Source organism: Pseudomonas tremae (assembly GCF_023278125.1).
Classification (GTDB): domain Bacteria; phylum Pseudomonadota; class Gammaproteobacteria; order Pseudomonadales; family Pseudomonadaceae; genus Aquipseudomonas; species Aquipseudomonas tremae.
In genome coordinates, this window is record NZ_CP066270.1 from 1232242 (window position 1) to 1347584 (window position 115343).

101 protein-coding genes, 1 tRNA gene and 3 pseudogenes are annotated in these 115343 nt (G+C 56.2%); 68 read left to right on the forward strand and 37 right to left on the reverse strand.

Features of this window, described 5'->3' with window-relative positions:
- Positions 1 to 117: 117 nt before the first annotated feature.
- Positions 118 to 1280 (forward strand): IS3 family transposase gene (locus I9H09_RS05690; protein WP_122346372.1). Its coding sequence is split into 2 segments (ribosomal slippage): positions 118 to 373 and positions 373 to 1280, totalling 1164 coding nucleotides; the frame shifts between segments, so codons are not numbered across the junction.
- A gap of 36 nt (positions 1281 to 1316) precedes the next feature.
- Positions 1317 to 2657 (forward strand): type III effector, encoded by a 1341-nt coding sequence (locus I9H09_RS05695; protein WP_122346643.1) that lies wholly within the window; start codon positions 1317 to 1319, stop codon positions 2655 to 2657.
- A 93-nt stretch (positions 2658 to 2750) separates the two neighbouring features.
- On the opposite strand, the gene I9H09_RS05700 is transcribed toward I9H09_RS05695, so the two are convergent.
- Entirely contained in the window at positions 2751 to 3614 is an 864-nt protein-coding gene (locus tag I9H09_RS05700; protein WP_053480684.1) for a hypothetical protein, read from the reverse strand.
- A 295-nt stretch (positions 3615 to 3909) separates the two neighbouring features.
- Here I9H09_RS05700 and I9H09_RS05705 point away from each other — a divergent pair, with 295 nt between their 5' ends.
- The 3 genes and pseudogenes from I9H09_RS05705 to I9H09_RS05715 all read left to right on the forward strand — a co-directional run bounded on the left by I9H09_RS05705 (position 3910) and on the right by I9H09_RS05715 (position 7113).
- The gene (locus I9H09_RS05705) at positions 3910 to 4410 is read left to right on the forward strand and encodes a CesT family type III secretion system chaperone (protein WP_005891539.1); all 501 of its coding nucleotides are present in this window, start codon (positions 3910 to 3912) and stop codon (positions 4408 to 4410) included.
- Positions 4411 to 4442: 32 nt separating this feature from the next.
- Positions 4443 to 6644: pseudogene (locus I9H09_RS05710) on the forward strand (restriction endonuclease).
- Positions 6645 to 6723: 79 nt separating this feature from the next.
- Positions 6724 to 7113, forward strand: coding sequence for a type III secretion system chaperone (locus tag I9H09_RS05715; RefSeq protein ID WP_122311936.1), 390 nt, complete (start codon positions 6724 to 6726; stop codon positions 7111 to 7113).
- 60 nt (positions 7114 to 7173) lie between these two features.
- On the opposite strand, the gene I9H09_RS05720 is transcribed toward I9H09_RS05715, so the two are convergent.
- Positions 7174 to 12306 (reverse strand): AvrE-family type 3 secretion system effector, encoded by a 5133-nt coding sequence (locus I9H09_RS05720; protein ID WP_413469777.1) that lies wholly within the window; start codon positions 12304 to 12306, stop codon positions 7174 to 7176.
- Positions 12307 to 13271: 965 nt separating this feature from the next.
- Between I9H09_RS05720 and I9H09_RS05725 the strand changes: the two are divergent.
- Positions 13272 to 13432: pseudogene (locus I9H09_RS05725) on the forward strand (CesT family type III secretion system chaperone); the annotation flags it as partial.
- 52 nt (positions 13433 to 13484) lie between these two features.
- Here I9H09_RS05725 and I9H09_RS05730 read toward each other — a convergent pair.
- Positions 13485 to 18857: an AvrE-family type 3 secretion system effector gene (locus tag I9H09_RS05730; protein ID WP_236502366.1), complete on the reverse strand. Its 5373-nt coding sequence runs from the start codon at positions 18855 to 18857 to the stop codon at positions 13485 to 13487.
- A gap of 230 nt (positions 18858 to 19087) precedes the next feature.
- On the opposite strand from I9H09_RS05730, the gene I9H09_RS05735 reads away from it, so the two are divergent.
- The 14 genes from I9H09_RS05735 (at position 19088) to I9H09_RS05800 (ending at position 30999) form a co-directional block, all read left to right on the forward strand.
- Positions 19088 to 20644 carry a lytic transglycosylase domain-containing protein gene (locus I9H09_RS05735; RefSeq protein WP_122312766.1) on the forward strand — a complete coding sequence of 519 codons (1557 nt, stop codon included), beginning with the start codon at positions 19088 to 19090 and terminating at the stop codon, positions 20642 to 20644.
- 1059 nt (positions 20645 to 21703) lie between these two features.
- The gene (locus I9H09_RS05740) at positions 21704 to 22648 is read left to right on the forward strand and encodes a sigma 54-interacting transcriptional regulator (protein ID WP_005891552.1); all 945 of its coding nucleotides are present in this window, start codon (positions 21704 to 21706) and stop codon (positions 22646 to 22648) included.
- 42 nt (positions 22649 to 22690) lie between these two features.
- Entirely contained in the window at positions 22691 to 23599 is a 909-nt protein-coding gene (locus I9H09_RS05745) for a sigma 54-interacting transcriptional regulator (RefSeq protein ID WP_005891554.1), read from the forward strand.
- Positions 23600 to 23694: 95 nt separating this feature from the next.
- Positions 23695 to 24042, forward strand: a complete 348-nt coding sequence (locus tag I9H09_RS05750; RefSeq protein ID WP_024671149.1) for a type III secretion system major pilin HrpA — start codon at positions 23695 to 23697, stop codon at positions 24040 to 24042.
- A gap of 56 nt (positions 24043 to 24098) precedes the next feature.
- Positions 24099 to 25214 (forward strand): type III secretion system effector HrpZ, encoded by a 1116-nt coding sequence (gene hrpZ / locus I9H09_RS05755; protein WP_005891558.1) that lies wholly within the window; start codon positions 24099 to 24101, stop codon positions 25212 to 25214.
- A gap of 27 nt (positions 25215 to 25241) precedes the next feature.
- Entirely contained in the window at positions 25242 to 25616 is a 375-nt protein-coding gene (sctI, locus tag I9H09_RS05760) for a type III secretion system inner rod subunit SctI (RefSeq protein ID WP_005891559.1), read from the forward strand.
- Between the two features lie 8 nt (positions 25617 to 25624).
- A complete protein-coding gene (sctJ, locus tag I9H09_RS05765) occupies positions 25625 to 26434 on the forward strand; it encodes a type III secretion system inner membrane ring lipoprotein SctJ (protein WP_005891560.1) in 810 nt (269 codons plus the stop codon).
- Positions 26434 to 26961 carry a hypothetical protein gene (locus tag I9H09_RS05770; RefSeq protein WP_005891561.1) on the forward strand — a complete coding sequence of 176 codons (528 nt, stop codon included), beginning with the start codon at positions 26434 to 26436 and terminating at the stop codon, positions 26959 to 26961. Before sctJ ends, I9H09_RS05770 begins: the two co-directional genes overlap by 1 nt.
- Positions 26962 to 26997: 36 nt before the next feature.
- Positions 26998 to 27579 carry a type III secretion system stator protein SctL gene (gene sctL, locus I9H09_RS05775; RefSeq protein ID WP_055002264.1) on the forward strand — a complete coding sequence of 194 codons (582 nt, stop codon included), beginning with the start codon at positions 26998 to 27000 and terminating at the stop codon, positions 27577 to 27579.
- Positions 27580 to 27690: 111 nt separating this feature from the next.
- Entirely contained in the window at positions 27691 to 27915 is a 225-nt protein-coding gene (locus I9H09_RS05780) for a type III secretion protein (protein WP_005891564.1), read from the forward strand.
- Complete coding sequence (locus I9H09_RS05785) at positions 27902 to 28333, forward strand: hypothetical protein (RefSeq protein ID WP_005891565.1); 432 nt, start codon at positions 27902 to 27904, stop codon at positions 28331 to 28333. Before I9H09_RS05780 ends, I9H09_RS05785 begins: the two co-directional genes overlap by 14 nt.
- Before the next feature lies 1 nt (position 28334).
- Positions 28335 to 30437, forward strand: a complete 2103-nt coding sequence (sctC, locus tag I9H09_RS05790; protein WP_005891566.1) for a type III secretion system outer membrane ring subunit SctC — start codon at positions 28335 to 28337, stop codon at positions 30435 to 30437.
- Positions 30434 to 30637, forward strand: coding sequence for an HrpT family type III secretion system protein (gene hrpT, locus I9H09_RS05795; protein ID WP_005891568.1), 204 nt, complete (start codon positions 30434 to 30436; stop codon positions 30635 to 30637). Before sctC ends, hrpT begins: the two co-directional genes overlap by 4 nt.
- Positions 30638 to 30639: 2 nt before the next feature.
- Positions 30640 to 30999 (forward strand): hypothetical protein, encoded by a 360-nt coding sequence (locus tag I9H09_RS05800; RefSeq protein ID WP_005891570.1) that lies wholly within the window; start codon positions 30640 to 30642, stop codon positions 30997 to 30999.
- A gap of 359 nt (positions 31000 to 31358) precedes the next feature.
- On the opposite strand, the gene sctU is transcribed toward I9H09_RS05800, so the two are convergent.
- Genes sctU through sctW form a run of 12 tightly spaced genes read right to left on the reverse strand, consistent with a single transcriptional unit; the run spans position 31359 to position 41849 of the window.
- Positions 31359 to 32438: a type III secretion system export apparatus subunit SctU gene (gene sctU / locus I9H09_RS05805; RefSeq protein ID WP_005891572.1), complete on the reverse strand. Its 1080-nt coding sequence runs from the start codon at positions 32436 to 32438 to the stop codon at positions 31359 to 31361.
- Positions 32435 to 33229, reverse strand: a complete 795-nt coding sequence (sctT, locus tag I9H09_RS05810) for a type III secretion system export apparatus subunit SctT (RefSeq protein ID WP_005891574.1) — start codon at positions 33227 to 33229, stop codon at positions 32435 to 32437. Before sctT ends, sctU begins: the two co-directional genes overlap by 4 nt.
- Positions 33230 to 33496 carry a type III secretion system export apparatus subunit SctS gene (gene sctS, locus I9H09_RS05815; protein WP_024671153.1) on the reverse strand — a complete coding sequence of 89 codons (267 nt, stop codon included), beginning with the start codon at positions 33494 to 33496 and terminating at the stop codon, positions 33230 to 33232.
- A gap of 7 nt (positions 33497 to 33503) precedes the next feature.
- Positions 33504 to 34157, reverse strand: coding sequence for a type III secretion system export apparatus subunit SctR (gene sctR / locus I9H09_RS05820; RefSeq protein ID WP_005891576.1), 654 nt, complete (start codon positions 34155 to 34157; stop codon positions 33504 to 33506).
- Complete coding sequence (locus I9H09_RS05825) at positions 34154 to 34558, reverse strand: FliM/FliN family flagellar motor switch protein (protein WP_054990341.1); 405 nt, start codon at positions 34556 to 34558, stop codon at positions 34154 to 34156. Before I9H09_RS05825 ends, sctR begins: the two co-directional genes overlap by 4 nt.
- Positions 34548 to 35264 carry a type III secretion system protein gene (locus I9H09_RS05830; protein ID WP_122324909.1) on the reverse strand — a complete coding sequence of 239 codons (717 nt, stop codon included), beginning with the start codon at positions 35262 to 35264 and terminating at the stop codon, positions 34548 to 34550. The genes I9H09_RS05825 and I9H09_RS05830 overlap by 11 nt, the downstream gene beginning before the upstream one ends.
- Entirely contained in the window at positions 35261 to 35827 is a 567-nt protein-coding gene (locus I9H09_RS05835) for a type III secretion system HrpP C-terminal domain-containing protein (protein WP_053480742.1), read from the reverse strand. The genes I9H09_RS05830 and I9H09_RS05835 overlap by 4 nt, the downstream gene beginning before the upstream one ends.
- Before the next feature lie 6 nt (positions 35828 to 35833).
- Positions 35834 to 36280 carry a hypothetical protein gene (locus tag I9H09_RS05840; protein WP_005891582.1) on the reverse strand — a complete coding sequence of 149 codons (447 nt, stop codon included), beginning with the start codon at positions 36278 to 36280 and terminating at the stop codon, positions 35834 to 35836.
- 3 nt (positions 36281 to 36283) lie between these two features.
- Positions 36284 to 37633, reverse strand: a complete 1350-nt coding sequence (locus I9H09_RS05845; RefSeq protein WP_024671157.1) for a FliI/YscN family ATPase — start codon at positions 37631 to 37633, stop codon at positions 36284 to 36286.
- Positions 37630 to 38622 carry a type III secretion system inner membrane ring subunit SctD gene (gene sctD / locus I9H09_RS05850; RefSeq protein ID WP_122346897.1) on the reverse strand — a complete coding sequence of 331 codons (993 nt, stop codon included), beginning with the start codon at positions 38620 to 38622 and terminating at the stop codon, positions 37630 to 37632. The genes I9H09_RS05845 and sctD overlap by 4 nt, the downstream gene beginning before the upstream one ends.
- 33 nt (positions 38623 to 38655) lie before the next feature.
- Positions 38656 to 40743, reverse strand: coding sequence for a type III secretion system export apparatus subunit SctV (gene sctV, locus I9H09_RS05855; RefSeq protein ID WP_005891588.1), 2088 nt, complete (start codon positions 40741 to 40743; stop codon positions 38656 to 38658).
- Positions 40743 to 41849: a type III secretion system gatekeeper subunit SctW gene (gene sctW, locus I9H09_RS05860; RefSeq protein WP_024671158.1), complete on the reverse strand. Its 1107-nt coding sequence runs from the start codon at positions 41847 to 41849 to the stop codon at positions 40743 to 40745. Before sctW ends, sctV begins: the two co-directional genes overlap by 1 nt.
- A 243-nt stretch (positions 41850 to 42092) precedes the next feature.
- On the opposite strand from sctW, the gene I9H09_RS05865 reads away from it, so the two are divergent.
- The 6 genes from I9H09_RS05865 to I9H09_RS05890 all read left to right on the forward strand — a co-directional run bounded on the left by I9H09_RS05865 (position 42093) and on the right by I9H09_RS05890 (position 47623).
- The gene (locus I9H09_RS05865; protein WP_005891591.1) at positions 42093 to 42656 is read left to right on the forward strand and encodes an RNA polymerase sigma factor; all 564 of its coding nucleotides are present in this window, start codon (positions 42093 to 42095) and stop codon (positions 42654 to 42656) included.
- An 86-nt stretch (positions 42657 to 42742) separates the two neighbouring features.
- A complete protein-coding gene (locus tag I9H09_RS05870) occupies positions 42743 to 45079 on the forward strand; it encodes a type III effector HrpK domain-containing protein (protein WP_122312773.1) in 2337 nt (778 codons plus the stop codon).
- Between the two features lie 285 nt (positions 45080 to 45364).
- Positions 45365 to 45619 (forward strand): PA0613 family protein, encoded by a 255-nt coding sequence (locus tag I9H09_RS05875; RefSeq protein ID WP_053480675.1) that lies wholly within the window; start codon positions 45365 to 45367, stop codon positions 45617 to 45619.
- A 157-nt stretch (positions 45620 to 45776) separates the two neighbouring features.
- Entirely contained in the window at positions 45777 to 46571 is a 795-nt protein-coding gene (locus tag I9H09_RS05880; RefSeq protein ID WP_236502365.1) for a DNA adenine methylase, read from the forward strand.
- A 90-nt stretch (positions 46572 to 46661) separates the two neighbouring features.
- Positions 46662 to 47288 (forward strand): hypothetical protein, encoded by a 627-nt coding sequence (locus I9H09_RS05885; protein ID WP_122324911.1) that lies wholly within the window; start codon positions 46662 to 46664, stop codon positions 47286 to 47288.
- 5 nt (positions 47289 to 47293) lie between these two features.
- Positions 47294 to 47623 (forward strand): hypothetical protein, encoded by a 330-nt coding sequence (locus I9H09_RS05890; protein ID WP_122347838.1) that lies wholly within the window; start codon positions 47294 to 47296, stop codon positions 47621 to 47623.
- A 72-nt stretch (positions 47624 to 47695) separates the two neighbouring features.
- Here the strand turns inward: I9H09_RS05890 and I9H09_RS05895 are convergent, their stop codons facing one another.
- On the reverse strand, positions 47696 to 48190 hold the full coding sequence (locus tag I9H09_RS05895) for an Hcp family type VI secretion system effector (protein ID WP_122347837.1): 495 nt from the start codon (positions 48188 to 48190) through the stop codon (positions 47696 to 47698).
- 292 nt (positions 48191 to 48482) lie between these two features.
- Positions 48483 to 48567: transfer RNA gene (locus I9H09_RS05900), tRNA-Leu, on the reverse strand.
- 117 nt (positions 48568 to 48684) lie between these two features.
- Here I9H09_RS05900 and queA point away from each other — a divergent pair.
- From queA to I9H09_RS05930, 6 genes are all read left to right on the forward strand, one after another.
- Positions 48685 to 49749: a tRNA preQ1(34) S-adenosylmethionine ribosyltransferase-isomerase QueA gene (gene queA, locus I9H09_RS05905; RefSeq protein ID WP_122366567.1), complete on the forward strand. Its 1065-nt coding sequence runs from the start codon at positions 48685 to 48687 to the stop codon at positions 49747 to 49749.
- A gap of 14 nt (positions 49750 to 49763) precedes the next feature.
- Positions 49764 to 50879, forward strand: a complete 1116-nt coding sequence (gene tgt / locus I9H09_RS05910; protein ID WP_086934813.1) for a tRNA guanosine(34) transglycosylase Tgt — start codon at positions 49764 to 49766, stop codon at positions 50877 to 50879.
- A 52-nt stretch (positions 50880 to 50931) separates the two neighbouring features.
- Positions 50932 to 51267, forward strand: coding sequence for a preprotein translocase subunit YajC (yajC, locus tag I9H09_RS05915; RefSeq protein WP_002552468.1), 336 nt, complete (start codon positions 50932 to 50934; stop codon positions 51265 to 51267).
- 63 nt (positions 51268 to 51330) lie between these two features.
- Positions 51331 to 53199 (forward strand): protein translocase subunit SecD, encoded by a 1869-nt coding sequence (gene secD, locus I9H09_RS05920; protein WP_122347462.1) that lies wholly within the window; start codon positions 51331 to 51333, stop codon positions 53197 to 53199.
- Positions 53200 to 53208: 9 nt separating this feature from the next.
- On the forward strand, positions 53209 to 54120 hold the full coding sequence (gene secF / locus I9H09_RS05925) for a protein translocase subunit SecF (RefSeq protein WP_005891607.1): 912 nt from the start codon (positions 53209 to 53211) through the stop codon (positions 54118 to 54120).
- Between the two features lie 108 nt (positions 54121 to 54228).
- Positions 54229 to 54768: a glycine zipper 2TM domain-containing protein gene (locus I9H09_RS05930; protein ID WP_024670468.1), complete on the forward strand. Its 540-nt coding sequence runs from the start codon at positions 54229 to 54231 to the stop codon at positions 54766 to 54768.
- Between the two features lie 66 nt (positions 54769 to 54834).
- On the opposite strand, the gene suhB is transcribed toward I9H09_RS05930, so the two are convergent.
- Positions 54835 to 55650, reverse strand: coding sequence for a type III secretion system regulator SuhB (gene suhB / locus I9H09_RS05935; protein ID WP_024670469.1), 816 nt, complete (start codon positions 55648 to 55650; stop codon positions 54835 to 54837).
- Positions 55651 to 55865: 215 nt separating this feature from the next.
- On the opposite strand from suhB, the gene trmJ reads away from it, so the two are divergent.
- Entirely contained in the window at positions 55866 to 56630 is a 765-nt protein-coding gene (gene trmJ, locus I9H09_RS05940; RefSeq protein ID WP_122347463.1) for a tRNA (cytosine(32)/uridine(32)-2'-O)-methyltransferase TrmJ, read from the forward strand.
- Positions 56630 to 57406 (forward strand): serine O-acetyltransferase, encoded by a 777-nt coding sequence (gene cysE, locus I9H09_RS05945; RefSeq protein ID WP_005891615.1) that lies wholly within the window; start codon positions 56630 to 56632, stop codon positions 57404 to 57406. Before trmJ ends, cysE begins: the two co-directional genes overlap by 1 nt.
- A gap of 92 nt (positions 57407 to 57498) precedes the next feature.
- Here cysE and I9H09_RS05950 read toward each other — a convergent pair whose 3' ends face one another.
- Positions 57499 to 58428, reverse strand: coding sequence for a YopJ family acetyltransferase (locus tag I9H09_RS05950; RefSeq protein WP_283106583.1), 930 nt, complete (start codon positions 58426 to 58428; stop codon positions 57499 to 57501).
- Between the two features lie 551 nt (positions 58429 to 58979).
- Here I9H09_RS05950 and iscR point away from each other — a divergent pair.
- The 20 genes from iscR to I9H09_RS06050 all read left to right on the forward strand — a co-directional run bounded on the left by iscR (position 58980) and on the right by I9H09_RS06050 (position 76442).
- Entirely contained in the window at positions 58980 to 59471 is a 492-nt protein-coding gene (iscR, locus tag I9H09_RS05955; RefSeq protein WP_005891617.1) for a Fe-S cluster assembly transcriptional regulator IscR, read from the forward strand.
- Between the two features lie 44 nt (positions 59472 to 59515).
- A complete protein-coding gene (locus I9H09_RS05960; RefSeq protein ID WP_122312903.1) occupies positions 59516 to 60730 on the forward strand; it encodes an IscS subfamily cysteine desulfurase in 1215 nt (404 codons plus the stop codon).
- An 82-nt stretch (positions 60731 to 60812) separates the two neighbouring features.
- Positions 60813 to 61199, forward strand: coding sequence for a Fe-S cluster assembly scaffold IscU (iscU, locus tag I9H09_RS05965; RefSeq protein WP_002552476.1), 387 nt, complete (start codon positions 60813 to 60815; stop codon positions 61197 to 61199).
- 41 nt (positions 61200 to 61240) lie between these two features.
- A complete protein-coding gene (iscA, locus tag I9H09_RS05970) occupies positions 61241 to 61564 on the forward strand; it encodes an iron-sulfur cluster assembly protein IscA (RefSeq protein ID WP_003314173.1) in 324 nt (107 codons plus the stop codon).
- A gap of 10 nt (positions 61565 to 61574) precedes the next feature.
- Positions 61575 to 62096 (forward strand): co-chaperone HscB, encoded by a 522-nt coding sequence (gene hscB / locus I9H09_RS05975; protein ID WP_122324916.1) that lies wholly within the window; start codon positions 61575 to 61577, stop codon positions 62094 to 62096.
- A 44-nt stretch (positions 62097 to 62140) separates the two neighbouring features.
- On the forward strand, positions 62141 to 64003 hold the full coding sequence (gene hscA / locus I9H09_RS05980) for a Fe-S protein assembly chaperone HscA (protein ID WP_024670473.1): 1863 nt from the start codon (positions 62141 to 62143) through the stop codon (positions 64001 to 64003).
- Positions 64004 to 64006: 3 nt separating this feature from the next.
- Complete coding sequence (gene fdx / locus I9H09_RS05985) at positions 64007 to 64348, forward strand: ISC system 2Fe-2S type ferredoxin (protein ID WP_005891625.1); 342 nt, start codon at positions 64007 to 64009, stop codon at positions 64346 to 64348.
- 14 nt (positions 64349 to 64362) lie between these two features.
- Positions 64363 to 64563 carry a Fe-S cluster assembly protein IscX gene (iscX, locus tag I9H09_RS05990; RefSeq protein ID WP_122347464.1) on the forward strand — a complete coding sequence of 67 codons (201 nt, stop codon included), beginning with the start codon at positions 64363 to 64365 and terminating at the stop codon, positions 64561 to 64563.
- Between the two features lie 96 nt (positions 64564 to 64659).
- The gene (gene ndk / locus I9H09_RS05995) at positions 64660 to 65085 is read left to right on the forward strand and encodes a nucleoside-diphosphate kinase (protein ID WP_002552482.1); all 426 of its coding nucleotides are present in this window, start codon (positions 64660 to 64662) and stop codon (positions 65083 to 65085) included.
- 32 nt (positions 65086 to 65117) lie between these two features.
- The gene (gene rlmN, locus I9H09_RS06000; protein WP_122312900.1) at positions 65118 to 66266 is read left to right on the forward strand and encodes a dual-specificity RNA methyltransferase RlmN; all 1149 of its coding nucleotides are present in this window, start codon (positions 65118 to 65120) and stop codon (positions 66264 to 66266) included.
- A gap of 26 nt (positions 66267 to 66292) precedes the next feature.
- Positions 66293 to 67051, forward strand: coding sequence for a type IV pilus biogenesis/stability protein PilW (gene pilW / locus I9H09_RS06005; protein WP_005891628.1), 759 nt, complete (start codon positions 66293 to 66295; stop codon positions 67049 to 67051).
- Complete coding sequence (locus I9H09_RS06010) at positions 67051 to 68055, forward strand: RodZ domain-containing protein (protein WP_005891629.1); 1005 nt, start codon at positions 67051 to 67053, stop codon at positions 68053 to 68055. Before pilW ends, I9H09_RS06010 begins: the two co-directional genes overlap by 1 nt.
- 3 nt (positions 68056 to 68058) lie before the next feature.
- A complete protein-coding gene (ispG, locus tag I9H09_RS06015) occupies positions 68059 to 69168 on the forward strand; it encodes a flavodoxin-dependent (E)-4-hydroxy-3-methylbut-2-enyl-diphosphate synthase (protein ID WP_005891630.1) in 1110 nt (369 codons plus the stop codon).
- Between the two features lie 22 nt (positions 69169 to 69190).
- The gene (gene hisS, locus I9H09_RS06020; protein ID WP_024670476.1) at positions 69191 to 70480 is read left to right on the forward strand and encodes a histidine--tRNA ligase; all 1290 of its coding nucleotides are present in this window, start codon (positions 69191 to 69193) and stop codon (positions 70478 to 70480) included.
- 38 nt (positions 70481 to 70518) lie between these two features.
- Positions 70519 to 71160, forward strand: coding sequence for a YfgM family protein (locus I9H09_RS06025; RefSeq protein WP_122347466.1), 642 nt, complete (start codon positions 70519 to 70521; stop codon positions 71158 to 71160).
- Positions 71153 to 72307, forward strand: coding sequence for an outer membrane protein assembly factor BamB (bamB, locus tag I9H09_RS06030; RefSeq protein WP_024670477.1), 1155 nt, complete (start codon positions 71153 to 71155; stop codon positions 72305 to 72307). Before I9H09_RS06025 ends, bamB begins: the two co-directional genes overlap by 8 nt.
- 137 nt (positions 72308 to 72444) lie before the next feature.
- Entirely contained in the window at positions 72445 to 73914 is a 1470-nt protein-coding gene (gene der / locus I9H09_RS06035; RefSeq protein WP_024670478.1) for a ribosome biogenesis GTPase Der, read from the forward strand.
- A gap of 110 nt (positions 73915 to 74024) precedes the next feature.
- Positions 74025 to 75173, forward strand: a complete 1149-nt coding sequence (locus tag I9H09_RS06040; RefSeq protein WP_122347467.1) for a pyridoxal phosphate-dependent aminotransferase — start codon at positions 74025 to 74027, stop codon at positions 75171 to 75173.
- Positions 75161 to 75952, forward strand: a complete 792-nt coding sequence (locus I9H09_RS06045) for an amidohydrolase (protein WP_024670480.1) — start codon at positions 75161 to 75163, stop codon at positions 75950 to 75952. Before I9H09_RS06040 ends, I9H09_RS06045 begins: the two co-directional genes overlap by 13 nt.
- A 58-nt stretch (positions 75953 to 76010) precedes the next feature.
- Entirely contained in the window at positions 76011 to 76442 is a 432-nt protein-coding gene (locus tag I9H09_RS06050) for a hypothetical protein (RefSeq protein WP_024670481.1), read from the forward strand.
- A gap of 134 nt (positions 76443 to 76576) precedes the next feature.
- Here I9H09_RS06050 and I9H09_RS06055 read toward each other — a convergent pair whose 3' ends face one another.
- The 4 genes from I9H09_RS06055 to xseA all read right to left on the reverse strand — a co-directional run bounded on the left by I9H09_RS06055 (position 76577) and on the right by xseA (position 82070).
- Positions 76577 to 77446, reverse strand: a complete 870-nt coding sequence (locus I9H09_RS06055; RefSeq protein ID WP_005891648.1) for an isocitrate lyase/PEP mutase family protein — start codon at positions 77444 to 77446, stop codon at positions 76577 to 76579.
- A 371-nt stretch (positions 77447 to 77817) separates the two neighbouring features.
- Positions 77818 to 79488, reverse strand: a complete 1671-nt coding sequence (gene leuA / locus I9H09_RS06060; RefSeq protein ID WP_122347468.1) for a 2-isopropylmalate synthase — start codon at positions 79486 to 79488, stop codon at positions 77818 to 77820.
- Between the two features lie 370 nt (positions 79489 to 79858).
- On the reverse strand, positions 79859 to 80683 hold the full coding sequence (locus tag I9H09_RS06065; protein WP_005891650.1) for a peptidoglycan DD-metalloendopeptidase family protein: 825 nt from the start codon (positions 80681 to 80683) through the stop codon (positions 79859 to 79861).
- A 7-nt stretch (positions 80684 to 80690) separates the two neighbouring features.
- Positions 80691 to 82070: an exodeoxyribonuclease VII large subunit gene (gene xseA, locus I9H09_RS06070; RefSeq protein ID WP_236502364.1), complete on the reverse strand. Its 1380-nt coding sequence runs from the start codon at positions 82068 to 82070 to the stop codon at positions 80691 to 80693.
- 131 nt (positions 82071 to 82201) lie between these two features.
- Here xseA and I9H09_RS06075 point away from each other — a divergent pair, with 131 nt between their 5' ends.
- The 4 genes from I9H09_RS06075 (at position 82202) to I9H09_RS06090 (ending at position 87527) form a co-directional block, all read left to right on the forward strand.
- Positions 82202 to 82750 (forward strand): hypothetical protein, encoded by a 549-nt coding sequence (locus I9H09_RS06075; protein ID WP_053481217.1) that lies wholly within the window; start codon positions 82202 to 82204, stop codon positions 82748 to 82750.
- 94 nt (positions 82751 to 82844) lie between these two features.
- A complete protein-coding gene (gene guaB / locus I9H09_RS06080; RefSeq protein ID WP_005891653.1) occupies positions 82845 to 84314 on the forward strand; it encodes an IMP dehydrogenase in 1470 nt (489 codons plus the stop codon).
- A gap of 105 nt (positions 84315 to 84419) precedes the next feature.
- Complete coding sequence (gene guaA / locus I9H09_RS06085) at positions 84420 to 85997, forward strand: glutamine-hydrolyzing GMP synthase (RefSeq protein ID WP_024670486.1); 1578 nt, start codon at positions 84420 to 84422, stop codon at positions 85995 to 85997.
- Between the two features lie 309 nt (positions 85998 to 86306).
- On the forward strand, positions 86307 to 87527 hold the full coding sequence (locus I9H09_RS06090; protein ID WP_236502368.1) for a tyrosine-type recombinase/integrase: 1221 nt from the start codon (positions 86307 to 86309) through the stop codon (positions 87525 to 87527).
- Between the two features lie 18 nt (positions 87528 to 87545).
- On the opposite strand, the gene I9H09_RS06095 is transcribed toward I9H09_RS06090, so the two are convergent.
- Entirely contained in the window at positions 87546 to 88406 is an 861-nt protein-coding gene (locus I9H09_RS06095) for a helix-turn-helix domain-containing protein (protein ID WP_236502363.1), read from the reverse strand.
- A 79-nt stretch (positions 88407 to 88485) separates the two neighbouring features.
- On the opposite strand from I9H09_RS06095, the gene I9H09_RS06100 reads away from it, so the two are divergent.
- The 3 genes from I9H09_RS06100 to I9H09_RS06110 all read left to right on the forward strand — a co-directional run bounded on the left by I9H09_RS06100 (position 88486) and on the right by I9H09_RS06110 (position 92894).
- Positions 88486 to 88710 carry a helix-turn-helix transcriptional regulator gene (locus tag I9H09_RS06100; RefSeq protein ID WP_031597374.1) on the forward strand — a complete coding sequence of 75 codons (225 nt, stop codon included), beginning with the start codon at positions 88486 to 88488 and terminating at the stop codon, positions 88708 to 88710.
- 30 nt (positions 88711 to 88740) lie between these two features.
- Positions 88741 to 90117 carry a helix-turn-helix domain-containing protein gene (locus I9H09_RS06105; RefSeq protein WP_236502362.1) on the forward strand — a complete coding sequence of 459 codons (1377 nt, stop codon included), beginning with the start codon at positions 88741 to 88743 and terminating at the stop codon, positions 90115 to 90117.
- 632 nt (positions 90118 to 90749) lie between these two features.
- Positions 90750 to 92894 (forward strand): hypothetical protein, encoded by a 2145-nt coding sequence (locus I9H09_RS06110; protein ID WP_236502361.1) that lies wholly within the window; start codon positions 90750 to 90752, stop codon positions 92892 to 92894.
- Positions 92895 to 93139: 245 nt separating this feature from the next.
- Here the strand turns inward: I9H09_RS06110 and I9H09_RS06115 are convergent, their stop codons facing one another.
- From I9H09_RS06115 to I9H09_RS06145, 7 genes are all read right to left on the reverse strand, one after another.
- A complete protein-coding gene (locus I9H09_RS06115) occupies positions 93140 to 93460 on the reverse strand; it encodes a hypothetical protein (protein WP_236502360.1) in 321 nt (106 codons plus the stop codon).
- Between the two features lie 2 nt (positions 93461 to 93462).
- Complete coding sequence (gene trbL / locus I9H09_RS06120) at positions 93463 to 95076, reverse strand: P-type conjugative transfer protein TrbL (RefSeq protein WP_248972597.1); 1614 nt, start codon at positions 95074 to 95076, stop codon at positions 93463 to 93465.
- A gap of 2 nt (positions 95077 to 95078) precedes the next feature.
- Positions 95079 to 95267 (reverse strand): hypothetical protein, encoded by a 189-nt coding sequence (locus tag I9H09_RS06125; protein ID WP_046719829.1) that lies wholly within the window; start codon positions 95265 to 95267, stop codon positions 95079 to 95081.
- Positions 95268 to 95269: 2 nt separating this feature from the next.
- Complete coding sequence (gene trbJ, locus I9H09_RS06130) at positions 95270 to 96064, reverse strand: P-type conjugative transfer protein TrbJ (protein ID WP_236502590.1); 795 nt, start codon at positions 96062 to 96064, stop codon at positions 95270 to 95272.
- 257 nt (positions 96065 to 96321) lie between these two features.
- Positions 96322 to 96546 (reverse strand): hypothetical protein, encoded by a 225-nt coding sequence (locus tag I9H09_RS06135; protein WP_046719828.1) that lies wholly within the window; start codon positions 96544 to 96546, stop codon positions 96322 to 96324.
- A gap of 2 nt (positions 96547 to 96548) precedes the next feature.
- Positions 96549 to 96758 (reverse strand): TraC family protein, encoded by a 210-nt coding sequence (locus I9H09_RS06140; protein ID WP_003380647.1) that lies wholly within the window; start codon positions 96756 to 96758, stop codon positions 96549 to 96551.
- A gap of 105 nt (positions 96759 to 96863) precedes the next feature.
- The gene (locus I9H09_RS06145; RefSeq protein ID WP_057414245.1) at positions 96864 to 97238 is read right to left on the reverse strand and encodes a TraK family protein; all 375 of its coding nucleotides are present in this window, start codon (positions 97236 to 97238) and stop codon (positions 96864 to 96866) included.
- 371 nt (positions 97239 to 97609) lie between these two features.
- Between I9H09_RS06145 and I9H09_RS27090 the strand changes: the two genes are divergently transcribed.
- The 4 genes from I9H09_RS27090 to I9H09_RS06165 all read left to right on the forward strand — a co-directional run bounded on the left by I9H09_RS27090 (position 97610) and on the right by I9H09_RS06165 (position 101038).
- On the forward strand, positions 97610 to 97816 hold the full coding sequence (locus I9H09_RS27090) for a plasmid mobilization protein (protein WP_428847129.1): 207 nt from the start codon (positions 97610 to 97612) through the stop codon (positions 97814 to 97816).
- Between the two features lie 542 nt (positions 97817 to 98358).
- The gene (locus I9H09_RS06155) at positions 98359 to 99675 is read left to right on the forward strand and encodes a DNA cytosine methyltransferase (RefSeq protein WP_236502591.1); all 1317 of its coding nucleotides are present in this window, start codon (positions 98359 to 98361) and stop codon (positions 99673 to 99675) included.
- Positions 99672 to 100802 (forward strand): ApaLI family restriction endonuclease, encoded by a 1131-nt coding sequence (locus tag I9H09_RS06160; RefSeq protein WP_236502592.1) that lies wholly within the window; start codon positions 99672 to 99674, stop codon positions 100800 to 100802. The genes I9H09_RS06155 and I9H09_RS06160 overlap by 4 nt, the downstream gene beginning before the upstream one ends.
- Before the next feature lie 44 nt (positions 100803 to 100846).
- Positions 100847 to 101038 (forward strand): hypothetical protein, encoded by a 192-nt coding sequence (locus I9H09_RS06165; RefSeq protein WP_053481733.1) that lies wholly within the window; start codon positions 100847 to 100849, stop codon positions 101036 to 101038.
- 423 nt (positions 101039 to 101461) lie between these two features.
- Here I9H09_RS06165 and I9H09_RS06170 read toward each other — a convergent pair whose 3' ends face one another.
- The 4 genes and pseudogenes from I9H09_RS06170 to I9H09_RS06185 all read right to left on the reverse strand — a co-directional run.
- Entirely contained in the window at positions 101462 to 101986 is a 525-nt protein-coding gene (locus I9H09_RS06170; protein ID WP_122346415.1) for an SMI1/KNR4 family protein, read from the reverse strand.
- Positions 101987 to 101998: 12 nt separating this feature from the next.
- Positions 101999 to 106207, reverse strand: a complete 4209-nt coding sequence (locus tag I9H09_RS06175) for an RHS repeat-associated core domain-containing protein (RefSeq protein WP_248972598.1) — start codon at positions 106205 to 106207, stop codon at positions 101999 to 102001.
- A gap of 5 nt (positions 106208 to 106212) precedes the next feature.
- Positions 106213 to 106680, reverse strand: a complete 468-nt coding sequence (locus tag I9H09_RS06180) for a DcrB-related protein (protein ID WP_236502431.1) — start codon at positions 106678 to 106680, stop codon at positions 106213 to 106215.
- Between the two features lie 503 nt (positions 106681 to 107183).
- Positions 107184 to 107639 (reverse strand): annotated as a pseudogene (locus tag I9H09_RS06185) (IS5 family transposase); the annotation flags it as partial.
- On the opposite strand from I9H09_RS06185, the gene I9H09_RS06190 reads away from it, so the two are divergent.
- Positions 107631 to 107768: a hypothetical protein gene (locus I9H09_RS06190; RefSeq protein WP_236502432.1), complete on the forward strand. Its 138-nt coding sequence runs from the start codon at positions 107631 to 107633 to the stop codon at positions 107766 to 107768. The pseudogene I9H09_RS06185 and the gene I9H09_RS06190 sit on opposite strands and share 9 nt — an antisense overlap.
- A gap of 970 nt (positions 107769 to 108738) precedes the next feature.
- On the opposite strand, the gene I9H09_RS26875 is transcribed toward I9H09_RS06190, so the two are convergent.
- The gene (locus tag I9H09_RS26875; RefSeq protein WP_183142479.1) at positions 108739 to 109089 is read right to left on the reverse strand and encodes a hypothetical protein; all 351 of its coding nucleotides are present in this window, start codon (positions 109087 to 109089) and stop codon (positions 108739 to 108741) included.
- Here I9H09_RS26875 and I9H09_RS26880 point away from each other — a divergent pair.
- Both I9H09_RS26880 and I9H09_RS06205 read left to right on the forward strand, forming a co-directional pair.
- On the forward strand, positions 109083 to 110189 hold the full coding sequence (locus tag I9H09_RS26880; protein WP_268835737.1) for an Effector protein hopAB1: 1107 nt from the start codon (positions 109083 to 109085) through the stop codon (positions 110187 to 110189). The two genes, I9H09_RS26875 and I9H09_RS26880, sit on opposite strands and share 7 nt — an antisense overlap.
- A gap of 391 nt (positions 110190 to 110580) precedes the next feature.
- Complete coding sequence (locus I9H09_RS06205) at positions 110581 to 111066, forward strand: hypothetical protein (RefSeq protein ID WP_024670489.1); 486 nt, start codon at positions 110581 to 110583, stop codon at positions 111064 to 111066.
- Positions 111067 to 111284: 218 nt separating this feature from the next.
- Here the strand turns inward: I9H09_RS06205 and I9H09_RS06210 are convergent, their stop codons facing one another.
- Entirely contained in the window at positions 111285 to 115064 is a 3780-nt protein-coding gene (locus tag I9H09_RS06210; RefSeq protein ID WP_122347475.1) for a hypothetical protein, read from the reverse strand.
- Positions 115065 to 115343 lie beyond the last annotated feature (279 nt).

Genomic DNA, 115343 nt, shown 5'->3' on the forward strand with positions numbered 1-115343 from the left:
ATAGAGAACTTTCAGAGCGCAAGAGAATCTTTCGCCTCCAGTTCGGTACGGTTGTAGTGGTCTAATGATTCCGGACACTCATTTAGGCGAGAATATCGCCAGATATAGAGGTGTCTGATGACCAAGCAACGCCGTACCTTCTCCGCTGAATTCAAACGTGAGGCCGCAGGCCTCGTGCTCGATCAAGGTTATAGCCATGTCGAAGCTTCTCGCTCGCTTGGAGTGGTCGAGTCTGCGCTGCGTCGCTGGGTTAGCCAGCTCCAGCAGGAGCGCAATGGCGTGACGCCTCAGAGCAAAGCCCTGACGCCCGAGCAGCAGAAAATTCAGGAGCTGGAAGCGCGCATCGCTCGTCTTGAGCGGGAGAAATCCATTTTAAAAAAGGCTACCGCGCTCTTGATGTCGGAAGAACACGAGCGCTTGCGCTGATCGATCAGCTAGGTGCCCATGAGCCGATCGAATTGCTGTGCGAGATGTTCGAGACACCTCGCTCGTGCTACTACGACCATTGCCAGCGGCGTCGGGCTCCAGACACCGAGCGGGTTCGTTTACTCAGTCGAGTCAATGAGCTGTTCGGGCAAAGTCGAAGCGCTGCTGGCAGCCGCAGTATCGTTTCGGTATTGCAGGAAGATGGCGAGCAAATTGGCCGGTTCAAGGTACGTGGCCTGATGCGGGAACTGGGATTAATCAGCAAGCAACCTGGCTCTCATGCTTATAAAAAAGCAACAGTGGAGAGGCCTGACATTCCGAACATTTTGAATCGGCAGTTCGATGTACCCGCGCCCAATCAGGTTTGGTGTGGCGACATCACCTACATCTGGGCGCAAGGAAAATGGCATTACCTGGCGGTGGTTATGGATCTTTATGCGCGTCGGGTGGTGGGCTGGGCGTTTTCAAACAAACCGGACACGGACTTGGTCATCAAGGCGCTGGACATGGCTTATGAGCAACGCGGCAAGCCTCAGGGCCTGCTGTTTCACTCAGATCAGGGCTCCCAATATGGGAGCCGACAGTTTCGCCAGCGGCTTTGGCGATACCGCATGCGCCAGAGCATGAGTCGCCGAGGTAATTGCTACGACAACTCGCCGATGGAGCGTGTATTCCGCAGCTTGAAAACCGAGTGGATACCCGCCGTGGGCTACATGACGGCCCAAGAGGCACAGCGGGATATCAGTCATTATCTGATGCATCGCTACAACTGGGTTCGGCCACACCAGTTCAATAATGGACTGGCACCCGCTCAGTACGAGAAAAAACTTAACGTCGTGTCCGGGATCAGTTGACCACTACAGTCGCTCAGTTCGGCCGAGCATGCCAATCTGCAGGGCATTACCGATTACCTGAAAGATCACGTGTTCGCTGCACACAAGCTGCCGTTAAACGATCCATCCGCTGATCAGGACGCCGTTCATGCTCACAACGAGCAGATCGATAACATTGTCGATTCGCGCGCCAGACGTTTGTTTGATGCGGGGGAAACCCCTGCAAGCATCGCCGAAACCTTCGCCAAGGCGGAAAAATTCGACAGGATGGCAGCCACTGCGTCGGCAGCGTTGCGGGCCGCACCCTTTGCCGCTGCGTCGGTGCTGCAATACATTCGGCCTGCGGTCAGCGAGGGCAATTGGTTGCCGGCTCCGCTCAAGCCTTTGGCACCGCTGCTTCCCGGCGCATTGTCGGGGGTCATGGATCAGGTCGGCACCACGGTCATGAACCGAGCAACCAGCGACCTGCATTACTTGAGTACATCGCCAGACAAGCTGCATGATGCAATGGCCGCGTCGGTGAAGCGCCATGCGCCCAGTGTCATGCGGCAGGCTTTGGATATGAGCTTAGGCGTTCAGACCTATACGGCCAGGAATGCTGTGCGTACCGTACTTGCTCCGGCGCTGGCATCTAACCCCGCCGTGCAGGGCGCTGTCGATATCAGTGTGTCGGCGGCAGGCGGGCTTGCTGCCAACGCAGCTTTTGGTAATCACATGGTCGGTGTGCAAGCGCGTGATCATCAGCGCGGCGGGGCATTTGTACTGGGCATCAAGGACAAGGAACCCAAGGCCGACTTGAATGAAGAAACCGACTGGCTCGATGCCTACAACGCGATCAAGTCCGCCAGCTACTCCGGCGCAGCGCTCAACGCAGGCAAGCGGGTGGCCGGTTTGCCGCTGGACGTCGCCACCGATGGCTTGAAAGCGGTGAGAAGTCTGGTATCGGCCACCAGCCTGGCGCAAAACGGTCTCGCACTGGCGGGTGGCTTTGCCGGGGTGGGCAAGTTGCAGGAAATGGCGACGAAAAATATCACTCACCCGGCTGCCAAGGCAGCAGTCAGCCAGGCAACCAACCTGGCAGGCTCTGTCGGGGTGTTTGCAGGCTGGACCACGGCAGCGGTGGTAACTGATCCCGCTGTCAAAAAAGCTGAATCGTTCATACAGGACAAGGTGAAATCCGCTGCGTCCAGTGCGACAGGCTATGTGGCTGAGCAGACAGTGCAGACAGCACAGTTGGCCAAGGCAAGCATAGACGCCGGCGGCGAGATGATTGCCGCTACGGCGACTTCCTTGCGCGACTCGTTACGTCGTCGAAACGTTCGTGAGCCTGATATCGAAGAAGGCGGTATCGCGGCAGGATCACCGAGCGCAATGCCTTTCCAGCCAGGCCGATCATAAGCATTTTGAAACATTGCAGTTAACGGAAAGGGGCGTATTCGAAAGAATACGCCCCTTTCATTTACCGGTGCTTTTACCGGAAAGGCTTCCCTGTCAGGCAGCTACCTTGGCTTTGTCAGATTCAGGCTTGGCGTCGGCTGCGGCGACGTTAGCTGTATTCTGCTTGTCGGCAGGGTCTCCCTTGGCCGCCGATTTGTCGACAGGCTCGGTCTCACCGTGCCCAGTGGCTGCGGCACCTGCACCAGCCTTGGAAGCGTCTTTTACCGAATCGACTTTGCCAGATGGATCTGTAGCGCTTGCCAATTCCGCAGCCGAGCCAGCGTGGCCTGGTTTAGCCGCTAGTTCTGTGAGCAGAGATTCAAGGGGATTGCTACCCTTGGCTGCATCGCCGGTGTTGTTCGAAGGGCCGTCAGCGCTTGCAAGGGATTGCGGAGCGCCTCCAGCGGCTGGTGCGCCGCCACCGCCCGCAGCAGCAGGTGCACCACCGCCGCTGTCGCCACCGCCTGCCGCAGCAGGTGCGCCGCCACCGCTGCCGCCGCCCGCTGCAGCAGGAGTACCGCCACCGCCGCCTGATGCTGGCGGAGTACCGAGTCCGCCATTGTTGCTGGGCGCCTGGTTGCCACCGCCACCACCATTGTTCTGCTCTTGGCCGGCGTCCTGTTTTTTATCCTTGCCCGAGAGCATATCCGACAGCGCCTGCAACAGCTCGGTAAGCAGCTTCATTATCTTCGACTGGCTGTCGCCTGCCTTGCCGCCGTCCTGCGAATTTTGAACAGAGTTGTCGGGCTGTCCGAAGTTGACGTCTTTCTGTTTGTCACTGGCAAACAGCAACGAGCTTGGGTCTACGGCTTTCTGAGTATTTTGCTCGCTAAGCGCCTTGTTTTGTGACCCCTCGCTATTCAGCGCCGAGAAGTCCAGCGTGTTTGACGCTTGCATTGAGTTGATGCCGATGGTCATGGTGCTTTACCTCTATGGGATGGACAGATGAACCGGCGTTGTAGTCCGGATTTACCGGCGTTGTTCGCCGTGCCGCTGTCAGTTCTATAGATCGACGAGGACTTCGCCTTGGTGTTGCCTGAGGTGAGTGGCAACGCGAGATGATGGGTTCCACCGGTATCGCATGACAATTTCTGCGCTGCGGCGTTTTTTGTCAGGGTGCCGAACGCAAGGAACCAAAATGCTATTGGCTTCGACACAGTGCTAACACACCCATCGAATAGGGCGTGGCTTCATTCCAACCGGAGGCCGTGAGATGACCAACAATGATCAGTACCACACGCTTATCAACGAGATCTGTGCGCTCAGCCTGATCTCTAATCCCGAGCGCTTTTACGAATCTGCCAATTTCAAAATCAGCGACGTGGATTTCACCCTTCAATATCAGGACCGCGACGAGGGGAGTGCTGTGTTGATCTACGGTGACATGGGCGGATTGCCTTCACGCAATCGTGACACCGTGCTATTGGCCTTGATGGACATCAATTTTCACATGTTCTCCGGTGCCCACAGCCCGGTATTTTCCTTTAATGCTCAGACCGGCAGGGTGTTGCTGATGGGGTCGGTAGGGATCGAGCGTGCCTCTGCCGAAGGCGTTCTGCTGCTGATGAGATCTTTTGCCGAACTGGCCAAAGAGTGGCGTGAGCATGGCTTCATGGCCCAGGGCCAGACCGACGCGGCGAGCGCACCAGCAGCGCTGCCGGTGTCTTCAGCAACAAAGCGTGAAAGTGCTTCTGCTCTCGGGAGGTTCCAATGACTATTACACGAGTTGGCTCAGGCAATATCCAGATGGTTCAGGGGAGCCCGCAACATGCCGCAAGCCCTGTTGCTGCACCTCACCCTAATGCGGTCACCCCAGGCACTAACCCGCCGCTGACTCCCCGCCAGTCAATTGCAGAAGTGGGAGAGAGCTCGGCGGCTGGCGCAGCAAGGCTCAAAGTCGATCCGGAGCACGAAAAAATATTGAAGGAATTCATGGCCGAGCCGGCGACTTCAACCGAAAGTGGCGAGCCCCTGATCAGCCCGCGTGCGGCTTTATTGATCGGCAGTGCGCTATCTCGGCCGGGATCGGAAAAGGTGCCCTTCGAAGAGATGGCTCAAAGACTGTCACCTGAGCGCTATCAACTTAAAAAGTTTCACGGCTCGGACCTGCAGCAGCTGTTAGGCAAGTTTGCCCAGCCGGGTCAGGCGCCCGACAAGGCCGAAGTCGGGCAACTGATCAAAGGCTTTGCGCAGTCAGTCGCCGATCAGTTGGAGCACTTCCAGCTCATGCATGACGCACGGGCAAATTTATCCGGGCCTGACGGTTCGCGCCTGCCTGTCAGTCTGCGCGACCAGAATGCTCTGGCTATCAGTCAGGAAGCGCTGGGTAAATACGCGGGCCGTGCCAGCAAATCCATCGAAGAGGGGCTGAGCAAAAGTATTGCGTCGATCGATAGTCACATTGAGGATCTGAACACGGCGCTGGAAAATGCTGATGACGGTGGCCGACTCACTCGTGAGAATGACAAACAGGCGCTGGTCGACGCCAAGGCTACGCTGGTCGAACTGCGCGACGGGTTCCCCAAGTCACCGGAAGGCAAGCGTCTTCAGTCTGTGGCCGCTCATGCGCAGCTGGACACTCTGGTGCAGACGCTAAATTCTGATCGCAATTCGGTGGGTGGCTGGAAGGGGGCCGGGCCGATTGTGGCTGCCGCGATCCCGCAATTCATTGCGTCAATGACCCATCTGGGTGTCGTCCGCTCGGCCATGAACGATCTAATGAAAGATGCCGTACCCGGCAAGAGCAGCGACGCCAGCATGCTGAAGGCCACAGTCGTGGGGCTGGTAGCAGGCGTTGCTCATGAAGGTGTCACCAATCTGGTAAAACCCTTGATTCAGGCCGGGTGGCAGACGTCTGGCCTCAATGAGCGCTTGAACATGGTTCCACTCAAGGGCATCGACACCAACTCGGTCATTCCGGACCCTTTTGAACTCAAGAATGACAACGGCAAGCTGGTCAAGAAAACTGCCCAGGAAATGAGCGATGACAAAACGTTGGTCGAAGACGAGCGGGCTATCCTGAATCAGAAAAAAGTTCAGGTCACGTCCACCCACCCGCTGGGTGAAATGATTCCTTACAGCTCTTTCGGTGGCGGTCAGGCTGTTCGCCAGATGCTTCACGATCTCAATCAGATCAATGGCCAGACCTTGGCTGCCAGAGGCCTCACATCCGGGATGGCAGGTGGTATTTCGGCCACTACGCAAACGATCGCACAGTTGAACTCCACCTACGTCGATCCGCAGGGACGCAAGATTCCAGTCTTCACGCCAGACAGAAAAAATGCCGACCTGGCCAAGGATCTGGCTAAAGGCCTGGACCCGCGTGATCCCGCGGTTCGCACTGCGTTTTACAGCAAGGCTCTGTCGGGCATCCAGAGCTCTGCGTTGACCAGTTCATTGCCGCCAGTGGCAACCATGCCCAAAGGCGAGCAGGGCAGGCTGAGTGCAGGAACCATTCTGCGTAACATGGCTTTGGCTGCGACTGGTTCGGTGTCCTACCTGTCTACCCTGTATGCAAACCAGTCGGTGACGGCGGAAGCCAAGGCGCTGAAGTAGGCAGGCATGGGCGGTGCAACGCCGATGCTGGCTCGTACTGAAACAGCCTTGAACAATATCCGTCACCCGGACAGGGCATCGCTGCCACATACGTTCCAGCCGAGCACGTTGAGCGGCATTCCAAGAGCCTTGGAAAACGCCTATCACATGGGCAGAGGTACGTTGCAATTGCCGACCCAGATGGCTGTGGACACGGTTCGGGTCGTCGAGGAAGGTGTACTGAACGGAGTGTCGTCAGCCCGCGCTGCGCTTACCCCGGCAAAACCCCCGTCCGCCGATGAGCCCCAAGTCGTCGCGCAGACAACGCCACCGGGCAGCCCGCAGGCACCTGACGTTTCGCTCGACGATGCGCAGTTACGCGCGATGGAAGAAGGCCTGCCCACCTCACGTTAAACCCGAAGCCGGGCACAGGCTGCAGATGCCTGCTGCCCGGCTGATTCATAGCGCTTTCTCCCCTTAAAGGACTATAACGATGAAAACCCTGCAACCCGATTTCGCCCGTTTTATCAGTGCTCTTGGTGCCCAGCTTGACGCCCCGCTTATGCTGCAGAACGGCGTGTGCGCCCTGTACGACAGCCAGGACAACGAAGCTGCGGTCATCGAGTTGCCCGAGCATAGCGAGATGGTCATTTTTCATTGCCGCGTAGGGCGCTGCCCTGAGCGCTCTGCCGATTTGCAGCGCCTGCTGAGCCTTAACTTCGATGTCGCCCGCCTGCACGGTTGCTGGTTTGCCGTCGATCAGGGTGATGTAAGGCTGTGTGCGCAGCGTGAACTGGGGTCGCTCGATGAGCCGACGTTCTGTGACGTGACGCGTGGGTTCATTTCACAGGCACGTGAGGCGCGTGCTTTTCTGCACGCTTGATATTCCTCCTGCGATCAGGAAGAGCGCCGCTATGTGCGGCGCTTTCATGTGTTTCACTTATCAGCTTTTGACTTCAAAGCCTGCTTTCTTCAGCAAACCTGTAGCCTCTTTCAGTGACTCTGATGGCCGCGACAGCTCGCCGTCAAAGGTGTAACCGATGGGGGTATCCTGATTCTGACCATAAATGAAATTGATCCGCCCCAGCGTTTTGGTCACCGCCAGCGTCGCGCCGCTGTTATAGCTGACCATGGGTGTCGGCGAGATGAAGTTCTCCACCTGCGGGGGAGAGTGAAAAATCACCACCCGTTTGATCCTCATGTTGTCGCGATTTTCCAGGAGGCTGGAGAGCTCAGTCTGTGTAAGCGTACCCTTGCGGCAGCCCTCGTCTATATCGTCGATTACAGCGTCTTTCGGCTCAAGTCGTACTCGGGCGAGGGTGCCAACGCTGCCCTCAAGCTGCTTGATAAGGTCTCTGAGAGTCGGGTCTTTTTTCATGAACTCGGCAACCCTTGTCGCGTTGCCATTAGAGCGTTCTTCTCCTACCAGAGCCTTGAGTCTGGTAACCAGGTTTTCATGACTAAGGCCGGCCAAGTTGGCCCTGCTTGTCTCGAAGCGGGCACCGTCCAGCACGCTGTGATTGTTGGCAGACGCTTCGTGTCGGGCATCCGCTCGTTTCAGGTCTCGAAGCGCTTTGTACTGTTTGTCGTTCTGCGCAAGCCTGTCGGCAAACAGTTCCTTCAACCCATCAAGGTGCGACTGGACGACCTGGTCCGGGCGCAGGCCCGTATACCGATTGCTCAGAGGGTCTTTGAGTTCTGCGAGCCTGGCTGTGGTGCTTCTATCCTTGAAGGCTTCACCCAGACTTTTCGAGATTTTGTTCACGCCTTCGGCATTCACTGGTGTTGCAACGTTAAAGCGAAACTTGACCCGTTTGACGGTCTTGTTATCAATGGTCACGCCTAACGTCCCCCCCAGGTTATTGGCAGCTGATTGGCTGGCAGGTCTAGGCCCGGCAGCGGATGTCGGGGTCGCTGTGGTATTGGTATTGGTGCCACCTAGCTGTCCACGAGCCTGGGCGCCGAACGACAGGCTATTGAAAAACCGGGGTCGATTCTTGCCGCCTTCGCGCAACTCGGTTTTGTCGTTCTTCTGAGTCAGAGAATAGTCTGTATAGCTCAACAGGTTGACCGTGACGTTCGCAGCCACGCCCATGCGTGCCACTGCAGAAAGCGGCACACTGCCGTCCTTCGACAGGCCAAAGCCGACACGCAACTCGGCATTGCTGCCTGCCGTTATGTCGAAATTGAAGCGGCGAGCGGCATAGATTTCATGGTCCTTTGCCTTGTTCAATAACTGTAAAGGATTGAGCTTACCCTCGAACAGTTCGTCGACGAATTCGTCGATTTCATCGTCCGGAATATTGAAAATCACCCCGGCTCGCTGGCTGGCCGCCGCCGTCGCCGTCAGGTCTCCTCTCAAACGAAAGTTCGGTGTCATGCTGCGTTTGTTGCCTACGTTGACTTTGAGGGCAGGACTGTCTTTTTCGAAAAAAGTAGGCCAGAAGTCTTTGCCGCCCCCCACGCCGGCACTGATATTACCGGCCGCTTCTCTCATGACGTACATCGTTACACCACCTTCACAGCGCTCGGCATTGAGTATGTAGTTGCGATTTCCAGTGGTACTTGCGCTTGGCCACGGGCCTGTTGCCTTGTCGGAGAGAATGGCGAACGGACTGGTCAGATTAAGCCCGTAACTGCGCTGCAGACCTATTTCATCATCGTCATGTTCCAGGCTTTTAAGCATGGCCTTGAAGGTGTCGGCCAGTTCGGTCTGGTCCATGCTGCCGGTCGCCGCGCGCATGTTGACGCTGACTGCGTGGTCGGGTTTCTTGAATGCATTCGAGAACGCCTTGACCGCGTCATACGCGCCTTCCAGTGCCGCGTTATCGGTAAAGCCCATGTCGGTGACCTGCTTGACCGGATTTTCTCCATAGGTGACGTTGCGTAACGTTTCCAGCTGCTTTTTCAAACCGGACATGTCGCTTTGTGGCGTCAGCAGCTCAACTTTGTCGATCAGCGTGCCAAGATCTTTCAGGGTCACAAGGTCCAGCGCCAGGCGAGCCTTGCTCAAACCGTGATCGTCATTGGCATCGCGACGCTGCCCCAGACCAATGTCGGTCTTGGTGTGAGAAAGCTTTACTCCGTTTTCCTTCAATAGCTTGAGCGTTGTGGCGGTCGGGTTCTCTGCCGAAGGGGCAATATGCGACAGTGCGTCTTCCACCTCCTGAATAAAATCATGGCCGGAACTTTTGAAGTTCAACGTTGAATTCATTTTGGTCAGCTTTTTGCCGATCTGAGTTCTTGTCGACGGCTTCGCCGTCTCACTGTGCTGGTTCAGTACGCCGTCGTTCTGTCTCAGGTTTTTAACCTTGCCGTAATCCTTGCCAATGTTTTCCAGTGCTGTTTTCGCGTGCTGTTCCAGTTCGTCGCGAAACGTCTCTAGTTCTTTTACCAGGTCAGCGCCTGCAGGGCCGAGTTCCAGTCGTGCGATACGCGCTTTCAGATCGTTACCCTGAGCAGGCGGCTCGCCCCCGGCTTCATGAACCAGTTCAAGTTGCTTGAAAAGGATCAGTTCTTTTTTGTAGACCTCCTTCAATCCCTCTCGACCATGGTAACGATGCTGGATATTGTTACCGACGTTCTTCATCCAGCGAGGCGTTTCCAGGGTGTTCTTGTAAACATTGGCGCGGATGGCCTCACCGAGAGCGGGGCGGGAGCTTTTTTCCATGCCGCCGCGGCCTAAGAAATTGGCCTCCAGTTTCGCTGTGTAACCTGTTTTTGGAATACGCCAGGTTTTGTGCTTGCGCACTATCTTGTTGTAAACGTCAGTCAGGCCGTTTTTTTCCACGGGCCGTGGTTCAAAAGCCTGCCATTTGTCACCTTTAAGCTGCATCAGGCCATGCCCATCGGTGTCTTCAATCTGGACGCTCAATCTGTTGTCGTCATTGCTGTAAAGCGCTTTGACAGGTTGCTCCCTTGGCGCGGCAACAGGCGTCCATTTAGCGTTGAGCTGTTCTCCCAGCTTGGTCCCCTGCCATGCTGCCCTCGGCATGCAATAAAGCTTTCCAGTACTGGTCAGTGCGTGAAGATTATGCTTTTCGTCCAGCGCCAGCGTTTTGATCTCACCATCAACTCCGGAAGTGTCCAGATCGATGGGCTTGTGGTCTTTGCTATGGGCGGTCAGCCTGTTCTGGTCATCAAGTGCGACAAAGCGCTTCTCGTTGACCATGGCAAAGGCGGTAACTATTCGACCTTCCACACCTTCGACTTCTTTGCCCATCTCGATCTTGGTCGAGCGTTCTACTGGGGCAAGGGCTGTATTGTTGTCAAAGGCAATATTGGGGTACTTGGCCGCCACGTTTAGTTTGAGCAACCTGCCACCCTTCAATACATAGGCATTGCTGTCGGCACCACGTTGCAATCGCTCAATGCCCTTTATGCCTGCATCCTTCCAGCACTGTGGCGTCGCATCCCAGCGCTGAATACGACCCGAACTCAGACCAACCAGCCCGCCGCGATCCAGGTTAAGGCGGTCTGCAGCGGCAGGTGCTGCCGGAACGGTCAGGCCGCTAGTGATGTCCAGCACCCGAGCATTGGTCAGGTTCCAGCCGCTTTCCAGCGTCGAGTTCTGTTCATCGAGTGCATGGGAATGCACCTCGCCTTTGCGGTTCTTGATCAATGCATGGACGCGGCCATCATCACCGCTGATGAACCCAGTGACGCTGTCATGGCCGCCCATTGGATGACCTGCCAGGTTGTAGCCGGTCTTTTCTGGCATCAGGCGCAACGTCGGTTGGTCATCTTCGAATGCACTGCGGTCGACGCTGTAAAGCTTGCCCTGAGTGTCAGCTACAAACAGTTTGTCGTTACTCAGACCGACCGCTGCTGCCCGGGCGTCGCCGCCGTCGAGCTCCAGGGTCTTGGTCTTCTTCGGCGTCATTATGCCGACCACCGGGCTCATGTCGGTCAGCAGGACAGTTTGAGCGTCCGAGCCGCTGAGCATGGCGGCGGTATTGTCAGGCGCAACCGAAAATGACTTCAGGCCCTTGACCTCTCCCATCGGTTTGAACGTACTGGAGAGGTCGACGACGACATCATCGCTTTTTGCGTAGACCGAGCCGTTCCCGCCGGTTGTAAGGTGATTGAAGGCAGCATCGTCGCTGTCCTTTGGGGCCCAGCGGGTGGTCACCGGATCAAACTGATACAGACGACCCTCGTGCACACGCAGGCGTTCTCCGTTGGTAGTCTGGTGTACGTCGGTGAGGTAGGCGATATGCGCCTTGCCAGGCAACTCCTGGCTTTTGCGTCCACCAGGGCCGTCAATGTGAATATAGCCACCCGAACGTTCCATTTTCACAGCCGGTGGTTTTTTCCCCTCTACCGAGATTGTTTTCTCACTGCTGCGAATCAACGCCAGTGAGCTGTCGTCCTGCAGCAGATGCAACAAATGCCCATTTGATTGCAACAACTGGTGCCCAGCTACACCATCCTGACTTTGCCGAGCAAGATAGGTTTGCCCCGATTTAGCAAGGAGATCCTTCAGCAACAGGTCCAGGCCTGGCGTAACGAACGTAGAGAAATCAGGCTTGCCCTTGGCATTCAGGTTGATAGTGCCTTGAGGTTTTATATCGCGCCTCAATTGCTCGTCCTTGAACTCAAAGCGACCGCCGCGGCTGCGTGCCAGATTTGGACCCTGCGCGGGCTCATCTAAATCGCCTACTTTGGTTCCAGAGCTGCTTGCCTGATTGGGGTTGGTAGCCATAAATGACTGGCGCGTGCCGTCGTGCCCTTGCAGACGGCTACCTGAAAGTCGGGATTCACGAATAGCGTTGGCTACCGCTTCTTCATCAGTCATGGGCGCTACAGATAGTTCGGCATCATGCGCGGGCTCATCTAAATCGCCGACTTTGGTTCCGGAGCTGCTTGCCTGATTGGGGTTGGTAGCCATAAATGACTGGCGCGTGCCGTCGTGCCCTTGCAGACGGCTACCTGAAAGTCGGGATTCACGAATAGCGTTGGCTACCGCTTCTTCATCAGTCATGGGCGCTACAGATAGTTCGGCCCTACGCGCGGGCTCATCTAAATCGCCGACTTTGGTTCCAGAGCTGCTTGCCTGATTGGGGTTGGTGGCCATAAATGACTGGCGCGTGCCGTCGTGCCCTTGCAGACGGCTATCTGGAAGTCGGGATTCACGAATAGCGTTGGCGACCGCTTCTTCATCAGTCATGGGCGCTACAGATAGTTCGGCCCTACGCGCGGGCTCATCTAAATCGCCTACTTTGGTTCCAGAGCTGCTTGCCTGATTGGGGTTGGTGGCCATAAATGACTGGCGCGTGCCGTCGTGCCCTTGCAGACGGCTACCTGAAAGTCGGGATTCACGAACAGCGTTGGCGACCGCTTCTTCATCAGCCGCTGACTCTGCAGATAGTTCGGCTGAAGCAGTGCGTTCCAGGCGCTCTCCCGGAATGTCGAACCTGACACGGCGGTTGTTTCGGTCGGCAGGCTCTGTCTGCTTGAGCGCTTTTTCGGCGCCAGGCCCCGTTGTCCCGGAGCTGCTCGCTTTATCTGAACTGTTGCGCAGGATTGACTTAGGTGGATTGTCAGCGCCCGTCAGGCGAGAGCCCTGAGGGGCGTTTTGGATGGCCGCGTCACTGGAAAGCGGGCGTGAGCTTGAGGTGTTTGTTGTGCTGGGCGGTCTGGCCGCTGATTGCTGCGGTGCTCTGGATTTCTGAAACACTTTGCCGACGCTTTTCAGCATTCGTTTTCCCAGACTCCCCAGCGAGTGTGATGAGCGTTGGGTGGGCTGTTCGGCGCGTTGCTGCAAGTCGGATGAGTTGCGAAGGTCTGCAGCCGCCTGTGCCTGAATAACCTTTCCGGTGTTCCGGTTGATCGTGGGTGCCTGCACTTTGAATCTCCTCGTCCTCGCTGTCGCCGAGCGATGCCTGGGTGAGTCCTTGAAATCATCCAAAGACTGCGTGGCGCACGCGCGGCTCTGGTTCCATGAAAAAGGAGTGACCGAAGTGTTTCAGATGAAGGGTTTTCGCAGCCGACATGAGCCCCAGGTCGTGGCGCAGATATCGCCGCCCAGCTCTGCAGATGCCTGCTGCCCGCCTGCACGGTTGCTGGTTCGCCGTCGATCAGGGTGACTTGCGGCTGTGTGCGCAGCGTTAACTGGGGCGCTCGATGAGTCAGCGTTCTGCGACGTGACGAGTGGGTTTATTTCACAGGCGCGCGAGGCACGTATTCTTCTAAACGTCTGAAAAAAAAGCGCCGCTTCAATGCGGCGCTTTTCGCTTTTCGCTGTTTGCGTTGTCAGCTCTTCAATTCAAACCCCGCTTTCTTCAACTGGGCCGCCGCTTCCTTGAGCGAAGCGGATGGTCGTGACAATTCCCCGTCGAAGGTATAACCAATCGGTTTATCCTGATCGGCGCCATAAATGAAGTTGATGCGTCCTAGCGTTTTAGTGATGCTTAAGCTTGCGCCACTGTTATAACCGACCAAGGGCAGAGGTGAGCTGAAGTTTTCAGCCTGAGTCACGGTATGGAATACCACCAGCCGCTTGATGCGCATCTGGTTGCGGTCTTCCAGAAGACGGGAGAGGTCGTTTTGAGTCATGGTGCCGTCATGGCTGCCTTCATCGATTTTATCGACTAGCGAGTCCTTGGGTTCCAGTCGTACGCGTGCCAACGTTCCGACGCTGTGCTCCATTTCCTTCAGCAATGCACGGAGTTTCGGATCGTGGCGCATGAGTTCGATAACCCTTGTCGCGTTACCTGGAGCACTCTCGCTGCCCAGTAAATTCATGATCCTGGTGAATATGTTCTCGCTGGTCATGCCCGATATATCGGTTCTGCTTGTTTCAAAGCGTGCGTTGTCCATTACGCTGTGCTTGTTGACGGACGCCCGATGCTCGACCGCTGCGCGTTTCAGCTGGCGGAGCGCCTTGTACTTCTTGTCATCGTCGTTCGGCGGTGGTGTATCGGCAAACAACTCTTCAAGCCCGTCGAGCCATGCCTGAATGGCCTCGTCAGGTTTCTTGCCTGTGTAGCGTGCATTCAGAGGGTCGGCCAGTTCGGCCAGTTTTGCTTTGATCGTGTTGTCCTTGAATGCACCGTCAAGGCTTTTTGACAGCTTGGTCAGACCTTCGTTGGTTATCGGCTTGGCTACGTTGTAGCGAAACTTGACCCGTTTGACAGTTTTTCTATCGGCGCTGAAATTGAATGCTGCGCCTAAATTGTTGGCGGCTGACTGGGAGGCGGCTGTCGGCCCGGGAGTGGAGGCAGGGCGACCTGTAGATTCAGTGTGGGTGGCGCCTATCTGGCCACGAATCTGTCCCCCCGCCGCCAGGCTATTGAAGAATCGAGGGCGGTTCTTGCCGCCTTCACGCAATTCAGTCTTGTCGTTCTTCTGGATCAGTGAGTAATCGTTGTAGTTCAGCGCATTAACAGTAAGGTTTGCAGCGATCCCTGCGCGTACAACTGCAGAAAACGAATCGCTGTCAGGGTCGGCTGTCGGGCTTTTATCCGGGGTCAGGTTGATACCTGCGCGCAGTTCTGCCGTTCCGGCCCCCGTGATATCAAACGTGAATCGTCGCGCCTGATAGGCCTCATGGTCTACCGCTTTTTTCATCATTTTCAGCGGGTTGTGTGTGCCCGCGAACAAGTTGTCGACAAACCAGCCGAGGTCTTCATCCGCAACATTGAAGACCACACCGGCACGCTGGCTGGCGGTGGCAGTGGCGGTCACGTCTACGCGCAGGCGAAAGTTGGGAATTAGCGAACGGTGGTTACCGACGTCGACACTGCGTGCAGGATCTTTTTCATCAAAAAAACCTGGCCAGTAATCGTGACCGGCGCCTAAACCGCCACTCATGCTCCCCGCAGCTTCGCTCATCAGGTAAAAGGTCACTCCGCCCTCGCAACGTTCGGCGTTGAGTATGTAATTACGATTAGCAGTGGCGCCTGCCATTGGCCAGGGGCCTGTGGCCTTATCGGCAAGGATCATGAATGGGGTGGTGAGGTTCAGTCCATAACTACGCTGCAGACTGATTTCGTCGTCGCCATGCTCCAGTTGCTTGAGTATGCTTTTGAAGTTTTCGCACAGCTCGGTCTGGTCCTTGCTGCCTGTGGCTGCGCGCATATTGACGCTTACGGCATGGTCCTGTTTTTTAAACGCTTTCAGGAATGTCTTGACCGAGTCATAACCGCTTTCAAGTGCACTGTTATCGGTAAAACCCATATCCGTGACCACCTTGACCGGGTTTTTCCCGTAGGTCACATCACGCAGCGTCTCCAGTTTCTTCTCCAGCACGTCGATATCGCTTTGTGGCTTCTCCACTTCGTCGAGAAGATTGCCGAGGTTCTTCAGTGTGACCAAGTCCAGCGCCAGACGCGCTTTACTCAACCCTTGATCCTCGTTGGCGTCGCGGCGCTGGCCCATGGGGATGTCGGCTTTCTGATGGCTGAGTTTCAGCCCTTGATACTTGAGTTTGCCGAGTAATTGTTTGGTGGGGTTTTCAGCGGACGGAGCGACTTGGGTCAAGGCATCTTGCAGCTCTTTGACTAAATCATGCCCAGAGCTTTTGACGTTGAGCTTTGCGCACTTAGCGGCAAGCGTCTTGCCAAACTGCATGCGTACCGCCGGCTTGGCCAACTCTCCATGCTGATTGAGAATGCCATCCCTCTGCCTGAGGTTTTTTAACTTGCCGTAGCTCTGACCGATAGACATCAGCGCGGTGTAACTGTGATTTTCCAGCTCGTCGCGCAGAGCTTCCAGTTTTTTGATCAGCGTGGCGCCTTCGGGTCCCAGTTTTTTTTCCAGCGCGGCAATGCGCGTTTTCAGATCTTTACCTGGCGCCGGTGGCATTCCCCCCGCCTCATGTATCAGTTCCAGTTGCTGGAACAGAATCGACTCGCTTTCATAAACCTCTTTCAAGCCTACGCGACCAAGGTAACGATGCTTGAGATGGTTACCGGAGTTCTTCACCCAGCGAGGCCAGGCGAGGGTGGGTTTGGCGACGTTGGCGCGCATGAATTCGCTGGAGCTGGCTTTGTGGCGTTTCTCCATGCCGCCGCGGCCCATAAAGTTGTAATCCATCCTGACGGTCATCCCGCCTTTTGGGCGCCAGGTCTTGTTTGAGCCCTTGATGCGCGAGTACCCATCGTTCAAGCCATTTTCTGCCACCGGGCGCTGCTCGAAAGGTTGCCATTCACCTGCCTTGAGCTGCATCAGGCCCTCGCCCTCGGCGTCTTCGATCTGGGCGCTGAGCACGTTGTTGTCGTTGCTGAAGAGCGCTTTGACCGGCTGCCCTCCCGGGAGGGCAACCGGCGTCCATTCGGCTCGCATCTGATACTTCAGCTTTGTCGACTGCCAGCTTTTCTTGGACAGAGAATAAAGCCCGCCGGTACTGGTGAGAGCGTACAGGTTGTGTTCTTCGTCCAGCGCCAGGCTTTTGATATCACCTTCCAGTCCGGGGGCCTCAAGCTTGACAGGTTGGTGATCCTTGCTGTGCGCAGTGAGCTTGTTCTGCTTATCAAGTACGACAAATCGCTCATTGTTGACCATCGCAAATGCCGTGATCACGCGGTCATCAAGGCCCTTGATCTCCTCGCCCATCTCGACGGTTGTCGAGCGCGCTGTCTGAGCCAGCGATAGGTTGCGGTTAAAGGCCATGTTGGGGTGGAAGGGAGCAACCTTGAGTGCATGCAGCTTGCCGCCCTTGAGTACATAGGCGTTGCTGTCGGCGCCGCGTTGCAGGCGATCGACATCTTTTATACCTGCGTCTTTCCAGCATTCAGGCGCATCATCCCAGCGCTGTATGCGTCCTTCGCTCAGGCCAACCAGGCCTGCACGATCCAGGTTGAGCCGTTCAGGGGCGGCGGGCGCCGGGGGCATGATCAGGCCGCGATTGTTGTGCCGCACCTGCACACTGGTCAGGTTCCAGCCGCTTTCCAGTGTCGAACCTTGCTCGTCGAGGGCGTGGGAGTGAACCTCGCCCTCACGGTTCTGGATCAATGCGTGAATACGACCGTCATCACCGTTGATGAATCCGGCGACGCGGTTGTTGCCGCCAATAGGCAGGCCCGCCAACTTAAAGCCAGCCTGTTCGGGCATGAGCTTCAATTGCGGATCGTCGCTTTCAAACGCACTGCGATCCGCGCTGTAAAGTCTGCCGCGGGTGTCTGCGACGAACAGCTTGTCCGCGCTCAAGCCGACTGCAGCCGCCTGCGCCTTGCCGTCATCCAGCTCAAGAACTTTGGTTCTTTTCGGCGTCAGCCCGCCAGTTATCGGGCTCATGTCAGTCAGCAGGATGGCCTGAGCTTTTGTGCCACTGAGCAAAGCAGCTCTATTGTCCGGCGCCAACGAAAATGACTGCAGGTCTTTGACTTCCACGTGTGGCATGAATGGACTCGACAGGTCGACCAGAACGTCGTCACTTTTCGCATAGACCGAGCCGTTACCGCCCATGGAAAGACTATCGAACGCGATGTCTTCCAGACCTTCCGGTTCCTTCCAGCGGGCGCTGGTCGGGTCGAATTGATACAACCGGTTTTCGTACACACGCAGGCGTTCTTGGCTGCTGGTCTGGTATACGTCGGTGAGGTAGGCCATATGCGCCTTGCCAGGCAACTCCTGGCTTTTGCGGCCACTGCTGGTTTCGATATGAATATGGCCGTCTACGCGTTCCATGCGCACGGTGGGCGGCTTTTTCCCTTCTATATTCAGTGCTTCGTTACTACTGCGAACCAAGGCCAGCGAGCTTTCGTCCTCCACCAGATGCAGTAGGTATCCGTTGGCCTCTAGCAGTTGGTGTCCATGCACGCCGGGTTTGCTTTCATGAGCCAGGTAGGTTTGTTTGGGGCCAGCGAGAATAGAGTCCAGTAACTGGGCAAGGCCAGGTGTATTGAACGTGGAAAAATCGGGCTTGCCTTTGGCATCCAGCTGGACGGTGCCTTGGGGTTGGGCGTGGCGTGTAAACTTTTCATCTTTCAGTTCGAAACGACCGCCAGCACTGCGTCCCAGGCTTGGTTTTTGCGCTGGCTCGTCTGAATCGTCGACGTTGATTCCGGAGCTGCCTGCCTCGTTCGGTTTGCTGGCCATAAATGACTGGCGCTTGCCGTCGTGCCCTTGCAGGCGGCTACCGGGAAGTCGGGATTCGCGAACAGCGTTGGCGACCACTTCTTCATCATCCGCTGGATCTGCAGATAGTCCGGCTGAAGTGTTGCGTTCCAGGCGCTCTCCCGGAATGTCGAACCTGACACGGCGGTTGTTTCGGTCGGCAGGCTCTGCCTGTTTGAGCGCTTTTTCGGCGTCATGCACTGCTGTTCCGGAGCTGCTCGCTTTATCTGAATTGTTGCGCAGGATTGACTTGGGTGGGTTGTCAGTGCCCGGTAGACGAGATGCCCGAGTGGCATTCTGTGTGACTGCGCCATTGGAAGGCGGATGTGAGCTTGAGGTGTTTGTTGTGCTGGGTGGTCTGGCCGCTGCCTGTCGCGGAGTTCTGGATTTCTGAAACACTTTGCCGACGCTTTTCAGCATTCGTTTTCCCAGACTCCCCAGCGAGTGTGATGAGCGTTGGGTGGGCTGTTCGGCGCGTTGCTGCAAGTCGGATGGGTTACGAAGGGCTGCTGCCGCCTGTGTCTGAATAACGTTTCCGGTGTTCCGGCTGATCGTGGGTGCCTGCACTGTGAATCTCCTTGTCCTTATCCTTGTCCTCTGCTTCCGCAGAGCGATGCCTTGATGAATCCTTGAAGTTCTTCAAAGGTTGCGTGGCGCACAAGCGGCTGTGGTTCCATAAAAAAGGGGTGACTGAAGTGTTTCAGCTGTAAGGGTTTTCGCAGCCGACATCTGCAGTGCAGGGAACCGGAATGGCCATCGCACCACGTAGGGTGAACATGCTCAGGACATTCCCGACAATGCCAGCCCCTATACCACCCATTTCCAGACCTCGCTTATTGGTCCGTTCGGTTCAGATCGCCATTCTTGCGCTGGGCTCTGTGTGTGTGGGCTGCCAGTCAGTCGATTATTCCCAGTCGCGCCATGATCGCTTGCCGCGCCTTGTTGCGGGGCTGGTGAATGGCGGCTCGACCAACGAGCAGGCGGACATCGGCCTGCCGAGCGTTTCCGACATGCCGGCTTATAACGGAGATGACGTCTGGCAGCGTCTCGCTGAGCGGTGCCGGCTGGTCGACGGGCAGGGCGCCAACGAGCGGATAATCCGTCAGCGTGACTGGCTGCTGAGCAACAAGGGTTTTGTGAACAGTGCCAGCGTTCGTGCCAGCCCTTATCTGCATTTCATTGTCGAGCGTCTGGACGAGCGCCAAATGCCTATGGAGCTGGCGTTACTGCCAATGATTGAAAGCTCCTACAACCCCATGGCCAACTCACCTGCCGCTGCGGCAGGTCTGTGGCAGTTCGTCCCTTCCACCGGACGCGCCTTCAACCTTCGTCAGAGCACCACGTACGATGCTCGTCGGGATGTCGTGGCTTCCAGTAAAGCGGCGATGGATTACCTGACGCGCCTGCATGGTCAATTCGGCAACGACTGGCTGTTGGCACTTGCGGCATATAACGCAGGGGAGGGCACGGTCGGGCGAGCGATTGAAGCAAACCGACGTCGTGGCCTGCCGGTTGACTACTGGCACCTGAGCTTGCCGAAAGAGACCCAGGATTACGTACCTCGTTTGTTGGCGCTGTCTATGCTGGTGCGCAACCCGGCGGCCTATGGTGTAAAGCTCAACCCGATTGCCAATGTGCCTTACTTTGACGTGGTCGAACTGAACCATGCGGTGGACCTCTCCCAGCTCGCTGCCACTACTGGCGTGGATGAGGCCCAGCTGGTACGACTCAACCCGGCGTTCCTGCGCAAAAAAACGCCGGATGGTCCAGGACGTCTGCTGATACCCAAGGTACACAAACAAGCCCTGACGGCAGGCATCCAGCAAATCACCGGCGAGACACCCGTTACGACCACGGTGCCTCCGCTTCACGAAAACAGAAAGGCTTTGCCGCTTCCGGCGATCAAGCCTGCTGAGCCGGTGCAGGTTGCAGAGCAGCTACCCGTGCAGAAACCGGTTCATCCAGTGAAGGTTGCCGAGCAGAGCCCTGGCCCTGTCGTTTCCATGCCGGTAGCCGATGAGCGCCCGCCGATCCCCAAGGTGGCCCAACCTACAAGCGTGGCAGAACAAACTCCGCCGCCTGCACCGCCTGCTCCTACGCAAGAAGCACTGCAGGCAATGCCTGCAGAGAAAACCACGCCTGCCTTGGTTGCCGAACGCTCGGAGCCAATCGTTTCGACAGCATCCCTGGCCCCGAATCAGTATGATTTTGCGATCGGTGCAGTCAAGACAACGCGCACCAGAGATGATCATTCGGCGCCGCGAAAACGAGAGGATATCGAGTACCGCAGCGGTCCCCGTGAGCTGCCCACCGGTCCACGGGTGGTGGTCTATGCCAGCGATGTACGTCAGTAAACACTAAAATTTTCTTAATTTTTTAGAAAAACCCCTGAAAACCGCCGGTTTTTGCTGTTTTTCTCATTTAATGTCTGGTTTGTTAATAGTCTTAAGAAAATCTTTAAATTCTCTTTTCACATGTTTTTTGGATCGCAAAATTCTTGGACGTCCATCTTTTGCCGTGTTCGGTCAGTAATTTTTTTGAACTTTGTAAGCATTTGTAACTGCATAGACACACCGTCTCAAAAATCACGTTGGTGATGACTGCCTATAAGCATGGCTGATAACGATGTGATGGCTTTTGCATAGCTTGCATTGCCTGATTGTCCTACATTAAACCGGTTCAGCTAAGTAGTGGCGCATTGGTTTGTTTCAGCAAAGGCGCTACGAAAGGATATATGTTCGGAATGCCGAATGAGGGTGTGGCAAATAGCTATCACCTTTTGAGGCGGAAAATCGGGGGGATTGTGGGATCGGCCAGGTTAAGGGTGAGCTGACGTTCGGAAATCCGAACCCTGCCATGCTGATACCTGATCGTCTGGTCAAACTTTTATCTCTCTTATCCCCTGTAATAACCGATGTATGATTTTATTCTTTGTCGATGGATGTCTTCTTGTCATGAGTGAGTGTTTTATAGTTCACTGGATGTTTATGCCAAAGAGCATTTCTTAAGTTGAAGCGTTTCGCGTACAGGTCAGTGTTTTTATTTCAGTCTTGTGGGTCTTCTTTTATTTTGTTATGTCGGGCTATCGCTGTGTTATGTCGAGGTGTATTAAATTCTGAGTGCGTCGGTATTGCTTCCGTATTTGTTGCAGTAAATAAAAAGAGCAAAAAACGATAATTAAATAGCAATTGTATATCGTAACTTATTGATTTTGTTGAATAAATTCTAATCTAGTTATTTTTGCTCGATCAATTTCATGCCTTTGGGGCGCCGTTAATATGACGATGATACGATGATAGTCATTCTCATTTTTGTGATATTTTTTGCACTCGTTGGGGAACTAAATCCCTATATGTGTGCCTTGTAAGACGTGGTATTAATAGTCCGCTTGCCTTCCACCATGAGAGTGACCGATGAGCACAGACATTGATAAGAACGTCCAGGAGTGTTGGGGCGTAACTGCAGTATCGGCGGGTCATCAAATTGCAATGAACAGCGCGTTCCTTGATATGGATTTGCTGCTGTGTGGCGAAACAGGCACGGGCAAGGACACGCTTGCCAACCGTATCCATGAGCTGTCCAGCAGGTCTGGACCTTTTGTCGGGATGAACTGCGCTGCGATCCCTGAGTCGCTGGCCGAGAGCCAGCTTTTCGGAGTGGTGAACGGTGCATTTACCGGCGTGTGCCGCGCTCGCGAGGGCTACATCGAAGCATCGAGTGGCGGCACGCTGTACCTGGACGAGATAGACAGCATGCCAATGAGTCTTCAGGCCAAGCTGTTGCGTGTGCTGGAAAGCCGTGGCGTCGAGCGGCTAGGCTCGACCGAGTTCATTCCTGTGGATCTGCGGGTGATAGCTTCGGCTCAGCGACCACTGGATGAACTGGTGGAACAAGGACTTTTTCGTCGCGACCTGTTTTTTCGGCTCAATGTGCTGACGCTCCATCTGCCAGCCTTGCGCAAACGTCGTGAGCAGATTTTGCCGTTGTTCGACCAGTTCACCCAGGAAATCGCTGCCGAGCTGGGGCGTCCGGCTCCAGCGCTGGATAGCGGACGTGTGCAGGTCCTGCTTAGTCATGACTGGCCAGGCAACGTGCGTGAGCTGAAATCGGCAGCCAAACGGTTTGTGTTGAATTTTCCTTTACTGGGTTGCGAGCCTGTCGAGGACCTGGCCTCGGCCACCGACCTGCGCACGCAAATGCGTGTCATCGAGAAAATGCTCATTCAGGATGCCCTGAAGCGGCATCGCCACAATGTCGATGCGGTGCTTGAAGAGCTTGAACTGCCAAGACGTACCCTTTATCACCGCATGAAGGAGCTGGGCGTTACCACGCAAATTGCCTTGGCGGCTGGAATCTGATTCGCGGCGTTCTTGCCACACTGGAGTTTTGGGGATCACGGGATGAGTCTGGACGCTACGTACGATGATGACCTGGACGAGGAGCGTGTCCCGAATCTCGGGATCGTTGCCGAAAGTATTTCGCAGTTGGGTATCGATGTGCTGTTGTCAGGCGAGACTGGCACTGGCAAGGACACCATTGCTCGGCGGATTCACACGATGTCCGGCCGTAAAGGCCGGCTGGTAGCCATGAATTGCGCGGCTATCCCGGAATCTCTGGCAGAGAGTGAGTTGTTCGGAGTGGTCAGCGGCGCTTACACCGGAGCCGACCGCTCTCGAGTCGGGTACATCGAAGCAGCGCAGGGCGGCACGCTCTATCTGGATGAGATCGACAGCATGTCGCTGAACCTGCAAGCCAAGCTGCTGAGGGTGCTTGAAACCCGAGCTCTTGAGCGCTTGGGGTCGACCTCGACGATCAAGCTCGATATCTGTGTGATTGCCTCGGCCCAATGCTCGCTGGACGACGCTGTGGAGGACGGTCGATTTCGCCGCGATCTGTATTTTCGCCTGAATGTACTGACCCTCAAGCTGCCGCCGCTGCGCTCCCAGCCTGAGCGTATTGTCCCCTCATTCAAACGTTTTGCGGCGGCCGCTGGTGCCGAGCTGAATGTCGCCGTGCCGACTGTCTGCCCGGCGCTTCAGGAACTACTGCTGAAGCACGAATGGCCCGGCAATATTCGTGAATTAAAGGCGGCAGCAAAGCGATTCGTGCTGGGCTTTCCATTGCTTGGAAGCGAGCCTCAGGGTGAAAAATACCTGGCTTGCGGACTCAAATCGCAGTTGCGGGCTATCGAGAAAGCGCTGATCCAGGAGTCGCTCAAGCGCCATCACCACTGCATCGACGCTGTCAGTCAGGAGCTCGATATGCCTCGGCGCACGCTCTACCGCCGGATAAAAGAGTTGCAGATCTGATTTTTTGTGCTGTCGCCGGAACCGATTCATGGACTGATGCCACGTAGTTGTACCAAGCAATTACGCTGGTATAGCCAAGAAAGGGGAATCAAGACATGCCATTTCTTCCAAGCATCAGTTCGAGTCTCACCCAAGCCGGCACCGGCGTCGCCAATGGCATTGGCGGTGCACTGCAGGGTGCTAACACTATCGCTTCGGCCGCTAACATGCAGGGCAACGTTCTCGCAGGCACAGGCATGGGCAACAGTCTGTCGCTGGCTGCGCAGAACAAGGCCAGCGCAGAGATGGACGCCAACGGCGCGCAATTGATCGCCATGCAAGCCGAAGAGACCAAAAAGAAGCAAACCATGGACGTTTTGAACGCCATCGAAGCTGGTAAAGAAGACTCCACCAACAAGAAAATCAGTGCCACGGCGCAAAACGCCAAAGGTATCAGTTACTAATTATTTCTGATTGCCCCCTTGACGGAGGGGGCCGCTACTTCAGGAAGGGCGTTTCTATGCAAGCTCTAAACATTTTTGCCTCGTTGCAAACCCCGGTATCGTCGTTCCCGTTGTCATCCGACAGCAATGTGAGCAACAACACCAGCACGTCGAGCAAAGAGCTCAAGGACGTTATCGATCAACTGGTTCAGGCGCTGACTAAAAATGGCAAGCTGGATGACACGTCTCCGCTTGGCAAGATGCTCGCAAAATCGATGGCTGCGGACGGTAAGTCCGGTGGCAGCATTGATGACATCACCGCAGGGCTCGATAAGCTGATCCACGAAAAGCTCGGTGACAATTTCGGCGCTTCCGCAGGCATGGCCGGTAATCGAGATGTAGGCGGTGGCGGTGGTGGTGGCTCTGATTCCGGTTTGGGCGGCGGTGTGGGTGGCGGTTCGGGTGCCGGACAGTCTGACCTGATGAACCAGGTGCTGAGCGGTCTTGGCAAAGCTGTGCTGAACGATCTGCTGAAGCCCAGCGAGGACGGCGGAACCACGTTCTCCAAAGATGACATGCCTCTGCTGGAAAAAGTCGCCCAATTCATGGACGACAATAAGTCCCAGTTCCCTACCACCGACGGCGGCACCTGGTCGGACGAACTGAAGGAAGACAATGGTCTGGATGGTCAGGAAACTGCTCAGTTCCGTTCCGCCCTCGACCTCATCGGTCAACAGCTCGGCCAGCAAGAGAGTGGTGCCAGTGGTGCGGCTGGTGGCGGTGGTCTGGGTTCTCCTGTGAGTGGGTCCGGTGATTCATCCGGTTCGTTCGGTGATCCTCTGATTGATGCCAACACCGGGCCTTCCAGCAATGGTAATGGCAACGGCAATAGCACCTTTGACCCAGGTCAATTGATCGGGCAACTGATCGACCGGGGTCTGCAGGCATCCGCTTCGGGTGGAGGTCTGGGTTCCCCTGTCGACAACTCGACACAGTCCGGCGGCAACACCAATGGCAATACGGCCAGTCAGGATTTGGGCCAGCTCTTGGGTGGACTGCTGCAGAAAGGGCTTGAAGCAACGCTTCAAGGCGCTGGCAACGCGGCTGGCAACTTGCAATCAAGTGCCGCGCAAACTGCCGCGCTGCTGCTCACTGCCCTGCTGCAGGGTACTCATAATCAATCCTTGTCCTGACTGACAGCCGCCTGACGGAGAGTCATTATGACCATTTCCCAAATCAGCAATATCAACAGCGTCTCCCCGGGGCTTGGGCAGAATGTGCATCAGGGCCTTGCCTCTGAGCCCGCTCAGGCGGATGTCGACTTATTCAATGCGGCGATGCGTCCGGATAACGGGCCTGCTACGTCGCACCTGAGCGATCGGGTGGCCAGCGTGCTGTCCGAGCGTCTGGGCGATACCGCCAAGCTTTCAAATCAGGCAATGCGTCAGATGAAGAAAGTGGCGAACTCCGAAGACGGTTCGGAAATCGTGCAATTGGGCCGCGCGCTTTCGCAGTGCTCGCTGCAAATGGCGTTGACGACCAAGGTCGTCAGCAAGAGCGCTCAGGCGCTCGACAAGTTGACCAACCTGCAGTAGAGGTTTCCGTGAAATTTTTGAGCGCAGGGCTGCTGATGCTGTGCATGCTCCTGCTCGGGGGCTGCAGTGACGAGACTGACTTGTTCACAGGCCTTTCTGAGCAGGATTCCAACGAGGTAGTAGCTCGTCTTGCTGACCAGCATATCGATGCGCGTAAACGCATGGAGAAGACCGGCGTAGTGGTGACGGTTGCCACCAGCGACATGAACCGTGCGGTGCGCGTGCTCGACGCAGCAGGCCTGCCTCGGCATTCACGGACCAGTCTGGGTGAGATATTCAAAAAGGAAGGGGTGATTTCTACCCCGCTTGAAGAGCGCGCCCGTTACATCTATGCCTTGTCGCAAGAACTCGAGGCCACACTGTCGCAGATCGATGGGGTCATCGTCGCCAGGGTGCATGTGGTATTGCCAGAGCGCGTGGCGCCGGGCGAGCCGATCCAACCGGCATCCGCTGCGGTTTTCATCAAACACTCGGCTGCGCTGGACCCTGACAGTGTGCGTGGACGTATTCAACAGATGGTCGCCAGCAGTATTCCCGGCATGTCCGCGCAATCTGCAGATTCAAAGAAGTTTTCGATTGTCTTCGTCCCGGCTGCCGAATTCCAGGAAACCACGCAATGGGTGAGTTTCGGGCCCTTCAAGCTCGATAGCGCTAACCTGCCATTCTGGAAGGTCATGCTTTGGGTGATTCCGGCCGGGATTCTGCTGTCACTGCTGATAGCCGTTCTGCTGGTGCGCAGTGACTGGCGTGCCGCGTTGTTGAAGCGCATCGGTGCAGGCGTCCGTGGCAAGCGTTCGAACCTTCCGGCGCGTGCGTGATGAATCAGGATGCCGAGCAACTGTGGGTCAACTGGTGGTGTAACCCCTGGCCTTGGGCGCACCCGGCCTGGCAGGACAGATTTGCCGAAGTGCATGGAGTGTCGATACATGATTGCGAAGCGCTGCTGACCAGCCGTCATGGTGTGTTTCTTCAGAGTATCGGCATCGTTGCAGATCAGCCGCCGCAGTTAGATGAGCCGGTATTGAGCTGGCTGGCGCTGTCACCGTCGCAACGTGAACAGGCGATAGCGCTGGCGCAATGCATCTGCTTTTCCCTGAATGAAAGTGAAGACCCTGACGGGCAATGGTGCCGAGGGTTCAGCAAGGCGTTACGGCCCGAGGTCTGGCTTGATCTGCACAACCAGGATGCACGATTGCTGCTGGGGGCCTGGCTAGGCGCTCGATACTGGTCTCGATTGCGCCTGGCGTGGCCGCCGGAAGAGGTGGCTGACACCCCGTGCAAGGCACCCTATAACAAGCTTCAAACGTTGTGGCAAGCCGTTTTGTGGCGTGTCTCGGCGGCCTGAACACCCTCCGGTTCTCTTTGTCTCAGGAATTTCCCCATGCTCGCCAAACGCAGTATTGCTCTGACGGCCGCTACGCTGCTGCCTGAACCGATCTTGCGCCGTGAACACATCGCCGACAGCCTGATGGCGCGCGATGTACTCGCCGATGCGCAGCAGCAGGCCAGCCAATTGCTGGTGCTTGAGCAGGAGAAGGCCCAGCGCCTGCAAGAACAGGCGCTTGCACAGTTCTGGCAAAGCGCCAATGACCTGCTGGCTGAGCTGAAAGCGCAACGCGAGGCCTTGCAGGAGCAAGCGCTGTGCGCTGTTGAAACGCTTTTGAACGAGTCGCTAAAGAATTTGCTGGACGACACGACGCTGGCCGAAAGGGCGCGTGCGGTGGTCAGAAACCTTGCTGCCAGTCAGCTCAATGAAGCGGTCGCAACGCTTGGTGTTCACCCCGATATGGCCGAGCCTGTCGCCGAGTGGCTGGCCGAAAGCCGGTTTGCAGAGCACTGGCAGCTCAAGCGTGACGCGACCATAGCGCTGGGCAGCTTGCGGCTGAGTGACGCGAATGGCGCTTTCGATATCGACTGGACGAACCTGCGCAACGGTTTGTTGGGCGCTGGTCCGTCAGCCTGAGCACAGGCCTCGAACGAACACACACGCGACCGGATCGCGAATCACAAAATGGAACCGTCCGGCATGTTTGTTCCACTCAAGGGTTGAACCCCTTTTATGGAGCACCAGAACATGATCAGTTTCAACAGTTTGCAACGTCATCTGGACAACTCTTCGAATCGCGCCCAGACCAATATGGAGGACGCGGCGATGCAGGCTTCGGAAAGCGGCTCTATCGAAGATATGCAGGCATTCAACGACGCTCAGCAGCAAGCCGACGTTGCCAATATCGCTGTCAATGAAAGCCTGCGCGCCAAACACGGCATCACCAAAGCAATCATCGATGGAATTCAGTGATTTCACCGAGATCCTCGGCCAATGGTTTGCCCAGCGACCGGCGACGCCGCTGGACTGCTGGATCGATGAAGCCAACGCTCGTCTGGCGGTGATCGGTGACGGGGTTCGGTGCAGCATCGAGCTGCTCGACCCCTATGATGCCGATGACCCTCAACGGCTTGAAGCCCTGCTCAGCGAGGGCGGCGCGAGCCTTGCCTGTGCTTGCGAAGGCGCGTTTGCCATCGATCCGCAGACCCGCTGCGTGGTCCTGATCAGCTGGATAGCAAACCCTTGTCGCCTCGATGATCTGCTCGCGCATCTGGAAAGCCTGGCCAATCAACGCGCGGCCCTGCTGAGCCTGATGCAAAACGCCATTCGCGACACCACGCCCGCCTTATCCGGGCGCGCGATCTTCAATTACCGGCAACCGGGAGTGTGAAATGCGCAAGGCCTTAATGTGGTTGCCTTTATTGTTGATCGGGGTAATACCTGCCACGTGGGCGGTCACCCCCGAAGCCTGGAAGCACACTGCTTACGCCTATGATGCCCAGCAGACCGAGCTGTCTACGGCTCTGTCTGACTTCGCCACAGAGTTCGGCATGGCGCTGGATATGTCACCTGTCCAGGGCAAGCTGGATGGCCGTATTCGTGCCGATAACCCCGAGCAATTTCTCGATCGGCTGAGCCAGGAGTATCACTTTCAGTGGTTTGTCTATAACGACACCCTGTACGTCAGCCCGTCCAGTGAACATACCTCGGCGCGCATCGAAGTGTCGCCGGATGCCGTGGATGACTTGCAGACGGCTCTCACCGACGTAGGTCTGCTGGACAAGCGTTTTGGCTGGGGTGCATTACCTGACGAAGGGGTGGTGCTGGTGCGCGGTCCGGCGAAATATGTCGAGTTCGTGCGCGACTACAGTAAAAAAGTCGAAAAGCCCGACAAAAAGGCCGATAAGCAGGACGTGGTTGTACTGCCACTGAAATACGCGAACGCAGCTGACCGGACCATTCATTATCGCGATCAGCAACTGGTGGTCGCCGGCGTGGCCAGTATCCTGCAGGATCTGCTGGAAAGCCGTTCGCGTGGCGAGAGCATCAACAGCGTCAACCTGCTGCCCGGACAGGGCGCAGGCGGGGCAAATGGAACAGCAGGTTTGCCTTCCAATGGGCTGTCCTACAACCTGGGCTCCAACGGAATCGACACCGCCTCTTTGCAGCAGGGCATTGACCGGGTGCTGAATTTCGGCAGTAAAAAATCTTCCAAAGGTCACTCCGCTGGCCGGGCAAGTATTCGCGTGAGTGCCGATGTTCGTAACAACTCCGTGCTGATCTACGACCTGCCAGAACGCAAGGGCATGTACCAGAAGCTGGTCAAGGAACTGGATGTGCCGCGCAATCTGATCGAGATCGATGCCGTCATCCTCGATATTGATCGCAACGAACTGGCAGAACTCTCCAGTCGCTGGAACTTCAATGCAGGCAGTGTCAGTGGCGGTGCCAACCTGTTTGACGCAGGCACCAGTTCGACGCTGTTCATCCAGAACGCCGGCAAGTTTGCAGCAGAGCTGCACGCGCTTGAGGGCAACGGCTCGGCCTCGGTCATTGGCAACCCGTCGATCCTCACCCTTGAAAACCAGCCTGCGGTAATCGACCTGAGCCGGACCGAATACCTGACTGCCACGTCCGAACGTGCTGCCGAAATCTTGCCCATCACGGCGGGCACCAGCCTGCAGGTGATCCCGCGGTCGCTGGATCATGACGGCAAGTCTCAAGTGCAGATGATCGTCGACATCGAGGATGGGCAAATCGACGTGTCGACCATCAACGATACGCAGCCAAGCGTGCGCCGGGGTAACGTCAGCACTCAGGCGATGATCGCCGAGCACGGTTCGCTGGTTATTGGCGGCTTTCATGGTCTTGAGGCTAACGACCGGATTCACAAGGTCCCGCTGCTGGGTGATATTCCGTACATCGGCAAGCTGCTTTTTCAGTCCCGCAGTCGGGAATTGAGCCAGCGCGAGCGGCTGTTTATCCTGACGCCACGCTTGATTGGCGATCAGGTCAACCCGGCCCGCTACGTGCAGAACGGTAACCCGCACGATGTCGATGACCAGATGAAAAGGATCAAGCAGCGACGTGATGGCGGCGAGCTGCCGACGCGTGGCGACATCCAGAAAGTCTTCACCCAGCTGGTCGACGGCACATCACCTGTCGGGATGCGCACCGGCGACGCCCTGCCATTCGAAACCGACAGCCTGTGTGACCCAGGCGAAGGTCTGACACTTGATCGTCAACGTTCGCAATGGTTTGCGCAGAAGGACTGGGGCGTAGCAGTAGTCGTCGCCCACAACGGCACCGACAAGCCGGTGCGTATCGACGAAAGCCGCTGTGGCGGTCGATGGGTAATAGGTGTTTCAGCCTGGCCTCATGCGTGGCTGCAACCCGGTGAGGAAAGCGAGGTGTACATCGCTGTGCGCCAGCCGCAAGTATCAAAAATGGCCAAAGAAAGCCGGCCCTCATTGCTCAAGGGAGCGAAACCATGAACATCCGTAGCATTGCAGTCTTGCTGGTGCTGGGCGCCACCCTGACAGGGTGCGCCACCCACGGCTGTTCGGGAAGCGCCTGCAAGCGTCCTGATTCCAACAGCCGCGAACTGGTCATCTGGTGGCCGCCGGACATGCGTGACGGCCTTGACGATCAGGACCATGAGCGTGATTACACCGTAGTACAGTTAAAGGACTAAAAATGATCGAGGTAACGGAGAAACTGGCGTTTTACGCCCAGGTAGCCGCTCAACATCCGGCGGTCTGGCCGGTGGCCAACGGCGTGGCTTTTGTCAGTCGGCGCGAGCACCATGACTGGGGCATCGCGCTGCACATCGAAGGTCGCGCCTTGCGTCCAGAGCAACTGCGTGAAGCGTTGCAACGACGCTTCATGGAGGCGGAGCGATTCAGTCAGTACTTCCTGTTTCTGGATATAAGGCGCGACTTTGTAGTGTGGCGCGCTGTCAACGCGACGCCCGACGCAGTCTTTAACCTGGACGAAATCCGCCGGCAGGAGTTGATGCTTGCCGGACTGGAGCACCTCAGCGAAGAACTGCACTGAAAACCTCATGAACAATGCCCATGAGCCCGAACTGACAGGCTCATGGGCATTGCTTTATCGACTCACATCGCCTGCCTGAAAAACCTCCTGCCTCGCTCCAAGCCGCAAAGCATCCGGCTCATACACGACTCCCCAAGTGCCCGCCAAGCGTCGTTCACGCCACGATCACTGCCATGCCTGCGCGCTGATCTGGAGTGCCCCTGCCTGGCCAAGTATGTCGCAATGCTGCGCGTCACACGTTGCATCAGCCATATCGCGACTGTAAGGCCCGAAGGCATGCAGGCACTTGTGACGCTCTGGCTTTGCAGGAGAGGAGGCAGGCGGCGACGTTATGCGTCATCTGCCTGGCCGCGAGGAGGTTACTGCTGGTCGTCGATCCGGATCACTTCGCCGGTGATTTCGTCCAGTTGACGAACCACCTTGTAGATGTGCGCGACGATCAGCAGGGTAGGGCGGGGTATGTATTTGCCGGGTTTGACCTTGTACAGCGTGCGCGCCAGCCAGATGTTCTGGACCACCGGGATTCCGGCTTTTTTTGCCCGTTCGATCAGCGCCAGCGCCTCGTCATCCTCACCTTTGCAGTGGATCATCGGCAGGGGCGTTTCACCGGGTCGATAGTACAGTGCCACCGCATAGTGCGTGGGGTTGACCAGTAGCATGTCCGCGTCTTCGACCGGCTTGGGCGCAGCGCTGGGCTCCTGATTGAGGATTTCATGGGACAGCTGCCGGCGATGACCCTTGACGTGTGGATCGCCCTCTGACTGTTTGTATTCCTTTTTGATGTCCTCGTGGCTCATGCGCAATTTCTTGGCATGGAAGTACTTCTGCATGGCGAAGTCAGCCATTGCAATGACCAGCAACAACCCTAGAATCACGCGAAGAATATGCCTGAACAGCTCAAGCAACGCATGCCAGTAAGTCTGCAGATCACTGTTGGCCAGCAACACCAGACTGCCAAGTTCCGGTTTTACCTGAGTGTACAAAACCGCTGCAATGGCAGACGCCTTGAGGATGCTCATCAACAAATTGGTAATGTTCTGCCCGGAGAACATCTGTTTCGCGTGAGAGAAAGGGTTGATCTTGTTGATGTCGATCTTCAGCGCCTTGGGGGCGAACAGAAAGCCGATCTGCATCCAGCTGCTGATCAGGCGCATGAGCATCGCCAGGCCGACGCTGCACAGGGTAAAGCTGAGCAGCACAGAAAAACCTTCGTTGGCAATCAGCTCGACCGATGACATGAACGGCCGATCAATGCCTTTGAAAGAAAGCGCGAGCAACGCCTGCAAGCGATTCACGCTTTCATCGGCCAGGCTCAGGGTGACTTCACTGACGGCCAGCAGCACCAGCAGCTTGCCGATGTCCTGACTCTGCCCGACCTGACCCTTTTCCCGCGCATCGCGCAGTTGTTTGGGCGTAGCCTTTTGCGTTTTTTCGCTCATGGCACCTGCACCATGAAGCCCAGCAGAGATTTGAGATCAGCCAGTTGCGTCAACTGACCGGAACCCAGCTCCAGAAGTGTTGGCAGGTAGATCAACAAGAACGCGAGGCCAGCCATGCTTTTGGCTGGCATGGCCAGAATCGAGACGTTGAGCTGTTGGGCGTACAGGCCGATGATTGCCAGCGCGGCTTCGATCAGCAGCAGCAGCGCAATGAAAGGCGCTGCATACAACATCATGTGTTGCAGGGTCTGGTTCAACTGTCCGAGAAAAATATCCAGGCCGTCCGCCGTCATGCCTGGCAGCCAGGAGGTAGGCGGCCAAACGCTGTAACTGTCCCAGATAACCTGAGTGATCGTCGACAGACCTCCCGTCACGATCACCAGCATGATCAGGGTTTCCTGAAACAGCTCGCCCAGCGGCGTAGCGTCCGGCCCGAGCGCAGGGTTTATCTGACCGCCACTGAGCGCGCCGCGCTGGCTATCGAGCAGGGCACCGACCGAGGCGAACATCCAGAACGGCGCATACAGCAGCATGCCCAGCAGCGTGCCAAGGACAACTTCCTTGAGCAGCAGACCACCAATCGCGAACCAGTCTTCGTTGAGTGAAGTCAGCGCCCGGCTGATGCCCGGCGCCGGAACCATTGCCACCACTGCCACCACGGCGTAGCGCACCGGCCCTTTCAAGTATTTGAAGCAGAAAGCAGGCACCAGGAGCATGCATGGCACCAGTCTCGCCATTGCCAGAGCCATGCCCAGTATGAGCTCAAAGAAATCCTGGGCTTGCAAAGGCATCTAGTGGACGACTCCGGACCGGGCGATCAGATCGAAGGCCATGTTGATGAACTGGATAAGCTCGACGCCGATCCAGCGGCCGGTCATGGCCAGCGTCAAGCCTACTGCTGCCAGTTTGATACCAAAGGGCAGGGTCTGATCCTGGATCTGCATCAGCGCCTGCAGCAGTGAGGTAATGACACCCACCAGAACTGCAACGCCGAGCGGCGGGGCCGTCAGGATGACGACCAGGAACATGCCCTGTTTGAACAACGCCAACGCTTCCATGGCCGCCTCACATATACGAATAAAACAGGCTGTCGAGCAGACGCGACCAGCCTGATACCAGCACGAACAACAGCAGCTTGAGCGGCAGTGACAACGTCATCGGTGAAACCATCTGCATGCCCAGCGCCAGCAGCAGATTTGAAACAATCAGGTCAATGACGATAAACGGGATGTAAATCAGAAAGCCGATTTCGAAGCCAGCCTGCAGCTCCGAGAGCACGAAGGCCGGGATTGCCAGCAGCAAGTCTTCCTTGCTGGCCTGGTCGGCCATTTCCTTGGGCCACATGCGCTGAGTGTTTTCGAGCAGATGTGCTACCACATCGGGGTCGGTGTTACGCGTCATGAAGCGCTGCAGCGGCTCGATGACCGTTCGTGCGCTGGCCTGAAGCTTTTCGGTGTTGCCCAGTTCAAGCGGATGCTCATGCACGCGCTGCTGCATTTCATGCGCCACAGGCGCCATCACGAACAGGGTGGCTGCCAGGGCAATGCCGTACAGCGCCATGTTCGGAGGTACTTGCTGAACGCCGATGGCATTGCGAGTGATCAGCAACGTCATGGCGATTTTCAGGAAGGCGGTGCAGACGATCAGCAGAAAAGGAATCAGCGACATTGCACCGAGAAACAGCGCCAGCAGGAGCGGATTCGCTCCTTCCATTATCATGGCTGAGCCGCCAGCCGGGTAATTTGCAGGCCCAGCCGGCCATCGACATCGACCAGTTCGCCTTCGGCCACTACCCGGTCGGCGTGGCATAACGTGGCATACCCGGGTGCGATGCCACTGACCTCGAGAATGGTCCCCGCGTCCAGACGGCGCAGCTCGGCGAGCGAGAGCCGCAGTTCGCCGCAACGCAGGGTCAGGTCCAGCGCCAGTGAGTCGAAATCAGACGATGCGTCTTGTCTGTCGTGGTCATGGTCCTGTTCGGATTCTTGCGCCTCTGCGGGGGCGTATTCAGGCTGTTCCTCGGCTCCCGACCACAGATGATCCTGCTCCTGCTCAGTTGCCTCATCGTCGTAGTCGTCAAGGCTTTCGACATCTTCCTGATACAGATCTTCAGTACTCATGGTAACTATGCTCCTCGTGGCTGAGCCGCAATGAAAGGTGCTGCGCCTGGTGGTCAGCCTGTGCCGCCCACTTGCGACCGGCGATTGGCAGGACGCCTTGCCCGGCGCTGTCGAACATGCAATGCGCAGGCAGAACCACGTCGCCGGGACGCAACGACGCCAGTTGTTCGAGGGTCAATGACAGCTCACCGACGATCAGCGGGATGTTGACCGACAACGACTCATCGAGCGGTTGCTGCCGGGCCTGCCATTGAGCAGAGCGCAGCAGCGTGATCAGGGTTTGCGGGGTGGCGTGTAAATGAGCGTGGACTCGCTGATCGCCCAGCCTGACTTGAATCCGGCAGCCAACGACAGGCTCTGCTGTGCCGTCGGTCAACGGTTCGATAGGGGTCAGCAGGTCGGCAATGATCGGGCTCAGACGCTGATTGAAAAACTGCCAGTACCAGGCTTGCTGCTCGCCTGCCAGCGTCATGGGAATATCGCCCAGCAGGCTCAACACTGCTTCGGCATCGCTTAGGCACACAGGCCCGATGGCGGTGTTCAGCCAGATACCGACTGCGGGATTGCCAGCTCCCGGGAGCAACGGTAACAGTGTGAGTTCGGCATCATGACCCCGTGCGCTGAAGCTCAATTGCCGACCTGCACCCAGTTCGCGTGTGGCCTCGGCCAGCAAGGGCGCAACCTTGCGCAGGCTTAGCGCACTCATGCTGCAAGCTCTTCGTGCATGGACAGATCGACGTCCTGGCCCAGCGCTTGCGAAAGTGAGCTGCGGCATGCGCCTGCGTGGCTGCTCAAGCGTTTTAGTACATCGCGACGAGCGAAACCCAGCTGAATGTTCCAGCGGTTGTCTGCCTTGCTGGCGCTGACCCGAACGCTGCCCAGATTAGGCATCAGCAATGTGAAACCGAGTGGACCTTCGGGTTGATCCGGCAGGCGTTGGGCGATCTCGTCAATCAGTTGAGTCGGCACATGATCGGCGTGCATCGGAAATGATATGCCGCCACCGGCGAAGCTTTGTTGATCTGTCTCCTCAGCCACTGGTGGCACCAGCAGTTGTGAAAAGAACAGGCCATCGGCGTTAACTGGCGTGTCCGTCAGCGATTTGCCAAAGGCCATGCGACTCGTCTGTGCGTCGCTGCGTGAAGCACCCAACGGCGGTCGTTTGTCAGCCGATGGCTTGCCGATGAATGGCATCGGCGGCTGGTCCACAGGTTTTTCTCGTGGAGGAGGCGCTGGCGCCTTGGCCGGGGTTTTGATGGGTGCGGTCATCGTCACTTAACCTTCTTGGTTGAGCGTCTCCTCCATGCAGGCGAGTTTCTCGACTGCGCGCTGAGACGCCTTGGCTTGCAGCCGTTTCTGTTCAAGCAACGCCTTTTGTTCAGCTACCCGCATTTGCTGTTGCTGAACGTCCTGGCGGATATAAGCCAGACGGTCGAGCATGTTTCTTTCTTTCTCATGCCAGCGGTCGACGTCATTCAGGTTGATGGTCTTTTGCAAATGCGCATGCGAAAGGCTTTCCCGGCGTCGTTTGTGGTTGTCACGTTCCTGATCCAGCGATGCCCGGGTCTCTGATAAGTGGTCGAGCATCGATTTCAGTTCCACCTGGGCCTGGCGATGTGCCCGTTCGGCACTGGCCTGACGATGTTGACGCAGGGGCGTGAGCAGGCCGATTACCTGCTCCAGAGCGACGTGTTGCGGGTCGTCTTCCAGCAGCTCGTCCATGGGTTACTCCGGCAGTTGAGAAGTGAGTCGCACCAACTCGTCCAGCGTCTCCTGCAAAGGCACCGGCTCACGCAGGTCCTGGCGCAGAAAGGCATTGATGGCGTCATTCAGTTGCACTGCGCAATCGGTGACCGGATCTGCCCCGGCCTGGTACTCACCCAGACGCAGGAGCATTTCCACCTGTTTATAGGCAGCCAGCAACTGGCGCAGGCGGTTGTTAGCGCGCTGATGTGCGCGATCTGTGACGTTACTCAGAATCCGGCTGATGCTGGCGGATACGTCAATCGCGGGATAGTGCCCGCGCTCTGCCAGCTTGCGCGACAGCACGATGTGGCCATCCAGCAACGAGCGAACTTCGTCGGCTACCGGGTCGTTCATCGAGTCCTGTTCGATCAGTACGGTGTACAGCGCGGTGATAGAACCCTCTTCGCTCATTCCGGCACGCTCCACCAGACGGGGCAGCAGGGTATACACCGATGGAGGCAGCCCGCCGCGGCCCAGCGGTTCGCCCGAGGCAATGCCTATTTCCCGCTGTGCGCGCGCGAAGCGGGTCAGGGAGTCGAGCAGCAACAGCACTTTCTGACCACGGGCGCGGTAGGCCTCGGCGATCGCCGTCGCGGTAAACGCTGCGCGAGCGCGCTCCATACTGGAACGATCGGACGTAGCGCAGACCAGTACCGAGCGACTGCGCAGGGTTTCATCCAGCTCATGGTCGAGGAACTCGCGCAGCTCGCGGCCCCGTTCGCCGATCAGACCGAAAACAATGACGTCGCAATCCATGTTTCGGGCCAGCTCGGCCATCAGCGTGGTCTTGCCGCAGCCGGCACCGGCAAAAAGCCCGACACGCTGACCCTCGCCGAGCAGGATTGCACTGTCTATCGCCCGTATCCCGGTGGGCAGGGCTCGTGTGATGCGCGGCCTCTGGGTGGGCGGCAGGGCGTCGGCAATCACCGGCAGGGTAGTGCGACGGTCGTCGGGACCGGCAAATGCACCTTGGCAGTCACCCATCAACGGGCGCCCGAAGCCATCCAGCACGCAGCCCAGCAAGCTGTCATCGACGCCGATTCTGTGTGCAATGCCTAGCGGCCGAATTGGCGCACCGACCTGAACGCCGTCAGGCGCGCCTAACGCACTGAGCAACGTGCATTCCTGAGTGAAACCGACGATTTCAGCCAGCATAAGGGTGCCGTCGGCCTTGCTCACTTCACAGAGGTCGCCAACCTTGGCAGACGGTATCTTGCATTCCAGCAAAATCCCCCGAACTGCACTGACCCGACCACTGACACGAACCGCCGAGTAGCGCGAGAGCCGTGCGGCCTGTTGTTCCTGCCACTGGCTCAGGGCGGCATTCACCACTTCACCTCGATGTGACGGTCGCCGTCGAACTGCAGGCGTTGATCATCAATTCTGGTCAGGCGCAGGCCGTCGACTTCGTCGCCCACGTAGACGCGGCGGCCGTCGGCAGTCACCAGATGCGCGTGGGGGCCGGTCATGATCTGAACCACCACGAAAGGCAGGGTGTTTTTGACGCTGCCAACGTTGTCGAGCACGTTAACTGGCGACTCGTAGCGGTCTTTGAAACGCTGCAGCATGCGCTGATAAACCAGCAGCGACTCATCTTTCAAGTGGCCGTTGAGCATCAGCCCTTCAGGCGTTTCCTCAATGCTGACATCGGTCAGCAGCCGGTCACTGAGCATGCTGTTCAACTGGTGTCTGACTGCGTCCGCGTTGTTCAGACGTACGCGTCCGGCAGTTGGCTGGGACGCCGGGTCGGTCAAAGGCTTTTGTGGCCCAGGCGCCGAGCGCTCCGTTTCGCCAGCAGACGCGACGGCCGATGCAACGTGTGCCGGCCCCTGGTCCATCTGCATGGCTGTTGGCCGAGTCAGGCTCCAGGCGCTGCCGATCACGCCGACCAACAGGCCTGCAATGATTCCCGTAGTGCGGTTGAGAAACTGCGAGCGTGATTTGACCTTTTCAAGTGGAACGTCGGCGCGCGCAGGACCGGACTCAGGCTGTGGCTGCTTGGGAACCACTGCAGGTACAGCTGGCCATTCATCACCGGCAGGTGAAACGCACAGCCACACGGAACCAAGCATGAATGCGCTGTTGAGAGCCAGTTTCACGCTGGTTTGTGAAACGCCTTCCTCGTCACATACAGGTCCTTCTTCGGCATTCAGAAGCCAGTCCTCATCCTGGTGTTGCAGGCGGCAATGCAGACTTTTCACGCCGGCATCGTCCAGCGCCAGATCCAGCTGTGCTGCCGAGCCAATCGACCACTGTTCGCCGATCAATGGCAGGGCTGCACCTTGGTGCTGGCCATTCAGTACGCGTAGTTCAAACATCTGACCCCCTCCCAGCGCTCAAGCCTAAGAGGCTTAAGCGGCATCCTCGTTGTCCAGCTGTTCAAGGTCATCTTCCAGGTCGAAACGACCCATGACCCTGACCTTGGCTGCGTTGCTGATTTCCGCGAAAGACAGCACGGGAACGTGATAGAACTCTTCTCTCAGCAATGTGCGTAAAGGGCTGCGCAGGTCTTGCGCAACCAGCAGCACTGCCTGTTCAGGTGCTCGTAGCGGAAAAGCGATGTGCAACTGCTGCACGAGCATCTGACTGACCTCGTTGCCCAGTGCAAAAAAGGTTTCGGTCTGTGTCTGGCGCAAGCCGTCGCGCAGCAGGCCTTCGCTTTCTGGCGTCAGCAGCCAGACCTGCAAGCCATCGGCACCACAGTACTGGTGATAAATCTGTGATTTGAGGGCGATGCGCACATAGTCGGTCAGCACGTTTGTGTCGCGTTCGTGCTGGCAGTGTTCTATCAGGGTTTCGGCGATCACCCGAAGTGCCCGCAACGGCACGCATTCCGAGGCCAGGCGCTGCAGAACCGCAGAGAACCGGGTCAGGGTCAGGACCCGCTGCATTTCCTGAGCGAGTTCCGGTTGTTCCGATTCCAGCCAGCCGAGAATGGCTTTGGTTTCCTGTAAGCCGATGAACTGGGGGCCGCAGGCTTGCAGGGCACGCTCCATGCGTTCAACGATCAGGGTCATGGAGCTGACGCCGGGTAAATCGCTGCTCTGTTCGGCAGGCAACCAGACCCACTGATCTTCCTGGCGGTCGTTTGTGCCGGAGATCGCTGCAGGAAGTGCCTTACCGTTCAACTCACTGGCATCCACCGCAACATGTGTGTTGGTGAATGTCGCTTTGAGCATGGGCACGTCATACACCAGGAAGCGAAATTCATCTGGTGGCAGTTGGTCGACGTATTCAATGACGAAAGAAGGCAGCGTCAGACCGAACTGCACCACCAGGCGGTTGCGCCGTTGGCGTATCTCGCTGACCAGTGCCTCGACCTGTTCGCTGTCCTGATCAGGATGGAACTGCATGACGAACTGACGGCAGGGAGAGAACGTGCGCAGGTCTTCCTTGCCATTCATTTCCGGTGGAACGGCGACAGCGCCTTGCTCCTCTGCCTTGGGCCTTGCGCGTTGCAACTGCAGAAGGCCACCCGCGCCACAAATAATTGCGATGGTGATGAAAACGCCGGTCGGCATCCCCGGCAGGGCAGCGAAGCCGAGCATGGCCACGGAGGCAATAATCCATGCTTTTGGCTGGCTGGTGATCTGCTCGGCGATTTCGCGACCGATATTGGCTTCCACGCCCGCTTCGGTATTAGGCACGCGTGTAATGATCATGCCGCAGGTCACGGAGATCAGCAGCGCCGGGATCTGTGCGATCAGGCCGTCGCCGATGGTGAGAACGGTGTACAGCTGCAGGGCATCGCCCGCTGTCATGCCGTGCTGAATGACGCCGATGGAAATACCGCCGATCATGTTGATTGCAACGATGATCAGACCGGCAATCGCGTCACCATTGACGAACTTCATCGCCCCGTCCATGGCGCCGAACAATTGACTTTCCTTGTTCAGCTCGGCGCGCCGTTTGCGTGCCTCTTGTACGGTGATCAGATTGGCCCGCAAGTCGCTGTCGATGGACATCTGCTTGCCAGGCATGGCGTCCAGGGTGAAACGTGCGCCTACCTCCGCAACCCGTTCAGAGCCCTTGGTGATCACCAGAAAGTTGACCACCGTCAGAATCAGGAAGATCACCAGACCCACAGCAAGATTGCCACCCACCACAAACTGACCGAACGCTTCGACGATGTGACCGGCGTCCTGATTGAGCAGAATCAGTCGTGTCGTGGAGATCGACAAGGCCAGACGAAACATGGTGGTCAACAGCAGCACGGCGGGGAACGTAGAAAAGGCCAGTGGCCTTGGCAGGTGCATCGCCAGCATGATCAGCAGGCAGGAAATACAGATATTCACCGCGATCAGCACGTCGACCAGCCCGGTGGGCAGCGGGGTGATCATCATGAACACGATAGCGATTACAAAAAACGCGCCGACCACTTCCGAGCGACGCATGGCCGACAGCGCGACCATGTTCAGTGCGTTGATAATCCTGTTCATCAGGCAAGTACCCCGTAAAGCTGCTTCTGTTCCTGCTGAGTAAGTTCGGCCATAAGGATGAGCAGGTTACTCAGCGCAGTCTGGCGGCTCTTTATGTCGCGCCAGAGCAGAATCGGCAGTTGCGTCAACATGGGCCGCAAGCCATTTAGAAATGCCAACTGGTGTTTGAGCTGTTTGCCACCGATGTGCTGGGTTAGCTGCAGCGTCTGATTCACATTCATTCCATTGGCCGTCAGTGACAGCAAGTGCTTGAGAAAGGCTGGCGGATCGACTTTTAGTTCAGGGTTCATGGTGCGCATCCTTCCCAGCAGATGCTCGCAGCCTTTCAGCAACGTGGTCACATGGCGCGCGGTATTTAGGCCGTGCATCAAGGTGCGCAACTGCTCGTTGGAGGCTGACGGCTTGATCGCCGAAAGATCGTCGGCAATGGCGATGCGCATGTCTCGAAGGTCCACGTCGAACTGCCCGTCCTCTTTCTGTTCGCTGAGCAGCGCTTCGATCAACCCGGTGATATTCGGTTGGCCCGACACGGCCACGTTGTAAATATTGCGCAGAGAGGCACGGCGTTTGTTATCGATATTCGATCGACCAAACGCCCTCGCGGTGTTGATACCTGCCCGCGCACGGGGGCCGTATTTTCTGCGCAGCAGTTTCAGTTTTCGGGTCAGGATCACGTGTTCGCCAGTCGCGCCATCGGCCTCAGCCTGCTTGCGGGCCGCCTGCAATACCACGTGTGCCTTGGCGGCATCGCCGTCGGTAAACGCCAGAATCAGCGACAGATCATCGGAAGTGTCTTCCTGAATGATTTTCTTACGCAGCATGTTGGCGGCGTTATCCAGACCGGTGTCCTGGGCTCCCATCAGTAATTGATAGAGCTCACCCAGCTTGACCGCCCGCGACTGCAGGGCGTTGTTGCTGGCGATCAGCTCGCGCTGATGCAGGATGCGGCTGTGCTGAATCAGTGCCGCGGCGAAGCGTGATATCTTTTGCTGTGATGTCCCGGAGCCCTGCGGGTCGACGCTGGCAGGCGACAACGCAGCAGGGGTCACGACGCGGTTTGGCGTTACCGGAAGTATCTGCATGGGAGGCGGAGCGACGATTTTCATAGGGCTGTTCTGAGTCAGATCATGCCTGCTGAGTGGGTCATGGTCGCTGTTCGGTTCCCTATGGGAAAGCCTTCATGTGTTCGTGCCAAAAGTTGCTTGCGTAAATCGTGCGTCACGCAAAAAAATGTATTACAAAGAATTACAAATTTTTAATTTTCTATTCATATCAACAGGTTGCGTTTTATTTTTTGCTGGCACGGTTATCGCTATAGGGCTTACACACCACCATTAAAGGGTAAGCCCATGTTTCAGAAACTCGTGATTCTTGACGCAACCCAGTCACGCCAGCCACGCCAGTCATCTTCGCCGACCGGCATTCGCCAGCTTTCGGCAGATCAGGTTCAAATGCTCAGGGCGTTCATCCAGAAGCGTGTCATGAACCCCGATGATGTCGATGACATCCTGCAGTGTGTGTTCCTCGAAGCGTTACGCAATGAACACAAGTTTCAGCACGCCAGCAAACCGCAGACGTGGTTGTGTGGCATCGCATTGAACCTGATCCGCAATCATTTCCGCAAAATGTACCGTCAGCCTTATCAGGAAAGCTGGGAAGACGAAGTTCATTCCGAGCTGGAGTGGAATAGCGACATCACGCATCAGGTCGACGGGCGCCGGCAGCTGGCACGCGTTATCAAAGCCATTGATTGCCTGCCCTCGAACATGCAGAAGGTTCTGGAAGTGTCGCTGGAAATGGACGGCAATTATCAAGAAACAGCCAACAGCCTTGGTGTGCCGATTGGTACTGTACGTTCGCGGCTGTCGAGGGCCCGGGTGCAGCTGAAACAGCAAATCGATCCATTCGCCTGAGCGACGCTTTTTGATGACTTTTCTGGAACCAACGCAGTCGCTCAACCACACAGTTGCCATCCTTCACACCTGGATGGCAACTTATCATGCGTATTTCCAGCTCCCTCACAAGCGGTATTGTTAATCAACCTGCCCCGAGCGACTTCTCTGGGGATGCGCCTCTTGCCAAGGCTTTACTGACGCCGGCCGGAGGTGGTCAAGCGGGTGTGCAGTTCGGTCAACCGGCTGCAAATCCGCCAAGCGCCCCCGCTGGAACCGAGCAAGCGGCGTCGTCCATTCTGGGCTTGCTGCTCAAAGGCGGTAATGCGCCTGTTACAGCTGACCCGCAGGTACAGCCTCAGCCAAGTAGTGATGCTCCCACACAGGCCTCACCCAACGCCCCCTCAACACCTACAGCACCCACAGCACCGGTCGCGCCTGCTGCGGCGCCCGCAAGCACTGATGCATCAGACCCGGCCAATGCACCGAAGGCCGCAGATGCCGCGTTTCTCGATGATTCTGAATACTCATCGCCCGAGGCACTGAAGCGCTGGGAGCCGATGGTGATGAATCTGCCGCCCGAGCAGCGCTTGCAGGCGGAAAAAGAACTCAATCGGCCGATTGCAGCAGCCTGGATGGCCCGTGAAGATGGCCCCAATGCCGCAAAGGCTATGGATTTCATCAACGCCAACCCGGCACTCAAAACTGCAGTGGACGTCGGCGATAGCGGTGGTCACGCAGATGGCAAGATTACCAACAAAGACCTCAAGTCCTTTGCCAAGTACATGGAAGAGGCCGCTGACGACGCTGACAAAAGCGTGTCCGACTACATGTCTGCCCACCCTGACGCCGACCCGCAGTCCCTCGAAATGGTCCGCAGCGCGGCCTTGATGCAGGCGAACATGCCGCTGGCTACTGCGGCTGATCCCAAGAAAGCATTGGGCGCGCAGGATCAGGCTGAAGTAGATGGCAATGTGGGCGCTGGTGACTTGAACGGCCTTGCACAAGGCAACCCCGGGTTGTCAGGGATCCTCAAGCAGTCCTGTAATACCTGGGCGCAGCCTGGCTTTTTGGGGCAGCTCGACGAGGCCGGGCTCAGCGGCAATGACAAGGCAAAGCACAGCGCTGATCAACTGTTCGATAAAGATAACGTGGACAGCTGGATCAGGAACCAGGCACCTACCAATGGCGGCCAGTTTGCCAGCATGTTAAGCGATGCAGCGACTCTTAATTCTGTTGCAGGTATTGATACCAGCAAGCTGGACAAGGATGTCTTTGAACATCCCGAGGCTTACAGCGGCGCTGAGAAAGCTGCCGTCATGATCAAGTTGCAGCAGGTTCAGCAAAGCGTCATTGCCGGACGCAAATTGCGCGACACCGAAGAAACCGAAAAGGAGTTGACCGAAAAAATCTCGCAGCTGCAGGGTGACACAGGCGTACAGGAGTTCCTCAACAACAGTGTTCCCGAGCAGGAGCGCGCGCTGGTAAGCAGCAACCCAGAGCTGCGCAAGGCAGTGGTCAAACAGGCAAAACATGTCAACAGTGGCGATGCGTTACGTGACGACATGCGAACCGCAGACAAGGCGGTCAGCGATGATAATCCGAATGCCGATTACAGTGGGGCCATCGGTGGGCTCTCTGCTCAACTGCAGATGCAGAAAGACTTGTTCCCCGACGCCGATGTGCCCACTGCCGATCAGGTCCTCGGCAAGCGCCCCGAGTTGCAATCTGCGATTCAGGATTCTTACGTTCGCAACTTCACCGAAGGTGGGTCTCTGAAGCAACTGCTTGGCCGGAAGGATGCCGATGCGGGGGAGTCGTTGCAGACCGCTGACAATCAAAAAGCGATGTATGACAGCGTATTGTCCAGCGATTTCACCCAAAGCCAGCAAAGCGACTACTTGGACTCTACCGTTAGCCAACTGCAGGATTCAAAAAGCGGTCGCAAACTGCTCGAAGGCAAGAATGAAGACAATCAGGGACCGTCGATAGTCAGCCAGGTTGCTTCCGAGATGGGGCCGCGTGCGCTTCAGTCCGTAATGGGGTTCGCCTCGGTCTCCGACATGCTTGCTCAAGGCAACAAGCTCGGCGCAGCTCAGACTATTTACGACAGCACCAAAATGGGCGCCGAAGCGGTCAAGGGAGGCATCGACGCAGGTGCGAAAATGATGGGTCGCGAGGCCTCTGCCGGCTTGGGGCGCATGGCTGGGCAGATTGCCGGCCGCGCGATCGGCATGGTCGCAGGCGAAGCCGCCGGGCTTGCAGCTGGCGCCGCGGTGGGTGCAGCAATTCCTGTCATCGGCTGGGCAATCGACGGCGCGATGGCGCTGGGCTTCGGTATCTCGGCAATTGTCGCAGCGGTCAAAAAGCACAAGGAGCAAAAGGCGTTTGACCATAACGTTGATCCGGTGCTGGAACAGTTCGGGATTTCGAAGGCGCATTGATTTTTTGAAACGGGTTGGTCGTCAACCCGTTTTATCAGCGCTATTTGCAGTATCTGCCAAGATTGCATGGAACTGCGATGGTCGGATATCACCTCGCGATGATGCTTCTATACCCGGACCGCACAAGCGGTCCCCTTACCCTCGGAGATTGAATCGTAACCAAGGGTAACTTGCCTACTGGTGCGGTTGTGTCGAAGTTCAACGTTGCGACGTTGATCAGCGCTGCAAAGGAAGCTGGACTTCAGGTGATACTTCTGAACACCTCCAAGACATACAAAACCTCAAATGCCATCGGTAATACGCGCGATAACGACAACAGCACCGACAAATACGATGGACGAGTCTGCCGACATAGAGCTTATCGTCAACAAGCACCTGGCACCCGAGCTGGCGTTGGTCGTGCGTGAGCATTACTGCAACAGCGACAGTTTCCTACATCAAAAAATCACCCACTGCGGTTGCAGTCGGCAGACCTACTATGACCGGCTGCATCAAGCACACCTGAGCATTCAAGGGCTGCTGTGGTGTAAGGCTGCTTGAGGGCTCTCGCCATTTCCCGCTTGTCCTACCTCGTCCCACTGCCTATCTACGTGGTGGGACGGTTTGCCCCTGCAAGTCCAGCCAAGGCTCTCGCTTCGTGTACAAAGCGGAGCGAGCCTGGCAACTGTTTATACATACAGTGAAGGTCTTGCCTTCTATGTCCACACCCATCATCCCTTGGATGGGCGGCAAACGCCGCCTGGCCGACCGTCTTATCCCGCTTTTCCCACCCCACGAATGCTACGTCGAAGTGTTCGCTGGCGGTGCGGCCCTCTACTTCATGCGTCCCCAGGCTGCCCCCGTCGAGGTCTTGAACGACATCAACGGTGATCTGGTGACACTGTATCGCGTAGTCCAAAACCACCTTGAAGAATTCGTCCGTCAATTCAAATGGGCACTCAGCTCGCGCCAGGTATTTGAGTGGCAGAAGATGACCCGCCCCGAAACCCTCACCGACATCCAGCGCGCTGCCCGGTTCTTCTACCTGCAGCACCATGCCTTTGCAGGAAAAGTGAGCGGGCAGACGTTTGGCACTGCCACGACCGGCCCGGCCATCAACCTGCTGCGGATCGAGGAAAACCTGTCTGCAGCTTGGCAGCGTTTGTCAGGTACATACGTGGAGAACCTGCCGTGGCTCGAATGTGCCGAGCGCTACGACCGGTCCCACACCTTCCACTACATGGACCCGCCTTACTGGCAGACGGCTGGGTACGGAGTAGACTTTCCATTTGAAAACTACGAGCGGATGGCTGAGTTCATGCGGCGGTGTAAGGGGAAGGTGATGGTGAGCATCAATGATCACCCTGACATACGGCGCGTGTTTGAAGGCTTCCATTTTGAAACGGTGGACATTCGCTACAGCGCGGCAAACCAGAGAACGGGAAAGGCTGATGTCAGCGGTGAGCTGGTTATCATGAATTGGGAACCTGTGGCGTTGGGCAGGTTGTTCTGATTTTTGTCCGTAGCTAGGCCAATAGTGGCTGCACTTCCGGCAAAGGTTAATGTTAGAGTATGGTTTTTTAAGCAGGTCATGGATGAACATATGGACGAATTTTGCACGCCAGAGTCAAACAATAGTCCCACTTGGACCCTGCTTGATCTAGTCATTTGGAAAGCATGGCCCGAGCAATTGGGCGGTGGCACCGCTTATTCTTGGGTAGTTCATAATAAATCATATATCAAGGCGGCAGCAGCTAAGTACTCACTCCCTATTGAGCTGTTGGCTGGAGTTTGTTGGATTGAGGTTGGCGGCGACCCCAATTTTGTGGACAGGATTGGCTTCGAAGTCAGAGCTCTTGAGCGCTTGGGTAATCTCTCAAGTCCGATAACTAATCCCCCAGCCAAAACCAGTTTTGGTTGGGTCAGCATCCAGCTTCGCACAGCAGCTGTTACTTTAGGGATGAATCCCGACGAGATGGATATCAGTCAGCTTCGGAGTTTGGCTAACTGTATTGAAACTGATATCTATAATATTGATATTGCGGCAAAGCACCTGCGTATGCTTGCTGATTATGATCATTTTTCTTCCATCGGAATGGAAGAGGTACGAATTATCGGCGCTCGGTATAATTGGGGTACAAGTCGGTCTTTAGATGAACTTAAAAAGGATCTGAGTTACGGTAATTTCATCGTCAATTCTTGGTCTCACCTCAAACAGCTTACGATGTGATGAATATGAAAATGAAAATGAAAAGTGTATTGCTGCGAATTTTTTTGTACAGTATTTATTTTTTCTGTCTGCTAATGTATGTGCTCTTTCAGGGTTCTGAATATGATTGGATGGATCCTAGTATGCTCGCGTCCCCACCCGGTCTCACGCCATCACCTGATAATTTATCCTTGCCGATTCAAGATGAGTCTAATGACAGAGCGGTTTTTCGGGGTTTGGTCGTAACTATAGCTATAGCTATCGTTGTGCAGATGGCTATTTGCTTTTCGCTTTCTCGAAAAGAATCAATAATTACTGTCATTCTACTTGGTGTCACTTTGCTACTATTTAGATAATTCTGGAGTCCGCCCTTTCGTTGGGCGGGTTTTAGTTTTTAAAGAATTCCGCTGAGCAGATAGTATTTTTGATTAAGCAAAAGGCTTATTTGCGGTCCTATCCCACCCCCCTGAGACGATACCAGCATTTCCTCCGTCAGCACGCCGCTGCTGAGAATATTCAAATTTTATACGTCCGTAGTTGAGTGTGATCATTTCCACTGGTAAGCCGGCATGTTCTGCGCCATTACCGCTAACGGTTGATATCAAAACTTCTTCAAGAACGATATCTAAATATTTGAATTTCTCAGTGCTTGCGCGGTGTACGCGTATAGTTACCTTGTTGATGTGCGAACCACGGCAACAAAGCTCAAATAATTTTGGTGTTGCTCTGTCTATGTATTTACTTACTCTGAAGTCTCCCAGAGTCACGCCCCCAGCAGTCGCGCCGCCGCTAGAACAGGCAGTTCTGCTGATCGACTGAACCGCGTCGTAATGGTATGACAACAGCTCTACCCAGCCCTTGTGGCCGTCATCAAGAGACTCGCCCTCTACACCGTCCACCTGCATAAATGCGTCAAAAGACATATCAGCTCCCTGCTTCAAAAAATTGAGAGCTTAGCCTAGCTTGCGGAGCCCACCGATTGCCAGCATGGTTTACATGCAGCGTGCTGCCGAAACACTAGGCGATGAGATCTGGAAGGGCGGCCTCTGATCGAGGAGCGGAGCATCACGTTTGCTGGCCAGGAAGCTGCAGATTAATCAGAGGTGTGAACGAACGCTTGGTCGCGCCGTGCATCATGCGTCGGAACTGCGCGGAACACAGCGCATTACGCCAGACGAAAAAAAAGACCTTGAATTTCAAGGTCTTTTTCAATGGTGGTGCCCCGAGGGAGAATCGAACTCCCACTTCTTTCGAAAACGGATTTTGAATCCGCCGCGTCTACCAATTCCGCCATCAGGGCTCAATGGCGGCGAAGTATAAGGATGAGTTTTCCGTTGGTCAACAGGGATTTACGCAGGTTTTTTACTAATGCCGTCAAACCGGATAAACTTCCCGGCCCTGCTAAACGAACCCGATCATGCGCGTCGCTGACTTTACCTTCGAACTCCCCGATTCCCTGATTGCTCGCCACCCGCTGGCCGAGCGTCGCAGCAGTCGCCTGTTGACCCTCGATGGGCCGACCGGGGCGCTGGCACATCGTCAATTCACTGATTTGCTTGAGCATTTACGCTCTGGCGACTTGATGGTGTTCAACAATACCCGTGTCATTCCTGCACGCCTGTTCGGGCAGAAAGCCTCCGGCGGCAAGCTGGAAATTCTGGTCGAGCGGGTGCTGGACAGCCATCGTGTGCTGGCGCATGTGCGTTCCAGCAAGTCGCCCAAACCCGGGTCGTCGATTCTGATCGACGGCGGTGGGGAGGCCGAGATGGTGGCCCGGCATGATGCGCTTTTCGAGTTGCGCTTTGCCGAAGAGGTGCTGCCGCTGCTGGATCGGGTCGGGCACATGCCGTTGCCTCCTTATATAGACCGCCCGGACGAAGGCTCGGACCGCGAGCGTTATCAGACCGTCTATGCCCAGCGCGCTGGCGCTGTGGCTGCGCCGACTGCGGGTCTGCACTTCGACCAGCCGTTGCTGGACGCGATTGCAGCCAAGGGTGTCGAGACTGCTTTTGTCACGTTGCATGTAGGCGCGGGCACTTTTCAACCGGTTCGCGTCGAGCAGATCGAAGATCACCACATGCACAGCGAGTGGCTGGAAGTCAGCCAGGACGTGGTCGATTCCGTGGCGGCATGCCGTGCGCGAGGCGGTCGGGTGATCGCGGTCGGCACCACCAGCGTTCGCTCGCTGGAAAGCGCAGCGCGTGATGGCGAGTTGAAGCCTTTCAGCGGCGACACTGACATTTTCATTTATCCGGGGCGTCCGTTTCACGTCGTCGATGCTCTGGTGACCAATTTCCATTTGCCCGAATCCACGCTGTTGATGCTGGTTTCGGCATTCGCCGGTTATCCCGAAACCATGGCTGCCTATGCGGCGGCCGTCGAGCACGGGTACCGCTTCTTCAGTTACGGTGATGCCATGTTCATCACCCGCAATCCCGCGCCGACGGCCCCACAGGAATCGGCACCAGAGGATCACGCATGAGTCGCACCTGTCGTATGTCTTTCGAGTTGTTGGCCACCGACGGCAAGGCCCGTCGTGGTCGCCTGACCTTTCCGCGTGGCGTGGTCGAGACCCCGGCGTTCATGCCGGTGGGCACCTATGGCACGGTCAAGGGCATGCTGCCGCGTGACATCGAGGCCACGGGTGCGCAGATGATTCTGGGCAACACGTTTCACTTGTGGTTGCGCCCGGGCACTGAGGTCATCAAGGGCCACGGCGACCTGCACGATTTCATGCAATGGCAGGGGCCGATTCTGACTGACTCCGGCGGTTTTCAGGTGTTCAGCCTGGGCGCCATGCGCAAGATCAAGGAGGAGGGCGTGACCTTCGCGTCTCCGGTTGATGGCGCCAAGGTGTTCATGGGGCCGGAAGAGTCGATGCAGGTGCAGCGTGATCTGGGCTCGGACATCGTGATGATTTTCGATGAATGCACGCCGTACCCGGCTGACGAGGACGTGGCGCGTATCTCCATGGAGCTTTCCCTGCGTTGGGCCAAGCGTTCTAAGGTCGCGCACGGCGAGAACACCGCGGCACTGTTCGGCATTGTTCAGGGAGGCATGCACGAGAACCTGCGCATGCGCTCGCTGGAAGGCCTGGACGAGATCGGTTTCGATGGTCTGGCCATCGGGGGTCTGTCGGTTGGCGAGCCCAAGCACGAGATGATCAAGGTGCTGGACTACTTGCCAGGCCAGATGCCGGCAGACAAACCCCGTTACCTGATGGGTGTAGGCAAGCCGGAAGATCTGGTCGAGGGTGTGCGCCGTGGCGTCGACATGTTCGACTGCGTCATGCCGACCCGCAACGCTCGCAACGGCCATTTGTTCATCGATACCGGCGTTCTGAAAATCCGTAATGCCTTCCATCGTCATGACAATTCGCCATTGGACCCGACCTGCGATTGCTACACCTGCAAGAACTTCTCGCGCGCTTATCTGCACCACCTGGACAAGTGTGGGGAAATGCTGGGTAGCATGCTCAACACAATCCATAATTTGCGGCACTACCAGCTGCTGATGGCTGGTTTGCGCGAGGCTATTCAACAGGGTACATTGGCCGCCTTTGTCGATGCCTTCTATGCCAAACGCGGCCTTCCAACGCCGCCTCTGGGTTGAAACAGAACGAGTTTTTCCTGCTTTTATACTAATTATGTAACTGGAGCGACACATGAGCTTTTTCATCTCTCCCGCTTTTGCGGATGCTGCTGCACCGGCTGCCGGTCCTGCGGGCAGTGGTTTCGAGTGGATCTTCCTGGTCGGCTTCCTGGTCATCTTCTATCTGATGATCTGGCGCCCACAGGCCAAGCGCGCGAAAGAGCAGAAAAACCTGCTGGGCAACCTGCAGAAAGGCGACGAAGTTGTGACCAGCGGCGGTATCGCCGGCAAGATCAACAAAGTGACCGACGACTTCGTGGTCATCGAAGTGTCCGACACGGTCGAGCTGAAAATCCAGAAAGGCGCCATCGCGGCCACTCTGCCTAAAGGCACCCTGAAAGCGATCTGAGTAGCAACTTTTTACCCATCGACGGGGCGCGCAAGGCGCCCCGCGTTTTAAGCGGGCGGCGTGATGCTGAACAAATACCCTCTGTGGAAATACGTACTGATCCTGGCGGTGCTGGTGGTCGGTTTTATTTATTCCGCACCCAATCTCTATCCTGATGATTCTGCCATCCAGATCAGCGGCGCGAGCACTGCGCTGCAAGTCAATCAGGCAGACGTGGATCGTGCAGCCAAGGCGCTTGCCGATGCTGGCATCTCGGTCAAGGCTTCTTCTCTGGCCGAGAATGGCAAGGGCGGTTTGTTGCGTCTGAGCAAGCAGGAAGATCAGTTGCCGGCCAAGGATGTAGTGCGCAAGGCTTTGGGTGATGACTATGTCGTCGCACTGAACCTGGCGCGTACCACGCCGACCTGGCTGCGTAACCTGGGCGCGAGCCCTATGAAGCTCGGCCTCGACCTGTCCGGTGGTGTGCATTTCCTGCTGGAAGTCGACATGGACAAGGCGATCGATGCTCGTCTGAAAGTCTACGAAGGTGAAGTCAAATCCCTGTTGCGCAAGGAGAAGGTGCGTTATCGCAGCCTCCCGCAGTTGGGCAATGCGATTCAACTGGGCTTTGGCGATGACGCAGAACGCGAGCAGGCTCGTGCGCTGGTTCGCAAGACCTTCACCGACTTCGAAGTCACGCCTGCAGAGCTGAACGGTATTCCCGTGCTGCGCATGGCGCTGACGCCAGCCAAACTGGCCGAGATTCGCGAATACTCGATCAAGCAGAACCTGACCACGGTACGTAACCGGGTCAACGAGCTTGGTGTGGCCGAGCCGCTGGTACAGCGTCAGGGTGCCAACCGCATCGTGGTCGAGCTGCCGGGTGTGCAGGACACTGCGGAAGCCAAGCGTATTCTGGGCAAGACCGCCAACCTCGAGTTCCGCCTGGGCGCAGGTCCGGATGATTCGAAAGGCACCACCGAAATGTTCGAATTCCGCGAAGGCGGGCGTCCGGCAGCGGCGGTGGAGCGTGGTCTGATCATCACCGGCGATCAGGTGACTGACGCCAAGGCCAGTTTCGACGAGCATGGCCGCCCTCAGGTAAACATCAACCTGGACGGCCATGGTGGCGAGCTGATGAGCCGCGCTACCCGCAGCAATGTCGGGCGCAGCATGGCGGTGATCTTCATCGAGCAGCGTCCTACCACTACCTACACCAAGCAGATGGTCAACGGCGTCGAGAAAGACGTGCCGGTCCAGACGTTCAAAGAAGAGAAGAAAATCATCAGCCTGGCGACCATTCAGTCGCCGCTGGGCAGTCAGTTCCGGATTACCGGCCTGAACGGCCAGGGTGAGTCTTCCGAGCTGGCGCTGCTGTTGCGTGCCGGTGGTCTGGCAGCACCGATGTACTTCGCCGAAGAGCGCACCATTGGTCCAAGCCTGGGTGCCGACAACATCACCAAGGGTATCGATGCTTCCCTGTGGGGCATGTTGTTCGTATCGATCTTCATCATGGCGATCTACCGTTTCTTTGGTCTGATCGCTACCGTGGCGCTGGCCCTGAACATGGTCATGCTGCTGGCATTAATGTCCTTGCTGGGTGCAACACTGACCCTGCCGGGTATCGCCGGTATCGTGTTGACCATGGGTATGGCGGTGGACGCCAACGTGCTGATCTTCTCGCGTATTCGTGAGGAAATCGCCAACGGCATGACGGTACAACGCGCTATCAACGAAGGTTTCGACCGCGCCTACACGGCGATCCTCGACGCCAACCTGACGACGCTGCTGGTCGGCGGCATTCTCTTTGCGATGGGCACCGGCCCGGTCAAAGGGTTTGCAGTGACCATGTCGCTCGGGATCTTTACCTCGATGTTCACGGCCATCATGGTGACCCGCGCTATGGTCAACCTGATCTACGGCGGTCGTGACTTCAAGAAGTTGTGGATTTAAGGGGCTGCCATGTTACGTACCATCAACTTCATGGGCGTTCGCAATGTTGCGTTCGCCATTACGATGCTCCTTACCGCACTGGCGTTGTTCAGCTGGTTCCATAAAGGGCTCAACTTCGGTCTGGACTTCACCGGCGGTACGCTCATCGAGCTGACTTACGAGCGTCCGGCCGATCTGGGCAAAGTGCGTCAGGAACTTGTTTCAGCGGGCTATCACGAAGCCGTTGTGCAGAGCTTCGGTGCGACAACTGACTTGCTGGTGCGCATGCCGGGTGAAGACCCGCAACTGGGCACCCAGGTTGCTGAAGCGCTGCGCAAATCCGGTGCCGATAACCCGGCAGTGGTCAAGCGGGTAGAGTTCGTCGGTCCTCAGGTCGGCGAAGAGCTTCGCGACCAGGGCGGTCTCGGCATGCTGATGGCGCTGGGCGGTGTTCTGATCTACCTGGCGTTCCGCTTCCAGTGGAAGTTTGCAGTCGGCGCGATCATCTCGCTGATTCACGACGTTGTGGTGACGATGGGTATCCTGTCGTTCTTCCAGATCACCTTCGACCTGACGGTGCTGGCGGCAGTATTGGCGATCATCGGTTACTCGCTGAACGACACCATCGTGGTCTTCGACCGGGTTCGCGAAAACTTCCGCCTGCTGCGCAAGGCATCGTTGATCGAAAACATCAACATTTCGACCACGCAGACACTGCTGCGCACAATAGCGACCTCGGTTTCGACCCTGTTGGCGATTGTGGCGTTGTGGGTATTTGGCGGTGACAGCCTCGAAGGCTTCTCCATCGCGTTGTTTATCGGTGTGCTGGCGGGTACCTACTCGTCGATCTACATCGCCAACGTGGTGCTGATCTGGCTGAACCTGACCACTGAAGATCTGATTCCTCCTGTGGTTGTAGACAAGGCCGACGACCTGCCATAAGCCCGGTCATCATAAAAAAGGCGCGAGAGCTGAACTCGCGCCTTTTTTTATGCTCCAAGGCTAGGCATTGCGCAGTCATGCTGCGTTTCGATTGGTCAGGAGGTTCAAGTGAACAAGTCTATGCTTGTTGGTGTTGTATTAGGTGCTGCTGTCGTGACCGCTGGCGGCGCCGTTGCCACCTATAGCTTGGTCAAGGGTGGTCCTGAGTATGCGGATGTATTGGCTGTAGAGCCAATCAACCAGCAGATCAAAACCCCCCGTGAAGTTTGCAAGGACGTAACCGTTACCCGTCAGGCGCCGGTCAAGGACCAGCATCAGATCGTAGGTAGCGTGATTGGCGCGGTTGCCGGTGGTTTGCTCGGCAATCAGGTCGGTGGCGGTAATGGCAAGAAAATCGCAACCGTCGCAGGTGCGCTCGGCGGCGGTTATGCCGGTAACAGGGTTCAGGAAGGTATGCAGGAGCGTGATACCTACACCACTACACAGAACCGTTGCACAACGGTCAATGATGTCAGCGACAAAGTGGTGGGTTACAACGTCAAGTACAAGCTGAACGAAAAAGTGGGTCAGGTCCGTATGGAGCGTGATCCAGGTAGCCAGATTCCGGTCGACAAGAACGGTCAGCTGATATTGGGTCAGGCGCAATAACGCCAACCGCTGGGCTTATGAGAGACATAAAAAACCGGCTTTCGCCGGTTTTTTTACATCTGCTGTTTAGCGCTTGAGCGAAGCAGGCAGGTGCGGTGCGATGGCTGTCAGTACAGCCTTGAAGCACTTGGTATTACCGGCAACTATGTGGCCTTTTTCCAGGAAGTCGTGACCGCCTGTGAAGTCGCTGACCAGGCCGCCTGCTTCCTGAATCAGCAGTGCGCCTGCAGCCATGTCCCATTCGGACAGGCCCGACTCCCAGAAAGCATCGAAACGACCGGCGGCCACGTAGGCCAGGTCGAGGCTTGCAGCGCCTGCGCGACGGATGCCGGCAGTCTGGCCGACCAGGCTGCGGAACATGCCGAGATAGTTCTCGATGTTGTCCATCTGGTTGTCACGGAAGGGGAAGCCGGTGCCCAGCAGCGCGCCTTCCAGGCTCTTGCGTTGGCTGACACGCAGGCGACGACCGTTGAGTGCAGCGCCGCGGCCACGGCTGGCGGTGAATTCTTCCTGGCGAACCGGGTCCAGAACAACAGCGTGTTCCAGGCGGCCGCGGTATTTGCAGGCGATGCTGACTGCGAAGTGCGGAATGCCGCGAACGAAGTTGGTGGTGCCGTCCAGCGGGTCGATGATCCACAGGTAGTCGGTGCCTTCGCCGCTGCCTTCGTGCATGCCGCTTTCTTCGCCGAGGATGCCGTGAGTCGGGTAGGCCTTGCGCAGCGCAGTGATGATGCTCTGTTCGGCGGCGCGGTCGATCTCTGTGACGTAATCCTTGGCTTCTTTTTCGTCAACCTTGATGGTATCCAAGCGCTCGATGGAGCGGAAAATCAATTCGCTGGCGCTGCGGGCGGCGCGCAGCGCGATATTCAGCATGGGCTGCATGGACAATTCACCTAAGGTTGTTAAAGAGAGCCGGCCATTCTATGGGCTGATTCGAATTATTTCCAGCCTTGCGTTGTTACGGCTGTCGACTTCGTGTGAGTTTTTCTGCTGCCGGGCAAATGATTTCAGGTTGCGTCGTCTGCACGGGTTCGTAGCGTTAGGCGGACCGTTTCTGTAAGATTTGCCCCCCTAATTCGCGTCAGTGAGCGTTCGCCTTGTTGCAGAACATCCGTGTTGTCCTGGTCGGCACTACCCATCCCGGAAATATCGGCGGTGCCGCTCGCGCCATGAAAAACATGGGGCTTTCACGTCTGGTGCTGGTCGAGCCCAGAATCTTTCCGTCGCCGGATGCTGATGCCCGCGCATCCGGTGCCACCGATATTCTCGAAGCTGCGCAGGTTGTCGCTACGCTGGAAGAGGCGCTGGTGGGTTGCCGTCTTGTATTGGGTACCAGTGCTCGGGATCGCAGCCTGCCATGGCCGTTGCTTGATCCGCGAGCGTCTGGCGAAAAGGTTATCGAGCAGGCCGGGGAGGGCGCCGAAGTGGCGCTGGTATTTGGTCGCGAGCACGCTGGCCTGACCAACGAAGAACTGCAGCGTTGTCACTTCCATGTGCATATTCCGTCAGACCCCGCTTTCAGTTCGCTCAATCTGGCTGCGGCCGTTCAGGTGCTCAGCTACGAAGTACGTATGGCGTGGCTGGCCCTATCGGAGCAGGGCGAGGCGTCCAGGCCGGCGTCGGCGCACAGTGCCGAGCTGGCGACGATGGACGAGATGGAAGGCTTTTATGGTCATCTGGAAAGCACATTGGTGGACATCGGTTTTCTTGACCCTGAAAAGCCGAGGCATTTGATGGCAAGGCTGCGCAGGCTGTTCGGTCGCAGTGAGGTGGAGCGCTCCGAGCTGAGTATTCTGCGCGGTGTGCTCACTGAAACCCAGAAAGTTGCACGCGACGAACCCTACAAGCGGAAGGACCAGTAATGTTCGAGCGCCTGCGAGAAGACATTCAAAGTGTGTTCCACCGCGACCCTGCGGCGCGCAACGCGTTTGAGGTCTTGACCTGCTACCCGGGCATGCACGCTATCTGGCTGCACCGTTTTGGCCATATTTTGTGGCGCAACGGCTGGAAATGGCCCGCGCGGGTGGTTTCCAATTTCGGTCGCTGGATGACTGGCATCGAAATTCATCCGGGCGCGCGCATCGGTCGTCGCTTTTTCATTGATCACGGTATGGGTATCGTGATCGGTGAAACCGCCGAGATCGGCAATGACGTGACGCTTTATCAGGGCGTGACTCTGGGCGGCACCAGCTGGAACGCCGGCAAGCGTCATCCGACCCTCGAGGACGGCGTCGTGGTGGGGGCGGGTGCCAAAGTGCTGGGGCCTTTCACGGTAGGGGCTGGTGCCAAGATCGGCTCCAATGCCGTAGTCACCAAAGCGGTGCCTGCCGGTGCGACCGCCGTAGGTATACCAGGGCGCATCATCGTCAAGTCCGACGACGAGACAGAAGCCAGGCGCAAGGCCATGGCTGAAAAGCTCGGCTTTGATGCTTATGGCGTCAGCGCAGACATGCCAGACCCGATTGCCCGCGCCATCGGGCAGATGCTCGACCATTTGCAGGCGGTCGACGGTCGTCTCGAAGGGATGTGCGATGCCCTCGGCAAACTTGGCAGCGATTACTGCGCCAAGGAGCTGCCCGAGCTGCGTGGTGAGGTCTTCGACTGCGTCAAGGACGAGCGTGAACACGCGGTTAAGTGAAGTTAATTTAGTATCACGCGTCGCCGATTGAGGGCGGGCGGGCCCGTATCGTTGAGGTGCATAGTATCGATAAGAGCTCGCGATTGTTGTCGTCAGCGCTGTGCTGCGGCCAGTACTCGTTTTATTTCCTGGAGTCTAAAGCCGTCGATGGACGCGCTGAATTGGGTGCTTGACGGTGTACCATCGTCGAGCAAAACACTGCGTGTCATGCGAAATGCCTGGTTGCGTTGAATCAGGTTTTCAGCCTCTCTGTGGTTTTCGCTGTTGACTCTCCCGGCCATGCGTCCGTCCGGCCGCTTCATTAGCTCTCTCGCCTGCGTCAGCGAAGCGCCATGCTTATAAAAATCCACTGGCAGAAAATCCGCACCGAATGCCGCATGAGTGTCCCCGTTCATCAATGGGTATGGGCTGTTTTTTTCGAGTGCGCCGAGGGTGGTCTTGGTTCTGGACTCGTCTTCGGTTGGTAATGCGCCACGCTGAAGACCTTGATGAATGTCATCAAATTGATTTGCATTTTTATAGGCTTTGATTGCGTAATTCAGGGCGTACATAACGCAGTCGTCTTTCGTTTTTTGCGCCTGCGTTTCAAGAATGGCGACGTGCGAGAGTGGTACACCACTCTTTCTCAAATCCTCAAGGGTCAGATTGTGCTGTCGAAGCTGTTGAAACTGTGAACCGACTATGACGGCTGGCTCAGTAATTATAATGGTTGGAGCTCTACCCTGATGCAGGCGGACATCAGCCATTACGTGATGCCTGACTATCTGTCCGGTTCCAGGACTGGTTTGTGGGAATATTGCCCGAAATGCGCTGGGGCCATCGCTTTGGAGTGCCTGAATGAGCTCTTTGTGGTCTCTGAAGTGCCTGAGGTTGAGGCCTGGATTTCGTTGGTTCTCGATGTCGACCATTGCGTCGAGATGGGTCGCGTCCAACTCTGCAAAACTCACACTTGTCTTCTTGCCTGATGCCCGGTCGATGGCTGCTTGGCCATAAGCTTTTATTGGGCCTCGTGCATGGCGCACTTAAGGTTTTAAATCCTTTATTTTCTGCTGCAGTCGCATGCTGTGATTTCGGTCTGCGTCGCCCGCCGTCCTCTGGCTGCGCTCCGTAGTATTGCGCGTGCTACTGGGTGGCGCGTCTGCGCGTTCAGGCGAATACACATGTTGCGACATTCGAGAGCCGCTGACGCATACATTTCCTATTTGGTAACTCCTCAAAAAGGTCAAGGCTTCTCAGCGTTGCGTGGCGCATCGGCCTTGCCGGGTTCCATTGTAAAAAAGCCTTGATAATTAAAATAATGGCCGTTCGAGGAAGTGTGTTTCGTCCGCTCGGATCCCAAGCGTGAAAAGCGGATACAACGATTTGCCGGGTTAAGTCGTACGCGAGATTTAAGCTTGCGTGGCCCGCACCATTGAAGCTCGCGTAGGCATGGCGCGTGCCATTAGGCCGTACCTTTGCTATGATGCAGCCCGCGCTTTTCGCTAATCCCGACTGTTTTGCTTGGTCTAATACTTGACTCATTTACTCGGGAATAGCATACTCGCTCTCATTCCGAACCTCTGCGGTATATGCCATGCGACTGACTACTAAAGGCCGATACGCTGTGACCGCCATGCTTGATCTGGCGTTGCACGCGCAGAACGGGCCAGTGTCTCTGGCTGATATCTCCGAGCGGCAGGGTATTTCCCTGTCCTACCTCGAGCAGCTGTTTGCCAAGCTGCGTCGCGGCAATCTGGTTTCCAGTGTTCGTGGTCCGGGTGGTGGTTATCAGCTGTCCCGTGACATGAAGGTCATTCAGGTTGCGCAGGTTGTCGACGCGGTCAACGAATCAGTCGATGCCACGCGTTGTCAGGGGCTAGGCGATTGCCACGCAGGTGATACCTGCCTGACCCACCACTTGTGGTGTGACCTGAGCCAGCAGATTCACGAATTTCTAAGCGGTATCAGCTTGGCGGATCTTGTTACTCGCCGTGAGGTACAAGAAGTCGCTCAGCGCCAGGATATGCGCCGTGGCCATAATCACGTGTCGCAACTGGGTAAGATCGAAACGTCCGCCGTCGAATGAACGCAGATGAATGAGCGGTGCGCCTGCCTGATAGGAGAGCTTCAATGAAATTGCCAATTTACCTCGACTACTCCGCGACGACTCCGGTCGATCCGCGCGTCGCGCAGAAAATGATCGAATGCCTGACCGTCGAAGGAAACTTCGGCAACCCGGCCTCGCGCTCCCACGTCTTTGGCTGGAAAGCTGAAGAGTCGGTCGAGAACGCTCGCCGTCAGGTTGCTGATCTGGTCAGCGCCGACCCGCGTGAAATCGTCTGGACCTCCGGTGCCACTGAATCCAACAACCTGGCGATCAAGGGTGTTGCGCATTTCTATGCCAGCAAAGGCAAGCACCTGATCACCTCCAAGGTCGAACACAAGGCTGTTCTCGACACCACTCGCCAGCTTGAGCGCGAGGGTTTCGAAGTGACTTACATCGAGCCAGGTGAAGACGGTCTGATCACGCCATCGATGATCGAAGCCGCACTGCGCGACGACACCATTCTGGTTTCGATCATGCACGTGAACAACGAAATCGGCACCATCAACGACATTGCAGCCATCGGTGAGCTGACCCGCTCGCGTGGCGTGCTGTTCCACGTTGATGGCGCGCAATCGACAGGCAAGGTTGAAATCGATCTGGCCAGCCTCAAGGTTGACCTGATGTCGTTCTCGGCACACAAGACTTACGGTCCCAAAGGGATCGGCGCGCTGTACGTCAGCCGCAAGCCACGTGTTCGTATTGAAGCGGCCATGCACGGCGGTGGCCATGAGCGCGGTATGCGTTCCGGTACTCTGGCCACTCACCAGATCGTTGGCATGGGTGAGGCTTTCCGTATCGCCAAGGAAGAAATGGCCGCTGAAAATGTGCGCATCAAGGCGCTGAGCGATCGTTTCTTCAAGCAGGTCGAAAACCTGGAAGAGCTTTACGTCAACGGTAGTCTGACTGCCCGTGTGCCGCACAACCTGAACCTGAGCTTCAACTATGTGGAAGGCGAGTCGCTGATCATGGCACTCAAGGATCTGGCGGTATCGTCCGGTTCGGCCTGTACCTCGGCTTCGCTGGAGCCCTCGTACGTACTGCGCGCTCTGGGTCGCAACGACGAACTGGCGCACAGTTCGATTCGCTTCACCTTCGGTCGTTTCAGCACTGAAGAAGAAATCGATTACGCCGCGCAGAAGGTCTGCGAGGCAGTCACCAAGCTGCGCGCTCTTTCGCCGCTGTGGGACATGTTCAAAGACGGCATCGATATCTCCAAGATCGAGTGGGCGGCACACTAATTTAAAGTCGCCTTCAAGACAGGTCATGTGCAAACCGGACATGACCTGCAGAGCGGCTCCCTGATGTGAGAGGAACAGAATCATGGCTTACAGCGAAAAGGTCATCGACCACTACGAGAATCCACGTAACGTCGGCAAGATGAACGCGGAAGATCCTGATGTTGGCACCGGCATGGTCGGCGCTCCTGCATGCGGCGACGTGATGCGCCTGCAGATCAAGGTCAACGAGCAGGGCGTCATCGAAGACGCCAAGTTCAAGACCTATGGCTGCGGTTCGGCGATTGCCTCCAGCTCCCTGGCGACCGAGTGGATGAAGGGTAAGACTCTGGATGAAGCAGAGACCATCAAGAACACTCAGCTGGCTGAAGAGCTGGCACTGCCGCCGGTAAAGATTCACTGCTCGGTACTCGCCGAAGACGCCATCAAGGCGGCTGTACGCGATTACAAGCAGAAGAAAGGCCTGCTGTAAGCAGCCTTCAAAAAGAAGTCAGAAACAAGTAAGGAGCTCCGATGGCTATCAGCATGACAGAAGCTGCCGCTAACCACGTACGACGTTCCCTCGAGGGGCGCGGCAAGGGTGACGGCGTTCGTCTGGGTGTTCGCACCACAGGCTGTTCAGGTCTTGCCTATGTGCTTGAGTTCGTCGATGAGGCCGCCAGCGAAGACACTGTGTTTGAATTGCACGGTGTCAAGGTGATCATTGACCCGAAAAGCCTGGTCTATCTGGACGGCACCGAGCTCGACTTCGTGCGCGAAGGCTTGAACGAAGGCTTCAAGTTCAACAATCCGAACTCGCGCGGCGAGTGCGGCTGTGGCGAAAGCTTCAACGTCTGAGGCTTCTATTGTGGGTACTCCCTGTCATTTCGCCCTGTTCGAGCTCAAGCCCGAGTTCCAGCTGGACCTCGATCAGTTGGCGACGCGTTATCGTGAACTGGCGCGCAGCGTTCACCCGGACCGTTTTGCTGATGCCCCAGAGGGTGAGCAGCGGCTGGCGCTGGAGCGCTCCGCCAGTCTCAATGATGCCTATCAGACCCTGAAGAGCCCGCCGAAAAGGGCGCGCTACCTGCTGGCGATGAATGGCAACGAAGTGCCGCTTGAAGTCACCGTGCATGATCCCGAGTTTCTTCTACAGCAGATGCAGCTACGTGAAGACCTCGAGGAGCTGCAGGATGAGGCTGATCTCGATGGCGTCGCGACCTTCAAGCGTCAGCTCAAGGTGGCTCAGGACGAACTGAACCAGAGCTTCGCTGCCTGTTGGAATGACCCTGCACAACGTGAGCACGCTGAAAAGCTGATGCGGCGTATGCAGTTTCTCGACAAGCTTTCTCACGAAGTGCGCCAGCTAGAAGAGCGCCTCGACGATTAACCCCGCGCAGCCTCGGCTGCGCGCCAGTGATTATTCTGAACAGCATGGCCTTACTGCAAATCGCCGAACCCGGCCTGAGTCCTCAACCGCACCAGCGTCGTCTGGCTGTGGGTATTGACTTGGGTACTACCAATTCTCTGGTTGCTGCAGTGCGTAGCGGCCTGTCCGAACCGTTGGCCGATGCACAAGGGCAGGTCATTCTGCCCTCTGCTGTGCGCTACCACGCTGACCATGTCGAGGTGGGGCAGGCGGCGAAAACCGCAGCCTCGCTGGACCCGTTCAATACCGTGCTGTCGGTCAAGCGGCTTATGGGGCGCGGCCTGACTGACGTCAAGCAATTGGGCGAGCAATTGCCCTATCGCTTCGTTGGCGGTGAGTCGCACATGCCGTTCATTGACACTGTGCAAGGGCCGAAAAGCCCGGTCGAGGTTTCTTCCGACATTCTCAAGGTGCTGCGTCAGCGTGCCGAAGAGGCGCTGGGTGGCGAGCTGGTCGGGGCGGTGATTACCGTGCCGGCCTATTTCGACGACTCTCAGCGACAGGCCACCAAGGACGCTGCCAGGCTGGCAGGTCTCAACGTGCTGCGCCTGCTCAACGAGCCGACCGCTGCTGCCGTTGCCTATGGCCTGGATCAGAAGGCCGAGGGTGTGGTCGCTATCTATGACCTGGGTGGCGGGACTTTCGATATTTCCATCCTGCGCCTGACAGGCGGTGTATTCGAAGTGCTGGCCACGGGCGGCGATACCGCTCTGGGTGGCGATGACTTCGATCACGCGATTGCCAGCTGGATCGTCGCCGATGCCGGTTTGTCTTCCGATCTGGCCCCGTCCGCGCAGCGCAATCTCCTGCAGGCAGCCTGTTCTGCCAAGGAAGCGTTGACCGACGCCGACGCAGTCGAGGTTGCTTACGGGGAATGGCGCGGCACGCTGACCCGCGACGCGCTCAACGCACTGATCGAGCCCATGGTGCAGCGCAGCCTCAAGGCTTGTCGTCGTGCGGTGCGTGATACCGGCATCGAGCTTGAAGAAGTCGAAGCAGTGGTGATGGTTGGCGGTTCTACCCGTGTCCCGCGTGTGCGCGAGGCGGTTGCCGAGCTGTTCGGTCGTCAGCCGCTGACTGATATCGACCCGGATCAAGTGGTGGCCATCGGGGCTGCGATCCAGGCTGATACCCTGGCAGGCAACAAGCGTGATGGTGGCGAACTTCTGTTGCTCGATGTGATTCCGCTCTCGCTGGGGCTGGAAACCATGGGCGGGCTGATGGAAAAGGTCATTCCGCGCAACACCACGATCCCTGTCGCGCGCGGTCAGGAGTTCACCACGTACAAAGATGGCCAGACGGCCATGAAGATTCATGTTCTGCAGGGCGAGCGCGAGCTGGTCAGCGACTGTCGCTCCCTGGCACGTTTCGAGTTGCGCGGCATACCGCCTATGGTGGCGGGCGCCGCGAAGATACGCGTTACGTTCCAGGTCGATGCAGACGGCCTGCTCAGCGTCTCTGCACGTGAAATGGGTTCTGGCATCGAGTCGAGCATTCAGGTCAAGCCGTCCTACGGACTGACCGATGACGAGGTCACTCGCATGCTCAAGGATTCCTTTGAGTATGCCGGCGACGACAAGGTTGCTCGTGTACTGCGTGAACACCAGGTCGATGCAGAGCGTCTGCTTGAGGCGGTTCAAGGTGCGCTGGATGCCGATGGCGAACGTCTTCTCGATGAAGAGGAGCGTCTGGTCATCAACCTGCAGATGGAAGAATTACGTGAGCTGATGCAAGGCACCGATGGCTATGCCATCGAGCAGCAGACCAAGCGTCTGTCGCAAGTGACCGACGCATTTGCAGCCCGACGCCTCGATTCGACGGTAAAAGCCGCACTGGCCGGGCGCAACTTGAATGAGATTGAGGAATAACTGATGCCGCAGGTGATTTTTCTGCCCCACGCCGAGCATTGCCCGGATGGGCTGGTTGTAGAAGCGCCGACCGGCACGTCTATTCTGGAGCTCGCCCACGAGCATCACATCGAGATCGAAAGCGCCTGTGGCGGCGTGTGTGCGTGCACCACTTGTCACTGCGTTATTCGTGAAGGCTTTGGCTCGCTTAATGAAGCCGACGAGCTGGAAGAAGACATGCTCGACAAGGCCTGGGGACTTGAAGCGCAATCGCGTCTATCCTGTCAGGCCATTGTCGGTACTGAAGACCTCACCGTCGAGATACCCAAGTACTCGCTCAATCACGCTGCCGAAGCGCCGCACTGATTCAAGGAACGCTCATGAGTCTCAAATGGGTTGATGTACAGGAAATTGCTATCCAGCTGGCTGAAAGCCATCCGGAAGTAAACCCGCTCACTGTGAGTTTCCCCAGGCTGCGTGATCTGGTCATGGCGTTGCCGTCATTCGATGACGACCCGGCCCGTAGCGGGGAAAAGGTTCTTGAAGCGATCCAGACACTATGGATCGAAGAGCTGGATTAACGTTCGGTAACGTACGCCGTTAGGCAATACACCAGAACCCGCGTATAATTCGCGGGTTTAATTTTTCGCTTAAATCACTGTTTCTGGAGTTTCACCATGGCTGTTCAACGTACTTTCTCCATCATCAAGCCTGACGCCGTTGCAAAGAACGTAATCGGCGAGATCACCACTCGTTTCGAAAAAGCCGGTCTGCGCGTTGTCGCTTCCAAGCTGAAGCAACTGTCCAAGGCCGAAGCTGAAGGTTTCTACGCTGAGCACAGCGCTCGTGGTTTCTTCGGTGACCTGGTTGCTTTCATGATCTCCGGTCCGGTTGTGGTCCAGGTTCTGGAAGGCGAAAACGCTATTGCTCTGAACCGTGAGCTGATGGGCGCTACCAACCCTAAAGAAGCTGCTGCCGGCACTATCCGTGCCGACTTCGCTGACTCCATCGACGCCAACGCTGTTCACGGTTCCGATTCGGAAGCCGCCGCCGCTCGCGAAATCTCGTACTTCTTCGCAGCTACCGAAGTAACCGCTCGCTAAGTCATTCTGACTGACGAGTGAAGGGTGAATTCATGATTGCATCGACTGGTAAAACCAACCTGCTGGGTCTGACTCAACAGGAAATGGAGAAATTCTTCGACTCTATCGGGGAGAAGCGCTTCCGTGCCGGTCAGGTCATGAAGTGGATTCACCACTTCGGCGTCGATGATTTCGACGCGATGACGAACGTCAGCAAGGCCCTGCGCGAAAAGCTCAAGGCCTGCGCTGAAGTTCGCGGTCCTGAAGTGGTCAGCGAGGATATCTCCAGCGACGGCACCCGCAAGTGGGTGGTGCGCGTAGAGTCCGGCAGCTGCGTCGAGACCGTCTATATTCCGCAGGGTAAGCGTGGCACTTTGTGTGTTTCGTCCCAGGCGGGCTGTGCCCTGGACTGCAGTTTCTGCTCCACCGGCAAGCAAGGCTTCAACAGCAACCTCACCGCCGCCGAAGTCATCGGCCAGGTGTGGATTGCCAACAAATCCTTTGGCAGCGTCCCGGCGACCGTCGACCGTGCCATCACCAACGTGGTGATGATGGGCATGGGTGAGCCGCTGCTGAACTTCGACAATGTCATCGCCGCCATGCATCTGATGATGGATGACTTGGGGTATGGCATTTCCAAACGCCGAGTGACGTTGTCCACGTCCGGTGTGGTGCCGATGATCGATGAGCTTTCCAAGCATATCGATGTCTCGCTGGCCTTGTCGCTACATGCGCCTAACGATGCGCTGCGCAACCAGTTGGTACCGATCAACAAGAAGTACCCGCTGCAGATGCTTCTCGAGTCCTGCCGTCGCTACATGTCCAGTCTGGGCGAGAAGCGCGTGCTGACCATCGAGTACACAATGCTCAAGGACATCAACGACAAGGTCGAGCACGCCGTCGAGATGATCGAGTTGCTCAAGGACACACCTTGCAAGATTAATCTGATCCCGTTCAACCCGTTTCCGCACTCTGGTTACGAGCGTCCCAGCAATAACGCAATCCGTCGTTTTCAGGACCTGTTGCATCAGGCCGGTTATAACGTCACTGTGCGTACCACGCGTGGCGAAGACATTGATGCTGCATGCGGCCAACTGGTCGGTCAGGTCATGGACCGCACGCGTCGTAGTGAACGCTACATCGCTGTGCGCGAGTTGAGTGCCGATGCCGAAACGGCTTCCGGTGCGGCAACCCGAACCTGACTGCGAACCTGACCGGGAAAGACTTAATGTCTGTGCGTGCCTCCTTTCTACTGTGTGTTGTCATGCTGCTGACGGCTTGTGTGTCCACCGGCAACGTCAACCCGCTGAGTACGAAGCAGGGGCGCGAAGAGGCGCGTCAGGCTTACGTGCAGCTCGGATTGGGCTATTTTCAACAAGGTCAGACCGAGCGCGCCAAGGTGCCGCTTAAAAAAGCACTCGAGCTCGACAGTTCCGACCCCCAGGCCAATGCGGCGCTGGCGTTGGTGTTCCAGACCGAAATGGAGCCCGAACTCGCCGAGCAATATTTCCGCAAGGCGCTCGCCTCCAGCAATAACGACACACGCGTCGTCAATAATTACGGCAGTTTTCTCTACGAGCAAAAGCGTTACAAGGAAGCCTACGAGCGTTTTGAGCAGGCTGCCGCCGACAACCTGTATCCTGAGCGCTCTCGGGTCTTTGAAAGCCTGGGCATGACCTCGCTGGCGCTGGGCAATCGCGAGCAGGCCCGCGAGCAGTTCACCAAGGCCTTGCGCCTAGACCGTCAACTGCCGCGCTCCTTGCTGGAGATGGCACAGTTGTCTTATGAAGACCGGCAATTTGTGCCCGCACGTGATTATTACGACCGTTTTAGCCAGCTCAGCGAGCAAAATGCACGTAGTCTATTGCTCGGCATACGCTTGGCAAAGATCTACGATGACCGTAACAAGGCGGCCAGTTTCGGCCTGCAGTTGAAAAGACTCTATCCCGGTACGCCGGAATATCAGCAATACCTGTCGGAGCAATGATGAAAGCGGCGCATCCCGAAGTTGTAGCAACCAATCGCGTGAACCCTGGAGAAACACTGCGCCAGGCACGCGAGAGCAGGAGCTGGTCGCTGCCCGATGTGGCTTTGAGGCTGAACCTCACCGTGACCTCCCTGAGCAATCTGGAGAACGGCAATTTTGAAAAACTGCCTGGGCACACGTTTGCCCGGGGGTATGTACGTGCCTATGCGAAGCTGCTTGGCCTTGATCAGGCAGCACTGGTTGATCAGTTCGACCAGTTTACCGGTACCGATGGCAAGGGCAGTGCAGTTCACGCGCTGGGCCGCATCGAGGAGCCGGTGAGGCTGTCACACAATATTCTGCGTATCGTCAGCCTGTTGCTGCTGGTGATTTTGGTCGGTGGCGGTTTTTTCTGGTGGCAGGACCAGGCGACCCTGCGCGGCAGGGATCAGTCCGGACTTAACATGGAACACGTCGAAGTCGAAAGCGCCGACGGCACCACGCAGATCCATCCGCTGGACGAGCCTGAAGAAGCGCCAGTGGTCGAAGCACCTGCTTCCGGACAGACTTCCCTGCCATTGAACACCGGTGCGCCTGCCAGCGAGTCGCCGAGCGCTGCGCCAGCCGCACCTGCTACAGATACTACCGGCCGCTCTGCTGCCCAGCCTCAGGCACCGGCTGCTGCGCCGACGCCTGCACAGACTGCGCAGGCGCCAGTGGCTTCGCCTAATGTGCCGTCCATGCCGACAACGCCGGCTGAACAGCCAGCCCCTGTCATGGCGGGCGCCGGCCAGGTCACTGTGCAGTTCGTCGCCGACTGCTGGACGCAGGTCACCGACGGAAACGGCAAGGTGCTGGTCAGCGGTCTCAAGCGCAAGGGCGAAAATCTTGATGTCAGCGGCAAGCCGCCGTTGACCCTTCGTCTGGGCTATGCACGCGGCGCGCAGGTTACCTACAACGGTCAGCCGGTAGACGTGGCACCTTTCACCAGCGGCGAAACTGCTCGCCTGAAGCTAGGGCAATAAGTCATGCACGGCGAATCTCCGATCAAACGTCGCGAATCCCGAAAAATATGGGTTGGTTCTGTACCAGTGGGCGGCGATGCGCCGATTGCCGTACAGAGCATGACCAACAGTGACACCAATGATGTGGCGGCCACCGTCGCCCAGATCAATCGACTGGAAGCAGCCGGTGTCGACATCGTGCGGGTTTCCGTACCTGACATGGATGCTGCCGAGGCTTTCGGTCGTATCAAGCAGCTGGTCAAGGTGCCACTGGTCGCCGATATTCATTTTGACCACCGCATCGCCTTGCGCGTTGCCGAGCTGGGTGTCGACTGCCTGCGTATCAACCCGGGCAACATCGGTCGTGAAGATCGCGTGCGTGCCGTGGTCGATGCCGCACGCGACCGCGGCATCCCCATCCGGATCGGTGTCAACGCCGGATCGCTGGAAAAGGACCTGCAGAAAAAATACGGCGAGCCGACGCCCGAGGCTCTGGTAGAGTCCGCGCTGCGTCATGTCGAACACCTTGAGCGTCTGAACTTCCAGGACTTCAAGGTCAGCGTAAAGGCCTCTGACGTGTTCATGGCCGTGGCTGCCTACCGTTTGCTGGCCAAGCAGATTGTCCAGCCGTTACACCTGGGCATCACTGAGGCGGGCGGCTTGCGTTCAGGCACAGTGAAATCGGCTGTCGGTCTGGGTATGCTGCTCGCCGAGGGAATTGGCGATACTATCCGCATCTCGCTGGCCGCTGATCCGGTCGAAGAGGTGAAAGTCGGGTACGACATTCTCAAATCGTTGCGCCTTCGCTCCCGCGGGATCAACTTCATCGCCTGCCCGAGCTGCTCGCGGCAGAATTTCGATGTGGTCAAGACCATGAACGAGCTGGAAGGCCGACTCGAAGATTTGCTGGTGCCTCTCGATGTGGCGGTGATCGGTTGTGTGGTCAATGGTCCTGGCGAAGCCAAGGAGGCGCATATTGGTCTCACCGGTGGCACGCCGAACCTGATCTACATCGACGGCAAGCCCGCGCAGAAACTCACCAACGACAATCTCGTGGATGAGCTTGAACGCTTGATTCGCGAGAAAGCAGCCGAAAAGGCTGAAGCCGACGCCTCGGTCATCGTGCGCGGCTAACCAGGATTGCTAAGGATTTTCTGTGAGTAAGTCTCTACAAGCCATTCGTGGCATGAACGACATCCTGCCTGAGCAGACGCCCCTGTGGCGTCACTTCGAAGGCACTGTCTCGCGTCTGCTGGATAACTACGGTTATCGCCAGATTCGCATGCCCATCGTCGAATTTACCGAACTCTTCAAGCGATCTATCGGCGAAGTGACCGATATCGTCGAAAAAGAGATGTACACCTTCGCTGACCGCAACGGCGATTCCCTGACCCTGCGCCCGGAAGGCACTGCTGCCTGTGTGCGAGCGGTTCTGGAACACGGTATTACCGGTGGTGGTCAGGTTCAGAAACTGTGGTACATCGGCCCGATGTTCCGTCACGAGCGTCCTCAGAAGGGGCGTTATCGTCAGTTTCACCAGATCGGTGTAGAAGTATTCAACCTCGATGGTCCGGACATCGACGCCGAGCTGATCGTCATGACCTGGCGCCTTTGGGGCATGCTCGGTATTCGCAATGCGGTCAAGCTCGAGCTGAACAGCCTGGGTACCAGCGAAGCTCGTGCACGTTACCGCGACGCGCTGGTCGAGTTTCTCTCGGCGCGTCTTGAGCAACTGGATGAAGACAGCCAGCGTCGTCTGAAAACAAACCCGCTGCGCGTGCTCGACACCAAGCACCCTGAAACCCAGGCTGTGCTGGTCGATGCGCCGAAACTGGCGGATTATCTCGATGATGAGTCCCGCGTGCATTTCGAAGGCCTCAAGGCCCGTCTGGATGCGGCTGGTATTCCTTATGTCATCAACCCCAAGCTGGTGCGCGGGCTGGATTACTACAGCAAAACCGTTTTCGAATGGGTCACCGATCAATTGGGTGCTCAGGGGACTGTGTGTGCGGGCGGCCGTTACGACGGTCTGGTCGAGCAAATGGGCGGCAAGCCGACTGCTGGCGTAGGGTTCGCGATGGGCATCGAGCGTCTGGTGCTGTTGCTCGAAACCCTGGAGCAGGTTCCGGAAGAAATTGCCCGTCAGGTGGATGTCTACCTGTGTGCCTTCGGCGAAGCAGCCGAGCTGGCTGCGCTGGCGCTGACCGAAAAGGTTCGTGACCGGTTGCCGACCCTGCGCCTGCAGGTCAATGCCGGTGCAGGCAGCTTCAAAAGCCAGTTCAAGAAGGCTGACAAGAGCGGGGCGCTGTACGCTCTGATCCTTGGCGAAGAAGAGTTGGCAGCAAAGGTCATTGGCGTCAAACCCCTGCGTGGTCAGGGCGAACAACAAAATATTGCCTGGGACGCTCTTGCAGAGCACCTGGCCGCCTGCGTTGTGCAGGGTTGAAACAGATTAACAGCCGTTTAGCGAATAGGAGTATTGGGGTGTCGGGTACCGAAGATGAAGAGCTGGCGGTAATGAAGGACTGGTGGCAGCGTAACGGCAAACCCCTGTTGACAGGTGGTCTGCTGGCGCTGGTGGTGGTCTTGGGCTGGCAAGGCTGGCAGCGGTATCAGGCTGGCCAGTCACAAGGCGCCTCGTTGCTCTATCAGCAACTGCTCGAAACCGCGCTGACGCCGAGCGGTCAGGCAGATACGGCGCGTGTCGCCGAGCTGTCCGGCAAACTGAAAAGCGAATTTGGTGGCACTACCTACGCCCAGTTCGGTAGCCTGTTCGTCGCCAAGGTGGCGGTCGATGCCGGCAAGCTGGATGATGCAGCTGCCGAACTGAAAACCGTAGCTGACAAGCCAGCCAATGACACTCTGGGTGAAGTTGCCCGTCAGCGCCTGGCTCGTGTGATGGCTGCACAGAACAAGGTCGATGACGCGCTGAAATTGCTCGACGGCGATGCCGACAAGGCATTCCTCGCCAGTCGTGAAGAACTCAAGGGCGACCTGCTGGTACAGCTGGGCCGAACCGATGAGGCACATGCTGCATACCAAAAGGCCAAATCCGCTCTGTCCGAAGACGCAGCGGTTGGTGGCCTGCAAATGAAGCTCGACGATCTGGCGAAAGGGGATGCGTGACGTGATTCGTTGGAAACATGCAGCATTGCTGGCTCTGGCCATTCTGGCCGCGGGTTGCAGCAGCAACAGCAAAAAGGAATTGCCTCCGGCCGAGCTGACCGACTTCAAAGAAGAAGTGGTTCTGCAAAAGCAGTGGAGTCGTTCGATCGGCGACGGTCAGGGCAAGACCTACAACATGCTGGTCCCGGCAATTGACGGTGATCGCATCTATGCGTCTGACGTCACTGGCGAAATCGTCTCTCTGGATCGACTGACCGGTGATGTGATCTGGAAGAAGGATCTTGATCTTCCTGTTTCCGGCGCTGTCGGCGTGGGTTACGGCCTGGTGATGATTGGCACTCTCAAGGGTGAAGTCGTTGCCATGGACGCTGCCACCGGTGAAGAGAAATGGCGCGCCCACGTGACCAGTGAAGTGCTGGCTCCGCCTGCCACCAACGGTTCCGTGGTTGTGGTTCAGACGCAGGATGACCGTATCGTCGGCTTCGATGCGTCTACCGGCTCTCAGCTCTGGATCTACGAAAGCACACCCGCTGTGCTGACCCTTCGCGGAACAGGTGCTCCACTGGCCACCAACCGTCTCGCAATCGCCGGCCTGTCGACTGGCAAGGTCGTCGCCCTCGATATTTCCAACGGCGTACCGATCTGGGAACAGCGTGTTGCGATCCCTCAGGGTCGTTCCGAGCTGGACCGCGTGGTCGATATCGACGGCGGCCTGCTGCTGTCCGGCGGTACACTGTACGTCGCCACTTATCAGGGCCGCATCGCCGGTCTGGATCTGGAAAGCGGTCGTGTACTCTGGCAGCGTGACGGTTCAAGCTACTCGGGCGTAGCCCAAGGCTTCGGCAGCGTTTACGCCACCTTGGCCTCAGGCACTGTCGAAGGTATCGACGAGCGTTCGTCCTCCGCACTGTGGAGCAACGAATCGCTGGCTCGCCGTCAGTTGGGGGCGCCGGAAGTGTATTCCAGCTACATCGCGGTCGGTGACATGGAAGGCTACCTTCACCTGTTGAGCCAGGTCGATGGTCGCTTTGTCGGTCGCGAGCGCATTGACAGTGACGGCCTGCGTGCCCGTCCGCTGGTAGTAGGGGACATGATTTACGTGTATGGCAACAGCGGCAAACTGGAAGCCCTGACCATCAAGCAATAAGTGTCCAGGCCCGAGGCCATTGGCCCCGGGTGACCTTGCCTCGGCAAGGCTGCAGCGTCATTGTGCGCTGCTCCGAACTTCGGCCGCTGCCCTGCAGCGGCTTTTGTATTTTCTGAAATAACGAAGTGGAGAGCCTAATGGTTCCCGTAATCGCCCTGGTGGGTCGACCGAACGTCGGCAAGTCCACCATGTTCAACCGCCTGACCAGGACCCGCGACGCTATTGTCGGCGATCTGTCCGGTCTTACCCGTGATCGCCAATACGGAGAGGCGAAGTGGCAAGGGCGCTCCTATATTCTGATCGACACCGGCGGTATCTCCGGTGACGAGCATGGCATGGACGAAAAAATGGCCGAGCAGTCTCTGCTGGCCATTGAAGAAGCCGATGTGGTGCTGTTTCTGGTGGATGCCCGCGCGGGTTATACCGCCGCTGATCAGATGATTGGTGAGCACCTGCGCAAGCGCAACAAGCGTTCCTACGTGGTTGCCAACAAGATCGACAACATCGATGAGAACCTGGCGCGTGCCGAGTTCAGCCCGATGGGGCTGGGCGACGCCATTCCGGTGGCCGGCGCTCACGGTCGCGGCATCTCGCAGATGCTCGAAATCGCTCTGCGGGAATTCCCCAGAGACGAGGACGACCTTGAAGAAGGTGAGGTCGAGGAAGTTGCCGAAGGTCAGGAAGCCAAGCGCATTCCGGGCCCGAGCGAAAAAGACGGTATCAAGATCGCGATCATCGGTCGTCCGAACGTCGGCAAGTCGACGCTGGTCAACCGTATGCTCGGTGAAGACCGGGTTATCGTTTATGACGAGCCTGGCACCACGCGTGACAGCATCTATATTCCCTTCGAGCGGAACGAAGAGAAGTACACGCTGATCGACACGGCAGGTGTGCGCAAGCGCGGCAAGATCCACGAAGAAGTCGAAAAGTTCTCTGTGGTCAAGACCCTGCAGGCCATCAAGGACGCCAACGTGGTGATCTTCGTGATGGACGCCCGGGAAGGGGTGGTCGATCACGATCTCAACCTGCTGGGCTTCGCTCTCGAGGCGGGTCGTGCACTGGTCATCGCGCTGAACAAGTGGGACGGCATGACGCCGGGCGAACGTGATTTCGTGAAGATCGAACTGGAACGCCGGTTGTTCTTCGTCGATTTCGCGGACATCCACTTCATCTCGGCCATGCACGGCACGGGCGTAGGCAACCTTTATCAGTCGGTGCAGAACTCGTTCAAGTCGGCCGTAACGCGCTGGCCGACCAGCCGTCTGACGCAGATACTCGAAGACGCGGTCAGCGAGCATGCGCCACCGATGGTCGGCAGCCGCCGCATCAAGCTGCGCTACGCTCACCTGGGGGGTGCCAACCCACCGCTGATCGTGATTCACGGCAACCAGGTCGAGAAAGTACCCAAGTCTTACGTGCGGTATCTGGAAAACACCTATCGCCGTGTGCTCAAGCTGGTCGGTACGCCGATCCGGATCGAGTTCAAAGGTGGCGAGAACCCTTATGAAGGCAACAAGAACACGCTGACGGACCGCCAGGTCAACAAGAAGCGTCGAATGATGTCGCACCACAAGAAAGCCGACAAGAAGCGCCGCGACAAGCGCTGAGTCAGCCACTGGAAAAAGGCGCTTCGGCGCCTTTTTTTGTGCGTGTTTAATGGGCTATCCTGCTTGACCCCGTGCCGCCCGGTGCCGGGAGATTGCAGGGAAAGGGTTCCATGATCGACAGCAAGTTGCCCAATGTGGGCACCACTATCTTCACCGTCATGTCACAGCTGGCCGCCGAAAACGGCGCTATCAACCTGTCCCAGGGGTTTCCTGATTTTGACGGGCCGCAGGCGCTGCGTGACGCAGTCTGCCGCCATGTCACCGAGGGGCATAACCAGTATTCGCCGATGACCGGGCTGCCGGCACTTCGCCAGCAGGTAGCGGCCAAGATTGGCCGCAGCTATGGGCGTGAGGTCAACCCGGACAGTGAGATCACCATCACGCCCGGAGCGACCCAGGCAATTTTTTGTGCGATCCACTCGGTTATTCGTCCCGGCGACGAAGTCATCATTTTCGACCCTTGCTATGACAGCTACGAACCTGCGGTGGAGCTGGCGGGTGGGCGCTGCGTCCATGTGCAACTGGTGCTGGATGATTTCTCCATCGACTGGCAAAAGCTGACCGATGCACTCAGCCCGCGCACCCGCATGATCGTCATCAACAGCCCGCATAACCCGAGCGGTGCACTGATCAGCCGCGCAGAGCTTGATCGCCTGGCTGCGCTGATTGCCGATCGCGATATCTATCTGCTCAGTGATGAGGTCTACGAGCACCTGGTGTTTGACGGCGCACAGCATGTCAGCGTGCTTGATCACGATGCGCTGTATCAGCGTGCCTTTGTCGTCAGTTCGTTTGGCAAGACCTATCACGTCACGGGCTGGAAGACCGGCTACGTAGTTGCGCCCCCAGCACTGACCGCCGAATTGCGCAAGGTACATCAGTACGTCAGTTTCTGCGGTGTGACGCCGCTGCAGTATGCGCTGGCTGATTTCATGGCCGAACATCCCGAGCATGTCGACGAGCTGCCAGGTTTCTATCAGGCCAAGCGGGACTATTTCTGCAGCCAGTTGGCAGGCTCGCGCTTCAGCTTCAAACCGGTCGGCGGTACTTATTTCCAGCTGGTCGATTATTCGCAGATCAGGCCTGATCTGAACGATGTGGACATGGCCCTGTGGATGACCCGTGAGCATGGCGTGGCCAGTATCCCCATCTCTGTTTTCTATCAAAGCCCACCATCAGGGCAGCGCCTGATCCGCTTGTGTTTTGCCAAGCAGGAAGACACGTTACGTCAGGCTGCGGAGAAACTATGCGCGATATAAGCGGACTGCCGAACCTGAAGCTCGCTTTGATCCAGACGACATTGGTCTGGCATGACCGAGAGGCCAATCTCGAGCATTTCGGACAGTTGCTGGATCAGGCGCAAGGCGCTGATCTGGTCGTCCTGCCGGAAATGTTCACTACCGGGTTTTCGATGGAATCCGAAGCGCTGGCCGAGCCGGAAGCCGGGCCGGCATCGGCCTGGCTTGTGGCGCAGGCCAAGCGTCTCAATGCCGTTGTCACGGGCAGCGTGATCATTCGGGCAGCAGATGGCAGTCATCGCAACCGCCTCTTGTGGGCGCGCCCAGATGGAGAGTTGCTGCATTACGATAAACGCCATCTGTTCCGCATGGCTGGCGAGCATGAGCACTACACGCCGGGCGACCGTCAGGTGACGTTTGAGCTCAACGGCTGGCGCATCCGCCCATTGATCTGTTACGACCTGCGTTTTCCGGTCTGGAGCCGTGACGCTCTGGACACCGATCTGCTGCTCTACACCGCCAACTGGCCGGGTGCGCGGCGTATGCACTGGAACCGCTTGCTGCCTGCCAGAGCGATTGAAAACCTGTGCTATGTCGTCGCCGTCAATCGAACGGGGTCGGACGGAAAAGGCTTTGCCTATACCGGTGACAGTCAGGTACTGGATTATCAAGGCGAGAGCCTGTTGAACGCAGGCGATGCGGACGGGGTGTTCATGGCGACCTTGAATGCGGTGGATTTGCAGGGCTACCGCACGCGATTCCCGGCCGGTCTGGATGCTGATTCATTCAATATTCAATAATTCATTACAGAATATTTCGCATCGGCCGATAGTGTGTCCAGACTTCCAGGAGAGCGTTATGACAACCATCGACACTTCCATGCTTAACCGTTACTCGAGTCCGTTGACGCTGACAGTCAAGAAGCCCGAGGAAAATGCAGTTACTGCTGCTACCAATGCCAAGGACACGGACAAGGCCACGGAAGAGGCTTCTACCGAAGGCGCGAGCGGCGCACCTGCGGATGGCGGTACCGTAGGCGGATCCAGCTCGGATGCACTCCAGCAAACTATCGACAAGATAAAAGAACAGATAAAGCAGGCTCAAAAGGAATTGGCCCGGGAGCAGGCTCAACTGGCCGCTGCACAGAGCAGCAAGGGCACCCCGGAAGAGAAGGCCCAACGGTCATTGGCTATCCAGGGGCAGATCTCGGCCACCAGTTCCACCTTGCAGACCCTGCAAGGCGCGCTGTTGCAGCTGGAAACCCAGCGTGGCATCAAAGCAACTGCCTGATATCGCTTACTGCGCACCCACTCTGGAGCGAAGTGCAGGCACGATGCTTAACCAGTTATCGTTCCTTACGCTCTAGTGTAGGAATGCCCTGGGTGACGCTCTGCGTCACTCATGGGCAGTGCCCAGCCTGCCGCTTACTCGTTCACATTCATGAACTTACTGGCCCACTCTACGTAGTCTTCGGGCTGGGTGTAGGTGTGGGTCAGTTCCGTGGCGCTCATGTTCGACTCGCTGCCGAGTATCTGGCGCTGTTCGCGCAGGCAGTCGTAGGTCGCCTTGATCGCGGCAAAGTAAGCCGCGTGACCGTGGACGCAGACTCTGACGCCCATCTCGGCAAGGCGCGCATTGTCATGCAGCTCCGGGTTACCGTAGGTCACCAGCATGAGCGGTACGGTCAGGCCTTCTGAAATCTGTGCCAGGTGATCAAAGTCACGAATGCCAACGATGGTAATGCCGTCAGCCCCGGCAGCCTGATATTGCTGCACGCGACTGATAGCCTCCTGAACCGGAATGATCGCCGCATTGGTGCGGGCAAAAATCGACATCTCCGGATCGACACGCGCTTCCAGCGCCGCACGGATCTTGCCGACGCCTTCTGCAGTAGAAATCAGGTCGGTGGACTTGCGGTTAAATTGTGCAGGCAGCAGGGTGTCTTCGATGGTCAGTGCGGAAATGCCGGCACGTTCCAGTTCGACCACAGTACGCATGACGTTCAGGGCGTTGCCATAGCCATGATCCGCGTCTGCGATCACCGGGAGCTGGGCGACGCGGCCGATGCGTGTGGCCTGCTCAACGAATTCACTCAGGGTGATCAGTGCGAAGTCCGGGGCTGCCAGTACTTGCAGCGACGCGACAGAGCCGCCGAGTATGCCTACTTCAAAGCCCAGATCCGCCGCGATTCGCGCTGACATGGGGTCAAATACCGAAGCGGTGTGGAAGCATGAGTTCGACGAGGTGAGCTCACGGAAACTGCGGCGCAAATCTTGGTGGGAAGCCTTGGGCATAATCGCTCCAAATGTGATCGGATCAGCTCAGCATTACCGAGGCAGATAGTAATTTCAATGCACGGGAGGTCTGCCCGAGCATTCTTTTCGTCCGGAAATCAATGCAATAGTCGTCTTGGTTTTTTATAGGAAAGATGCAGCTGGCAGGAAAGTCCGGATTGGCATCGTCAGCATATGGGTCGCTGTTGGAGGCGGGCCAGTCTGGATTAAGGGCAGCATGCTACCACAGCAGAAATGAAAAAGATTATGCCGAAAAAGACAGGGGTATGCGCAGACTGCAAGAGCCTTTAAAGGAGAGGTGGGGCGTTACAGGAAGCGTTGTAACGTAGGGGTGAAGAGGGCGGACAGGTGTCCGCCCTCGGTTCAAGGGCTCAGGCGGCCTTGGCTTGTGCCAGACTCAGCGAGCGGTTGAGCGCGCTGAACAGGGCGCGGAAACTCGCTGTGGTGATGTTTTCATCAATGCCCACACCGTGTACCGCGCGGTCGCCATTGACGCGCAGCTCGATATAGGCGGCGGCCTTGGCCGTGGTGCCCGAACCGATCGCATGCTCGTTGTAATCCATTATCTCTACAGCTACCGGCAGGCCTGCTACCAGGGCCTCCAGAGCACCTTTGCCCTTGCCGCGCCAGTGTTGGGTTTCACCGTCCACATGCACTTCTGCATCGACAGCGCTGTTACCGTTCTCTTCCTGCAACTTGTGGCTGATCAGCGCATAGGGCGTGTTGGCTTGCAGGTATTCACGACGCAACAACGAGTGGATCTGCTGGGCAGTCATCTCCAGGCCCAGGCGGTCGGTTTCACCCTGAACCACCTGGCTGAACTCGATCTGCATACGACGCGGCAGAGAGATTCCGTATTCCTGTTCAAGCAGGTAAGCAATGCCGCCTTTGCCGGACTGACTGTTGACGCGAATTACTGCCTCGTAGCTGCGACCGATATCAGCCGGGTCGATCGGCAGGTAAGGGACTTCCCACAGCTCGCCTTCCTTCTGCTGCGTGAAGCCCTTGCGGATGGCATCCTGGTGCGAGCCGGAGAACGCTGTGTGGACCAGATCGCCCACATACGGATGACGAGGGTGAACCGGAATCTGGTTGCATTCCTCGACGACCTTGCGCACTCCATCGATGTCCGAGAAGTCCAGCCCAGGGTTGATGCCCTGGGTGTAGAGATTCAGTGCCACGGTGACCAGGTCGACGTTGCCGGTACGCTCGCCATTGCCGAACAGGCAGCCTTCGACACGGTCCGCGCCGGCCATAAGGCCCAGCTCGGTGGCGGCTACGCCGGTGCCACGGTCGTTGTGGGTATGCAGGCTGATCAGCACGCTGTCGCGGCGAGTGATGTGGCGGCCGAACCATTCAATCTGGTCGGCGTAGATATTCGGTGTGGCGACTTCGACGGTGGCTGGCAGGTTCAGAATTACCTTGTTCTCGGGCGTCGGGTTCCACACCTCGATCACCGCGTCGCAGACTTCCTTGGCGAACTCCAGCTCGGTCGCGCTGAAGGTTTCCGGCGAGTACTGGAACGTCCACTGGGTTTCCGGCTGCAGTGCTGCGTACTTGACGAACATCCTGGCCGCGTTGACTGCGATTTCCTTCACGCCAGCCTTGTCCTGATTGAACACGATGCGACGGAATGACGGGCACGTTGCGTTATACAGATGAACGATCGCCTTACGGGCGCCGCGCAACGATTCGAAGGTACGCGCGATCAAGTCTTCACGTGCCTGGGTCAGCACCTGAATAGTGGTGTCTTCCGGAATATGACCTTCTTCGATCAGGGTGCGGACGAAGTCGAAGTCAGTCTGCGACGCTGCAGGAAACGACGCCTCGATTTCTTTCACGCCGACGCTGACCAGGGTTTTCCAGAAACGCAGCTTCTTGACCGCATCCATCGGCTCGATCAGCGACTGGTTACCGTCGCGCAGGTCGGAGCTGCACCAGATCGGCGCCGCATCGATGGTTTTCGAAGGCCAGGTGCGGTCGGGCAGATCAATGGTCGGGAACGCACGGTACTTCTTCGAAGGGTCGTTGAGCATGGTCATCGGAAAATCCTTTTGTATTCACGGGGCCGGTAAGCGGCGGCCTGCCGTTTTGGAAAGTATGGGGTTTGCGAACGCAGGGGCGAGGTACAGCAAATCTAGCCTGGCAGTCGGGCGCTGACCAGGCTGAGGCACCGATGTTGGCGCAATAAAATAAGGGTTTGGGCGTTTTTCATGAAGTCAACCGTACCCACTGGCCAGCACGATGGCAAGCACTTGAAAAAAATTGGGATAAATTCTCGTCATTAGCGTTTTGCTGGTTTTTTATAGCGTTATTCGAGAATTTTATTCCGGAGTATTGTGGGGGGGTGGGCGATGTGCGCAAAGAAAGGGAGCAGTGAGCGAGCGCTGCTGCGCTCGCTCAGGGGGCTGCTCAAGGCTGAAATGCGCCGATAAAAATTGCCGGATCGACCCGCGCGTCATTCAGGCTGACATTCCAGTGCATGTGTGGACCGGTTGCCCGCCCGGTAGCACCGACTTTACCGACAACACCGCCCCTTGGGACCTGATCACCGACTTTTACATCGATCTTCGACATGTGGCAGAACATGCTGATAAAGCCTTGGCCGTGGTCGACGAACACGGTGTTGCCGTTGAAAAAATAATTACCGGTCAGAATGACCTTGCCTGCTGCCGGAGACTTGATCGGCGTTCCGGCGGGCACCGCGAAGTCCAGTCCTGAGTGCGGGTTGCGTTCTTCGCCGTTGAAGAACCGGCGCACGCCGAACTTGCTCGACAGCGGGCCATTGACCGGCTTGTCCAATATCAGATTGCTAGGTGTGCCGGGGCTGAAGCTTCTATAAGCGCGCAGTTGCTCGGCCAGTTCACCTTCGATGCGCTTGTTGTCTTCTGGGTTGGGATTGACCTGACGCTTGTTCTTGAGGGTTATGTGCTGTTCCGGGTATTTCTTGCTGCCAACCGTGAAATTGAGCGTGCGACCGCCCGACGTGACCTGTTGAGTGCCCGGCTTGACGGTCAGCGGGATGCCGACAATGGCCAGCCAGCGCGCACCTTGTTCCTTGACCACCAGCACCGGTTTGCCTTGATAGGTGGCGGTCGGCGCCTGCGCACCTGTGCCAAGATCGATGACGGCCACGCCACCGGGCACCGGTTTGTCGAGGGCGCGAGTAATGAAGCTGTCGGCATGGGCGGGCAGGCAGAGCAACAGGGCGAACAGCGGGGCGATAAAACGTAGCATCAGGCAGTCAGTCCAGAAGGGAAAGGGTCACGGGCGTGAGGTGATTGTCTTCGACACGTACTTGCAGTTCGCCTTCGCCCAGCCGCGCGGTAAGGCGCTGGCCGGGCCGGGTTTGTGAAGCGTGGCGGATTGCATGGCCCCGTTCATCGAGCAAGATACTGTAACCACGCCCCAGCGTAGCCAGCGGGCTGACGACATTTAGCGTTTGCATCTGACTTTGCAACTGCAACTTGCGGGCCTTGATCTGGTCGCGAATGGCCCTTGGCAAGCGCTCGGCCAGCGCATCTAGACACTGGCGCAGAAACGCCAGCGTGCGGCCCGGATGCTGCGCGGCGAGACGGCTTTGCATGTGCGCCAGACGCACCTGCCGCGTGTGCATGTTCTGTTCGAAAGCGCGGCGCAGGCGCATGTCCAGGTCATCCAGGCGCTGTGATTGCTGGCGCAACCGTTCACCCGGATGCCTCAGCCGACGCGAGATACCTTCCAGCCGCAACCGCTCACGCATGAGCCGATCCTGCATGCGGCTGACCAGCCGTCGATGCAGGTTATCGACACGGCGGTGCAGGTCGCTGGAGTCCGGGGCCAGCAACTCAGCAGCCGCGGAGGGCGTCGGGGCTCGCACATCGGCGACGAAATCACTGATGGAAACGTCGGTTTCATGCCCGACCGCACTGACGATCGGCGTGACGCAAGCATCAATCGCACGAGCCACGGCCTCTTCGTTGAAACACCAGAGGTCTTCCAGTGATCCGCCGCCGCGGGCGAGGATCAGGGCGTCGAAACCCTGGGCGTCGGCCAGCTTCAGCGCGCGGACAATCTGGTTGATGGCCTCGCGGCCTTGAACTGCGGTAGGAATCAGAGTCAGCTCGACCCGTGGCGCTCGGCGGCGAAACACGCTGATGATGTCGCGGATCACTGCGCCGGTCGGCGAACTGATGATGCCGATACGTTGCGGGTGCAGCGGCAGGGCAACCTTGCGCTCGGCGCTGAACAGGCCTTCGTCGCTGAGTTTGGCTTTCAGCGCATCGAACGCCAGCCGCAGTGCGCCATCACCGGCAGGCTCGATAGTGTCGAGAATCAATTGATAGTCGCCACGGCCTTCGAACAGTGAAACCTTGCCCCGTACCTTGACCTGCAAACCGTCCTTGAGTGCCTGACGCACCCGTGCGGCGCTTTGTCGGAACAACGCACAACGCACCTGTGCGCTGGAGTCCTTCAACGTGAAGTAGACATGCCCCGAGGCTGGGCGCGACAGATTGGAAATCTCGCCCTCGACCCAGATGCTGCTGAACACGTCCTCCAGCAACACCCGCGCACGGCCGTTGAGCTGGCTGACAGTTATGACTTCCCGGTCGAGGCCGAGTCTTTCGAAAGGGTCTTTGATCATGTCGGGCATCATAATGGCAATGCCGGTCCGGCGCACGAGTCTGTAACGCCGCTTCAGACAGGATTTGACCTTGACCTTAATCATCAGCGCATTAAGCTGCGGCCTCGAACAGCATCCAGCGACGCTCCGTTATGAACACCCAAAGCATCATCGTCCCGCAAATATCCACATTCCCCGGGCACGAGGCCAGAGCGCGGCTTATCTTGCGCTGGCTGGTCAAGCTCGACGTGGTCGAACCGGAACTGACCACCTGCGGGCGCACGCATAACAAAATGGCTTATGCCGTGGCGCCTGGAGCCCGCCGGGTGGCGAAGAACCCGGACGCGTTGCCATTCAGCGAAGTGATCAATGGTCTGGAAATTGTCACCAAGCGTTGCATCTTTACCCCGCTGAATGATTTTGCCGAGGAGGCCGGTTGCCCGGAATGCCGTCGCGAAGTCGGCGAGGCGCTGTTCGATAGCCTTGAAGACTGGATGCCCGGCCACACCGACAATTTCACCTGCCCCGAATGCCGCCACGAAGACGACATCAACGGCTTTCTGTTTCTGGACGCCTGCGGCTTTTCCAATCTGGGCTTCATCTTCAATAACTGGCTGGAGGCGTCTTTCACCCAGACCTTTCTGGACGACTTCGCCGAACGTCTGGACCGTCCGGTCTCTTTCGTTCATGTGCGTCTATAAACAGCCTTGATAATAGGCTGAGGTTTACATTGAGCCGGACGGGGTCTGTGGGTATAATGGCGCGCTTCCAATTTCCCGCTCGGGAGCCCCCGCGATGCTGCGTATCAGTCAAGAAGCCCTTACATTCGACGACATTCTCCTTGTGCCCGGTTATTCCGAGGTACTTCCAAACGAAGTCAGTCTGAAAACCCGTTTGACCCGTGGCATCGAGCTGAATATACCTTTGGTCTCTGCTGCAATGGATACAGTCACCGAGGCCCGTCTGGCAATTGCCATGGCCCAGGAAGGCGGTATCGGTATCATCCACAAGAACATGACCATCGAGCAGCAAGCTGCCGAAGTGCGCAAGGTCAAGAAGTTCGAGGCCGGTGTCGTCAAGGACCCGATCACGATCGAAGCCGACGCCACTGTTCGTGATCTGTTCGAACTCACGCGCATGCACAATATTTCCGGTGTACCCGTGCTGCACAATGGCGACCTGGTCGGCATCGTGACGTCCCGCGACGTACGCTTCGAAAATCGTCTTGATGTCCCTGTCCGCGAAGTGATGACGCCCAAAGAGCGTCTGGTCACCGTGCGTGAAGGCGCCGACAAGAACGAAGTACGCGAACTGCTGCACAAGCACCGTCTTGAAAAAGTCCTGATCGTCGACGCCAACTTTGCGCTCAAGGGCATGATGACCGTCAAGGACATCGAAAAAGCCAAGGCTTATCCGCTGGCCAGCAAGGACGATCAGGCTCGCCTGCGTGTCGGCGCTGCTGTCGGTACTGGCAAGGACACCGGCGAGCGTGTGACCGCACTGGTTGCTGCTGGCGTTGATGTTGTTGTAGTCGACACCGCTCACGGCCATTCCAAAGGCGTGATCGACCGCGTGCGCTGGGTCAAGGACAACTTCCCGCAGGTGCAGGTCATCGGTGGCAACATCGCCACTGGCGAAGCTGCACTGGCGCTGGTCGCTGCGGGTGCCGACGCAGTCAAGGTCGGCATCGGTCCTGGCTCCATCTGCACCACGCGCATCGTTGCCGGTGTAGGCGTGCCGCAGATCAGCGCCATCGCCAACGTTTCCGCTGCCCTTGAAGGCACTGGCGTGCCGATGATCGCCGACGGCGGTATCCGCTTCTCTGGCGACCTTTCCAAGGCCATTGTGGCAGGCGCGTCCTGTGTGATGATGGGTTCGATGTTTGCCGGTACTGAAGAAGCGCCAGGCGAGATCGAACTGTTTCAGGGCCGTTCCTACAAGGCCTATCGCGGCATGGGTTCGCTGGGTGCTATGTCCCAGGCTCAGGGGTCGTCCGATCGCTACTTCCAGGATTCGTCCGCAGGTGCCGAGAAACTGGTGCCGGAAGGTATCGAAGGCCGTGTGGCCTACAAGGGGCCGTTGTCGGCCATCATCCATCAGTTGATGGGCGGTCTGCGTTCCTCCATGGGTTACACCGGCAGTGCCGACATCGAACAGATGCGCACCAAGCCCGAGTTTGTTCGCATAACCGGCGCCGGCATGGCTGAGTCCCACGTCCATGACGTGCAGATCACCAAGGAAGCGCCGAACTATCGCGTTGGTTGATCCGGACTGCATCGTGGTATGTGCCGCGGTGCAGGCCAACGGTTTTTATAGCCGGGGCTGTTGACGCAGCCCCGTGTCGTTTCTGTTTTTTGACGAGAATGAGTCATGGCCCTCGACATTCACGCCCACCGTATCCTGATCCTCGACTTCGGTTCCCAGTACACCCAGCTGATCGCCCGCCGCGTGCGTGAAATCGGTGTGTATTGCGAACTGCATCCGTACGACATGGACGACGAAGCGATTCGCGAATTTGCCCCGCGTGGGATCATCCTCGCTGGCGGCCCTGAGTCCGTGCACGAAGCCAACAGCCCGCGTGCGCCGCAAGCGGTATTCGACCTCAATGTACCGGTCTTCGGCATCTGCTACGGCATGCAGACCATGGCCGAGCAACTGGGCGGCCGCGTTGCAGGCTCCGACATGCGCGAGTTCGGCTACGCCCGTGTCGACGTCGTCGGCAAGAGCCGCCTGCTTGATGGCATCGAAGACCATATCGATGCCGACGGCGTGTTCGGTCTCGATGTGTGGATGAGCCACGGCGACAAGGTCACCGAAATCCCGGACGGTTTCCATATTCTGGCCAGCACCCCGAGCTGCCCGATTGCCGGCATGGCCGACGACGACCGCAAATACTACGGCGTGCAGTTCCACCCGGAAGTGACCCACACCAAGCAGGGCGGTCGCATCCTGTCGCGCTTCATCCTCGACATCTGCGGCTGCGAAGCACTGTGGACCCCTTCGAAGATTGCTGAAGACGCTATCGCTCAGGTTCGCGCTCAGGTTGGTACTGATAACGTATTGCTGGGCCTGTCCGGCGGCGTTGACTCCTCCGTGGTCGCGGCGCTGCTGCACAAGGCCATCGGCGACCAGTTGACCTGCGTATTCGTCGACAACGGCCTGCTGCGCCTGCACGAAGGCGAGCAAGTGATGGCCATGTTCGCCGAAAACATGGGCGTCAAGGTCATTCGCGCCAACGCCGAAGAGCAGTTCCTGAACAACCTGGAAGGCGAGAGCGACCCGGAGAAGAAGCGCAAGATCATCGGTCGCACCTTCATCGACGTGTTCGATGCCGAATCCTGCAAGCTGGACAACATCAAGTACCTGGCGCAAGGCACCATCTACCCGGACGTGATCGAGTCGGCTGGCGCAAAAAGCGGCAAGGCACACGTCATCAAGTCGCACCACAACGTGGGCGGCCTGCCGGAAGAAATGAACCTCAAGCTGGTCGAACCCCTGCGCGAGCTGTTCAAGGACGAAGTCCGTCGCCTGGGCCTCGAACTCGGCCTGCCGTACGACATGGTCTACCGCCACCCATTCCCTGGCCCAGGCCTGGGCGTGCGCATCCTCGGCGAAGTGAAGAAGGAATACGCCGACATCCTGCGTCGTGCCGACCACATCTTCATCGAAGAACTGCGCAAGGCCGACTGGTATCACAAAGTAAGCCAAGCGTTCGTGGTGTTCCAACCCGTCAAATCGGTTGGCGTGGTCGGCGACGGCCGCCGCTATGCATGGGTCGTTGCCCTGCGTGCGGTAGAAACCATCGACTTCATGACTGCTCGCTGGGCGCATCTGCCTTATGAGCTGCTGGAGACAGTGAGTGGCCGGATCATCAACGAGATCGAAGGGATTTCGCGGGTGACTTACGACGTGTCGAGCAAGCCGCCTGCGACTATTGAGTGGGAATGATTGGACGTCCGGCATTGTCCGGCACCAACTAGCAAGAAATGCTCTGGAGCCCGCGTAATTGCGGGCTTTTGGCTTTTTGGGTCTGGCAAATTCTGGCAGCTTTGTGCATCGCCAAGCACCGTGTTTGTATGGCATGGTACGGGGCATTGACTGAGCCAAATGCCATGTTCGGTGCTCGATACCATGTCGCCCTAGTAAGGTAGGGCATGGTATCAAATCTCATCATCGGCCCGGTTTCATTGGGTTTTACCGTGGTGCATGAGTGCTTTTCTGAGCATGGTATTTTTTTTCATGGAATCCATAACTGCCATGTTGACCGATACCAAGCTGCGTAACCTCAAACCGCAAGAAAAACTCTACAAGGTGAACGACCGCGACGGGCTGTACGTGGCCGTCACTGCTGCCGGTTCCATCTCATTTCGTTACAACTACTCAATCAATGGCCGTCAGGAGACCATCACGTTCGGTCGTTATGGCGTGGGTGGCATCACACTTGCGGAAGCCAGAGAGCGCCTGGGCGAGGCTAAAAAGATGGTTTCGGCGGGTAAGTCACCTGCCAAAGAGAAAGCTCGTGCCAAGGCACGCACCAAAGGGGCAGAGACGTTTGATGCGTGGGCTGAGAAATGGCTGCGTGGGTATCAGATGGCTGACTCAACCCGGGACATGCGCCGATCGGTTTACGAGCGCGAGCTAAAGCCGCGTTTCGGTAATCAGAAACTGGTGGAAATCAATCATGAGGATCTGCGAACGCTGACAGATGCAATTGTGGAGCGTGGAGCTCCAGCCACGGCCGTGCACTCCCGCGAGATTGTGATGCAGGTGTTCCGATGGGCGATAGAGCGTGGCCAGAAGGTTGAGAATCCGGCTGATCTGGTGCGTCCTGCAAGCATCGCTAAATTCGAGCCACGTGATCGCGCTTTAGGGCCTGACGAAATCGCGTTGATGTATCAGTACCTGGACCGCATCGGCACTGCCTCATCCGTGAGAGTCGCCGCTAAGCTGCTGTTGCTGACCATGGTTCGAAAAAGTGAATTGACCAACGCTACCTGGAACGAAATCAATTTCAGTGAAGCCCTGTGGACTATTCCGAAAGAGCGGATGAAGCGGCGCAATCCCCATTTGGTGTTCTTATCTCAGCAGGCGCTGGATTTTTTCATTGCTCTGAAGACGTTTGCCGGTGGTTCGGATTACGTCTTTCCCTCACGGTACGATTCCGATTTGCCAATGAGCACCGCGACGATCAATCAGGTGCTGACGCTGACCTATCGGCTCGCGCAGAAAGAGGGGAAGCCGTTGAGCAAGTTCGGACCGCATGATTTGAGGCGGACAGCGAGCACGCTGCTGCATGAAGCGGGTTATAACTCAGACTGGATCGAGAAGTGCCTTGCGCACGAGCAGAAGGGCGTACGGGCCGTCTATAACAAGGCTGAATACCGTGATCAGCGTCGGGCGATGTTGCAGGATTGGGCGGATATGATTGACGAGTGGACGCTCAAACGACCACGTCCAAACAATGGCGGAAAAAAATGAAATTAGAGTTTTGATCTTTCACGGTGATGCCTGCTTTCCAGACCGTCGCTTGATGGCCGCAGAAACAGCTTGGCGTGATACGCCAAGCTGCCGGGCGATTTCAGCCTGACTTGTAATTCCTCGCATCAACAGATCATCTATCGTGCTAGTTGGTGACTTCAATGCTTGGAGAAGGCGGTATGCCTCCTTTCTGACCTCGGCATGGGTCTCGATATCCCAGCTTGGAAGGAAAGCAGCTTCTTGAGACCAGATTTTTGCAATCAAATCCTCATAATCCAGCACGAACCTCCTATCGCGTTGGTAAGCGCGGCGTGCCTCATCGCTACGTCGCGGATTGTGGGCCTCACAATAGAGTTTGCTCGGTTTAGCCGAACCCTCTGGCTGGCCGGGTAGGGCCGCAGGCCTTAGTAATTCACCGTGTTGCGCCCAAGTAGAAACGAGCATTCGGCGCTCCACGTGCTCACGAAATGCTGCTATCGAAAAGTCCCCGCGCAATTCCTGAATGTCACAGTACTTCGACAACATTCGAGGGGGCCCATACCTGCCGAACTCCCCATTCAATGCCCGTTCGTATCGATCCACTAAGGCATCGGCTTTTTTCTGAGCTTCGGTGCGAACAGACTCCGTTAATGGGACTGCTTTGACATTTCCGCGCTTTAGGCGCTTGAAGACTTTCGGCGCCGCGATGCTAATCACATATTCGGTGGAGCGCCAACATAGCTCGCAGAAGCACCACTCGTATTGGTTACTCAACTTGGCACGGATGCGATCCGATGATGTGTCGCTCTCTCTAACCAGCATTTGCAAAAGCGGGTCGTAGGTGCTCGACGTTTTTAAGTGTTTTCCCATCCTTCGATGATAGCTCTGATTGACAACCAAATTCTAACTTTTTTGCGCCCTGGGTCTGGCGCTCGAAGGCATTGTCAAGCATCTGACAACTTCGAAGGAAAGCGACCCCATGGAGACCAAACCAAAGAGCAAGACACTCATCAACCGTAAGAAATTGCATGCGATGATCCCGCTAGCAGAGCGCACGATCTACAACATGGAGCAGCGGGGCGAATTCCCGCGCCGTATTGCGTTAACCAGTCGAAATGTCGCTTGGGATTTGGCTGAAGTCGAAGAATGGATTGATGCGTGCAAGGCTTCTGGCCCAGCTCCCAGACCCGGAATTGGAGCCTGAATAGTGTGGGTCGGGCCCGACTCAGGGCCCATGCCGCAGCCGCATGTGCGAATTTCCCGCGCTCAACTTCAAAGTTCACAGCTTGCGCTGTTCAGCTCTCAGGACGAGGCGCAGATGTACCACGACAGCAACAGGAGCGGGTTCTTCTCGTTACTGGTTGACTTTCGTGGCGAAAAGCGTCAGTCGTCCCACCGGCTAGCGGCTATGCCCACCATACTCAATCTGGTGGATAAAACTCGCGACACTTGGATGTCTCAGGCCGAGTTCATCCGACCTAACCGGCGCGTCGTAAACCTGTCCAGGCTTGGTCTGTTGTTCGCAGACCTCGACACCTACCGTATCCCCGCATTAGCTGGCCGCGACCCTGAAAAATTGGCCGCGTCTGTGTTGTATTTCTGCAACGAGGCGGGCGTCCCTGAGCCGTCCCTGCTGATCTACAGCGGTCGAGGCATACAGGCGAAGTGGCTGCTAGAGGGCACGATTCCGCGCCAAGCGCTGCCCCGCTGGAATGCGTGCCAGCGTTACCTAGTGGATCGCCTCGCGCACATCGGGGCAGATCCGATGGCCAAAGACGCGAGCCGGGTCTTGCGTACCGTGGAGACGGTCAATAGCAAGAGCGGCGAAGTCTGCCGCGTGGTGCATGTCCAGAGCGACACAAACGGCCAGCCGATCCGGTACAACTTTGAGCATATGGCCGAGGCCCTGCTACCGACTGCCCGCTGGACTATCGAGCAGCAGCGGCAGGAACAGAACCAGCGGCGCGCCACGAAAAAGCTTTTCCTATTGATGCCCGGCGGCAAAGCCGACAATTTGCGCGGTTTCTCAGGTCGCCAGCTTGCTTGGGATCGCCTCGAAGACCTGCGCAGGCTTGCCGAGCTGCGCGGCGGAGTCGTGGAAGGCCAGCGGATGCAACATCTGTTTTGGCGGTTGAACTTCCTGTTGCTTTCCGGGGCAACCAATAGCAAGCAGATGTACCACGAAGCGGCTGCACTTGCCCGCGAGTTAGATCCGCAGTGGAATAGCCGCTCCAAAGAGCTGATGACGCTGTTCAGCAAGGCAAAAGCCTACGAGGCTGGGGAGAAAGTCACCTTTGGCGGCAAGGAACATCCGCCGCTTTACACGCCCAGGAACGATACCCTTATCAACCTGTTCAGGATCACCCCCGCAGAACAGCAGCAGCTCAAGACTATTGTTAGCCACGCTGAGGCCGCAGGGCGCCACAGGAGGCGCGAGGAAGGTCGTAGACGCGCTGCTGGTGCCGTGGCCCGGGAAGCTTATCTCGAAACGGCTAACGGCAAGCTAGCAAAGGCTCAAGCGCTTCGGGCGGAAGGTTTAAGCGTGCGAGCCATAGCAAAGCGTATGGGCATATCAGTTATGGCTGTGTCTAGGTACATAAACGCCCCATAAATCAGTGTACCAAGTCCGTGCGTATTACTAATGGCGAAGCCTCCGGGCAATTGGATGGCAGCCTGTTTTTCGCTGGCTCAAAGGTGGGTGAGCCATTACTACCCACCTGACTACCTTTACGCATTGCCACTATTCTGTCGCTTGCATCGAATTCGACCGGCAAGCTGGATGGAGTCGACCGACAGGAACCGGCCGATTCTGTTGAAAAAGTCGGCCCTTGTTTCCACGGTAGAAAGTATGCGCCGGAGCTTAAAATCTTTGCATTGAGCAGTGGATTCCGGGTCCAGATTTCGCGAAGCAGTGCGCAAAAAAGATGTTTTCAGCTGTCAGTATCCGGGCCGTCTGAAAGAACCGACTTTTTCAACAGAATCGACCACAAGCAGCCGTTCGATAGGTGTATGCAACCACGAACGGCTCATACCGTCTCACCACCCAAAGGTGATCGATAAAACATCCTGCCTTGGCCTAGAGATCATTCGGATTGAGATTGCTGTTGCACAGTGCTACAAGGTCAGATGAAAGTCTGAGCTTTTCAGGTCCAGCGCACTAGCGAAGCATGCATTCAGTACGTTTGGTCTCAATGATCTGCTGAGGCGTACACCAATTGAATTTGATAAATCCAAGGAAAGTACATGGATCATGACACGTTAGTAAACCATATACGCGGATTAAGCAAAAACTTGTTTGATGCGGCGTGTCATATAGTGCTTAAAGAATACTTTAGAATTAATGCCATCAATGTTGATGGTTCAAATGACGGAGGCGCAGATTTTATACGCGTGGGTAGTGATGGAGCGCGAAGCGATGCCATTTATCAGATCACTACACAAAAAGAAAAAATCCCAGAAAAGCTAGGGAGAGATATTGCAAAAGCAGGTGAAAAGCTTTCCGCCAAGAGATTTTATTTCTTTACTACATTAAATATTAGCGAAATCGTGTCTCGAAAATACGAGTTAAAATACTCAAAGGAACTAGACATGCCTGTTTCTTTCTTTAGCGCTAGGCATGTTGCGGAATTCCTGCTCGATGGAAATCTTTTAAATCATTTCTTGGATGCAGTAAACTATCCGCTTCCAAGGTCATTCGATGGAACGGCTGACTACAAAGAAATGGCGCTTCACAGCTATACTATAATGTCTGATGATGCAAAGGTCATGCGGGACGGGGTATACGACGACACAATTCTCTTTGTCTTATCTGATAGTGGAGAGCTTGAGCAACGCGAATTGGTTTCGCGGGTTTTGGAATTTCTTAACATAAAGTCCGACAAGGAAGGGTATCTAAATAACCGTATTGGCGCTTTGTTTTCTAAACAATCTATTCAGCGCGTTGAGTCGGGCGCTATCGGTCTATCCTTAGGCTCGATGCAAGATATTCAATCGCGGAAAAGGATATACGAACAAGAACTAAGTGATCTGGCAGTCGTACAGATTGACATCATGCGAAAAGATTTCGAGGTCGACTGGAGCATCGCCGAATCAAAAGAAATCAGTATCTATATTGCCGACGCTTACATTGGCCAACAAATGGAACTCTTAGGTGATATAAAAGCCAAAATCTCCGTTGAGCCTATTTTGAATCAGCGTGACCGCGATCAAAATAGTATACGAGACTATATTCGCGATAGATCTGGCCTATCCAAAGGAAGAGCGGCGAATGCTGCCACGGCATTATTACACAGCGCATCAAATCATCCGCTTATCATAAAATTAGCTCGAGCATCTGTATATGTGGCTCTTGAGGGTCGAAGTGCCGTAGCTTCAGCAAAGGCTCTTGGTGCAAGCAGATGGAGCGATTTTAATATATTAATCGAACCGTCGGTAGCTATCCACTGGATATGTTCTCGCTTGTATGATGGTGATGTAAACGGCTCTTTCAGTATCAGCAAAAAGTCAGTACAACGATCAATTAGCTTAAACGCCTCTGCATTTATACCGTATTTTTATATCAACGAATGCGCATCACATCTATTGGGGGCAAGAAAATATTCTTCATTGGAGGATGTTGCTAGTCCAGAAGAGCTTCAATATTCAAGAAATGCATTCATCGCAAACTATTATGCGCTAAAAGCTCAGGGTGTCAGGGTCCCTAATACGATACTTGAATATCTAAAAACCTTTAGCTCTGCTGTTCTTATTGAACGTTCTAGCTGGAAGGATTGGGTCCGAGCAGTCATGATCGACATCCAGTCAATACTTAGCAAGTCTGGGGTTCGGTTTGTTGAAGTGCCATTTTATAAGCCCGAGGATTGTATCAGCTTTGAACGTGAGTATACGCACTATCTAACTTCGCGCAACCAATCAAAATCCCGGCACCTTATGGATCACGATGTGTGGGCTTTGCAATTTACGCACAATGAAGTTATAAACGAAAATAAGCATTGGGCGATATTGACATTTGATAATGCCATGGTAAGGGTCGCTGCAGGCGCCAGCCATGCTGGATGGGTTGTGACTCCCTATAAATTCCTTGATATTACGGCATCATCTCAGTCGTTATCAGACACTCAGTATGTGTCTCTTGTTCATAGTTTGGCCGTATCAAGTGCAAAAACACTCTCTGTAGCGGCAAGAATAATTGATAGGGTGGTGAGCTACGCGTCAGATCAGTTGCAGAACTGGGAATTCAAAAATGACTTTGAGAATTTCAAGAAAAATTTGATATCCGAGCTTGATGATAATGATACCCCCGGAGAGGATGAGGAGTTGGAGGTGAACGCCAAGGTCGACGAGTTCTTGCTTGCTAAAGGGATCGATATTTCCAAAGATGAAGAATGAGCCTTTGAACCGTCATTATTCGACACCTCGAATGACAGCTTTGGGTCGGTTTCTGCCGGTTGCATGGCTGAGACAGGTCCGTGCGTATTACTGATGGCGAAGCCCTCCGCACCATTGTTGCCGCTTGTCAGCATTGATGGTGGAGGTGATTAACGATCCGTTCAGAATTGGGCATAAGAGAAAAGGTTAAGGTTAGGAAAACAAAACCCCGCGCTTGGGCGGGGTTGTTATTGGCAGCTCAGCACTCAGCGATTACCGCGAATCTCGCGTTTCTGGGCTTCCTGCGCGGCTTGGATGGTCACCAACACTTGCTGGTTAAGAGCGGCGCTACTCTTGCTGCCGAGCAGAGGTAACCGATTCATGGTCTGCGCGCCGGCAAACATGTGATAGGAGGCCGACAAGGCGAACGGGCTTACTCGATGCTGCAAGGCCGTATATTGGCGATCCAGTCTATCGAGCTGCGCCCCATAGCCCTTGCTACGCAGCCACCTGCCGAGCGCCCACATGCCGACTGCGAACGTCGAGGCTAATATTACGAATCCAGCGAATATCAGAACGTCCATCATTGTCATTTCTCCGATTGATCGTTGTTCGAGTTCACGCCCGGCACCTTGAGTGAGGCGAGGCGTCCAGGAGTAGAGTTAGTGTCCGAGGCCGGACGGATGACGTTAGGCTCTGCTTGTGAAGCTTCTGCGGCCGATTCTGCTTCATTGGCTGGAGTGGTCGAGTAGGTATCGTCGGGAACTGGTTGCGGAGATCCTGCATCAAGAGACAAGGCGTGCGCATTTTCCATACCTGGCACTGCTATCGAGGCCATCACGCCGAGCATCTTTGCGCCACCGTCGGCCGCTTGGGAAAGCGTGCTGCCGGAGCTGACAACTCCACCTTTTGGTGTCGTCGGCTGGTCTTTGTCGCCGTTCCCCTGCGCGGCCTTTCCGGCCTGCTTGGCGGCCTGTTGTACGCCGCTGCTTGGCGAGGACGGAGCGGCCGACGCCTGCCCGGCAGGATTGGCTGAGCTGCCGCCGACCTTTGCGCCTGCGGAACTGGCACCCTGGGCCGCTGCGCCGCCGGTGCTTGCACCCACGCCGGAGGACGCCGCTGCACCCATAGACGACGCGGCACCACCTGCGGAGCTGGCACCGGCAAAGCTGGAGTTAATCGCCCCCGCCAGTCCACCGACACCCGCCGCCCCAGCCCCGGCTGCGCTACCAGTACCGGCAGCTCCGAGGGCGGCAGCAGGAGCCGCGGCCCCGGCTGTGGCAATGGTGGCCGCCGCAGCCGCAGCCGCCGCCCCGGCAGCACCGGCCACTGCCATCCCGCCAATGGCCGAGCCGCCGCCCATTGACGTGCCACTAATCATGGCACCGATCAGGTCAGGAATTGTTTTCGTGAGGTAACAGCACACCAAGGCCAAACCGACCATCGTCATCAATGACGCTTCGTCATTGGTGTAGGCGGCCAACCACTGCTTTGCCGACTGGATGATCAGGCCGACAATCAGGGTTAGTACAAATAGCTTGGCGCCAATCGCAACGGTGAAGCGCATCGGCGCAATTGCAAAATCCCGCGTCCATTGCGAACCGCCAAAGCCGATGAACAGCACGGAAGCATTGATGATGACGTAAGACTCTACGAGCGTGACAAACATGAATGCAGCGATGAAGGCGAAACATGCCAACACAAGGATTGCGCATACAGCGATCAGAAGTCCCTTGGCTGGAGAAAACACTGAAATGCCCTCCACCATGGTGCGGCCAAAATCCAACGCAACTGCCAGCATATCGCCGGGTTCTAACGCGCGCCCGAGGCCGCTCGCCGATGCCGCCGCATCACGGAAGCTATCGACAATGGCCGTCGACCATTCCACCGAGTACTTCATGACTGCAAGGAAGAAACCGATCACCAGCACGAAGCGCAGCAGCTCGCCGACAATCTCGCCGAAATCGGCTTGTTTCATGACCAGAGGCATGAACGTCCAGATGAACTGGATCGAGGCCAGCAGCCAGAACAGTCTGATGGCATAGTCATACAGCTTCCCTGACCACTGGTGCGACTGTTGCAAAACGAGGTCGAGTAGGCCCTGAATTGATGTGTCGGCATGGGAAAGGTCGGTCGCGGCCACAGCATCTCCCCCCACGAACGCACCAGCCAAGGCGAGGAACAACAATAGACGACGATCCATAGCTAGTACCCCTTCACGCCGCCGCGAGTGTTCGGGCGCGCCTCAAATGAAGCATCAGCGCCACGCTGTTGACGTTGTTGCTCAGCCTCGGCAGTACATTCGCTGTTGCTTTGAACCACCACGGTGACCATGGAACCAGCTAGTGCAGACCCGGCGCACATCAACGCGGTGAGCCATTTCGAAATAGTCATTCTCAGTACTCCTTCACGCCGCCGCGTGTGTTTTTCCGCGCTTCAAACTGCTGTTCAGCCGCTTCGATAGCGGCCTTCCGGTCGCCTTGCTGGGCCATGTAGTTGCCCTGCATGTTGATTTGGGTGGCCATCAGATCGCGCAGTTTTTGCAGTTGCTGCACGTTCTGGGAGGCGATTTCGTTGCCCGCCTGTATAGCTTGCATGCGACCTACGGCTGACTGCGAACGGGCCACCATGCGATCAAGCTGGATGTCTTCAGACTCGAACTTGCTGGTATTGAGGTTTGCCGCCTCGAGTGCCGTCTTTACGTTGTTGCTGCCTTGTTCCGACCACTTCTGATAGCGCTCATGAGCTGGTACTTCTGCTGAGTTCGCGGCTTGATTTAGGTAGGACTGAAAGCCGGGGAAAGCGGTGTTGAACTGAGAGTCCATATTCTGGATCTGGCGGCCTAGGGACTGCGAACGGGTGTAAAGGTTGGCCACGTTTTTAAGATCGGCCGCGATGCTGCCAAACATGGTGCTTGGCAAGCCCGTGCCTTGGGTGACCATATTCTGATACTGCTGAATCTGCGTCTGAAGCTGCTCTGCAGTGTTCAGCGCCGTGTTGACTGCCTCGGCGTACTCAAACATCTGTTGATAGAACGTCGAGCAGTTTGAGCAGTAGATGGCATATGCGGGGGGTGGTGCCAGGTAGAGACCCACACTAAGGCTTGTGCTTTTCATAGCTAAAACAAGGGCAGTACGTATTCTCGATTTTCGAGCCGATAAAATCGGCGATTTCAGCAATTCCGTATTCATGCCGAACACCTCGTTTTGTCATGGTTCGAGGTCTGATTATTGGCTGATATGGTGTGGTTTGGAACATGCGGATAAGTATCTATCCGCATAGAAATCAATGACTTGCAGGCGCTGGCTGGGTGAGATTGACACGTAGCAACCTGATTTTGCTGACATTTTCTTTAGGCATGGACCTGTCTGTCTTTCCAGCGGGATGTGTTTTTACGGCCAAAAAAAAAGCCCACCGAAGTGGGCTTTTGATGACATGGCATAGCGCATTAGTGGGCTGAGTAATAGGGGTTCTGGGTCCGATAGTGACCACGCTCCGTTTCAGGGATGTGTAGTGTTTCTAGGTGCCAGTTTTCGAGCGAGGCTGCCAACTCTGCCGCAATGCGTTGGGCTTCTCTAACGGCTTTACCAGGTCGCCCGCTGGCTTGACCGAGGTAGGCTTGCAGTTCGTTGAGTTGGTTGGCCAATGCGCTGATGCGGTGAGCGGTTTTCATGATCAATCCCCCTTTCTGATCCTTTCTACAATATTGTCGAATTCTTCCCGAATCTGATCGTCTGTAATCTCAAGATTAACCAATCCTGATTTGATTGCAATTCTCCCAATTCTTTCGGCCGCCTCATTATCCAATTTCGCCAATCTTGCTTTAGCTGTTTCCAGCTCTGAAAGGGCGTCAGAACGGCGTTCTGCGAGAGTTTTTCGAGCCATGGGTTCACCGTTTTCAATGAGGTAAATTTATACAGACTGAAAAGTTCTACCTCATTTTCGCTCCCAGATTAAAGGGGCTACACGGCCTCGCTGTTTCGTGGAGCGTCAGATCAGGTCGTCCCGAGTGTTTCCACTATTTGGGTTGTGGTCGAATCCCGCACGTTTTGAGCCAGGTTTGGAAGGCAGTGCGGCGCTGTGCTCCGGCTGTCCTCTTACGACTCCTGTCGGGGCTGGTGAGAGGCTTTGCGATGTGAATTGCCCAGAGCCTTTCCTTTGGTGCCCATCGTCTTTTTCCTTTCTTACATACCTGCCGACGTATTTGGTGAATTGCGGGTAGCCAATGCCAAGCTGTTCGGCGTAATCGTCATAGATCGCACGTAGCGGATGCCCTGCGTCTATCAGCTTACGAAAGTCATCAAGCCTGGCCAGAAAGGCAACTCGCCCTGCGCCGCGATACACCTTTTTCGGCCCGTCTGTCATTTGGCGTCTCCTGATTATGTGATCGAACTACTGCTCGGCCCCTGATATAGGTAACTAAAGGAAATTTTAGAAAATTAAAGGAAATTTTTTATCTTCATAGCGAAATTTAACGCAACTCAGAGAAATTCAGGGCAATTATAGGTCAGAAATAGCCGGAAATGGCAGCAAGGCGAACCTAAGGCGGGCAAGTTGCCTAGAATTGCAGAAGATCAGACGGCAAGATATGTGTTGTAGGCCTACGCTGCTTCGCATCTAGGGCCTCCACCACCACCCTTACTCGCCTTCGGCTCAACGGATCTTGCTCTGCGAGGCACACAGCCGCTACCGCGTCTAAGGGCAAAAGCACAGCAACAGCAACAGCAGGAGCAATCATGCCCACCGGCACCAAAGAAAAAGCACCCGCTCGCCGACGTGGCAAGCCAATCGAGGTTTCGGTTAAAAATGAGAAAAAGGCGGTGATCACTGATAAGGCCGAAGATGTTGGCGTGTCCCGTTCGGGCTACCTTCGCGGCCTAGGCATGAACACGCCTATTCGGTCGGTCGTTGACCTGACCGCCGTGGGGACTTGGCAAAAGTGAGTGGCGACCTCGGGCGTGTTGCTGGTCTGTTGAAACTATGGCTTGCAGAGAAGCGTGTAGAAGGCGCGAACGCCATTGACGTGGAAAGCACCATGATGGAGTTTCGCCGATTGCAGGCTGCCACTACGTGCAAAATGGGACTGATTGTTAAGGTCCACAGGTGAGGGCCTCAGTAGAGAGCGGTATCAGGTTTACAACGCCCCGATAGGTAGTTCAACGCATAGGCAAGCTTACCGATTTCCGCGCTTTCAAACGTCCTAGTTTCACCCCTGGAGCTAGTTTTTGGGGGCTTTGCCAGCGTTTTGTAGATTCTCGACATTCGGTCCGCAGGTAGTCTTCGTCAGGCCCCGAATGATAGGATGCGCTCGCCCTCTACTTTTCTGAAAGCTCGGCGATTGCTTTCCAAGATAGGCAGAAAAGAGAGATTAAAGGGCTGTCGCTATGACGGCGAGGTAAGAGCAACCTGTCAAGCAAGAGCATCGAAGCATCATTCCCCTCACCGCCCGAGCGCCAGCAGCACTAGAGAAAAGGCTACACATCGAATGACTTTACAATTGAATACTACGCAATCCGCCGACCAGGTTGTTTCACTGTTTTCCGGCGCTGGTGGCTTTTCACACGGTTTTTCGAAGGCTGGATTGAAGCCTCTTTTTGGTGCGGAAATTGATAAAGATGCATGTGCTAGCTACCAGAATAATATAGGAAGTCCATGTCATCAGCTTGATTTAAGTGAAGTTCAGCCAAGTGTATTGAAAGAGTTGGTAGGTGGGCGATCTCCTTTCATAATTATTGGCGGTCCACCATGTCAAGGTTTTAGTACGGCCGGGCCTCGTAATGCGCAAGATCCTCGCAATCGGCTTATCTTTAACTATATGGCTATCGTTAAAGAACTGGCTCCTAGGTGGTTTGTTTTTGAGAATGTAGAAGGTCTTTTAACCTCTGGCAGCGGCGCTGATTTAGCACGGCTAGTGACTGAATTTGTTTCGCTAGGTTATTCAGTTAGACTCCAAAAAATGAATTTGGCCGCCTACGGTGTACCGCAGACACGTAAGCGGGTAGTAATTATTGGTAATCGTCTAGGTATTGACTTTGAATTTCCTCCCGAAGCTTTTTCATATGATAGTGGAAAAGCTAGAAAGTATTCCAACCTCCCGATGGCTCCTACATTAGATTCTGCTCTTGCAGGACTTGGTGATGCGGTGACTGACAAGAGTCAATATGTTCCATACGCCAGTGTTGAGTTTTTAAATGATTACGACCGTTTGATGCGTGAAGGCAACATTTTATCTGGTGTCACTCAGCATTACCAGTCAGATGGCTATAGTTCGAAGGTCCATATTGAAATGCTCAAGCCCGGTCAGACCATGAAGGACTTACCGGAGGAGCTGTGGCATGACAGTTTCAAAAGGCGGGCCAATCGGCGTGTTGCCGATGGCACTCCTACTGAGAAGCGAGGTGGTTCACCGTCGGGTATAAAGAGGCTGCATGGTGATCGTCAAGCTCTTACTATAACCGGCGCAGCTACAAGAGAATTTATTCATCCTCACATGCCTCGGCCACTGACTATCCGTGAGTGTGCTCGAATCCAAACTTTCCCAGATTGCTATCAGTGGGCGGGTAACGCGGCTAGCATTATTCAGCAGATCGGAAACGCAGTTCCTCCACTTGCAGCATTTTCGCTTGCTCAGCATATAAAGCAGATTGATGGTAAATTTGGTTCGGATTTACAGTCAGCTATTGCTGTGAAAAGTCCCCGGCTTCTCGGCTTTCTGTTAACTGAATCGCTTGGGATGAGTCCGGCGCTAAAAAATACCCAATCCCTGTTGGCTAACTTGCTAAAAGATGGACTTGTTCAATGAGTATTAAACCTCGGAAACTGAATGCTGAAAGATCTAAGCAGCTGACAAGGCTTCTGACTATAAGCAAAACTGCTACATTGACAGCAGTAATGACTCCGTCTGAGCTGGCTAAAATTATTGCGCTTGTTTCTGTAGATATTGGCAAGAGTGACGACTTGGCATCAAGTTTTCCAATGGTTTGGCCGAGTATTTGTCCGCCAGATGATTATTACTCTATCAGCTCAGATTGGTTCAAGACTACCGAACCTCCAGTGCAGTCAGACGATTTGATAGCTTTGCTCGAAAAGGCGGAGTCGTTAGATGAAGATTTCATGACTTATTTACGCTGCTTGATGGAGTTACACAAGCGAAGAAGAAAATATGGAATGATCTTAGAGCGCCAGCCCCTTCCTACCATGGTGCAGGTATCTCCTAGGGCTTTGATGGAATATGGTCCGGATTTTCCTACTGAAGCTCTTGCATCTTGGCTCACATGGCGGAAGTTTTTTTACGACCTCGATAATAGATCTGCTCAGGAAACTGGTTATCTATTTGAACCTATCTTGGCGTCTGCAATTGGTGGTGAGCCAATGTCTGCTAAGGAAAAGGTTGTTCATAGAAGCAATGACCCTTCTAAGGGCCGACAGGTTGATTGCTGGAGGGTTGGTGCCGATGGCCAGCCTCTTGCATATGAGCTTAAACTTAGGGTTACCATCGCAGCCAGTGGTCAGGGTCGCTTTGCTGAGGAACTAAGTTTTGCGGAAGACTGCCGGGCGTCTGGGGTGAAGCCCGTGCTTGTGGTCCTGGACCCTACGGAGAATAACAAGCTCACTGACCTTCAAGCTGCTTACAGGCGAGTTGGCGGCGAGTGTTATGTGGGTGACGATGCTTGGCGCCATTTGGAAGATGAAGCTGGAAGTACCATGGCAGCATTTATTGAGAAGTACGTGCGTCAACCGGTTGCAGAAATATCGGCTTTTGAGCGCATTGTCGATGGCGATCCCAAGCGCAGAAATCTTGTTTTGTTAAACCTAGCCACTAAGCTTGAAGGTAATCAGCTAAGTATCTCCTTAGGAGATTTCGTCCGTCGCATTGAGCGCCATGAAGACCCATCGCTATCAAGCGAAGGTGATGGCGAGGATGACTGAGCAGGCGCCTGATGGTTGGCTCCGGTCACATGGAGAGGTGGGTTATGAAAGATCGCAGTCATGATGGAGCAATGGCAGAGCTTTTCGAGGCCGATCCTTCGTACGCTATTGAATTACTCACCGAAGTCCTCCGCGATGGTGACTGCGGTGAGTTAGCTGTCTTGATGCGTCAGCTTCCTAATGGTGGTGCCCCTGGGGCGGGGGCGAGCGATACGATCCCTTCAGAAGATGTTTGATTTTTATGGTGTTTTTCATGGTATTAACATGTTAACTGCCTTTAAGTGCTATAAATTAAAGGTCCATGTGCATCTATTGATAATAGAGTGGGAGTAGAACATATCCGTAACGCTTTGATTTTTATATAAATATTCTCAATGTTTACGATAGTTTCTGCGTCATTAATGGCATTGGCCATGGTTGCAGCGCAGGCATCCTCAGCCAGTTATATCGATACCATGTTCGGTCGTGTGTGCTGACATGGTATCCAGAGTGTTAACGCTGATGCAGAATTGATCCATCTGCCGACTTGGCGATGCCCCATGAGTGTTTAGTCCCAAGTCAGACCTGCTAACGCTTTACGAAGTGGAAGCTTGGGTCAGCGAAATTTCGGCAGCTGGGTCAATTCTGCATCAGCGATAACATCCGGTCTATCCTTTCTACTAAGTCTCTTCAATAAACTCTGGAGAGCCGCCTATGCACTTTAAGATTAAGTTATAAAACTCATCGAAACTTGAAGCAATAAAAAACAGATTTCCGCAGTCGTTGACTTCCGCAATATCACAATTGTTTTTCATGTCGGACTCATGTAAGTGTGTACGATCCCAATAGTAAATGCCCTCACGGCTTGCTGTGCTTTCTTCAATCATTACGTAAGGATTTCCTCCTCCATCTTCACCTATAATAATGGCGCCACTAAGGAAGTCAAGCTCGGAGGAGAACTCATTATTAAACTCGACTATATCATTGCATTCTTCTAGCGGTATTAAACCAAAAAGTCGATCAAAGCTTACCGTGCCGTCATCAACCGCTGTTAAAGGTATTTGGACGTAGTCAGGCGCCGTTAGATAAAAACCATTCATCTTATTTAAGAAGGTTTTGTAATCTGAGGGTAAAACTCTGTTGAGACTTGATTCTATACGATCCAAGTCAGTTTTTTGAAGTCCTTTTTTATAAATAATTGGCATGTTGTATCCGTCTTAGCATGTGGATTTTATGTTTTTCACTCCGCCCGAGTGAGTGAATCTATTATGGATTTTCTTGGGGACTTCTTGCATTTTTATTTTATTTTCGTGGTGATGCCAAGTGTTTTTTGTATAGTCAGCTGGCCCCTTTGGAGCAAGTGCATCAGCTTTTCCAAAGTCGCCCCCCGGATTTTTTCCATGATTCCCTTTAAGATCTGGAACGTCCACCTGCTGACGTTCGAAGGGTGTGAAATCAGGGTGACCGTTAGGATATCTAACACTATTAGCTTCCCAATCGGTGTAAACCCATGTTCGGCCATCAATCTCGGAGTGAACAGATCCGCCCTTTTCCAACCATTTCGATATATCTGGAGAGTGAGAAGGTTTTGCACTCCATCCCCATGGATCAACCCATGCAACAGAATTGGGCGCATACTGATATAAATTAAACCCACCCAACAACCCAATCGGATCCTGCGTAATAAACCGCCCAATCTCCGGGTCATAATACCGAAACGTGTTGTAGTGCAGCCCCGTCTCCACATCAAAATACTGCCCCTGAAACCTCAGGTTCTGCTCAACCTCGTTCACGACCAGCTTTTCAACCGCCCCCCAAGCCCGGTATTTGGCCTGCCAGACGATCTGCCCTCCGGCGTCGGTCATCTCCAGCGGTGTACCGATCTGGTCAGTGTGGAAGTAGTAGACCTTGTTCTTTACCTCGCCTTCTTTCTGATCCACACGCGCCAACGGTGCATAGCTGCCGGGCTCGTAGAGGTACAGGCTGCTCTGTCCAGGACTCTCTTCACGCAGCATCCGCAGGCCTTGCCAGAGGAAGCGTTTGTGATCGGTCTGGCCTTTGATCTCGGACTGTTTGGCGACGCGCCTGCCCAGACTGTCGTACTGATAGCTGCTGGTGCTTTCTATCTGAGTGTTGGCCATGGTCTCGGTTTTGACCAGGCGATTTTCGCAGTCGTAGATGAAGGTTTGCCAGCGCACGATGCCGACCGTTTTCTCTATCAGGTTGCCCCAAGCGTCGTATTTGTATTCCTGGTTCGCCCATTGTTTAAGGCGGTTGTCTTTGACATGGTCGAAACGGCTGGTGTTGAAGTTGAGGCGGTTGGCCGCGGCGTCGTAACGGAATTCTTCGCCGTCGACCACGCGGCCGGTGTTGCGCGCCAGCAACTGGCCGTTGGCTTCGTATTCGTACCGGGTTTCGCCGCGCAGTTTGTCGAGGGTGCGGCTCAGTTCGCCGGCCGGGTCGTACTCGTAACGACGATGGATCGGGTTGTAGGCGTGTTCGACGTAGCGTTCTGGCTTTATGAGCGGGTTCTGGATCTGTGACAGCTTTTCAGCGGGCAGGGTTGTGGCGTACTGCCAGGCCTTGCGGCCCATGCTGTCGTAGCCGAAGCAACTGGTCAGTGTGCCTTGGGTACGATAGATCTCGCGGTGCAGGTCATCGCGTTCCATGTCGCTGATCAGTTGGCCATCGAGGTTCAACTGATGCAGGTGACCGCTGCCGTAATACAGGTGGTTCAGGTGCTGGCCGGTGGGAAGGGTCAGCGTGGTCAGGTTGCTCAGTGGATCGTACTCGTAGGTCAGCGCGCCCTGAGGCGTGGTCTCTTTGACGAGGCGGCCCAGCAGGTCGTAGGCGAAGTCGATCTTTTCAGCGGCGACGCCGAGTTTTCTGCCGGTATCGGTCGGCTTGCGCTCAATCGACAGCAACCGGTCGCCGTCGTCGTAGGCGTAGTGCTGACGCGCATCGTCGTTGAGTCTGGCCAGCAAACGACCAATCGGGTCGCGTTCGAGGTGAGTGCTGCGCCGTGGCTGTTCGCCTTTTTCGCCGTGGCCGATTTCTTCGACCTGTGTCAGGTGCCCGCCAAGGTTGTACCTGAAGCGGCGGGTGAGGTTGTCGATGCGCTTTTCTTCGATCAAGCGGTCAGCGTTGTCGTAGGTGAAGTTGTAGGTGGCGTTGTTTTCGTTGGTCAGGACGACGAGGCGTATGGCCTTGTCGTATTCGTAAGTGATGGTCTGCCCTTTGGCGTCCTGTCGCCATTTGGGCAGGCCCCGGCCGTTGCGCAGCAGTTGGGTGGTCTGGCCCTTGCCGTCGGTGTGGGTCAGCACCTGGCCCAGTTCGTTGTAAGTAAAGGTTTCGCTAGTACCATCCGGATGATTGATGCGCAGCACTTCGCCGTCGGGTTTGCGCTCCAGCGTGGTGGTGTTGTTCAGGGCATCGGTGACGGCCACCAGATGGTGGCGCTCGTCATAGCGGTACCAGGTGCTTTTGCCCGAACAGTCCTGAAAGCGCTGGACCTGCGCCAGGGTGTTCCACCACAGGTACTTGGACTTGAGCGTCGGGTCGACGATGGTGTGGGGCAGGCCATCGTCGCCGTTGAGGTATTCGGTCTTGTGTCCCAGTGCGTCGATTTCGGCGACTAGGTTGCCTTTGGAGTCGTAGCGGGCCTTCCAGATGCTGCCGTCGGGGTAATCGACCTGGGTGATCAGCGTGGTCAAGTGGTGGTGATACTGGTAACGAATGCTGCGCCCCAGCGGGTCGGTTTCCTTGAGCAGCCGGGCGAACTCGTCGTACTCGAAGGACAATTTGTTGCCGTCGGGCAGGGTCAGGCCGGTCATGTTGCCGGTGTCATCCAGCTCGATAGCGTAGTGATCACCGCCGTAATCGCGGCTCGAGGTAACGCGGTGGTCCTTGTTGTAATGAATCTCCAGCTCGCGTCCCAGTGCATCGGTGACCCACGTGGTGCGGGCCTCGCGGTCGTAGCGGAAGAGGAAGTGCTCGCCATCGCTGGTCTGGTGTTCTACGACACGTGGCTGGCCGTCGATGGTTTCCCAGCGGTACTCACAGGTCAGGCCCAGCGCGTTGCTGTGGCGGGTCATGACACCATCGGTGTAGCTGAAACGACGCACTGAATCGCCGTTGCGGTTGAAAACTTCGGACAGTTGACCGTTGCTGTCGTAGTGGTATTGGACGAGAGTTTCGACAGCCTCGTTGTCGACGATGCGTTTGACCGAACTGAGTCGCGTCGTCACCTCGTCGTAATGCAGGTGCACACGTACACCGCCCGTGGCGCTGATGTCGGTCAGCGTACCTTGCTCGGTACGGGTGAAATGCAAGAAGTGGCCGAGTGAGTTTTCGATGCGATCCAGCGGAACCGGTGTGTTGTCACCGGGCACTTCGCCAAAGTAGAAGAAGATGTTATCCAGCGTCTGCAACAGGTAATGACCGCCTTGGGTGCAAACCAGATAGACCTGCTCGTGGGGATTGTAGATGCGCTGGCCCGGCGCTATGTCCACGAACGGGACGGTACGGCCCTGATTGTCCGTGAGGTAGACGAAACTGCCGCGCTTGCGCAGGCTTTGTTCCCACGGCAGCACCCAGCCTTTGCCAAGCACGCTGTCCACATCCAGATTACTGGCGTAGAAGCGCGACCACTCGATGGGCATCAAGCCAGGCAGGCTGAAGTCAATTTCATCGGGGATCAGCTTGCGGCCCGTGGTGGTGTCGACCGGGTTGCCAGTCAGACCACCGATGGCACTGCGCGCCACCGGTTCTACCACATAGCGGCTGGCAACTTCGCCGGCCACGAAACCTGCTGTGAATTTAAGTGCGCAGGGCAACACTGCTTTCATGCCCGCCTGTGCCCCTGCCTTAAGCAGTTGGGCAATACCGCCCGCCGCGCCTGCCACCGCCATCAGCACATCGACGGTGGTGCGCAGCCAGCCTGGAATTTCGTCGTCTACCGGCAGATAGCGATACCTGCCGCCGCCGATGAACACGTTGTTGGAGCCGCCCGAGATGGTCGCGCCGCAGGTGAGTTTGTCGCCCTTGCGCGCCGCGGCCACGCTGTTGATGAAGACGTTGGTCGAGCCTTCGGCGATCCTGATCGGCCCCGGATGCTTTTCACAGGCACCGATGCTTTTCTCAACGTGCGCCGCCTTGCGGTTGTTGATGTACACATTGGGCGATGCCGTGATGATAGTGCCGGAGGGGGAGGAGAACATACTCCCTATTGCCTCTCCTGCGGCGGTGAGCAGGCTACCTCCGACGCCTGCAGCAAGCCCTGCCAGAAGAGCCACGCCAAAACCGCACGTGAAGGTCGCGATCGCTACGGTCGCAATGAGCGCAATACCGAGTACAGCCCCGATCAGGAAGCCTCCCAGGGCGCCGGTATGCGATATTTCGTCACCAAACCGCGCGGCCTCGAACATAAGCTTTACTCCTGTTCGCTGGTGTCGGTTGGCGGGGTGTGAGGCACACGAGGCTGGAAACTGGTCAACAGGTGATCCCAACCCTGGGTCTGCTCGTCACTGAAATCTGTCTGGGATGTTGTCGAGAACACAATCACGCGCTCGGGCTCGATCAAAAATGCCGCCTGACGCTGATAGTAAGGTCGCCCTTCGGTCATGTAATACGCGTCAATCTGAATGCCCTCTATGGGCGCCACAGTCGATAGCGAAACCGCTTTTCTGTTCAGGAGCGTATAACCGCGCAGCTTGGACGAAAGCATTTTGACCTGACGATCAACGTAAGTCTTGAGAAGCTCGGTGGACAGCAAGGTGTCTCTGGACACTGTAATGCTCAACGGGGCAGGGAGCGTCGATCCCAGCACAAACATGTTCACCGTGCGGTCCTGAAAACCTTCCGGCAGTGTGATACTGCCTTCGTGCAACTCATAGTCCATGTGATAAGAATTCCTGAAGTCGAAAAATAAACAATCAGTGGGCGGCAAGACCACTCAACATGCTGTCAAAGTCGGCTACCCATGGTCATATACATATCCTTGAATGCGCCTACGGCTGCTACTGCGGGGAAATGCTAGCAAAAGGTCGGAAGCTGATGCCTTCAGCCAGTCTGCAGAATATTTCGTCTTGAAATATTTTTCTACGCTTGACGCCGATTCGAGAAGTGTAATGTCTCCTAAACGCTCGTAGGAGCCTTACTACAGCAGTCCCGCTAAGCTTCTACCGAACCAGCGCTTCAGACCGTCCAGAAAGGCAAAATTGCCACTAGCTATGCAGAAAGTAGCACTTTTCTCTAGGGATGCTCTGAAATAGCCGGATATTTTCCGGCTACCGAATCCTCGGCACGTTTCAAAAAACGATGCATGTCGAAATTCGCTCAATCCTCTTCGTTTTTCAGCTCTTTCGGCCGCTGCAAAGCCCTTTGCAGTAACCATTTCCTGCATTACGCGCGCACCTCTCCTGCGTTCGCCAACAAATATCGGTGGGCCATCCACAGGTTTGACAGGGCGAACAACGTCACCATTTGCACGGTGTTCTTTGCCAAGCCCCGAAAGCGCACTTTTTCATAGCCAAACTGGCGCTTGATTACCCGAAACGGATGTTCGACCTTGGCGCGAACCTGGGCCTTGGCCTTCTCGATTTTGCGGATCGCCTTGTACAAAGCGCTGCGTTTTCCGTGCTTTTTGTAAGTGCTGCGGCGAGCAGCAATTTGCCAAATGACCTTGCGGCCAGCATGTTGTTCGCGCTTCTCGACCTCGGTGTAACCTGCGTCGGCGCAGACTACGTTTTCCTTGCCGTGCAGCAGTTTGGCAACCTGCGTGACGTCTGCCACATTGGCCGCTGTGACTACCACGCTGTGCACCAGGCCTGACTCGTCGTCGGCGCCGATGTGAGCCTTGGCATCGGCGAGCGCAGGCTTGTCGAACGACGCAATGCGTCGAGCAAGATTGTCGACAATGCGTCGAGTTCATTATCGGGAAGGGCGCGGTTCTGGGCCGAAGCCGCAACCATGGCGACCAACCAATAACCGAACGTGCAAGGGCTACTGCCGGCCGTGACCTAGGCTTTATGCCTGGATATGGTGTCGCCATTTTGAATGTACACAAGCGGAGTTGGCCCGCCGACGCGTTTTGGCGCTTCCCCTCGACGAGCGGAAGTAATTGCGCTGAGACTTAGCCGAGTCATTGGAGTAGATGCGTACCGGGTTGGCCTCGCAAAAAATCAGCTAAATAGGGGTGTGGTATTTTTCATGGTATCAGAAAGAAAAAAGCATCGATAACCGCTCTAGATAGGGATATAAATATACCATTTATAATAGAGTGGGAATGATTGGACGTCCGGCATTGTCCGGCACCAACTAGCAAGAAATGCCCTGGAGCCCGCGTAATTGCGGGCTTTTGGCTTTTTGGGTCTGGCAAATTCTGGCAGCTTTGTGCATCGCCAAGCACCGTGTTTATGTGGTATCGGGCGCTGACTGAGCCAAATGCCATGCTTGGTGCTCGATACCATGTCGCCTTATTAGGGAAGGGCATGGTATCAAATCTCATCATCAGCCCGGTTTCACGCCGGTTTCATTGGGTTTTAACCTGGTGCATGAGTACTTTTCTGCGCATGGTATTTTTTTCCATGGAATCCCACTGCAAGCAGGGTCAACCTGATCGGCGATTACCTCTGGCGGCAGAGCCGCAAGCTGGAAGAGGGTAAATTCAGGCGTTATGACAAGTCGGAAAACCTTAACGTACGATTTTTTCCGAATTCTGTAGGCCCCCAGGCAGAACTTTTTCTTCCCTCGTGCCACTCATGGTTGATTTTACGGGTGAGTTGACCCGCTTCCAGAAAGCCGAAGAGGATCAGTATTATTGTGGGTATCAGTGGTAGAGCAGGGCCATCGGGCGCTTACTATAGTGGGCACACAGACCCTGAGCCAGCATCCGGGCGCGCACGCGATTCCAGCAGCGAAGCCAGCTCCTCGAACAGCCCGCAGGTGCCGCCCTCTTCTAACGCGCCCGCATCTCCGATACCAGCCGGACGTCAGAGGCTTTTGCGATCCAGGCCGTTGTCGAGCCAAACCAGAGAGTGGCTCGAGCAGGGCATGCCGACAGGGGAAGGCACTGGAGCGCGCAACAGGCCGCAAGCATCTGCTGATGCAGCAGCGCCGCATGCAGGTACAGCAGCAAGACGCACAACGCAAGCACCTGCTGATGCAGCAGTGCCGCATGCAGGTACAGCAGCAAGACGCACAACGCAAGCATCTGCTGATGCAGCAGCGCCGCGTGCAGGTACAGCAGCAAGACGCACAACGCAGGCACCTGCTGATGTCCGCGTACCGCGCGAAGGGGCAGTGGCACGCGCCAATAGGATCGTTCAGCAATTGGTCAGTGCGGGCGCTGATCTTGCCCATACTCGCAGGATGTTTCGCAATGCGATCAATGGACACGGGGTAGCTTTTTCTGCAGCCGAACAGCGTATTTTGCTGGAGCATTTCCCTGACATGCTAGCGACTGGAATCAGCCAAAACTCAGAGCTTGCCACTGAGCTCCGTGATGCGCTCCGTAGCGCGGTTCGCCAACAGGCAGCACAGGCAGCACCGGCTGTGACGCCAACGCCGCCGAGGGCCAACCCTGCGGCATCATCAGCGGGCAGCAGCCAACGTTCGTTATTTGGACGGTTCGCCCGGTTGATGACGCCGAACCAGGGACGGTCCTCGAACACTGCCACCTCTCAGGCGTCGGTAGACAGGCGCCCGGCACGCGTCAATCAGGTACAAACACCCCCTGACAGGACTGCGATGCGCAATCTTGGCGATAATATGGCCAATGTCGCACTGCAGGCATTTGCTGAACAGGGGGGCGATCTGGAGCGCCTGCGCGCTGCTATTGAAAGTTATGTAATGCAACGCCATCCGATACCCGAGGATATAGGGCGCAGGTTGCAGAGTGTGGGTATTCTCCCAACTATTGACTCTAACGAAAGCATTCTAAACAACCCCCTGCTTAATTTGAATGTTGCGCTAAACCGCAGGTTAGGTGCGTCTCCGGTCGTTGAACGAGCGCCTCGTCCAGCCGTCCCCACTACAACTGATCGGAGGTCTATGTCGGCTGCTGAGATGAATAGACGCACAGCCCTGAATATATCCTCACAATTTAGTCAGCTGCGTACGATCTCGAAGGCTGAATCCGAAGAATTGGGTTTCAAGGATGCGGCAGACCATGGCTTGGAAGACGCGACGCACTGTCTTTTTGGTGGGGAATTGTCGCTGGGCAATCGGGGTCAACAGGTGATAGGTCTGGCGTCGATACCTTACGGCCAGGAGGGAGATAAGGAACTGGTGTTCATGGATATGAAAAAACTTGCCCAATACCTTGCAGGCGATCCTAGGCATCCGATGCACAGGCAACCGCTTAACGAAGGCAATATCGCTAGTTACGCCTTTAGGATCGTTCCGTGATCGCGCGTACAGCAAAAACCTGGTATGCCGGCCTCTATGTATAGGAATTTCAATAATTCCTATACAGGGTCATGAACTGAAAAAACATCATCGACGCCCTGCCAACGTGGCGTCGATGTTGGCAAAAAAACTCTTTTCACCCCCCACCGGCGCCGAAAAAGGGATCGAAAGCGACTTTTCTGTCCCTTTTCGAGAATCTTGACGCGCCTCTCTCGTATCATGCCTGCACGTATCTGTTGCCGCTGACCGAAAACTGACCCAGTAGGGGTTTTAATAACAAACCGCCGAAATTTCCGTCGTCCCATCACACCCGGTCTGCAGAATCAGCGCTACTGTGTTGTCCACCCGAAGGCTTCGATATTCGCATCCGCCAAAACCAAGGAACCCGTTCATGAAATCCCGATTTTCTTTCAGCTCATCTCTCCTGATCATGCTGTCGCTGACAGGGTGCGCAGTGAATATGGATGCTTCAAAGCACGATCAGTCTGGAGAAAACGCTCTTTATGGCAGTTGGCATGTTGCAGGCGTAGCGGTATCAGACTCGGGCGTGCAAGCGCTTGAAACTGATGATCCAAGCCTCATGGGCCGACGTCTCAGTTTCAGCCACGACCAACTTGCATGGAAGGCTCCAACAGACTCGACGGAAGATGTATGCAGGGGGCCTGTTTTTCACAAGCTTCCGGCGATGTCCGGAGCTGAACTAGAGCCGCAACTCCATAAGCTTGGCATCGAAAAAGCTGTGCTCTATGGCGTTGAATGCAAATCTGGAAGCTGGGGTCCTTTTGATAAAGAAACCCCGGTATTTTTTATGGCACAGGATGGGTCGCTAGCTCTTTCCTGGTATGACGGCGGAATGCTGAAGCTCGTGCGAGACTGATCACGGAAAGGTCTCGCTGCCGCTCAAGCCATGTGCCTGTGGGGCGAGACCTTGGAAGGGAGTAGTTTTGGCGTCTGCGAATATACGGAGGAGTGCACAGTGGCCTGCATCGAGAGATACTTGCGCGCTGTCTTTTCAAGCAGTTTCAGGCGCTGCTTCCACTGACCAGTCATTCATCCAGCAGAAGCTGCACCACCCCCATTCAATCAATTAAAAACTCACCTGCCCGGAAAAGAGCTGGATTTGGGTTTCTCATAAAAAACCGTCTCTCCCGGCGTCCTGTCCATTACATCAATCAGTTTGAGCCAGGTATCCAGGTCATCCGTGCTGATCTTCGTATCGCGCTTGTCCTTTTTCCAGAGGTTATCCAGCAAGTCGAAGAAGCCCTTGTCGTTGAGGATAAACTCTGCAGCCGCTTTTTCCTTCTCGTCGCCGCTGTTTAGAATCTTCTCGAAGTCTTTCTTGCTGACGATATCGTCCTTGCCGTTCCAGTCGTCCCATTTCTCGCGGATAGTTTCGATCTCTTCCTTGTGCGCGTCGTAATACGCCTTGTTGTATACGTCCATTGGCAAGCCGTTGGTGTTCTCGCCAATGATGCCGTTTTTGTCTTTATGCGCGCTTTCGTCCAGACGGATCATCGACGAGCCTTGATCCTGAGGGGTTTCAAGGAAGTGTTTCCACTCATCGGTCTGGTAATCGAAGATGCTCTGATCGGTGGGTGCATCCCGGCCTTCGTATTCGTAGAAGCTGTAGCGTCCGTACTCCAGCTTGTCGCCCCAGTCTTCTTGAGCGAAGCCCAGGTTGGCCTGATCCTTGAACCATTGGCCTTCCTTGTCGGTGGCCTTTTGTTTTTTCTGGTGATCGACGAACACGCTGATGATGCCGGTAATGATCCCCAAGCCTGCGGTTACCAGAAATAGCGGCGCGGTTGCACCAGCTAACGCGCCGATAGCGCTCGCAGTTCTGCTGAATGCCACGGCAATCCCGATGCCGGCCGCGGCAGTGCCTGCGGCACCCGAAACGATTTGCAGACTGCCATTGGCAATCTCCAGGTCGCTGCCTGTCTTGATGCCATTTTTGATGGCGATCCCGCCCATGACGATGTCGGCGATGCTCATGACGTCCGGTGCGATGCCGAGTACCTTGACCACTGTACCGGCGATGCGCGCCGAGACACTGGACGACACCTTGCCCGCTCCTTCCGGTGCGGCACTTGCAGCGCCTTGTGTAACAGATTGTGGGTCTACCAGACCTGCACCCCCTGCATTGCCAGCCACAGCCTGACCCACCGAGTTGCGCATGCTATCGACGACGTCATCAGCCTGGATCGGGTGATTATCGGCCTCGAGCATCACATTGATCGACTCGCGATCGATCTCGTCGTTGCCAAGCATTTCACTCAAGTTGACTCGATCGTTTTCCGCCGGAACCGGCTGGCCATTACGCTCCAGTTGATCTTCAATCCCGGCAGTGAATGCTTCACGAGTCGGCGGGGTGATGTCCTCTGCAACGAAGCGCTGCACGGCGGCGTCGTAAAGTTCGTATAACGAGTCGCTGTAGCTGGCGTAACCAGAGCCGGAAGCAGAGTCCGGAACCGGCGTTGTGGCAGCACGCTCCATCTCGACTGCCATGCTGTTCAGACTTTCAGCATCCAGGGCTGGAAGGTCGATTGAGGCGCGCTGAGAATTGATGCTCTGCACCACCGCATCCTGATTGATATTCAGCCTCAGGTCTTCGGCCAATTCGTTCAGATTGGCGTACTTCGAATAATCTGCGGGCGGGTTGCCGCCAGAGCGGGTCACGATCTCGTCGAGCAGTTCGCGACTGACATCCTGCGCGAGCGGCCCTGCATCGTTGACCTCATTGATAAGGCCAATCTGATCCATCACGTCGCCGATACTGCTACCAGCTCTGATGCTGTCCAACTCGTAAACGCTGTTCAGCCGACTTTCCAGACCGTCATCCACAGCAGGGACGTTGTTGGTCGCCTTCTCGTCTTCGATCTTTTTGCCCCACAAACCTTCCTTGCCCCATATTTCCGGTATGGTCTTGCTCAGCCCGATCAGCTCCGCAACGTTGGTCTTTGTAAACAACTCGAACACGCCGGTTTTTTCGAACTGCGCGCCGGAGCCCAGGAAGGTGATGAAGTCTTTGGCAATAGCCAGGCGCTCCAGAGGATCGTCCGCTAGCTGGCCGTTCTTGGCCGTCAACATGTAGATGGCGCCACCCAGGGAGGTAAAGCCAGCTGCAGTACCGAATACGCCGCTCTGGTTGAGTTTGCCGATAGCTTTCTTGAAACCCTCTTTATCCTCGGCACCCACGTATTTATCGGCCATGTAGTCGTTGTACTTGTCCAGCGTAATTTCGTTGTTTTTTAGTTTGGTCGTCTGCTCCAGAAAGTCAGTGGCCTTTTTCTTGTCGTTTATCATTTCATTGATAAACTTCTCGATCGTCTCCTGGGTACGGCGGGGGATATCGGCCATACCTTTGATACCCTGTTTGAGGGCAGAGAAAATGTCCTTCTGGGCCAGTTCTTTATATTCATCAGGGATGCCGCCGGGGTCAGCCATCAACTTGTCGACTTCGGCCATCACGCTGTTTTTTTGCAGTTCATTCTGCGCGTCTTTCGCCAACTGCGGATCGAGAAGTTCCAGGCTGGAAAGCAAACGTGCAACGTCAGATTGTCCTTCGGACTTTTTACCGGCCTTGTCCAGATCAGCGAGGTAGTCGACAAACTCGCTGCTGACCAACTTATCGTGCAGGTCTTTGGCCAGTGCTTCCTTGTCGCCACCGCTGACTTTCTCGATGGCGGCGTCCATCTCGGCCTGATATTCCTTGCCTATCTTGTCTTTCTCGCCATCGCCATTGGCAAACAGCTCCGTCAACGCCTTATCGATGTTATTGCCGTTGAGGATGTCCTGCATGTCAGCATTGTTCAGAGTTTCGCCTTCGCTGTCGAACCTGCGCCATGACTCGGCGCCGCGAGGTTCTTCGATATAAGGCGTGATGGTGCGCCCACTCTCCATCCCGGCCTTGGCTTGAATGGCCATGACCAGTTTGTAAACATCGCTGTCCTTGTCGACTTTCTTGTCATCGACCAGTTTTTGGTACTTGTCCATCAGGTTTTTTGTGGCGAGTTCGACCACGGTCAGGTTTTCGGAATTCTTGTCCTTTTCGTCAGACTTCACCCCTGTGGGTTTACTGAGAAGATCCAGTTCGTCGAGATTGCCCAGGCCGTGTTCATCACGGATCTTCTGCACATCGCTCTGAACGCCTGCGCTGCTCTTGTCGGCAACCCGGTCGTACAGCTCTTTGTTTTGGTATTCGGAGACCACATATTGTTTGCCGTCTCGGCTCTCGAACTCGATCACACCATTGCCCAGTTCGTCCTTGGTGCCGGCCTTGATGATGTCGTGATCCGCGACATAGACATTCTCGTCTGCCACTTCCCGCCCGTTATCAGTGACGCGGTTTTCCACGGTGACGCGCGACAGTCCCATTTGCTGCGCAGCAGTAAATAACTCTGGTGTCAGAGCCTTGGAAACAGTGACCTTCTCGCCGTCTTGTTTGACGTAGGTAATGACGTCGGCCGTTTCAAGCTGGCCTTGCCATTCGAAGTTCTTGATATCACCCCATGCAGGCAACTCGGTATTGCGATCGGCGACCTGAGTGCCGTCAGTGATGGCTTTTTCGACTTGCGATTTTTGCGCTGGTGCTTGGCCAAGGGCATCGAGTTGCTTGAGGAACTGATACAACTTCGGATTGGTCGAGGCCGCCACTACAACGCCTTGCCCATCACGCTCATAACGCATATCGCCGTTTTCCTCGACCGAGACGGTAGTGCCTTCAACAGGCGGCCACTGTTCATTGTCGGTAGCAGTACGGTCCGGTTTTTTCTGCTCATTGCCTTTGGCCGATACGATGCTGCGCTTGAGCTTCGATTCGAAATCCAAAAGACCTTCGCGGGGGAGCGTGTCGTTTTTGGGCGTGATGTTCATGAGCGCCTCGTCAGGTAAGGCGAGCCTTGACAGGCAAGGCCGCAAGAAAGCGAAAATGGAGTTCCGCGATTCTTACTGCGATCACCTGCAAATCGTTGTGAAAAGTTGTGAAACGTTGTGCCATTGATTAAAGCGATGGTGGTTTTGTCACACTCGTCAGAGGATTTGTACCCAGGCTGACATGAGCAATGGAGCCCTTCGTCTGGGCTGGTATCGACCCATCAGCAATGCCAGAATGAAAGTGACCCGAATCCAGGAATTCGGATTTTTACGGCACGG

Excerpts from the sequence above, each read along its gene's own strand:
- I9H09_RS06055 (WP_005891648.1), bottom strand. The coding sequence starts at position 77,446 with ATGCCCAAGGCTTCCCACCAAGATTTGCGCCGCAGTTTCCGTGAGCTC.
- sctV (WP_005891588.1), bottom strand. The coding sequence starts at position 40,743 with ATGAACAGGATTATCAACGCACTGAACATGGTCGCGCTGTCGGCCATG.
- sctR (WP_005891576.1), bottom strand. The coding sequence starts at position 34,157 with ATGATAATGGAAGGAGCGAATCCGCTCCTGCTGGCGCTGTTTCTCGGT.
- sctL (WP_055002264.1), top strand. The coding sequence starts at position 26,998 with ATGCTCGCCAAACGCAGTATTGCTCTGACGGCCGCTACGCTGCTGCCT.
- guaB (WP_005891653.1), top strand. The coding sequence starts at position 82,845 with ATGCTGCGTATCAGTCAAGAAGCCCTTACATTCGACGACATTCTCCTT.
- hscA (WP_024670473.1), top strand. The coding sequence starts at position 62,141 with ATGGCCTTACTGCAAATCGCCGAACCCGGCCTGAGTCCTCAACCGCAC.
- iscU (WP_002552476.1), top strand. The coding sequence starts at position 60,813 with ATGGCTTACAGCGAAAAGGTCATCGACCACTACGAGAATCCACGTAAC.
- I9H09_RS05705 (WP_005891539.1), top strand. The coding sequence starts at position 3,910 with ATGACCAACAATGATCAGTACCACACGCTTATCAACGAGATCTGTGCG.
- leuA (WP_122347468.1), bottom strand. The coding sequence starts at position 79,488 with ATGACCATGCTCAACGACCCTTCGAAGAAGTACCGTGCGTTCCCGACC.
- I9H09_RS05885 (WP_122324911.1), top strand. The coding sequence starts at position 46,662 with ATGGACGAATTTTGCACGCCAGAGTCAAACAATAGTCCCACTTGGACC.
- I9H09_RS05870 (WP_122312773.1), top strand. The coding sequence starts at position 42,743 with ATGCGTATTTCCAGCTCCCTCACAAGCGGTATTGTTAATCAACCTGCC.
- I9H09_RS06210 (WP_122347475.1), bottom strand. The coding sequence starts at position 115,064 with ATGAACATCACGCCCAAAAACGACACGCTCCCCCGCGAAGGTCTTTTG.
- I9H09_RS05700 (WP_053480684.1), bottom strand. The coding sequence starts at position 3,614 with ATGACCATCGGCATCAACTCAATGCAAGCGTCAAACACGCTGGACTTC.
- I9H09_RS05785 (WP_005891565.1), top strand. The coding sequence starts at position 27,902 with ATGGAATTCAGTGATTTCACCGAGATCCTCGGCCAATGGTTTGCCCAG.
- sctU (WP_005891572.1), bottom strand. The coding sequence starts at position 32,438 with ATGAGCGAAAAAACGCAAAAGGCTACGCCCAAACAACTGCGCGATGCG.
- queA (WP_122366567.1), top strand. The coding sequence starts at position 48,685 with ATGCGCGTCGCTGACTTTACCTTCGAACTCCCCGATTCCCTGATTGCT.
- I9H09_RS06160 (WP_236502592.1), top strand. The coding sequence starts at position 99,672 with ATGAGTATTAAACCTCGGAAACTGAATGCTGAAAGATCTAAGCAGCTG.
- hrpT (WP_005891568.1), top strand. The coding sequence starts at position 30,434 with ATGAACATCCGTAGCATTGCAGTCTTGCTGGTGCTGGGCGCCACCCTG.
- I9H09_RS06040 (WP_122347467.1), top strand. The coding sequence starts at position 74,025 with ATGATCGACAGCAAGTTGCCCAATGTGGGCACCACTATCTTCACCGTC.
- I9H09_RS05740 (WP_005891552.1), top strand. The coding sequence starts at position 21,704 with ATGAGCACAGACATTGATAAGAACGTCCAGGAGTGTTGGGGCGTAACT.
- bamB (WP_024670477.1), top strand. The coding sequence starts at position 71,153 with ATGCGTGACGTGATTCGTTGGAAACATGCAGCATTGCTGGCTCTGGCC.
- I9H09_RS05770 (WP_005891561.1), top strand. The coding sequence starts at position 26,434 with ATGAATCAGGATGCCGAGCAACTGTGGGTCAACTGGTGGTGTAACCCC.
- I9H09_RS05750 (WP_024671149.1), top strand. The coding sequence starts at position 23,695 with ATGCCATTTCTTCCAAGCATCAGTTCGAGTCTCACCCAAGCCGGCACC.
- I9H09_RS06125 (WP_046719829.1), bottom strand. The coding sequence starts at position 95,267 with ATGACTATTTCGAAATGGCTCACCGCGTTGATGTGCGCCGGGTCTGCA.
- I9H09_RS05875 (WP_053480675.1), top strand. The coding sequence starts at position 45,365 with ATGCCATCGGTAATACGCGCGATAACGACAACAGCACCGACAAATACG.
- I9H09_RS06065 (WP_005891650.1), bottom strand. The coding sequence starts at position 80,683 with ATGCTACGTTTTATCGCCCCGCTGTTCGCCCTGTTGCTCTGCCTGCCC.
- I9H09_RS06170 (WP_122346415.1), bottom strand. The coding sequence starts at position 101,986 with ATGCCAATTATTTATAAAAAAGGACTTCAAAAAACTGACTTGGATCGT.
- I9H09_RS05865 (WP_005891591.1), top strand. The coding sequence starts at position 42,093 with ATGTTTCAGAAACTCGTGATTCTTGACGCAACCCAGTCACGCCAGCCA.
- I9H09_RS05780 (WP_005891564.1), top strand. The coding sequence starts at position 27,691 with ATGATCAGTTTCAACAGTTTGCAACGTCATCTGGACAACTCTTCGAAT.
- I9H09_RS06115 (WP_236502360.1), bottom strand. The coding sequence starts at position 93,460 with ATGATGGACGTTCTGATATTCGCTGGATTCGTAATATTAGCCTCGACG.
- fdx (WP_005891625.1), top strand. The coding sequence starts at position 64,007 with ATGCCGCAGGTGATTTTTCTGCCCCACGCCGAGCATTGCCCGGATGGG.
- ispG (WP_005891630.1), top strand. The coding sequence starts at position 68,059 with ATGCACGGCGAATCTCCGATCAAACGTCGCGAATCCCGAAAAATATGG.
- I9H09_RS27090 (WP_428847129.1), top strand. The coding sequence starts at position 97,610 with ATGCCCACCGGCACCAAAGAAAAAGCACCCGCTCGCCGACGTGGCAAG.
- I9H09_RS05895 (WP_122347837.1), bottom strand. The coding sequence starts at position 48,190 with ATGTCTTTTGACGCATTTATGCAGGTGGACGGTGTAGAGGGCGAGTCT.
- sctD (WP_122346897.1), bottom strand. The coding sequence starts at position 38,622 with ATGTTTGAACTACGCGTACTGAATGGCCAGCACCAAGGTGCAGCCCTG.
- I9H09_RS06140 (WP_003380647.1), bottom strand. The coding sequence starts at position 96,758 with ATGGCTCGAAAAACTCTCGCAGAACGCCGTTCTGACGCCCTTTCAGAG.
- secD (WP_122347462.1), top strand. The coding sequence starts at position 51,331 with ATGCTGAACAAATACCCTCTGTGGAAATACGTACTGATCCTGGCGGTG.
- I9H09_RS05720 (WP_413469777.1), bottom strand. The coding sequence starts at position 12,306 with ATGGCCACCAACCCCAATCAGGCAAGCAGCTCTGGAACCAAAGTCGGC.
- tgt (WP_086934813.1), top strand. The coding sequence starts at position 49,764 with ATGTCTTTCGAGTTGTTGGCCACCGACGGCAAGGCCCGTCGTGGTCGC.
- I9H09_RS06180 (WP_236502431.1), bottom strand. The coding sequence starts at position 106,680 with ATGGACTATGAGTTGCACGAAGGCAGTATCACACTGCCGGAAGGTTTT.
- I9H09_RS06045 (WP_024670480.1), top strand. The coding sequence starts at position 75,161 with ATGCGCGATATAAGCGGACTGCCGAACCTGAAGCTCGCTTTGATCCAG.
- I9H09_RS05960 (WP_122312903.1), top strand. The coding sequence starts at position 59,516 with ATGAAATTGCCAATTTACCTCGACTACTCCGCGACGACTCCGGTCGAT.
- trbL (WP_248972597.1), bottom strand. The coding sequence starts at position 95,076 with ATGGATCGTCGTCTATTGTTGTTCCTCGCCTTGGCTGGTGCGTTCGTG.
- secF (WP_005891607.1), top strand. The coding sequence starts at position 53,209 with ATGTTACGTACCATCAACTTCATGGGCGTTCGCAATGTTGCGTTCGCC.
- I9H09_RS05880 (WP_236502365.1), top strand. The coding sequence starts at position 45,777 with ATGTCCACACCCATCATCCCTTGGATGGGCGGCAAACGCCGCCTGGCC.
- I9H09_RS06105 (WP_236502362.1), top strand. The coding sequence starts at position 88,741 with ATGCCGCAGCCGCATGTGCGAATTTCCCGCGCTCAACTTCAAAGTTCA.
- I9H09_RS06110 (WP_236502361.1), top strand. The coding sequence starts at position 90,750 with ATGGATCATGACACGTTAGTAAACCATATACGCGGATTAAGCAAAAAC.
- yajC (WP_002552468.1), top strand. The coding sequence starts at position 50,932 with ATGAGCTTTTTCATCTCTCCCGCTTTTGCGGATGCTGCTGCACCGGCT.
- iscA (WP_003314173.1), top strand. The coding sequence starts at position 61,241 with ATGGCTATCAGCATGACAGAAGCTGCCGCTAACCACGTACGACGTTCC.
- iscR (WP_005891617.1), top strand. The coding sequence starts at position 58,980 with ATGCGACTGACTACTAAAGGCCGATACGCTGTGACCGCCATGCTTGAT.
- I9H09_RS06165 (WP_053481733.1), top strand. The coding sequence starts at position 100,847 with ATGAAAGATCGCAGTCATGATGGAGCAATGGCAGAGCTTTTCGAGGCC.
- I9H09_RS05830 (WP_122324909.1), bottom strand. The coding sequence starts at position 35,264 with ATGAGTGCGCTAAGCCTGCGCAAGGTTGCGCCCTTGCTGGCCGAGGCC.
- I9H09_RS05840 (WP_005891582.1), bottom strand. The coding sequence starts at position 36,280 with ATGGACGAGCTGCTGGAAGACGACCCGCAACACGTCGCTCTGGAGCAG.
- I9H09_RS05800 (WP_005891570.1), top strand. The coding sequence starts at position 30,640 with ATGATCGAGGTAACGGAGAAACTGGCGTTTTACGCCCAGGTAGCCGCT.
- sctS (WP_024671153.1), bottom strand. The coding sequence starts at position 33,496 with ATGGAAGCGTTGGCGTTGTTCAAACAGGGCATGTTCCTGGTCGTCATC.
- hrpZ (WP_005891558.1), top strand. The coding sequence starts at position 24,099 with ATGCAAGCTCTAAACATTTTTGCCTCGTTGCAAACCCCGGTATCGTCG.
- I9H09_RS06175 (WP_248972598.1), bottom strand. The coding sequence starts at position 106,207 with ATGTTCGAGGCCGCGCGGTTTGGTGACGAAATATCGCATACCGGCGCC.
- I9H09_RS06145 (WP_057414245.1), bottom strand. The coding sequence starts at position 97,238 with ATGACAGACGGGCCGAAAAAGGTGTATCGCGGCGCAGGGCGAGTTGCC.
- I9H09_RS06100 (WP_031597374.1), top strand. The coding sequence starts at position 88,486 with ATGGAGACCAAACCAAAGAGCAAGACACTCATCAACCGTAAGAAATTG.
- sctW (WP_024671158.1), bottom strand. The coding sequence starts at position 41,849 with ATGAAAATCGTCGCTCCGCCTCCCATGCAGATACTTCCGGTAACGCCA.
- der (WP_024670478.1), top strand. The coding sequence starts at position 72,445 with ATGGTTCCCGTAATCGCCCTGGTGGGTCGACCGAACGTCGGCAAGTCC.
- I9H09_RS05825 (WP_054990341.1), bottom strand. The coding sequence starts at position 34,558 with ATGAGTACTGAAGATCTGTATCAGGAAGATGTCGAAAGCCTTGACGAC.
- I9H09_RS06050 (WP_024670481.1), top strand. The coding sequence starts at position 76,011 with ATGACAACCATCGACACTTCCATGCTTAACCGTTACTCGAGTCCGTTG.
- suhB (WP_024670469.1), bottom strand. The coding sequence starts at position 55,650 with ATGCAGCCCATGCTGAATATCGCGCTGCGCGCCGCCCGCAGCGCCAGC.
- sctI (WP_005891559.1), top strand. The coding sequence starts at position 25,242 with ATGACCATTTCCCAAATCAGCAATATCAACAGCGTCTCCCCGGGGCTT.
- sctT (WP_005891574.1), bottom strand. The coding sequence starts at position 33,229 with ATGCCTTTGCAAGCCCAGGATTTCTTTGAGCTCATACTGGGCATGGCT.
- I9H09_RS06010 (WP_005891629.1), top strand. The coding sequence starts at position 67,051 with ATGAAAGCGGCGCATCCCGAAGTTGTAGCAACCAATCGCGTGAACCCT.
- pilW (WP_005891628.1), top strand. The coding sequence starts at position 66,293 with ATGTCTGTGCGTGCCTCCTTTCTACTGTGTGTTGTCATGCTGCTGACG.
- I9H09_RS05835 (WP_053480742.1), bottom strand. The coding sequence starts at position 35,827 with ATGACCGCACCCATCAAAACCCCGGCCAAGGCGCCAGCGCCTCCTCCA.
- I9H09_RS05715 (WP_122311936.1), top strand. The coding sequence starts at position 6,724 with ATGAAAACCCTGCAACCCGATTTCGCCCGTTTTATCAGTGCTCTTGGT.
- cysE (WP_005891615.1), top strand. The coding sequence starts at position 56,630 with ATGTTCGAGCGCCTGCGAGAAGACATTCAAAGTGTGTTCCACCGCGAC.
- I9H09_RS05745 (WP_005891554.1), top strand. The coding sequence starts at position 22,691 with ATGAGTCTGGACGCTACGTACGATGATGACCTGGACGAGGAGCGTGTC.
- I9H09_RS06075 (WP_053481217.1), top strand. The coding sequence starts at position 82,202 with ATGAACACCCAAAGCATCATCGTCCCGCAAATATCCACATTCCCCGGG.
- trbJ (WP_236502590.1), bottom strand. The coding sequence starts at position 96,064 with ATGAATACGGAATTGCTGAAATCGCCGATTTTATCGGCTCGAAAATCG.
- I9H09_RS06135 (WP_046719828.1), bottom strand. The coding sequence starts at position 96,546 with ATGAAAACCGCTCACCGCATCAGCGCATTGGCCAACCAACTCAACGAA.
- iscX (WP_122347464.1), top strand. The coding sequence starts at position 64,363 with ATGAGTCTCAAATGGGTTGATGTACAGGAAATTGCTATCCAGCTGGCT.
- ndk (WP_002552482.1), top strand. The coding sequence starts at position 64,660 with ATGGCTGTTCAACGTACTTTCTCCATCATCAAGCCTGACGCCGTTGCA.
- I9H09_RS05735 (WP_122312766.1), top strand. The coding sequence starts at position 19,088 with ATGCCAGCCCCTATACCACCCATTTCCAGACCTCGCTTATTGGTCCGT.
- guaA (WP_024670486.1), top strand. The coding sequence starts at position 84,420 with ATGGCCCTCGACATTCACGCCCACCGTATCCTGATCCTCGACTTCGGT.
- I9H09_RS06090 (WP_236502368.1), top strand. The coding sequence starts at position 86,307 with ATGTTGACCGATACCAAGCTGCGTAACCTCAAACCGCAAGAAAAACTC.
- I9H09_RS05890 (WP_122347838.1), top strand. The coding sequence starts at position 47,294 with ATGAAAATGAAAATGAAAAGTGTATTGCTGCGAATTTTTTTGTACAGT.
- xseA (WP_236502364.1), bottom strand. The coding sequence starts at position 82,070 with ATGATCAAAGACCCTTTCGAAAGACTCGGCCTCGACCGGGAAGTCATA.
- sctC (WP_005891566.1), top strand. The coding sequence starts at position 28,335 with ATGCGCAAGGCCTTAATGTGGTTGCCTTTATTGTTGATCGGGGTAATA.
- I9H09_RS06205 (WP_024670489.1), top strand. The coding sequence starts at position 110,581 with ATGAAATCCCGATTTTCTTTCAGCTCATCTCTCCTGATCATGCTGTCG.
- rlmN (WP_122312900.1), top strand. The coding sequence starts at position 65,118 with ATGATTGCATCGACTGGTAAAACCAACCTGCTGGGTCTGACTCAACAG.
- I9H09_RS06155 (WP_236502591.1), top strand. The coding sequence starts at position 98,359 with ATGACTTTACAATTGAATACTACGCAATCCGCCGACCAGGTTGTTTCA.